The organism is Micromonospora sp. NPDC007230 (genome assembly GCF_042869115.1).
Lineage (GTDB): Bacteria > Actinomycetota > Actinomycetes > Mycobacteriales > Micromonosporaceae > Micromonospora.
Window position 1 is genome coordinate 55006 of record NZ_JBIAFE010000015.1, and the last position, 114210, is coordinate 169215.

101 protein-coding genes and 1 pseudogene (2 of these 102 cut by a window edge) are annotated in these 114210 nt (G+C 74.0%); 47 read left to right on the forward strand and 55 right to left on the reverse strand.

The annotated features are described in order from the left end of the window. Both ACFYML_RS21555 and ACFYML_RS21560 read left to right on the forward strand, forming a co-directional pair. Positions 1-634 carry the 3' portion of a type 1 glutamine amidotransferase gene (locus ACFYML_RS21555; protein ID WP_387422343.1) on the forward strand. 134 nt of this gene lie to the left of the window's left edge, so only the last 634 of its 768 coding nucleotides appear in the window; its start codon lies off the left edge, out of view; its stop codon occupies positions 632-634. 1 nt (position 635) lies between these two features. Continuing rightward, positions 636-3668: a bifunctional [glutamine synthetase] adenylyltransferase/[glutamine synthetase]-adenylyl-L-tyrosine phosphorylase gene (locus ACFYML_RS21560; RefSeq protein ID WP_387422344.1), complete on the forward strand. Its 3033-nt coding sequence runs from the start codon at positions 636-638 to the stop codon at positions 3666-3668. A gap of 291 nt (positions 3669-3959) precedes the next feature. Here ACFYML_RS21560 and ACFYML_RS21565 read toward each other — a convergent pair whose 3' ends face one another. After that, a complete protein-coding gene (locus ACFYML_RS21565) occupies positions 3960-5549 on the reverse strand; it encodes a hypothetical protein (protein WP_387422345.1) in 1590 nt (529 codons plus the stop codon). A gap of 45 nt (positions 5550-5594) precedes the next feature. Here ACFYML_RS21565 and mptB (ACFYML_RS21570) point away from each other — a divergent pair, with 45 nt between their 5' ends. Together mptB (ACFYML_RS21570) and mptB (ACFYML_RS21575) are read left to right on the forward strand one after the other, a co-directional pair. Next, on the forward strand, positions 5595-6998 hold the full coding sequence (gene mptB / locus ACFYML_RS21570) for a polyprenol phosphomannose-dependent alpha 1,6 mannosyltransferase MptB (RefSeq protein ID WP_387422432.1): 1404 nt from the start codon (positions 5595-5597) through the stop codon (positions 6996-6998). Positions 6999-7010: 12 nt separating this feature from the next. Beyond that, positions 7011-8510, forward strand: coding sequence for a polyprenol phosphomannose-dependent alpha 1,6 mannosyltransferase MptB (gene mptB, locus ACFYML_RS21575; RefSeq protein ID WP_387422346.1), 1500 nt, complete (start codon positions 7011-7013; stop codon positions 8508-8510). 125 nt (positions 8511-8635) lie between these two features. Here mptB (ACFYML_RS21575) and ACFYML_RS21580 read toward each other — a convergent pair whose 3' ends face one another. The 3 genes and pseudogenes from ACFYML_RS21580 to tnpA form a co-directional block, all read right to left on the reverse strand. Next, positions 8636-9610, reverse strand: a complete 975-nt coding sequence (locus tag ACFYML_RS21580) for a hypothetical protein (protein ID WP_387422347.1) — start codon at positions 9608-9610, stop codon at positions 8636-8638. Further along, positions 9607-9966, reverse strand: a complete 360-nt coding sequence (locus ACFYML_RS21585; protein WP_387422348.1) for a PadR family transcriptional regulator — start codon at positions 9964-9966, stop codon at positions 9607-9609. Before ACFYML_RS21585 ends, ACFYML_RS21580 begins: the two co-directional genes overlap by 4 nt. 127 nt (positions 9967-10093) lie before the next feature. Then, positions 10094-10532 (reverse strand): annotated as a pseudogene (gene tnpA, locus ACFYML_RS21590) (IS200/IS605 family transposase). A 38-nt stretch (positions 10533-10570) separates the two neighbouring features. On the opposite strand from tnpA, the gene ACFYML_RS21595 reads away from it, so the two are divergent. Beyond that, complete coding sequence (locus ACFYML_RS21595) at positions 10571-11737, forward strand: RNA-guided endonuclease InsQ/TnpB family protein (protein WP_387422349.1); 1167 nt, start codon at positions 10571-10573, stop codon at positions 11735-11737. Positions 11738-12158: 421 nt separating this feature from the next. Here ACFYML_RS21595 and glnA read toward each other — a convergent pair whose 3' ends face one another. Beyond that, positions 12159-13583, reverse strand: a complete 1425-nt coding sequence (gene glnA, locus ACFYML_RS21600; protein WP_357434986.1) for a type I glutamate--ammonia ligase — start codon at positions 13581-13583, stop codon at positions 12159-12161. 301 nt (positions 13584-13884) lie between these two features. Here glnA and ACFYML_RS21605 point away from each other — a divergent pair, with 301 nt between their 5' ends. Next, a complete protein-coding gene (locus tag ACFYML_RS21605) occupies positions 13885-14283 on the forward strand; it encodes an RDD family protein (RefSeq protein WP_387422350.1) in 399 nt (132 codons plus the stop codon). 68 nt (positions 14284-14351) lie between these two features. Here ACFYML_RS21605 and ACFYML_RS21610 read toward each other — a convergent pair whose 3' ends face one another. Next, positions 14352-15041 (reverse strand): DUF4191 domain-containing protein, encoded by a 690-nt coding sequence (locus tag ACFYML_RS21610; RefSeq protein ID WP_073833683.1) that lies wholly within the window; start codon positions 15039-15041, stop codon positions 14352-14354. A gap of 211 nt (positions 15042-15252) precedes the next feature. Here ACFYML_RS21610 and ACFYML_RS21615 point away from each other — a divergent pair, with 211 nt between their 5' ends. From ACFYML_RS21615 to ACFYML_RS21625, 3 genes are all read left to right on the forward strand, one after another. Continuing rightward, positions 15253-15423 (forward strand): hypothetical protein, encoded by a 171-nt coding sequence (locus tag ACFYML_RS21615; protein WP_387422351.1) that lies wholly within the window; start codon positions 15253-15255, stop codon positions 15421-15423. After that, positions 15420-18608 (forward strand): AAA family ATPase, encoded by a 3189-nt coding sequence (locus tag ACFYML_RS21620; RefSeq protein WP_387422352.1) that lies wholly within the window; start codon positions 15420-15422, stop codon positions 18606-18608. The genes ACFYML_RS21615 and ACFYML_RS21620 overlap by 4 nt, the downstream gene beginning before the upstream one ends. A gap of 107 nt (positions 18609-18715) precedes the next feature. Further along, complete coding sequence (locus ACFYML_RS21625; RefSeq protein ID WP_387422353.1) at positions 18716-19486, forward strand: hypothetical protein; 771 nt, start codon at positions 18716-18718, stop codon at positions 19484-19486. A 56-nt stretch (positions 19487-19542) separates the two neighbouring features. On the opposite strand, the gene ACFYML_RS21630 is transcribed toward ACFYML_RS21625, so the two are convergent. Together ACFYML_RS21630 and lipA are read right to left on the reverse strand one after the other, a co-directional pair. Beyond that, positions 19543-21198 carry a DUF423 domain-containing protein gene (locus ACFYML_RS21630; RefSeq protein WP_387422354.1) on the reverse strand — a complete coding sequence of 552 codons (1656 nt, stop codon included), beginning with the start codon at positions 21196-21198 and terminating at the stop codon, positions 19543-19545. Positions 21199-21304: 106 nt separating this feature from the next. Next, a complete protein-coding gene (lipA, locus tag ACFYML_RS21635; protein ID WP_387422355.1) occupies positions 21305-22351 on the reverse strand; it encodes a lipoyl synthase in 1047 nt (348 codons plus the stop codon). Between the two features lie 403 nt (positions 22352-22754). Here lipA and aspS point away from each other — a divergent pair, with 403 nt between their 5' ends. Further along, the gene (gene aspS / locus ACFYML_RS21640; protein ID WP_387422356.1) at positions 22755-24041 is read left to right on the forward strand and encodes an aspartate--tRNA(Asn) ligase; all 1287 of its coding nucleotides are present in this window, start codon (positions 22755-22757) and stop codon (positions 24039-24041) included. Between the two features lie 113 nt (positions 24042-24154). Next, the gene (locus tag ACFYML_RS21645) at positions 24155-25180 is read left to right on the forward strand and encodes an FUSC family protein (protein ID WP_387422357.1); all 1026 of its coding nucleotides are present in this window, start codon (positions 24155-24157) and stop codon (positions 25178-25180) included. Here the strand turns inward: ACFYML_RS21645 and nadE are convergent. From nadE to ACFYML_RS21665, 4 genes are all read right to left on the reverse strand, one after another. Continuing rightward, positions 25152-26033, reverse strand: a complete 882-nt coding sequence (gene nadE / locus ACFYML_RS21650) for an ammonia-dependent NAD(+) synthetase (protein ID WP_387422358.1) — start codon at positions 26031-26033, stop codon at positions 25152-25154. The genes ACFYML_RS21645 and nadE overlap by 29 nt on opposite strands. A gap of 46 nt (positions 26034-26079) precedes the next feature. Continuing rightward, on the reverse strand, positions 26080-26472 hold the full coding sequence (locus ACFYML_RS21655) for a VOC family protein (RefSeq protein WP_357435000.1): 393 nt from the start codon (positions 26470-26472) through the stop codon (positions 26080-26082). 154 nt (positions 26473-26626) lie between these two features. Then, positions 26627-27268, reverse strand: a complete 642-nt coding sequence (gene lipB, locus ACFYML_RS21660; protein WP_387422359.1) for a lipoyl(octanoyl) transferase LipB — start codon at positions 27266-27268, stop codon at positions 26627-26629. Between the two features lie 53 nt (positions 27269-27321). Further along, on the reverse strand, positions 27322-29139 hold the full coding sequence (locus ACFYML_RS21665; protein WP_387422360.1) for a DUF2079 domain-containing protein: 1818 nt from the start codon (positions 29137-29139) through the stop codon (positions 27322-27324). A gap of 195 nt (positions 29140-29334) precedes the next feature. Here ACFYML_RS21665 and ACFYML_RS21670 point away from each other — a divergent pair, with 195 nt between their 5' ends. Continuing rightward, positions 29335-30537: a PHB depolymerase family esterase gene (locus ACFYML_RS21670; RefSeq protein ID WP_387422361.1), complete on the forward strand. Its 1203-nt coding sequence runs from the start codon at positions 29335-29337 to the stop codon at positions 30535-30537. Positions 30538-30561: 24 nt separating this feature from the next. Here the strand turns inward: ACFYML_RS21670 and ACFYML_RS21675 are convergent, their stop codons facing one another. The 5 genes from ACFYML_RS21675 to ACFYML_RS21695 all read right to left on the reverse strand — a co-directional run bounded on the left by ACFYML_RS21675 (position 30562) and on the right by ACFYML_RS21695 (position 33362). Continuing rightward, positions 30562-31461, reverse strand: a complete 900-nt coding sequence (locus ACFYML_RS21675; protein WP_387422362.1) for a TIGR01777 family oxidoreductase — start codon at positions 31459-31461, stop codon at positions 30562-30564. A gap of 145 nt (positions 31462-31606) precedes the next feature. After that, positions 31607-32608, reverse strand: a complete 1002-nt coding sequence (locus ACFYML_RS21680) for an aldo/keto reductase (RefSeq protein WP_387422363.1) — start codon at positions 32606-32608, stop codon at positions 31607-31609. Between the two features lie 96 nt (positions 32609-32704). Next, positions 32705-32980, reverse strand: a complete 276-nt coding sequence (locus tag ACFYML_RS21685) for a hypothetical protein (RefSeq protein ID WP_387422364.1) — start codon at positions 32978-32980, stop codon at positions 32705-32707. Beyond that, complete coding sequence (locus ACFYML_RS21690; protein WP_387422366.1) at positions 32977-33237, reverse strand: hypothetical protein; 261 nt, start codon at positions 33235-33237, stop codon at positions 32977-32979. The genes ACFYML_RS21685 and ACFYML_RS21690 overlap by 4 nt, the downstream gene beginning before the upstream one ends. A 2-nt stretch (positions 33238-33239) precedes the next feature. After that, on the reverse strand, positions 33240-33362 hold the full coding sequence (locus ACFYML_RS21695; RefSeq protein ID WP_387422367.1) for a hypothetical protein: 123 nt from the start codon (positions 33360-33362) through the stop codon (positions 33240-33242). Between the two features lie 335 nt (positions 33363-33697). On the opposite strand from ACFYML_RS21695, the gene ACFYML_RS21700 reads away from it, so the two are divergent. Genes ACFYML_RS21700 through ACFYML_RS21710 form a run of 3 tightly spaced genes read left to right on the forward strand, consistent with a single transcriptional unit; the run spans position 33698 to position 34670 of the window. Continuing rightward, positions 33698-33931, forward strand: coding sequence for a GntR family transcriptional regulator (locus tag ACFYML_RS21700; protein ID WP_387422369.1), 234 nt, complete (start codon positions 33698-33700; stop codon positions 33929-33931). Between the two features lie 30 nt (positions 33932-33961). Then, positions 33962-34201 (forward strand): winged helix-turn-helix domain-containing protein, encoded by a 240-nt coding sequence (locus ACFYML_RS21705; RefSeq protein ID WP_387422371.1) that lies wholly within the window; start codon positions 33962-33964, stop codon positions 34199-34201. 13 nt (positions 34202-34214) lie between these two features. After that, positions 34215-34670, forward strand: a complete 456-nt coding sequence (locus tag ACFYML_RS21710) for a YfbM family protein (RefSeq protein WP_387422372.1) — start codon at positions 34215-34217, stop codon at positions 34668-34670. On the opposite strand, the gene ACFYML_RS21715 is transcribed toward ACFYML_RS21710, so the two are convergent. Continuing rightward, complete coding sequence (locus ACFYML_RS21715) at positions 34660-35445, reverse strand: aminoglycoside adenylyltransferase domain-containing protein (RefSeq protein ID WP_387422374.1); 786 nt, start codon at positions 35443-35445, stop codon at positions 34660-34662. The genes ACFYML_RS21710 and ACFYML_RS21715 overlap by 11 nt on opposite strands. A 192-nt stretch (positions 35446-35637) precedes the next feature. Between ACFYML_RS21715 and ACFYML_RS21720 the strand changes: the two genes are divergently transcribed. Next, positions 35638-36429, forward strand: a complete 792-nt coding sequence (locus tag ACFYML_RS21720; protein ID WP_387422375.1) for an SGNH/GDSL hydrolase family protein — start codon at positions 35638-35640, stop codon at positions 36427-36429. Between the two features lie 234 nt (positions 36430-36663). On the opposite strand, the gene ACFYML_RS21725 is transcribed toward ACFYML_RS21720, so the two are convergent. The 6 genes from ACFYML_RS21725 to lpdA form a co-directional block, all read right to left on the reverse strand. Continuing rightward, entirely contained in the window at positions 36664-36933 is a 270-nt protein-coding gene (locus ACFYML_RS21725; RefSeq protein ID WP_387422376.1) for a type II toxin-antitoxin system Phd/YefM family antitoxin, read from the reverse strand. Between the two features lie 147 nt (positions 36934-37080). After that, positions 37081-38004, reverse strand: coding sequence for an LLM class flavin-dependent oxidoreductase (locus ACFYML_RS21730; RefSeq protein WP_387422378.1), 924 nt, complete (start codon positions 38002-38004; stop codon positions 37081-37083). A 119-nt stretch (positions 38005-38123) separates the two neighbouring features. After that, positions 38124-38666, reverse strand: a complete 543-nt coding sequence (locus ACFYML_RS21735; protein WP_387422379.1) for a hemerythrin domain-containing protein — start codon at positions 38664-38666, stop codon at positions 38124-38126. 108 nt (positions 38667-38774) lie between these two features. Then, positions 38775-40106 (reverse strand): low temperature requirement protein A, encoded by a 1332-nt coding sequence (locus tag ACFYML_RS21740; protein WP_387422381.1) that lies wholly within the window; start codon positions 40104-40106, stop codon positions 38775-38777. 95 nt (positions 40107-40201) lie between these two features. Continuing rightward, positions 40202-42016 (reverse strand): 2-oxoglutarate dehydrogenase, E2 component, dihydrolipoamide succinyltransferase, encoded by a 1815-nt coding sequence (sucB, locus tag ACFYML_RS21745; RefSeq protein ID WP_387422383.1) that lies wholly within the window; start codon positions 42014-42016, stop codon positions 40202-40204. A 67-nt stretch (positions 42017-42083) separates the two neighbouring features. Next, positions 42084-43475, reverse strand: coding sequence for a dihydrolipoyl dehydrogenase (gene lpdA, locus ACFYML_RS21750; protein WP_387422384.1), 1392 nt, complete (start codon positions 43473-43475; stop codon positions 42084-42086). Between the two features lie 177 nt (positions 43476-43652). Here lpdA and ACFYML_RS21755 point away from each other — a divergent pair, with 177 nt between their 5' ends. Beyond that, entirely contained in the window at positions 43653-43982 is a 330-nt protein-coding gene (locus ACFYML_RS21755) for a hypothetical protein (protein WP_387422433.1), read from the forward strand. 158 nt (positions 43983-44140) lie between these two features. Here ACFYML_RS21755 and ACFYML_RS21760 read toward each other — a convergent pair whose 3' ends face one another. After that, the gene (locus ACFYML_RS21760) at positions 44141-45709 is read right to left on the reverse strand and encodes a leucyl aminopeptidase (RefSeq protein WP_387422386.1); all 1569 of its coding nucleotides are present in this window, start codon (positions 45707-45709) and stop codon (positions 44141-44143) included. A 162-nt stretch (positions 45710-45871) separates the two neighbouring features. Here ACFYML_RS21760 and gcvT point away from each other — a divergent pair, with 162 nt between their 5' ends. After that, positions 45872-47002, forward strand: a complete 1131-nt coding sequence (gene gcvT / locus ACFYML_RS21765; RefSeq protein ID WP_387422387.1) for a glycine cleavage system aminomethyltransferase GcvT — start codon at positions 45872-45874, stop codon at positions 47000-47002. A gap of 82 nt (positions 47003-47084) precedes the next feature. Here gcvT and ACFYML_RS21770 read toward each other — a convergent pair whose 3' ends face one another. The 4 genes from ACFYML_RS21770 to ACFYML_RS21785 form a co-directional block, all read right to left on the reverse strand. Next, positions 47085-48377, reverse strand: a complete 1293-nt coding sequence (locus tag ACFYML_RS21770) for a DUF2314 domain-containing protein (RefSeq protein ID WP_387422388.1) — start codon at positions 48375-48377, stop codon at positions 47085-47087. A 62-nt stretch (positions 48378-48439) separates the two neighbouring features. Next, complete coding sequence (locus ACFYML_RS21775) at positions 48440-49213, reverse strand: adenosylcobinamide-GDP ribazoletransferase (RefSeq protein ID WP_387422389.1); 774 nt, start codon at positions 49211-49213, stop codon at positions 48440-48442. After that, complete coding sequence (locus ACFYML_RS21780; protein ID WP_387422390.1) at positions 49203-51140, reverse strand: bifunctional adenosylcobinamide kinase/adenosylcobinamide-phosphate guanylyltransferase; 1938 nt, start codon at positions 51138-51140, stop codon at positions 49203-49205. Before ACFYML_RS21780 ends, ACFYML_RS21775 begins: the two co-directional genes overlap by 11 nt. Before the next feature lie 84 nt (positions 51141-51224). Next, complete coding sequence (locus ACFYML_RS21785) at positions 51225-53345, reverse strand: protein kinase (RefSeq protein WP_387422391.1); 2121 nt, start codon at positions 53343-53345, stop codon at positions 51225-51227. A 135-nt stretch (positions 53346-53480) separates the two neighbouring features. On the opposite strand from ACFYML_RS21785, the gene ACFYML_RS21790 reads away from it, so the two are divergent. Both ACFYML_RS21790 and ACFYML_RS21795 read left to right on the forward strand, forming a co-directional pair. Beyond that, the gene (locus tag ACFYML_RS21790) at positions 53481-53681 is read left to right on the forward strand and encodes a hypothetical protein (protein ID WP_073833657.1); all 201 of its coding nucleotides are present in this window, start codon (positions 53481-53483) and stop codon (positions 53679-53681) included. Then, complete coding sequence (locus ACFYML_RS21795; RefSeq protein WP_387422392.1) at positions 53681-54475, forward strand: site-2 protease family protein; 795 nt, start codon at positions 53681-53683, stop codon at positions 54473-54475. Before ACFYML_RS21790 ends, ACFYML_RS21795 begins: the two co-directional genes overlap by 1 nt. A 103-nt stretch (positions 54476-54578) precedes the next feature. Here the strand turns inward: ACFYML_RS21795 and ACFYML_RS21800 are convergent, their stop codons facing one another. Beyond that, positions 54579-55577: an aldo/keto reductase family protein gene (locus tag ACFYML_RS21800; RefSeq protein WP_387422393.1), complete on the reverse strand. Its 999-nt coding sequence runs from the start codon at positions 55575-55577 to the stop codon at positions 54579-54581. An 88-nt stretch (positions 55578-55665) separates the two neighbouring features. Next, positions 55666-59901 carry a WG repeat-containing protein gene (locus ACFYML_RS21805; RefSeq protein ID WP_387422394.1) on the reverse strand — a complete coding sequence of 1412 codons (4236 nt, stop codon included), beginning with the start codon at positions 59899-59901 and terminating at the stop codon, positions 55666-55668. A gap of 161 nt (positions 59902-60062) precedes the next feature. On the opposite strand from ACFYML_RS21805, the gene ACFYML_RS21810 reads away from it, so the two are divergent. The 3 genes from ACFYML_RS21810 to ACFYML_RS21820 all read left to right on the forward strand — a co-directional run bounded on the left by ACFYML_RS21810 (position 60063) and on the right by ACFYML_RS21820 (position 62777). Further along, a complete protein-coding gene (locus tag ACFYML_RS21810; RefSeq protein ID WP_387422395.1) occupies positions 60063-60914 on the forward strand; it encodes an ABC transporter permease in 852 nt (283 codons plus the stop codon). Between the two features lie 85 nt (positions 60915-60999). After that, positions 61000-61791: an ABC transporter permease gene (locus ACFYML_RS21815; protein WP_387422434.1), complete on the forward strand. Its 792-nt coding sequence runs from the start codon at positions 61000-61002 to the stop codon at positions 61789-61791. Continuing rightward, on the forward strand, positions 61788-62777 hold the full coding sequence (locus ACFYML_RS21820; protein ID WP_387422396.1) for an ATP-binding cassette domain-containing protein: 990 nt from the start codon (positions 61788-61790) through the stop codon (positions 62775-62777). Before ACFYML_RS21815 ends, ACFYML_RS21820 begins: the two co-directional genes overlap by 4 nt. A gap of 438 nt (positions 62778-63215) precedes the next feature. Here the strand turns inward: ACFYML_RS21820 and ACFYML_RS21825 are convergent, their stop codons facing one another. Then, entirely contained in the window at positions 63216-63776 is a 561-nt protein-coding gene (locus ACFYML_RS21825) for an XRE family transcriptional regulator (RefSeq protein ID WP_357435053.1), read from the reverse strand. A 66-nt stretch (positions 63777-63842) separates the two neighbouring features. Between ACFYML_RS21825 and ACFYML_RS21830 the strand changes: the two genes are divergently transcribed. After that, positions 63843-64652 carry an AzlC family ABC transporter permease gene (locus ACFYML_RS21830; protein ID WP_387422397.1) on the forward strand — a complete coding sequence of 270 codons (810 nt, stop codon included), beginning with the start codon at positions 63843-63845 and terminating at the stop codon, positions 64650-64652. Next, complete coding sequence (locus tag ACFYML_RS21835) at positions 64646-64954, forward strand: AzlD domain-containing protein (RefSeq protein WP_387422398.1); 309 nt, start codon at positions 64646-64648, stop codon at positions 64952-64954. Before ACFYML_RS21830 ends, ACFYML_RS21835 begins: the two co-directional genes overlap by 7 nt. A 52-nt stretch (positions 64955-65006) precedes the next feature. On the opposite strand, the gene ACFYML_RS21840 is transcribed toward ACFYML_RS21835, so the two are convergent. From ACFYML_RS21840 to nadA, 3 genes are all read right to left on the reverse strand, one after another. Continuing rightward, entirely contained in the window at positions 65007-65615 is a 609-nt protein-coding gene (locus ACFYML_RS21840) for a DUF3043 domain-containing protein (protein WP_387422399.1), read from the reverse strand. Between the two features lie 75 nt (positions 65616-65690). Next, positions 65691-67046 carry a UDP-N-acetylglucosamine 1-carboxyvinyltransferase gene (murA, locus tag ACFYML_RS21845; RefSeq protein ID WP_387422400.1) on the reverse strand — a complete coding sequence of 452 codons (1356 nt, stop codon included), beginning with the start codon at positions 67044-67046 and terminating at the stop codon, positions 65691-65693. 213 nt (positions 67047-67259) lie between these two features. Then, positions 67260-68435, reverse strand: a complete 1176-nt coding sequence (nadA, locus tag ACFYML_RS21850) for a quinolinate synthase NadA (protein ID WP_387422401.1) — start codon at positions 68433-68435, stop codon at positions 67260-67262. Between the two features lie 68 nt (positions 68436-68503). On the opposite strand from nadA, the gene ACFYML_RS21855 reads away from it, so the two are divergent. The 3 genes from ACFYML_RS21855 to ACFYML_RS21865 all read left to right on the forward strand — a co-directional run bounded on the left by ACFYML_RS21855 (position 68504) and on the right by ACFYML_RS21865 (position 71374). Then, positions 68504-69640 (forward strand): glycerate kinase, encoded by a 1137-nt coding sequence (locus tag ACFYML_RS21855; RefSeq protein WP_387422402.1) that lies wholly within the window; start codon positions 68504-68506, stop codon positions 69638-69640. Between the two features lie 164 nt (positions 69641-69804). Further along, positions 69805-70173, forward strand: coding sequence for an iron-sulfur cluster insertion protein ErpA (erpA, locus tag ACFYML_RS21860; RefSeq protein WP_073833647.1), 369 nt, complete (start codon positions 69805-69807; stop codon positions 70171-70173). 223 nt (positions 70174-70396) lie between these two features. Next, positions 70397-71374: a carbohydrate kinase family protein gene (locus ACFYML_RS21865; protein ID WP_357435063.1), complete on the forward strand. Its 978-nt coding sequence runs from the start codon at positions 70397-70399 to the stop codon at positions 71372-71374. A 107-nt stretch (positions 71375-71481) separates the two neighbouring features. Here ACFYML_RS21865 and ACFYML_RS21870 read toward each other — a convergent pair whose 3' ends face one another. Beyond that, positions 71482-73506: a BTAD domain-containing putative transcriptional regulator gene (locus ACFYML_RS21870; RefSeq protein WP_387422404.1), complete on the reverse strand. Its 2025-nt coding sequence runs from the start codon at positions 73504-73506 to the stop codon at positions 71482-71484. A gap of 170 nt (positions 73507-73676) precedes the next feature. On the opposite strand from ACFYML_RS21870, the gene ACFYML_RS21875 reads away from it, so the two are divergent. Then, complete coding sequence (locus ACFYML_RS21875) at positions 73677-74549, forward strand: M23 family metallopeptidase (RefSeq protein ID WP_387422405.1); 873 nt, start codon at positions 73677-73679, stop codon at positions 74547-74549. Between the two features lie 113 nt (positions 74550-74662). On the opposite strand, the gene ACFYML_RS21880 is transcribed toward ACFYML_RS21875, so the two are convergent. Then, complete coding sequence (locus ACFYML_RS21880; protein ID WP_387422406.1) at positions 74663-74890, reverse strand: sulfurtransferase TusA family protein; 228 nt, start codon at positions 74888-74890, stop codon at positions 74663-74665. 64 nt (positions 74891-74954) lie between these two features. Next, positions 74955-76106 (reverse strand): cysteine desulfurase family protein, encoded by a 1152-nt coding sequence (locus ACFYML_RS21885; protein ID WP_387422407.1) that lies wholly within the window; start codon positions 76104-76106, stop codon positions 74955-74957. A gap of 241 nt (positions 76107-76347) precedes the next feature. Here ACFYML_RS21885 and coxB point away from each other — a divergent pair, with 241 nt between their 5' ends. Both coxB and ACFYML_RS21895 read left to right on the forward strand, forming a co-directional pair. Further along, a complete protein-coding gene (gene coxB / locus ACFYML_RS21890; RefSeq protein ID WP_387422408.1) occupies positions 76348-77319 on the forward strand; it encodes a cytochrome c oxidase subunit II in 972 nt (323 codons plus the stop codon). Positions 77320-77329: 10 nt separating this feature from the next. Further along, positions 77330-77755, forward strand: coding sequence for a cytochrome c oxidase subunit 4 (locus ACFYML_RS21895; protein WP_357435070.1), 426 nt, complete (start codon positions 77330-77332; stop codon positions 77753-77755). A gap of 226 nt (positions 77756-77981) precedes the next feature. Here the strand turns inward: ACFYML_RS21895 and ACFYML_RS21900 are convergent, their stop codons facing one another. From ACFYML_RS21900 to ACFYML_RS21915, 4 genes are all read right to left on the reverse strand, one after another. Then, positions 77982-78191 (reverse strand): hypothetical protein, encoded by a 210-nt coding sequence (locus ACFYML_RS21900; RefSeq protein WP_387422409.1) that lies wholly within the window; start codon positions 78189-78191, stop codon positions 77982-77984. A 186-nt stretch (positions 78192-78377) separates the two neighbouring features. Continuing rightward, the gene (trpD, locus tag ACFYML_RS21905; protein ID WP_387422410.1) at positions 78378-79424 is read right to left on the reverse strand and encodes an anthranilate phosphoribosyltransferase; all 1047 of its coding nucleotides are present in this window, start codon (positions 79422-79424) and stop codon (positions 78378-78380) included. A gap of 77 nt (positions 79425-79501) precedes the next feature. Beyond that, the gene (locus ACFYML_RS21910; protein WP_357435074.1) at positions 79502-79900 is read right to left on the reverse strand and encodes a hypothetical protein; all 399 of its coding nucleotides are present in this window, start codon (positions 79898-79900) and stop codon (positions 79502-79504) included. A gap of 147 nt (positions 79901-80047) precedes the next feature. Beyond that, positions 80048-81001 carry a cytochrome c oxidase assembly protein gene (locus tag ACFYML_RS21915; RefSeq protein ID WP_387422411.1) on the reverse strand — a complete coding sequence of 318 codons (954 nt, stop codon included), beginning with the start codon at positions 80999-81001 and terminating at the stop codon, positions 80048-80050. Positions 81002-81109: 108 nt separating this feature from the next. Between ACFYML_RS21915 and ACFYML_RS21920 the strand changes: the two genes are divergently transcribed. The 5 genes from ACFYML_RS21920 (at position 81110) to ACFYML_RS21940 (ending at position 86380) form a co-directional block, all read left to right on the forward strand. After that, entirely contained in the window at positions 81110-81709 is a 600-nt protein-coding gene (locus ACFYML_RS21920) for a heme-copper oxidase subunit III (protein WP_073833637.1), read from the forward strand. Between the two features lie 72 nt (positions 81710-81781). Then, on the forward strand, positions 81782-82615 hold the full coding sequence (locus tag ACFYML_RS21925; protein WP_387422413.1) for a c-type cytochrome: 834 nt from the start codon (positions 81782-81784) through the stop codon (positions 82613-82615). A 147-nt stretch (positions 82616-82762) separates the two neighbouring features. Beyond that, positions 82763-83848 (forward strand): ubiquinol-cytochrome c reductase iron-sulfur subunit, encoded by a 1086-nt coding sequence (locus ACFYML_RS21930; RefSeq protein WP_387422414.1) that lies wholly within the window; start codon positions 82763-82765, stop codon positions 83846-83848. Then, positions 83845-85470 (forward strand): cytochrome b N-terminal domain-containing protein, encoded by a 1626-nt coding sequence (locus ACFYML_RS21935; protein WP_073833634.1) that lies wholly within the window; start codon positions 83845-83847, stop codon positions 85468-85470. The genes ACFYML_RS21930 and ACFYML_RS21935 overlap by 4 nt, the downstream gene beginning before the upstream one ends. 208 nt (positions 85471-85678) lie before the next feature. Further along, positions 85679-86380 (forward strand): DUF4142 domain-containing protein, encoded by a 702-nt coding sequence (locus tag ACFYML_RS21940; protein ID WP_387422415.1) that lies wholly within the window; start codon positions 85679-85681, stop codon positions 86378-86380. 64 nt (positions 86381-86444) lie between these two features. Here the strand turns inward: ACFYML_RS21940 and ACFYML_RS21945 are convergent, their stop codons facing one another. From ACFYML_RS21945 to ACFYML_RS21965, 5 genes are all read right to left on the reverse strand, one after another. Then, positions 86445-86732, reverse strand: a complete 288-nt coding sequence (locus tag ACFYML_RS21945) for an Lrp/AsnC ligand binding domain-containing protein (protein ID WP_357435082.1) — start codon at positions 86730-86732, stop codon at positions 86445-86447. 36 nt (positions 86733-86768) lie between these two features. Further along, entirely contained in the window at positions 86769-87626 is an 858-nt protein-coding gene (locus ACFYML_RS21950) for an NTP transferase domain-containing protein (protein ID WP_387422435.1), read from the reverse strand. Positions 87627-87718: 92 nt separating this feature from the next. Beyond that, entirely contained in the window at positions 87719-88258 is a 540-nt protein-coding gene (locus ACFYML_RS21955; protein ID WP_387422416.1) for an NUDIX hydrolase, read from the reverse strand. A gap of 48 nt (positions 88259-88306) precedes the next feature. Further along, positions 88307-90097 carry a RelA/SpoT family protein gene (locus ACFYML_RS21960; protein WP_387422436.1) on the reverse strand — a complete coding sequence of 597 codons (1791 nt, stop codon included), beginning with the start codon at positions 90095-90097 and terminating at the stop codon, positions 88307-88309. Positions 90098-90224: 127 nt separating this feature from the next. Next, positions 90225-91982, reverse strand: coding sequence for a DEDD exonuclease domain-containing protein (locus ACFYML_RS21965; protein WP_387422417.1), 1758 nt, complete (start codon positions 91980-91982; stop codon positions 90225-90227). A 127-nt stretch (positions 91983-92109) separates the two neighbouring features. Here ACFYML_RS21965 and ACFYML_RS21970 point away from each other — a divergent pair, with 127 nt between their 5' ends. The 4 genes from ACFYML_RS21970 to ACFYML_RS21985 all read left to right on the forward strand — a co-directional run bounded on the left by ACFYML_RS21970 (position 92110) and on the right by ACFYML_RS21985 (position 96520). Then, positions 92110-93570 (forward strand): NYN domain-containing protein, encoded by a 1461-nt coding sequence (locus ACFYML_RS21970; RefSeq protein ID WP_387422418.1) that lies wholly within the window; start codon positions 92110-92112, stop codon positions 93568-93570. A 163-nt stretch (positions 93571-93733) separates the two neighbouring features. Continuing rightward, positions 93734-93949 carry a hypothetical protein gene (locus ACFYML_RS21975; protein ID WP_357435089.1) on the forward strand — a complete coding sequence of 72 codons (216 nt, stop codon included), beginning with the start codon at positions 93734-93736 and terminating at the stop codon, positions 93947-93949. A 190-nt stretch (positions 93950-94139) separates the two neighbouring features. Then, positions 94140-95399, forward strand: coding sequence for a M48 family metallopeptidase (locus ACFYML_RS21980; RefSeq protein WP_387422419.1), 1260 nt, complete (start codon positions 94140-94142; stop codon positions 95397-95399). Then, the gene (locus tag ACFYML_RS21985; RefSeq protein WP_387422420.1) at positions 95396-96520 is read left to right on the forward strand and encodes a glycosyltransferase family 4 protein; all 1125 of its coding nucleotides are present in this window, start codon (positions 95396-95398) and stop codon (positions 96518-96520) included. The genes ACFYML_RS21980 and ACFYML_RS21985 overlap by 4 nt, the downstream gene beginning before the upstream one ends. Before the next feature lie 608 nt (positions 96521-97128). Here the strand turns inward: ACFYML_RS21985 and ACFYML_RS21990 are convergent. The 5 genes from ACFYML_RS21990 to ACFYML_RS22010 all read right to left on the reverse strand — a co-directional run bounded on the left by ACFYML_RS21990 (position 97129) and on the right by ACFYML_RS22010 (position 104082). After that, the gene (locus ACFYML_RS21990; RefSeq protein ID WP_387422421.1) at positions 97129-98883 is read right to left on the reverse strand and encodes a putative bifunctional diguanylate cyclase/phosphodiesterase; all 1755 of its coding nucleotides are present in this window, start codon (positions 98881-98883) and stop codon (positions 97129-97131) included. After that, positions 98876-99688 (reverse strand): SAM-dependent methyltransferase, encoded by an 813-nt coding sequence (locus ACFYML_RS21995; RefSeq protein ID WP_387422422.1) that lies wholly within the window; start codon positions 99686-99688, stop codon positions 98876-98878. Before ACFYML_RS21995 ends, ACFYML_RS21990 begins: the two co-directional genes overlap by 8 nt. A 206-nt stretch (positions 99689-99894) precedes the next feature. After that, positions 99895-100563, reverse strand: a complete 669-nt coding sequence (locus ACFYML_RS22000; RefSeq protein ID WP_007072219.1) for a response regulator transcription factor — start codon at positions 100561-100563, stop codon at positions 99895-99897. A gap of 7 nt (positions 100564-100570) precedes the next feature. Then, positions 100571-102262 carry a GAF domain-containing sensor histidine kinase gene (locus ACFYML_RS22005; protein WP_387422423.1) on the reverse strand — a complete coding sequence of 564 codons (1692 nt, stop codon included), beginning with the start codon at positions 102260-102262 and terminating at the stop codon, positions 100571-100573. 14 nt (positions 102263-102276) lie between these two features. Beyond that, positions 102277-104082: an AMP-dependent synthetase/ligase gene (locus tag ACFYML_RS22010; protein ID WP_387422424.1), complete on the reverse strand. Its 1806-nt coding sequence runs from the start codon at positions 104080-104082 to the stop codon at positions 102277-102279. Between the two features lie 192 nt (positions 104083-104274). On the opposite strand from ACFYML_RS22010, the gene ACFYML_RS22015 reads away from it, so the two are divergent. The 6 genes from ACFYML_RS22015 to ACFYML_RS22040 all read left to right on the forward strand — a co-directional run bounded on the left by ACFYML_RS22015 (position 104275) and on the right by ACFYML_RS22040 (position 109616). Continuing rightward, on the forward strand, positions 104275-104730 hold the full coding sequence (locus ACFYML_RS22015; protein WP_387422425.1) for an SRPBCC family protein: 456 nt from the start codon (positions 104275-104277) through the stop codon (positions 104728-104730). A gap of 40 nt (positions 104731-104770) precedes the next feature. Beyond that, positions 104771-105406: a hypothetical protein gene (locus ACFYML_RS22020; RefSeq protein WP_387272175.1), complete on the forward strand. Its 636-nt coding sequence runs from the start codon at positions 104771-104773 to the stop codon at positions 105404-105406. A gap of 63 nt (positions 105407-105469) precedes the next feature. Continuing rightward, positions 105470-106426 carry an ROK family glucokinase gene (locus ACFYML_RS22025; protein WP_387272173.1) on the forward strand — a complete coding sequence of 319 codons (957 nt, stop codon included), beginning with the start codon at positions 105470-105472 and terminating at the stop codon, positions 106424-106426. A 1-nt stretch (position 106427) separates the two neighbouring features. Then, a complete protein-coding gene (locus tag ACFYML_RS22030; protein ID WP_387422426.1) occupies positions 106428-107126 on the forward strand; it encodes an endonuclease/exonuclease/phosphatase family protein in 699 nt (232 codons plus the stop codon). 105 nt (positions 107127-107231) lie between these two features. Further along, a complete protein-coding gene (locus tag ACFYML_RS22035) occupies positions 107232-108635 on the forward strand; it encodes a flavin-containing monooxygenase (RefSeq protein ID WP_387422427.1) in 1404 nt (467 codons plus the stop codon). Between the two features lie 156 nt (positions 108636-108791). Further along, positions 108792-109616: an alpha/beta hydrolase gene (locus ACFYML_RS22040; protein WP_387422428.1), complete on the forward strand. Its 825-nt coding sequence runs from the start codon at positions 108792-108794 to the stop codon at positions 109614-109616. Positions 109617-109629: 13 nt separating this feature from the next. Here ACFYML_RS22040 and ACFYML_RS22045 read toward each other — a convergent pair whose 3' ends face one another. Together ACFYML_RS22045 and ACFYML_RS22050 are read right to left on the reverse strand one after the other, a co-directional pair. Then, complete coding sequence (locus tag ACFYML_RS22045; protein ID WP_387422429.1) at positions 109630-111048, reverse strand: trehalose-6-phosphate synthase; 1419 nt, start codon at positions 111046-111048, stop codon at positions 109630-109632. A 174-nt stretch (positions 111049-111222) separates the two neighbouring features. After that, a complete protein-coding gene (locus ACFYML_RS22050; RefSeq protein WP_387422430.1) occupies positions 111223-112068 on the reverse strand; it encodes a DUF308 domain-containing protein in 846 nt (281 codons plus the stop codon). Between the two features lie 356 nt (positions 112069-112424). On the opposite strand from ACFYML_RS22050, the gene ACFYML_RS22055 reads away from it, so the two are divergent. Beyond that, the gene (locus tag ACFYML_RS22055) at positions 112425-113108 is read left to right on the forward strand and encodes a lysophospholipid acyltransferase family protein (RefSeq protein WP_387272162.1); all 684 of its coding nucleotides are present in this window, start codon (positions 112425-112427) and stop codon (positions 113106-113108) included. 20 nt (positions 113109-113128) lie between these two features. Here ACFYML_RS22055 and ACFYML_RS22060 read toward each other — a convergent pair whose 3' ends face one another. Continuing rightward, positions 113129-114210, reverse strand: partial view of an ATP-binding protein gene (locus ACFYML_RS22060; RefSeq protein ID WP_387422431.1) — the 3' end only. Its footprint extends 2506 nt past the window's final position; only the last 1082 of its 3588 coding nucleotides appear in the window; its start codon lies beyond the right edge, outside the window; its stop codon occupies positions 113129-113131.

A 114210-nucleotide genomic window follows, 5' to 3' on the forward strand; every position in this document is an offset into this window, starting at 1 on the left:
CGGGTACGCCGCGCTGGTGGTGCTCGGTGGGGAGCAGCAGGCGTACCCGCTGCCCGACGGCAGCCCCGGCGCGCCCTGGTTCCCGGCGATCGAGGGGCTGCTGCGCAAGGCGGTCCGGCACCGCGTACCCACCCTCGGTGTCTGCCTCGGCGCGCAACTGCTGGCCGCCGCGCACGCCGGGCAGGTCGAGCGGAGCCCGTCCGGGCCGGAGGTCGGGCCGGCCGTGGTCGGCAAGCGGGACGCCGCCGACACCGACCCGCTCTTCCGGTACGTGCCGCTGATGCCGGACGTGTTCCAGTGGCACTCCGACGAGATCACCGAGCTGCCGCACGGGGCCACCCTGCTCGCCGCCTCCACCCGCTACCCGCACCAGGCGTTCCGGCTCGGTGACCGGGCCTGGGGGCTGCAGTTCCACATCGAGTGCGACACCGCGATGATCGCCGACTGGGCCCGCGACTCGACGCTCCTCGCCGAGCTGGGCTACGACCCGGAGCTGGTGGTGGCCGCCTGCGACCGGGTGATGGCCGACGTCGAGGAGGTCTGGCAGCCGTTCGCCGTCCGGTTCGCCGCCCTCGCCCTCGGCGAGCTGGACGACAGCGCGCCGCGCCGCAGCCTGCCGCTGCTCGGGCACTGACATGACCCGACCGACCAGGGGGCGCCTCGCCCGGTACGGCTTCGCCGAGGGCGACGGCCGGGCCCGGGCGGCCGACCTGCTCGGCCCGGACGGCCTGGGACTGTGGCGGCCGGACACCCAGGAGCCCACCGACGAGCGGGCCGCCGAGCTGCTGGCCGGCCTCTCCCGGGCGGCCGACCCGGACCTCGCCCTGCGCCAGCTGCACCGCCTCGTCGAGGCGGAGTGGCGGGCCAGCGGAAAGCCGGCGGTGCTCGACGCCCTGTACGCCGACCCGGGGCTGCGCCGCCGGCTGACCGCCGTGCTGGGGGCCTCGTCGGCGCTCGGCGACCACCTGGTGGCCAATCCGGAGCAGTGGACCGTGCTGGCCACCGAGCCGGACGGGCTCGCACCCACCGCCGAGGGCCGGCTCGACCTGGCCACCGCCGCCCGGCTGACCGCCGCCGCCGGCCCCGTGCCGGTGCTGCGGCAGGCGTACCGGCTGGCGCTGCTGCGGATCGCGGCGGCCGACCTGACCGGCGGACGCGGCCTGGAGCAGACCATGGCGGCGCTCTCCGCGCTCGCCGACGCCACCCTCGCGGCTGCCTACCAGATCGCCGTGGACGAGCTGCCGGGCGGGACGCCCCGGCCCCGGCTGGCCGTGGTGGCGATGGGCAAGGCCGGCGGCGACGAGCTGAACTACGTCTCGGATGTGGACGTCATCTTCGTGGCGGCCGAGGACGACGACCTGACCGCCGCGACCCAGGTCGCCACCCGGCTGATCCAGGTCTGCGGGCTGGTCGCCTGGCCGGTTGACGCCGCGCTGCGCCCGGAGGGCAACCGGGGCCCGCTGGTGCGTACCCTCGCCAGCCACCTGGCGTACTACCGGCGCTGGGCCCGGACCTGGGAGTTCCAGGCCCTGCTCAAGGCCCGGCCGGCGGCCGGCGACCTGGCGCTCGCCGGGGAGTGGATCGACCAGCTCGCGCCGCTGGTGTGGACCGCGGCGGAACGCCCCGAGGCGGTCGAGGACGTCCGCGCGATGCGCCGCCGGATCATCGAGAACGTCCCGCCGAAGGAGTTGGAACGCGAGATCAAGCGGGGGCCGGGCGGCCTGCGCGACATCGAGTTCGCGGTCCAGCTGCTCCAGCTCGTGCACGGCCGGGGCGACGAGTCGCTGCGGGCGCCGGGCACCATCCCGGCGTTGCGCGCCCTGGTCGCCGGCGGCTACGTCGGCCGGGCCGACGGGGAGGCGCTGCTGCGCGGCTACCGCTTCCTGCGCGGCGTCGAGCACCGGCTCCAGCTCCAGCACCTGCGCCGCACCCACACCGTGCCTACCGAGCCCGCCGCGCTGCGCTGGCTGGCCGCCGCACTCGGCTACCAGGCCACGCCGGGCCGCAGCGCCGTCGAGGAGTTTCGCGCCGAGTGGGTCACCCACGCCACCGAGGTACGCCGGCTGCACGCGAAGCTGCTGTACCGACCGCTGCTGGAGTCGGTGGCCCGGGTGCCGGCCGACGGGCTGCGGCTGACCCCGGAGGCGGCCCGGCACCGGCTGGAGATCCTCGGGTTCGCCGACCCGGCCGGGGCGCTGCGCCACCTCCAGGCCCTCACCGGCGGGGTGAGCCGCACCGCCGCCATCCAGCGCACCCTGCTGCCGGTGCTGCTCAGCGAGTTCGCCGACGCGCCGGAGCCGGACCGGGGGCTGCTGAACTACCGGCAGGTCTCCGACAAGCTCGGCAGCACGCCCTGGTACCTGCGGCTGCTGCGGGACGAGGGGCCGGTGGCCCGCCGCCTGGCCCGGGTCCTCGCGCTGTCCCGGTATGCCGCCGACCTGCTGGCCCGCGAGCCGGAGGCGCTGCGGCTGCTGGCCGAGGACAGCGAGCTGATGCCACGGCCGCGGGAGGTGCTCTGCGAGGGCTTCGCCGCGGCGGCGGGGCGGCACGACGACCCGGTCGAGGCCGTCCGGGCGGTCCGTGCGCTGCGCCGCCGGGAGCTGCTCCGGCTCGCCTGCGCCGACGTGCTCAGCCGGGCCGGCGCGCTCACCCCACGCCCGCCGCGTGCCGCCGAGGCCGGGGTACGCCCCGACCGGGCACCCACCCTGGCTGACGTCTGCACGGTCGGCACCGCGCTCGCCGACGTCACCGACGCCACCCTGGCCGCCGCGCTGCGGGCCGCCCGGGCCGCCCAGCCGGCGCCGCCCGGGCTGCGTTTCGCCGTGGTCGGCATGGGCCGGCTCGGCGGGTACGAGTCGAACTACCTCTCCGACGCCGACGTCCTCTTCGTCTACGACCCGCCGCCCGGCGTGGACGAGGGCGCGGCCAGCGCCGCCGCCCACGCCATCGCCGAGGAGCTGCGCCGGCTGCTCTCCGCGCCGGCTCCCGACCCGCCGCTCGGGGTCGACGCCGACCTGCGCCCGGAGGGCCGGCAGGGACCGCTGGTCCGCAGCCTCGCCGCGTACGCCCAGTACTACGCCCGCTGGTCGAAGGTGTGGGAGGCGCAGGCGCTGCTGCGGGCCCGGTTCGTCTGCGGCGACGCCGACCTCGGCGCCGAGTTCGAGGCGATGATCGATCCGGTGCGGTACCCGGCCGACGGGCTGACCCGCGAGCAGGTGGTGGAGATCCGCCGGATCAAGGCCCGGGTGGAGACCGAGCGGCTGCCCCGGGGTGCCGACCCGGCCACCCACACCAAGCTGGGCCGGGGCGGGCTGGCCGACGTCGAGTGGGCGGTGCAGCTGCTTCAGCTCCGGCACGCCGGCCGGCTGCCCGCGCTGCGCGGCACCCGTACCCTCGACGCCCTGGCCGCCGCCCGGGCCGCCGGGCTGGTCGACCCGGACGACGCGGCGGAGCTGGCCGCCGGCTGGACGCTCGCGGCGCAGGTCCGCAACGCGCTGATGCTGGTTCGCGGCCGGGCCGGTGACCAGCTCCCGCGGCACGGGCTGGAGCTGGCCGGGGTGGTGCGCCTGCTCGGCCGGGACGACCCCGGCGAGTTCCTCGACGAGTACCTGCGCGTTGGCCGCCGCTCGCGCGCCGCCATGCAGCGGGTGCTGGACACCCCGGCCTGACGGCCATGGACTGCGGGCCGTCGGTGGCCCGGGTCGCCGAGGGAGATGGCCGTGCCGCCGTGCCGTAGGCGAGGCGATGTTCAGGTGCGGCACGCTTTCGAGCTGATGGCGCAGACGATTCAGCCCGGCCCGTATCGCCGCCGGCGGCCGGTCGGTTTGTCGAGACCTGCCGGTGGGACCTCCGCCGTCGTGCCGCCGGGCGCTGAGTCGTTTGCGACATCAGCTCCAAAGGCGTCGCTACATTACTCGGGCGCAGACCGACCCTCCAGCCGGCGGCGCGCGGGGCCGGGGTCAGCTGCCGAGGGTGTAGGTGCCGGCGCGCGGCACCGTCACCGCCGTCCACTCGCCGTCGGCGGTGAGCGTGGCGCCTCCGCTCACGGTCAGCCAACGGTCGTGCCGGACCCGGACCGGCACCCGGCCGGGGCCCGGGACGCGGAAGGTGACCGTGGCGGCGTCCTGCCGGACCAGCTCGCCGGGGGCGCCCACCAGCGGGGTGGGGTCGGCCACGGCGTACAGGCGCCAGTGCTGGTCCGACCAGACCTGGGTGAGGTACGGCAGGCCGGCCTCGACCAGCTCGGCCTCCGGGCGGCCCACCCAGGACAGCTCGGCGTCGGCGACGGCGACGGCGACGTACTGCACCGCGTTGTCGGCCAGCCAGGCCTGGTAGCTCGCCGGAGTGAGCGGGACGCCGGTGCCGGCGGCGCCCGGGACGGTGGTGAAGAAGAGCGGGTTGCGGGCGATGTCGGCCTGGCGCAGCCAGCCCCGGGCCAGCGGCACCTCGCCGAGGTGGGCCGCCTCCCAGTAGTCGCGGGTCGGCGGCACCTCGACCCGGCCGGTCAGCCCGCGCCGCGCCAGCTCGGCCCGCAGCGGCGCGAAGTACGCCGGATCGGCGCTCGGGGCGCCCGCGCCCCGCAGGTCGGCGGTGACCACGGGCGGCTGCCACCAGCAGGCAGCCGCGAGCAGCGCGGCCAGCGTCACCCCGCCGGCCACCCGCCGCCGAGCCACCCGCCTCGGCAGGCGGTCCACCAGCCACCGGGGAAGCCCGGCGGTGGCCGCCAGGACGGGCAGGGCGAACATCACCACGAGGCGGGTGGCGTTCAACCCGACCGGGGTGTGCAGCAGCGCCGCGGCCAGCACCCCGGCCGCCGACAGCAGGGCGCCCACCCGGACCGGCCGGTACGCCACCAGCGCAGCCACCAGCAGGCTGGCCAACACCGCGTGCAGGGTGTCGCTGCGACTGATGTTCATCCAGCCGCCCTCGCCGAAGAGCAGCCCGGTCACCGCCAGCGGCACGGCGGCCGGGACGGCCAGCAGCAGGCCGTCGGCGTACCGGCGGGTGAACAGCAGCGCGACGCCGGCCAGGCCGACGAAGAGCCCGGCGACCGGGCTGGCCGCCGAGGCGAGCAGGGCCGCCAGGCCGGCCAGCACGCCGCGCGCCCACCCGGGGTGCCGGGCGGCCGGCCGGGTGAGGGCGAGCAGCGCGGCCAGGCCGAAGGCGACCCCGAGGGCGTACGTCACCCGGCCGGAGACCAGGTTGCCGGCGATGGTGAGCACCCCGACCAGGCTGCCCAGCAGGGGCCGGGGCACCCCGGCCCGGACCAGCAGCGCGGCGAACGCGGCCGCCGAGGCGAGCAGCGCGAGCGCGCCGGTGGTGCGTACCCCGAGCAGGGCCATCAGCGGCGGTGAGACGAGGCTGTAGCCCCACGGGTGGACGCCGCCGTACCAGCGCAGGTCGACCAGCGCCGGCCCGTGGGCGGCGAAGAAGCCGGCGCGGGCCACCTGGGCCGACAGGTCCGAGCCCAGCGCGGGAAGGGTGACATAAAGCACGCCCAGGACGAGCGCGGACGCGGCGGACACCGCCACCACCCGACCACCCCGCATGCCCACCTCCTGATCGCGACCCACCGTACTGGCAGCATGTCCGATGTGCCTCACCACCTCTCGCGCTGGATCGGGCTGGTCGGCTCCGTGCTGCTCGCCGTGGCCGCCTTCCTCGGCGGCGCGCTGCCGTACGGCGACCTGCGCCCCACCCCCGTCAGCATCTGGCAGGGCCCGCACGGGCCGTTGATCATCAGCACCTGGTTGGCCGGCACGGCGCTGCTGGGCTGGGCCTGGTGGTCGCTGCGCGACCGGGTGCCGTCGACCCGCTGGGTGCTCGTCACGATCGGGCTCTGGCTGCTGCCGATGCTGGTCACGCCGCCGCTCGGCAGCCGGGACGCGTACGCGTACGCCTGCCAGGGCACCAGCTACGCCGCCGGGATCAACCCGTACGAACAGGGCGTCTCCGCCCTGCCCTGCCCGTGGCTGGACACCATCTCGTACATCTGGCGGGACACCCCCGCCCCGTACGGACCGCTGTTCGTGATGATCTCCGGGGCGGTGGTGACCGCCGCCGGCTCGCTGGCCGCCAGCGTCGCGCTGTTCCGAGTGCTCGCCGTGGCCGGGGTGGCGCTGGCCGCCGTGTCCCTGCCGGTGCTGGCCCGCCGCTGCGGGGTGCCGCCGCAGCGGGCGCTCTGGCTGGCGCTGGCCGGCCCGCTGGTGCCCGTGCACCTGATCTCCGGCGCGCACAACGACGCGATCATGGTGGGCCTGCTCATCGCCGGGCTGGCGGTGGTGGCTGCCCGGCCGGGCCGCCCACTGCCGCTGCTGGCCGGTGGGGTGCTGCTCGGGCTGGCCGGCGCGATCAAGGTCACCGCGCTGGTCGTGGTGCCCTTCGCGGCGCTGGCCGCGATCGTCGGGCCGTACGGGATCCGCGCGCTGGTCCGCCAGGGCGGGTGGGTGGCCGGCGGGGCGCTGGCCGCGGTGGTCGGGCCGACCCTGGCCGCGGGTCTGGGCCTCGGCTTCATCAGCGGCCTGGAGCAGGGCGGGCTGGTGGTCGCCTGGACCTCTCCGCCGACCGCGGTGGGGCAGACCATCGGCTACCTGGCGGTGCCGTTCGGCGCGCACGTCGACGCGCTGCCGGTCACCCGGGGCCTGGCCGTGGTGGTGCTCGGTGCCGTGCTGGTCTGGCTCTGGTTCCGCGCGTTCCGCCGCCAAGATCCGTTCTGGCACGCCGCCCTGGCGCTGGTCGCGACCGTGGCACTCTCCCCGCTGTTCCACCCCTGGTACTGGACCTGGCCGCTGGCCGTGCTCGCCGCGACCGCCCGCCGGACCACCTGGTTCGTGATCGTCGCCCTGGTGTCGTCTTTCCTGGTGCTGGCCGACGGCACCGGTTTACCTCGGTACACCAAGATGCCGGGTGCCCCCCTGATGACGCTGTTCGTGATCGTGGTGGCCGTCCGGTTGGTACGGTCGGCTCGGGCGGAACGTCAGCCGGTTCCTGCGGACTGAGGAGTAGTGCCGGTGAGCGAGCCCGGCTCGGTGGCCGGCGGGCCGGTCCGCCCGGTCGCCGCCGGGCTCGCCCGGTACGCCGGGCTCGCCGGCGCGGTGCTGCTGACCGTCGCCGCCTGGCTGGGCGGCGCGCTGCCCGACGCCCCGCTGCGCACCACCCTCGCCGGCCTCTGGCACGCCAGCTATGGGCCGTCGACCCTCGGCTGCTGGCTGGTCGGCACGGCGCTGCTGGTGGGCGCCTGGTGGTCGCTGCGCTGGGGCGCCCCGTCGACCCGGTGGGCGTACGTGACCGCCGGCCTGTGGGCGCTGCCGCTGCTGGCCGCGCCGCCGATGGGCAGCCGGGACGTCTACTCGTACGTCTGCCAGGGCTGGTCGTGGACGCACGGCGTCGATCCGTACCGGGTCGGGGTGGCGGCGGCCGGGTGCCCCTGGACCGACACCGTGACGCCGATCTGGCGGGCCACCCCGGCGCCGTACGGGCCGTTCTTCGTCCTGCTGGCCGGCCTCGCGGTGCTGCTCGGGGGCGGCCTGGTCGGGGCGATCGTGCTGCTACGGGTGATCGCGGTGGCCGGGGTGCTGCTGGCCGCGCTCTGCCTGCCCGGCCTGGCCCGCGCGGCCGGCGTGCCGACCCGGCGCGCGGCCTGGCTGGCGCTGGCCTGCCCGCTGGTCGGGGTGCACCTGGTCGCCGGCGCCCACAACGACGCGCTCGGGCTGGGGCTGCTCCTGTTCGGCCTGCTGGTGCTGGTCCGCCGGCCCGGCAAGCCGCGGGCGCTGGTGGTGGCGGGGGTGCTGCTGGGGCTGGCCGTGTCGGTGAAGGCGGTCGCGGTGGTGGTGCTCCCGTTCGCCGCGCTCGCCGCGGTGCTGGGCCGCTACACGCTGCGCGTGCTGCTGCGCGACGCGGGCTGGCTGACCGCGGGCGTGCTCGCGGCGCTGCTGGTCACCTCCCTGGCCACCGGGCTGGGCCTGGGCTGGGTGGGCGGCCTCGCGCACAGCGGCGACTCGAAGCAGTGGACCTCGCCGCCGACGGCGGTGGGGTTCGTGGTCGACTACGTGGGCGGCCTGTTCGGGCAGGAGCCGCACGCCGTGCCGGTGGTCCGGCTCGTCGCGCTGGCGCTGCTCGCGGTGCTGCTGGTGGCGCTCTGGTGGCGGGCCTGGACCGGGCTGCGCCGGCTGGGCGACGTCCAGCAGCGGGCGGTCCGGCTGGCCGCCGCCCGCCCCCGGGTGGCGCTGCTCGGGGCCGGCCTGGCGCTGGCCGCCACCGTGCTGCTCGCCCCGGTCTTCCACCCCTGGTACGCGACCTGGCCGCTGGCGCTGCTCGCGGTGGCGACGGTGTCGTTGGCCCGGACCGTCTGGTTCGTGGCGCCCTGCGCGGTGGCCTCCTGCCTCACCCTGCCGGACGGCACCAACCTGGCCCGGTTCACCAAGGCCCCGGGGGCGCTCCTGATGACCGCCCTGATCGTGCTGCTCCTGGTCTGGGCGGTCCGGGTGGGCCTGGCCCGACGCGCCCGATGACTCGCCGGGACGTGGTGTGACCGAAACGAGCCGAGCTGGGCAGCTCATTCCCGGGCGCCTGAGCACTGCTGAGCGCCGTGGTCACCCCGCTCCGCCCCCGTCGGCCGGAGCGGGGCGACCGGCGGTCAACGGGGAGATCCACAGTTGGGGCAGGACGGTCCCGAGTGCACTTGCCCAATCCGGGCACGGGCGGCCACGGCGAGCATCAGGAGAGCGGGCCCGGCCACGCTCACGGTGAGGGCGGTGGCGGCCAGCGCGGCCCAGTCCGGGTTCCGGCCGACAGCCCCTTGCGCCAACTCGCGCAGTGCCAGCAGCCCGAGGGGCGTGGCCAGGATCAGGAGCGCCCAGCCGCCCCGAAAGTCCCGCCGGCGCGCCAGGTCGAGGGCGACCATCAGGGTGACGACCAGCAGCACCGCGCCGGCGGCGAGTGGGGTGGAGACGGCCTCGAAGCTGAGGTAGCCGGCGAAGAAGTTTCCGTTCTCGAACAGACGGGCAGCCACGGCTGCGGCCAGGGCACTTACCGGGAGCAGGGCCATTCGGGCCGCGAGCGGCGGCCGTTCCGGCATCCCTAGCGCGATCACTCCCAACGCGAGCTGCGGCGCCAGCACGAACAGTGGTGGCCGGTTCAGGCCGGTCAGCGGGGAGACCGGCACCACCAGGGCGGTGAGCAGCACGGCGGCCCAGAGCAGGTGGCGCGCGTACCGCCGTGTGGAGAGGGTGTAGCCCGCTGCGGCGACCAGCCAGGCTGCCCAAGCCACCGCCGCGATGCTGATGAACGGACCGACGGGCTGGAGGCCCATCTCGGGCGCCGGCCGGCGCAGCTCCAGCACGGACCAGACCGATGCCAGCGCGGTTGCCGCGAGGAAAGCGAGGACGGCGGCGAGGCGTATCCCGGGGATCAGGTCATCGGCACCAGCGGCCCGCAGCCGCTGGCGCAGGCCACCCCGGACGAGGTCCGCGGCGTCCGCCAGCGAGGGCCAGCGCCGGTCCGGTCCGGCCAGGTCGAGGTACGTGCCGACGATCTCGGCCCCGCGCAGACGCCGGTAGTCGGCGGGGTAGGCGCGCAGCAGGCGCAGGTAGCGCCGCTCCAGGTCGCTCATGCCAGCCCTCCCGCGAGACGCGGGTTGGCCCCGGCGGCGGCGCGACGGCGCAGCCGGGCGGTGGCGGCCTCGACGTTGCGCCGCATCCGCTCGGTCTCCGCCGTGAGCGTGGCGTCACCGGCGGGGGAGAGCCGGTAGTAGCGGCGGAGCCGGCCGTCCACCACCTCCTCCCGGTGGACCTCGACCAGACCTGCGTCGACCAGCCGGTCCAGGGCGCCGTAGAGGGTGCCGGGACGGAGCGCCACGCGGCCGTCGGACAGGGCCTTGACCTCGCCGATGATGCCGTAGCCGTGCATCGGCTCTGCGGCCAGCGCGGTGAGGATGAGGTAGGTGGGCTCGCGTAGGGGCGTATCCATGGCGCCAATATATCGGACGCGAAGGTATCACGGGGTCCGTTACATACGGCCGGTTCGACCTGCTCTCGCGGAGCTGCCCGGTCCTTTGTCGAGACTCGGCGGTAAACACGGCGGGAAGCCCGGCCGTTCAGGGCCGGGAGAAGCGCCGCCACGGACCGGGGCGCCTCTGGTTTTCGATGTACTCGCGGACCACGGCCAGCGGTGCGCCAACGCACGGTCCGGCGAAGTACGACGGCGACCGGAGGTGTGCGCCCCACAGGTGGTGGGACAGGTGTTCGGCGAACTCTTGCCGCAGGTATCGAGCCGACACGCCCTTGAGCGAGTTGACCAGCTTCGACAGGGGCGAAACTCGGCGGGTAGTTCACCAGAAGGCGGACGTGGTCGTCCTCGCCGTCGAACTCGCGAAGCTCAGCGCCGAAGTCGGTGCACACATCGGCCATGACCTGCTGGCAGCGGGTGAGGATCGGGTCAGTGAGTGCTCCCCGCCGATACTTGGTGGTGAAGACCACGTGCGCGTGGAGGTGGTGAACGACCCTTCTGTCGCGCCTCACATTGCGGTCCGGCATCCATCGCGGTGACATAGACCAAATGACAGAATGCCCAGGTGAAGTTGGTCGCGCAGGTGAAGTTGCTGCCAACGCCAGAGCAGGCGGCGGCGCTGGATGCCACGCTGCGCGCCTGCAACGCGGCAGCGTCGGACGTGGCGCGAATGGCCCGTGACCTCGGCTGCTACCGCAACTACGACTTGCGGCGGCATGCCTACCACGGCATCAAGGCCGACTACCGGCTCGGCGCGCAGGCCGCGCAGCACGTCATCAAGAAGGTCGCCGACGCCTACACCACGCTGAAGGCAAACATCAAGGCCGGCAACCTCGGCAAGCTCGGCAGTAGGCGTCGGCGCGCTGCCGAAACCAAACCGGTCAGCTTCCGGTGGGACGCGGCGCAGCCGTACGACGCACGGATGCTGTCGTGGCAGACCGACGCCCGTACCGTGTCGATCTGGACCATCGACGGGCGACTCAAAGGAGTTGCCTACACCGGCTTGGTCGACCAACTCAAGGCCGTCGCCGAGCGGCCGATCGGCGAGTCCGACCTGGTGCACCGGGATGGCATGTGGTTCCTGTACGCCACCGTCGAGGTTCCCGAGCCTGACGTCTACGACCCGGATGGGTTCCTCGGCGTGGACATGGGCATCGCTAACATCGCCTACGACTCCGACGGCCGCCGGTACGCCGGTGGCCCACTCAACGGCTACCGACGCCGGCAGCAGCGGTTGCGGCGACGCCTGCAAACCAAGAACACCAAGTCCGCGCGGCGACTGCTGGCCCGCCGCCGGAAGAAGGAATCGCGGCACGCCGCGAACATCAACCACACCATCGCCAAGCGCATCGTGACCGAGGCTGCACGCACCAGCCGCGGAATCGCCGTCGAGAAGCTGACCGGCATCCGCGACCGGGTCCGGCTGAGGAAGCCCCAACGGGTCACGCTGTCGTCGTGGTCGTTCCACCAACTCGGTGATGTCCTGACCTACAAGGCACGTCGGGCTGGTGTACCGCTGGTCCAGGTCGATCCTCGGTACACCTCCCAGACCTGTCATGGCTGTGGTCATCGGGACAAGCGGAATCGGCCGGACCAGGAAACGTTCCACTGTCGGTCGTGCGGGGTCGTTGCCCACGCCGACCACAATGCGGCCCTGAACATTGCCCAGCGCGGTGTGCAGGACTGGGGCGCAGTCAATCGCCCGCACGCGGCCCTGCCTCACAGCCGGTGAGGACGGTGACCCGCAAGCCCGTCCGTTTACGGCGGGTAGTTGACCAGTCGAAGTACATGCCGCGGTCGAAGGAGCTGACGTCACGACCGCCCATCAACGGTGTCGGGCCCCGTACGCCCTCTACGTCTGCCTTGTAGGGCGGGTGCCGGCCCGGGAACGCCCCCGCTCGCCCTGGTGGCCGCGAACCGACATCGTTTCGTATGCTGCCGCTTCCACGCCGCCTACATCGCACCCACCCTCGCCGCCATCGCCCCACGGCTGGGCCTACAGGCCGGCGTGGGCCTCGTACGACCACCTGTTCCCGACACCGACGAGGCCACCAGGGCCGCGGTTGACGCGGTCCTGGTGGCCTGTGCGGACTCCCTGCGGACTAAGGAGGTGTTTGCCTAGCGTTGTTGCAGGTCAGCGGCTTGATTCGCCACTAGCAGTCGAAGTACATGGCGAACTCGTGCGGGGTCGGGCGCAGCCGCACCGGGTCGACCTCGTTGGCCCGCTTCCACGACACCCAGGTGGAGATCAGGTCCGGCGTGAAGACGCCGCCGTCGAGCAGGTAGTCGTGGTCGGCCTCGAGCGCGTCGAGCACCTCCGGCAGCGAGCCGGGCACCTGCTTGACGTCGCCCCACTCCTCCGGCGGCAGGTCGTACAGGTCCTTGTCGATCGGCGCCGGGGGCTCGATCTTGTTCTTGACGCCGTCCAGGCCGGCCATCATCATCGCCGAGAAGGCGAGGTACGGGTTGCTGGACGGGTCCGGCACCCGGAACTCGACCCGCTTGGCCTTCGGGTTGCTGCCGGTGACCGGGATACGGGTGCAGGCGGAGCGGTTGCGCTGCGAGTAGACCAGGTTGACCGGCGCCTCGAAGCCCGGCACCAGCCGGCGGTACGAGTTGACCGTGGGGTTGGTGAAGGCCAGCAGCGACGGCGCGTGGTGCAGCAGGCCGCCGATGTACCAGCGGGCGGTGTCGGACAGGCCCGCGTAGCCGGTCTCGTCGTAGAACAGCGGCTCGCCGTTCAGCCACAGGCTCTGGTGGGTGTGCATGCCGGAGCCGTTGTCGCCGAAGAGCGGCTTCGGCATGAACGTGGCGGTCTTGCCGTTCGCCCAGACCTCGTTCTTCACGATGTACTTGAAGAGCTGGAGCTGGTCGGCCGCGTGCAGCAGGGTGGAGAACTTGTAGTTGATCTCCGACTGGCCGGCGGTGCCCACCTCGTGGTGCGACCGCTCGACCGTGAAGCCGTTGTCGACCAGGCGGCGGACGATCTTGTCGCGCAGGTCGGCGAAGTGGTCGACCGGCGGCACCGGGAAGTAGCCGCCCTTGTAGGCGGTCTTGTAGCCGCGGTTGCCACCCTCCTCCTCGCGGCCCGTGTTCCAGGCGCCCTCGATGGAGTCGATGTAGTAGAACGACCGGTGCGCGGAGGTCTCGTGGCGGATCGAGTCGAAGATGTAGAACTCCGCCTCGGCGCCGAAGTACGCGGTGTCGGCGATCCCGCTGGCCGCCAGGTACGCCTCGGCCTTCTTCGCCACGTTCCGCGGGTCCCGGGAGTACGCCTCCCGGGTGAACGGGTCGTGGATGAAGAAGTTCAGCGCGAGGGTCTTCTGCGCGCGGAACGGGTCGATGAAGGCGGTCGCGACGTCCGGGAGCAGGAGCATGTCCGACTCGTGGATCGCCTGGAAGCCACGGATCGACGAACCGTCGAACGCGAGGCCGTCGGTGAAGAGCGCGTCGTCGACGGACTCGACCGGCAGGTTGAAGTGCTGCATCACGCCGGGCAGGTCACAGAAACGTACGTCGACGAACTTCACGTCCTCGTTCTTGAGGTATCGCAGGAGTTCCTCGGGATTGGCGAACACACGTCCTCCTGGCAGGTCCACTCCGGTGGCTGGCTCCTGGCGACGGTATGGCCGTGGAGTTGCCCGGCCGTGTCTCCCCTGTTTCCGCCGTGTTACGTCCCTCGCGGAGCGTCATCTCGGCCGCTCAGCTGCCGGTCAGTCTCCGTCCGGACGATACTCGCGGTGATGGTGTGGCACCAATTGGCAGCTTTGGTCCGATTCCCCGCTCCGCGCCGAACCGGCGTACCCGGGCAGTGACCGACACCCCTGGTCACCGCGCCCATCCCGGGCCCGGCGGGGCGCCTGGCTACCCTTGACCGCTGTGACCGATACCGCCGCCGTGCCGGTGCCGCCCGCCGCGGACCCGACCTTCACGCCCCCGAGCCTCGGCCGCCGCTTCGGCGCGCTGGTCATCGACTGGGTGCTCTGCCTGCTGATCTCCAACCTCTTCGCCGACCCGGTCCGGGACGGCTGGGCCCCGGTCCTGGTGCTGGTCCTGGAATACGCCCTCTTCCTCGGCCTCTTCGCCCAGACCCCCGGCATGTACGTCACGAGGATCCGCTGCCTGTCCTGGGCCGACGGCGGACGGATCGGGCTGGTCCGGGCCCTGCTCCGCGGCGTGCTGCTCGCCCTCGTGGTGCCCGCCGTGATCATGGACGAGCACCGCCGCGGGCTGCACGACCGCCTCACCGGCTCGGTGATCGTCGCCACCCCCCGCTGACCCGGGCGCCCCGACGACGAAGGAGCCGGCCCCGTGCGGGTCCGGCTCCTTCACACGTACGGCGGGGGTCAGCGACCCCGGGTCTGGCGGAACGCGCCGCGCGGCGGCCGCATGTTCTTGGGGATCGCGCCCTTGGGCATCTGCGGGCGGGCGGTGAGCGCCTTGAGCCGCTTGTCGAGGGCGTTGACGTCCTTGGGGGAGAGGGAGCGGGGCAGCCGCATCAGGGTGGTGCGCAGCTTGCGGATCGGCAGCTCATCCTCGCCCTGGCCGATCACGTAGTCGTGCAGGGGGGCGGTGCCGATCACCTTGGCCAGCCGGCGCTTCTCCTGGCCCAGCAGGCCGCGGACGCGCTGCGGGTTGCCCTCGGCCAGCAGGATCACGCCGGGGCGGCCGAGCACCAGGTGGACCATGTCCATCTGGGTGGTGGAGCTGACGGCCGGGGTGACCCGCCAGTCGCCCCGCATGCTCTCCATGATCTGCGCCGCCGCGCCGGGCTGCCCCTCGGCGGCGCTCATCATCGCCGTGTTGGACCGCAGGTTGAGCACGATCAGCACGGCGAGCAGGGCGAGCAGGATGCCGATCGGCAGCCAGAGCCAGCCATAGAGAATGACCGCGACCACGGTGAGCGCGAGCGGGATCAGCACCGCCGCGGCGACCAGCGGCGCGAACCACCGGTCCTGCTTGGCGGTGAACCGGAACACCATCCCGATCTGCTTCAGCCGCTGGCCGAACGAGACCTTCTCCTGGGGCTTTGCCATGCCTGAGAGTCTAGTGGGCGCCCCACCACCCGTTGATTCCCGGCCGGCCCTCCGCGGCTGAGTACCTTACGCCGCCGTCCGCCCCCTGAGCCGTCCCGGTAAGGAGGGGGCGGCGCCGAAGATCAGGCAGGGGACTCATGTCCCGGGGGCACCTTCGCGCGGAAAGTCAGTGTCGACCGCGAGACGACACCGCACGACAGGGGAAACCGAGATGTTCGGCAACGACGCAGAGTTCCTGCTCACCATCCACCGCAGCCACGCCGCCGAGCTCCAGGCCGACGCGGCCCGTGACCGGCTCGCCCGGTCGCTGCCCCGCCGCCACCCGCGCAGCTGGTTCAGCCGCCGGCACCAGGCCGCCCGTACCGTCGACGGCCGCCGGTGACCACCCTCGCCGCGCCGGCCGGCGCGGCGACCGCCCCGGCCGGCCGGGACGCGACCGCGATGCCCGGTCCGGCGGCGTCCTCGGCCGGCCCGGTGCCGACCGCACCCGGGCCGGCCGCCACCCGGGACGGGGGACCGCCGGCCGGCACCGGTCCGGCCGCCACGGGGGCGGCCGGACCGGCGGTCGGCGGCCGGGCAGTCCGACCGGTCGGCCGGGACGGCACCGGCGCCCGCCGTGGCATGCTCGATGCCGTGACCGCACGCGCCACCAGCACCGTCCTCGTCGGCCGCCAGCCGGAGCTGACCGGGCTGCGCGACGCGTTCGGCCGGGCCCGGGCCGGGGAGCCCGCCACCGTCCTGGTCGGCGGCGAGGCGGGCGTCGGCAAGACCCGGCTGCTGGAGGAGTTCGGCACCCAGGCCGGCGCCGCCGGGGCGCGGGTGCTGGTCGGCCAGTGCCTGGAGCTGGGCGAGGCCGGCCTGCCCTTCGCGCCGTTCGCCGCCGCGCTGCGCGAGGTGCTGCGCCGCGACGGCCCGGCCGCCTTCGCCGGGTACGAGGCGGAGTTCGCCCGGCTGCTGCCCGAGTTGGCCCGGGTGCCGGCCGGCGTCGCCGCGCCCACCGGCCTGCCCGTCTCGGACACCCCGCGCGGCTACCTGTTCGACCTGGTCGCCGACCTGTTCCGGCGGATCGCCGAGGAACGGCCGCTGGTGCTGGTCATCGAGGACCTGCACTGGGCCGACCGGTCCACCCGTGACCTGATCGGCTTCCTGGTGCGGGCCGCCCGGGCCGCCCGCCTGCTGCTGGTCTGCACCTTCCGCACCGACGAGCTGCACCGCGGCCACCCGCTGCGGCCGTTCCTCGCCGAGCTGGATCGGGCGCGCGGGGTGGACCGGGTCGAGCTGAGCCGGCTCGACCGGGAGGGCACCGCCGCCATCCTCACCGACCTGCTCGGCACCGAGCCGCCCCTGCGGGCCGTCGACGACGTGCACCGCCGCACCCAGGGCAACCCGTTCTTCATCGAGGAGCTGGCCGCCGCCGGCGACCCCGTCGGCTGCGCGGTGCTGCCGGAGACCCTGCGCGACCTGCTGCTGGCCCGGGTGGACCGGCTGCCCGAGCCGGCCCAGCGGGTGCTGCGGATCGCCGCCGCCGGTGGCACCCGCTTCGCCCACGAGCTGCTCGCCGAGGTCGCCGGCCTGCCCGAGCCCGAGCTGGAGGACGCGCTGCGCGCCGCCGTGGCCGCCCAGCTCGTGGTGGCCGACCCGGACGGCGACTACGAGTTCCGGCACGCCCTGGTCCGGGAGGCCGTGCACGACGAACTGCTCCCCGGCGAGCACGCCCGGCTGCACGCCCGGTACGCCGCCGCGATCGAGGCGCAGCCGCACCTGGTGGCCGCCGGTCGCGCCCCGGCCGAGATCGCCCACCACTGGTACGCGGCGCACGACCACCCGCGCGCCCTGGTCACCGCCCGCGTCGCCGCCTGCGCCGCCGCCGACCGGTACGCGTACGCCGAGCAGAGCCGGCTGCTGGAACGGGTCCTCGAACTGTGGGAGCTGGTGCCCGACGCCGCCGAGCGGCTCGGCATGGATCACCTGCGGGTGCTGGAGGAGACCCTGGGCGCGGCCACCACGGCCGGCGACCTCAGCCGGGCCCTCACCCTCACCCGGGCCGCGCTGGCCGAGGTGGACGCCGACGCCGAGCCGCTGCGCGCGGCCCGCCTGCTCGACCAGCGTGGCCGGCTGCTGGCGCTGCTCGGCAAGAGCGACGGTGCGGCCGAGCTGGGTGCGGCGTACCGGCTGGCGGCCGGGGTGCCGGACGGGCCGGAGCGGGTGGGCGTGCTCGCCGACATCGCGGCGCACCTGGTGAAGATCGATCCCGAGCAGGCCGCGTCGGTGGCCGCCGAGGCGATGGCCGCGGCCGAGGCGATCGGCGAGGACGTGGCGCTGCTGCCCACCCGGATCGCCATGCTCTGCCGGACCGACAAGGCTCCCGACCTCGGGCTGGCCGAGCTGCGCCGGGCGGAGGCCCGGGCCAGGGCGACCGACAACGCGCCGGCGCTGGTCAGCGCCCTGGTCTACCTCTCCGACGTGCTCTACGAGCTGGGCAGCTACGAGGAATCGGCCGAGGCGGCCGTGGCCGGGGTGGCCGAAGCGCGCCGGGTCGGGATCAGCCGCTCCATCGGGGCCTACCTGCTCTCGAACCGGGCCGAGGCGCTGATCGCCCTCGGGCGCTGGGACGAGGCCGACGCGGCCTGCGCCGAGGCGGCCCGGATCGACCCGCCGGGCGTCTCCGGGCTGCACTGGCTGCAGCTCCGCGCCGGGCTGCGGCTGGCCCGGGCGCACCCCGCGGCCGACGAGCTGGTCGGGCGGGCGTTGGCCTTCCTGGCCCGGCCGTACCTCTGGCCGAACCACCGGCTGCCGCTGCGCGAGCTGCGGATCGAGGCCGCCCTCGCGGCCGACGACAAGACGGCGGCGCTCGAGGCGAGCCGGGCCGCCCTGGCCGACGAGCGCCTGCTCGACCTGCCCCGCGAGGGGTGGCCGGTGCTCAGCGCCGCGGCGCGGACCGCCGCGCTGGCCGGTGACGCCGAACTGGCCGGTGAGGTGTCCACCGCGGCCGCCGCCCTGCCCGTCCGCTACCCGGCGGAACGGGCACACGCCGCCCAGGTCACCGCGATCCTGGCTGGTGCCGGCGCTCCTGCCGGCGGGGGCGGTGTGGCGCTGGCGGCCTGGCGGGCGGCGGTGGCGCAGTGGCGGGCGGTCGGGCAGCCGTACCCGCTGGGCCGGGCGTTGCTCGGGCTGGCCGAGGCGGCCGCCGCCGCCGGCGAACGGGACAGCGTCGCCGCCGCGGTACGCGAGGCCGGCGACATCGCCGCCCGGCTCGGTGCCACGCCGCTGGGCGAGCAGGCCGCCGTCCTGGCCCGGCGGGTCGGGCTGCGCGGCGGTGGCCGTCCCGGGCCGGACCTGCTCACCAGCCGCGAGCAGGAGGTGCTGCGGCTGGTCGCCGAGGGGCACAGCAACAGCCGGATCGCCGAGCGGCTCTTCATCTCGCCGAAGACGGCCAGCGTCCATGTGTCCCGGATCATCGCCAAGCTGGACGTGAGCAATCGGGTGGAGGCGGCCGCGTTGGCCCACCGCCTCGGCCTGCTGACCGTGAGCGCGCCCGAGCCGCGCCCGCCCAGCGCCTCCTCCTGAGCCCACCCGAGAACGGGCCCGCAGATTCGCGGGGCGTCCGGCGTGGGCCGAGTTCGCTATCGTGCCTTCGTCCCGGCCTCCGGTCGGCTAGCACGGGGGAACACACCATGACACACCGTAGGGCCCTGTTCACGGCGGGTCTGGCCGGCATCCTGCTCCTCGCGGCTGGATGCACCGCGTCGCCGGAGCCCACCCCGGCCGGGGTGACGGCCCAGGCCAGCGCTGCCGCTCCAGCCCCGACGCCCGACAGCCGGGCGGAGTTGGTGGCGGCGTTGCAGCGATCGCAGGGCGTCTCCCACCGGTACGCCGTGCGCGGCGACCTGCCCGAGAAGCAGAAGATCACGGGCACCGGTGCCTTCGACCCGAAGGCCCGGCGGTTCCAGTCGACGATCGCGGTGACCGGCGGAAAGTACCCCTCGGCGGGCAGCCGGATCGTGATCGGCACCGACAGCTACGTACGGCCGTCCGACGACAAGAACTGGGTGCACGTCGACCTGAAGCGGGTGCGGCGGGATGATTCCTTCCTGCGCTTCGACTGGGTCGACCCGACCGGCTTGAAGGCGTTCACCTCGTCGATCACCTCGGCGTACCGGGCGGGCCCGAACACCTACACCGGCCGCTTCGATCCGCGAGAGGGCGATGCCAGGTCCTTCCTTCCGGTGGGCGCACCGAGCATCGTCTCGCTCGGCATGCCGCTGTCGCCGTTCACGATCACGACGGACGACCGGGGTTGGGTCACCTCGATCAAGGTGGAACTCGCTCCCAGTGAGGGCCCGAAGCTGACCCTGACCACCACGATGAGTGGGCACGGGAAACCGCTGAAGATCAAGGCGCCGGCAAAGGCCGGGGAGGCCGCCGACTTCTACTACGACAAGTGACGCCCCGCGCCTGCTCGCAGGGCACGCAGCGTTGCCACGGAAGGTGCTGAGGAACGTCACGGGCGGGGTAGGTAAACCCGCCAGCCGGCGACGGTGACCACGTCGAGCGCGCCCGGGTCGGGGCCGAGCCGCTGGTCGAGCCGGGCGGCCAGCGGCGAGCCGACCGGCGCGACCCAGGCCGCGCCCGGGTCCGCCGCCACCGCCCGGCGGTACGCGGGCAGCCGGTCGAAGCCCGGGCGCAGTTCGTCGTCGACCACCGCGCAGACCACGTCCTCGCCAGTGGCGAAGGTGAGCCGGTTGCAGGTCCAGTAGCCGCCACGCACGTGCCGTACGCCAAGCTCGCCGAGGGTGTCGACGAGCGCGCGGTGCCGGTCGGCCTCGGTGTGGGTGGCCGGCGCGGTGCGGATCGCGGCGACGGTCGCCACCGCGGCCGTGCCGAGGACTGCGGCCAGCACGGCGAGCGCCGCGACGCGGGGGACGCCGGAGCGTCGACGGGCTGCGCGCCACAGTGGCCAGAGCAGGGCGGGCGTGGCGACCGCCAGGCACGAGAGGTAGCGGGCACTCTCCACCGGGGTCTGCCCGGCCGCGCTGCTCACCGTGTACGCCGCCAGCACGGCTGCCGCTCCGCCGAGCAGCGCCAGCCGCACCGCCGCCGAGACCCGCCGCCCCGCCACGGCGCCGGCATCATCGGCAGATCTTGGCGACTTGCCGTTCCCCGCGAACGACAACTGTCCAAGATCGGCGGGCACCACCGGCGTGCAGGGGGCGCGCCAGGCGGTCAGTGCCGCGAGCAGCAGCAGGACCGCGAACGCGACCGCCCACCAGAGCTGCCAGCCGGCGCAGTGGCTCGGCGAGCAGAAACCCATGCCGAGTGGTGGCCCGAGCACCAGGCCGCCGTACAGCCGCTCGCCCCAGGCCGCCGCCGCGTCCCCGCCGCCGGCGGCCAGGACCGCGGCGAGTGGGTTGCGGCCGTGCCGGAGGCTGTCCAGCCACATCGGCGCGGCGCCGAGCAGCAGCGTGCCGGCCACCACCAGCCCCGCCCGGCCGGCCAGTTCCCGCCGTTGCCAGGCCACCAGCACTGCGCCGGTCCCGAGGACGTACGGCAGGATCAGCGGGTCAACCCAGAGCATCAGTCCGGAGATCAGGCCCCAGGCCGCCCAGCGGGGTGTCCGGGCCACCGGCCCGCCGGCACACAGTCCCACGGTGAGCAGCGCGAGGGCCACCCCGGCCGGGTTCAGCTCGGGGTAGCCACCTCCGGCAATGAGCTGGTTCTTGACGACGCGGTCCGAGCCGAGCGCGAGGAAGCCGACGACCAGCAGGGCGAACCAGGCATCTCCGCCGAGCCGGCGGGTGAGCCGCCAGGACAGGGCGAGGAAGAGTGCGTAGAGCGCGAGGGTGGGCAGCCGCAGCGCGAGCACCGACGGTCCGGCGAGGGCGACCAGCGGCGCGGCCAGGTACGCCTCCAGCGTCCCCATGTACGCCTGCCCGTAGAACCAGACCGGGAAGTCCTGCCCGCGGGCGATGTGCAGGGCGGCCAGGCCCATCGTCGCCTCGTCGCTGTTGGTGGGCGGGGCGTCGGCGAGCAGCAGCGCCAGCCGGTATCCGACCCCGGCCAGCCCGACGAGCAGCGCGAGCAGCACCGGCAACCGGAGCCGCAGGGGCGGGCGTGGGCGGGCGCCCTCGCGTGGCTCCTGGCGTACCCCGGCGGTCATGCCTGCGATCATGGCATCCGGGCGGTGGCCGGCGGCGGGTGACGCGGCCGGCGCCCCCGCTCGGACGCAGCCGGCGGGTGGCCCGGTCTGCGCCGGCGGTCGGGCCTCAGCCGGCGACGGGGACGCCCTCGCGGGCGGCGAGCGCCTGCTGGTAGAGGCGCCCGGCCCGGTACGACGAGCGGACCAGCGGGCCGCTCATCACGCCGGCGAAGCCGATCTCCTCGGCCTCCTCGCGCAGCTCGACGAACTCCTCCGGCTTGACCCAGCGGGTGACCGGGTGGTGCCGGGGGGAGGGGCGCAGGTATTGCGTGATGGTGATCAGCTCGCAGCCGGCCTCGTGCAGGTCGCGCAGCGCCTGGGACACCTCGGCCCGCTCCTCGCCCATGCCGAGGATCAGGTTGCTCTTGGTGACCAGGCCGGCGGCCCGGGCCTGGCGGATCACGTCGAGGGAGCGCTCGTAGCGGAACGCCGGCCGGATCCGCTTGAAGATCCGCGGCACGGTCTCCACGTTGTGCGCCAGCACCTCGGGCCGCGACCCGAAGACCTCGGCGAGCTGCTCCGGGACCGCGTTGAAGTCGGGGATCAGCAGCTCGACGCCGCACCCGGACTGGAGGGCGTGGATCTGCCGGACCGTCTCGGCGTAGAGCCAGGCGCCGCCGTCGGGCAGGTCGTCGCGGGCGACGCCGGTGATGGTCGCGTAGCGCAGGCCCATCGCGGCCACCGACTCGGCGACCCGGCGCGGCTCGTCGGCGTCGAACTCGGCCGGCTTGCCGGTGTCGATCTGGCAGAAGTCGCAGCGCCGGGTGCACTGGTCGCCACCGATGAGGAAGGTGGCTTCCCGGTCCTCCCAGCACTCGTAGATGTTGGGGCAGCCGGCCTCCTGGCAGACGGTGTGCAGCCCCTCGCGCGAGACCAGCCCGCGCAGCTGGGTGTACTCCGGCCCCATCTTGGCCTTGACCTTGATCCACGGCGGCTTGCGCTCGATCGGCGTCTCGGCGTTGCGCGCCTCGATCCGCAGCAGCCGCCGCCCCTCGGGTGCCGCGGTCGCGGTGCGGCCGGCCTGCGGGGTCGTCGGCGTGGAGTGCTCGATCGTCACGAATCCGAGCCTACGCCGGACGGTGGCCGTCGATGAACGTCGGGCGACCGGCGTCACGCCGCAGATGTTGTGACACCGGACACCGACGGTGAAAAAAGGTCGTCACAGCGGCCGGTACGGGGTGCTAACGTGCCGGCAAAGCTGCGACGGAGCCGAGTAGCGCGCCGACCCGCCAGCGCAGAGAGCCGCCGGTTGCTGGAAGGCGGTCTGGCGCCGGCGCGTGAAGACCCTCCCGAGCTGCGGGAAGAACGGCGCTTGTGCCCGGCAGGGCACCTCTCCACGCCTCCGGTGGAGCGGGTGACCCCGCTCACCGCGCCCAGTAGAGCCCGCCGGCTGGCCCCCGTCACGGGCGACGAACGAGGCTCCCGCTCCGGCGGGGGCGAAGGTGTGGTGGCACCGCGAGGATCCCGCTCGCCCACACCTCCCGGGGATCGCGTTGCGATTGATCGAGGAGGTAGCCGTGCAACGCATCCTTTCCACCCAACTGTCCGCCCACGTCGGCGAGTCCGTCCGGATCGCCGGCTGGGTGCACCGCCGCCGGCTGCTCAAGTCGGTGGCCTTCCTGATCGTCCGCGACGCCGCCGGCCTGGCCCAGGTGGTGGTCGCCGACCCGGCCGTGCGCGCGGCCGTCGAGAAGCTCACCGAGGAGACCGTCGTCGAGGTCGTCGGCACGGTGGTCGCGAACGACACGGCGCCCGCCGGGGTCGAGCTCACCGCGCCGACGCTACGGCCGCTCGGGCCGCCCGCCGTCCCGCCGCCGTTCGACCTGTACCGGCCGGCGCTCACCGCCACCCTGCCCACCCAGCTGGACCACGCGCCGACCGCGCTGCGCCACCCGACCCGCTCGGCGGCGCTGCGGATCTCGGCGGCGGCGGTGGCCGGCTTCCGGGCCGCCCTGGACGCCCGCGACTTCGTGGAGATCCACACCCCGAAGGTGGTGGCGTCGTCCACCGAGAGCGGGGCGAACGTGTTCGCGCTGGACTGGTTCGGCCGGCCCGCCTACCTGGCCCAGTCGCCGCAGTTCTACAAGCAGCTCATGGTCGGCGTCTTCGAGCGGGTGTACGAGGTGGGGCCGGTGTTCCGGGCCGAGCCGCACGACACCGTGCGGCACCTGGCCCAGTACACCTCGCTCGACGTCGAGCTGGGCTTCGTCGCCGACCACCGGGACGTGATGGCCGTGCTGCGCGACACCCTCGCCGGCATGCTGGGGGCGGTCGCCGACCGGGCCGGCGCCGCGCTGGCCACACTCGGGGTGGCGGCGCCCGAGGTGCCGGCCGAGATCCCCGCGGTGCACTTCACCGAGGCGCTGAAGATCGCCGGGGCGCCGGCCGACGAGCCGGACCTCGCCCCCGCCCACGAGCGGGCGCTGGGGGAGTGGGCCCTACGCGTGCACGGTTCGGACTTCCTCTTCGTCACCGGATACTCGATGGCGAAGCGGCCCTTCTACACCCATCCGGACCCGGCCCGGCCGGCCTACTCCAACGGCTTCGACCTGCTGTTCCGGGGGTTGGAGCTGGTCACCGGTGGGCAGCGGCTGCACCGGTACGAGGACTACCTGGCCGCCCTCGCCGCGCGCGGCGAGCCGGTCGAGCCGTACGCGGGCTACGTGGACGCGTTCCGGCACGGCATGCCGCCGCACGGCGGCTTCGCGATCGGCCTGGAACGCTTCGTGGCCCGGCTCACCGGCGCGGCCAACGTCCGGGAGGTGACCGCCTTCCCCCGCGACCTGCACCGGCTCACCCCGTAAGGACAGGAGGAGTCCCCGGTTGACCGCCCGTCAACCGGGGACTTCTCCTTTCCGGCCGCTCCGGCCCCGAGCCCAGCGGCGCGGTATGAAGGACGGACGGGCGAAGGAGCGGGATGGGCGAGCAGGCGCGGGCGACGCTGCGGGGCCTGCTGCACGTCCGTCCGGCCCGGGGCGCACACCGGGTCGCGCTGCGTGCCGGGATCAGCGTGCTGCTCCCGCTGCTCGCGGTGCTCGCCCTGGACCGCCCCGCCTGGTCGGTGTACGCGGTCTTCGGGGCGTTCACCTCGCTCTACGGGCGGAACCACGTGCACCTGTCCCGGGCGGCCATGCAGGCGAGCGCGGGGGCCGTGCTCACCGGGTCGGTCGTCCTCGGGGTGCTCGTCGGGTCGCTGGCGTCGCGGGCGTGGGTCGCGGTGGCGGTCACCGCGGCCCTCGTGGCGCTGGGTGCGGTGCTCGCCGCCGCGCAGGACTGGCACCCGCCGGGGCCGCTGTTCCTCGTCTTCGCGTTCGGTGCGGTGGCCTCGGCCCCGCACCGGGTCGCGGACGTGCCGGTCGCCGCGGCCGTGACCGGGCTGAGCAGCCTGTTCGCGCTGCTGGTCGGCAACGTGGGCAGCCTGCTGCGGCGGCAGCGGAGCCGGCCGCCCCGGCTGGCGCACGGGTGGACCTGGGAGCCCTTGCGCTATGCCCTCGCCGTGGTGCTGGCCGGCGGCACGGCGACCGCCGTCGGGATCGGCCACCCGTACTGGGCGATGGTGGCGGCGGTCGCTCCGTTGAGCGTCCAGGGTGTCACCGCCCAACTGGTCCGTGCCGCGCACCGGATCCTCGGCACGCTGCTCGGGCTGCTGACCAGCGCGCTGCTGCTGGCGCCGCACCTGTCGCCGTACGCCACCGTGCTCGTGGTGGCGGGGCTGCAGATCGTCACCGAGCTGCTGGTGGGGCGCAACTACGGCCTGGCGCTGCTGTTCATCACCCCGATGGCGCTGCTGATGGGGCAGCTCGCGGCCGCCCGTCCGATCGGGCAGCTCCTCTTCGACCGGGGAGTGGAGACGGTCATCGGCGCCCTCATCGGCGGCCTGATCGTGCTCTGCGAACCGTGGGCTCGGGCGCGGATCAGCGCTGGCCGGGGGCCGCGGCGGTGACCCGGTCGCCCGCTGCTCCGCCGCCCACGGGGGGCGCGATCGGAAGGCGGCGCTTGTGGTCGGTGGCCCGGTAGCGGGCCATCAGCGCCTCGGCCACCTCCGGCGGGACCAGCCGGCCCTCCAGGAAGTCGTCGATCTGCTCGTACGTCAGGCCGAGGGCGTCCTCGTCCAGCTTGCCCGGGGCCAGGCTCTCCAGGTCGGCGGTGGGCGCCTTGCCGACCAGTTCGGCCGGGGCGCCGAGCGCTGCGGCGAGCGCGCGGACCCGCCGCTTGGTCAGCCCGGTCAGCGGCACCACGTCCGCCGCCCCGTCGCCGTGCTTGGTGAAGAAGCCGGTGACCGCCTCGGCCGCGTGGTCGGTGCCGACGACCAGGCCACCCATCGCCCCGGCGACCGCGTACTGGGCGATCATGCGCTGCCGGGCCTTGACGTTGCCGTGCACGAAGTCCTGCTGGGCGGCGTCGGTGCAGGCCAGCCCGGCCGCCACCAGCGCGTCCAGGGCGGCGTCGCTGGCCGGCTTGACGTCGACCGTGAGCACCCGGTCGGGCCGGATGAACGCCAGGGCCGCCTGGGCGTGGTGCTCGTCGGCCTGCACCCCGTACGGCAGGCGCATCGCCACGAAGAGCGCCGGGTGGCCGGCGGCGCGGGCCCGCTCGACGGCGAGCTGGCAGAGCCGGCCCGTGGTGGTCGAGTCCACCCCGCCGCTGATGCCGAGGACCAGCGTCGTCAGCCCCGTGTCGACCAGGCGGTCGGCGAGGAAGACGACCCGGCGCTCGATCTCCACGGCGGCGTCGAAGGTCGACGCCACCTGGAGTTCCTCGGCGATCTGCCGCTGCGTCGAGATCAGGTCGGTCATCGGGTCCTTTCCGGTTCAGGCGGGGCCGAGTTCAGGCGGGCCGAGTTCAGGCGGGGCCGAGGAGGTCCCAGGGGTTGCCCTCCAGGTCGCGGAAGACGGCGACCCGGCCGTACGGCTCGGTGCGCGGCGGCTTGACGAACTCGACGTTCGCCTCGCGCATCCGGCGGTAGGTGGCGTCGAAGTCGTCGACCTGGAGGAAGAAGCCGACCCGGCCGGCGGTCTGGTCGCCGACCACCGCCTCCTGCCGCTCGCCGTCGGCGCGGGCCAGCAGCAGCCCGGTCCCGCCGCCGGGCGGGCGGACCACCACCCAGCGCTTCGGACGGCCGTCGTTGGTCAGCGACGGCTTGTCCTCGGCCAGCTCGAAGCCGAGCACCTCGGTGAAGAACGTGATCGCCGGGTCGTAGTCGGCGACGACCAGGGTGACGAGATCGATCCGCACCGGACGAGAGTACGCGATCAGCCCGGCAGCTCGGCCCGGCGCCGGCGCAGGTGGTCGGCCTGCGGAACGCTCAGGCGCAGGGCCAGCGCCCTCAAGGTCGGGGCAGGGACGATCGGCGGGCTGCCCGCCGGGACACCACGCGGCGGATTGTTTCTCAGACCTGCACGAGGGTCGGCAGGTGGCGTTCGACCACCGGGAGCACGGCGGCGACGGTGACCGGGCGGCCCAGCTCGGCGGTGAGCGAGGTGGTCCCCGCGTCGCGGATGCCGCAGGGCACGATCCGGTCGTAGTACGTCAGGTCGCAGTCGCAGTTGATCGAGAAGCCGTGCAGGGTCACGCCCCGGGCCACCCGGATGCCGATCGCGGCCACCTTGCGGGCCGGGCCGCGGTCGTCCTCGGGCACCCAGACGCCGCTGCGCCCCTCGACCCGGCCGGCGGTCAGCCCGAACTCGGCGCAGACGTCGATCAGCAGCTGCTCGGTGCGCCGGACGTACGCCACCACGTCCACCGGGTCGGGCAGCTTGACGATCGGGTAGCCGACCAGCTGCCCCGGCCCGTGCCAGGTGATCTTGCCGCCGCGGTCCACGTCGATCACCGGGGTGCCGTCCATCGGCCGGTCCCACGGCTCGGTCCGCTTGCCGGCGGTGTAGACGCTGGGGTGCTCCAGCAGCAGCACCGTGTCGCCCTGCTCGCCGGCCACCACGGCCTCGTGCAGCCGGCGCTGCTCGTCCCAGGCGGCCTGGTAGTCGAGCACACCGGCACGGAGGGGGGTCAGCCCGGAAGTCGTCACGCTCACCCGTCCAGCCTAGTCCCGCCACCTGCCGGTGCGCCCCTGTGAGCCTCGTCGCGTCAGGCCGGCGGGACCCGCCAGACCCACACGTCGTCCACCCGCTGGGGCGGGCCGAGCAGGCCGGTGGCGGTGCGCAGCAGGGCCTCCTCGTTGATGTCGTACTTGGCGCCGTGCACCCGGTCGGCCAGGACCACCGTCTCGACGTGCCAGTAGCGCAGGTCCTCCCGGCTCTGCCGGATGCTGCCCTCGGTGATGATCGGCACGAGCCCGGTTCGCCCGGCCTGGTCCATCAGCGAGTCGAAGGTCCGCGGCACCGGCCCGATCCGGCCCCGGCCCTCCGGGCCGCCCGGGCCGAGGAAGAAGCCGGCCGGGATGCGGAACTCGCCCTGCCGGTGCGCCAGGGCGTACGCCTGCCAGCGCTGGCCGTCCGGGGTGACGTCGACGGTCAGCGGCAGTGGGGTGAGCACTCCGCCGGGCGAGACGTACTGCTGCCAGGTGCCGTTGGTGATGAACTGCGGGACGGGCTCCCGCACGCTGGTCAGCAGCGGGGTGGGCAGCAGCGGCACCAGCGCGACGGCGAAGCCGAGCGCCCAGGCCGCCGTGGTCACCCGGTGCCGGGGTGGCCGGGCGCGGAGCCGGTCCACCGTGTGCGCCAGCAGCAGCCCGATCACCGGCGCGACCACCAGCGCCAGCCGCGAGGGCAGCGCCGCGTTGATCACCGGCAGGTTGTCCAGCACCCCGAACGGGAGGAGTTGGCCGGTGCGCCGGCCGTTCCACTTGGCCGTCGGCCCCCAGGAGAGCACCGCGAAGACCACGGCGGTGACGCCGAGCGCGGTGAGGGTGGCCCGGAACGCCCGGTCGGCGCGCCACCAGAGCAGCCCGAAGCAGGCCGCCGCGAGCAGCAGCAGCGGGATGCCGAAGAAGGAGTTCTCCTCCGTCGGGTTCGGCGCCAGCGAGGTGCCCAGCCCGGCCCAGCCGGCCAGGGACCGGCGCGGGTACGACCCGTACGCCGCGATGTCCTCGGAGTGGATGAGCGGGTCGAAGCCGGTGCCGTGGAAGCGCTGCGGCCCGGCGAAGTGCAGCCACAGCGGATACGCGAGCAGCGCCCCGGCCACCAGCGCGGTCACCCCGAGCCCGGCCGCGAAGCGGGGCAGCGCGGCGCGGACCTCGGCCCGACGGGCCGGGTGCAGCGCCCACACCAGCAGGAACAGGGCGAGCGCCAGGGCGGTGAAGAAGAGCCCTTCGGCGGCGATCGAGAAGGCGACCGCCACGAGCAGGCCGAGCACGATCCCGCCGCGGACCGCCCGGCCGGGGCGGCGCAGCCGGAATACGCCCCAGATCAGCAGCGGCACCAGCCAGCCGGCGGTCCAGTTGAGGTGCGCGTTGGCGTGCGAGACCATCGCCGGGCAGTAGGCGATGAAGAGCGCGCCGACGGCGGCGGCCAGCCGGCTGCCCACCAGGTATCGGCTGAGCAGCCAGTACCAGGCCACCCCGGTGGCCGCGAGGTTGAGGGTGAGGATCACCAGGAACGTCGCGGGCGGCCCGATCAGGTAGGTCAGCGGCGCGAAGAGCACCGCGTACACGGTGATCGAGGTGTTGACCGCGAGGTTCACCCCGTCCGGATTGTTGATCAGGTGGGTGTAGAACGGGTTCTCCCCGTGGCTGACGGCGTGCCCGCCGAAGGCCAGCAGCCACTCGAAGAGCGCCTGGTCGCTGGAGTTGACGGTGATGGCCCGGGTGTCCGGGTTCCACCACAGGCCGCTGGTCACCCAGAAGGCCAGGGCCACCGCGGCGAGCACCACGACCAGGTCGGCCGGCCAGCTCCGGTTGGCGGGCTCGGGGGACCGGTCGGTGACCAGGGTCGGGGAGGTCGGCACGCAGCGGACGTTACCAACCGGAACTGGACACGCCGGTCAGACACGAAACCTCGTGGCCGCTTCCGTCGCCCGCGGCGACACACTTCGATCTCGGTGAATGTGTGAGCGGCGGCCATGTCGGGCCGCGCAACCCGGACGTAACGTCTCGGCAACTTCAGCGTGACTCAGTTCACAATTCGCCGTCCGGAGGTCGCCGTGCGTCGCTCCTCATCCATCCTCACCCGCCTCGCCGGGGCGGCGGCCGGGGTCGTGCTGGCCGCGGCCGCGGCGCTCACCGCCGCCCTCCCCGCCCAGGCCGCCTCGCTCACCCAGGTCACCGGCTTCGGCTCCAACCCGGGCAACCTCGCCATGTACGCGTACCGGCCGGACGGCCTGCCGGCCAACGCGCCGGCCGTGGTGCTGCTGCACGGCTGCACCCAGAACGCCGCCGGCTACTTCGCCAACTCCGGCTGGCAGAAGTACGCCGACCTGTGGAAGTTCGCGCTGATCGTGGCGCAGCAGCCGGCTGCCAACAACTCCAGTTCCTGCTTCAACTGGTTCGAGACCGGGGACAGCGCGCGCGGCCAGGGCGAGGCCCTGTCGATCAAGCAGATGGTCGACTACGCGAGGACCAACTACGGCACCGACGCCGCCCGGGTGTACGTGAGCGGCCTGTCCGCCGGCGGGGCGATGAGCGCGGTCATGCTCGCCACCTACCCGGACGTCTTCGCCGCCGGCTCGGTCATCGCCGGCCTGCCGTACCGCTGCGCCACCAGCAGCACCAGCGCGTACTCCTGCATGAACCCCGGCGTCGACAAGACCCCGGCCCAGTGGGGTGACCTGGTCCGCAACGCCTACCCCGGGTACGCCGGGAAGCGGCCGCGGGTGGCGATCTGGCACGGGACCGGCGACTACACCGTCGCCGTGGCGAACGCCGTCGAGTCCCGGGACCAGTGGACCAACGTGCTCGGGGTGTCGCAGACCCCCACCAGCACCGCCACGCTGCCCGCCGGCACCAGCCTCGAGGTGTACGGCAGCGACCAGGTCCGGCTCTACCGGGTCGCCGGGATGGGCCACGGCACCCCGGTCGACCCGGGCTCGGCCACCGACCAGTGCGGGACCGCCGCCGCGTACTTCCTGGACACCATCTGCTCGACGTACCGGGACGCGCTCTTCTTCGGCCTCGACGGTGGGGTGACGCCCAGCCCGACGCCGACCGCGTCGCCGTCGCCGACCCCGACGACGCCGCCGGCCTGCGTGACCGCCAGCAACTACGCCCACGTGAGCGCCGGCCGGGCCTACCAGTCCGGCGGCTACGCCTACGCCCTGGGCAGCAACCAGAAGATGGGTCTCTACAACACCTTCTACACGACCACCCTCAAGCAGACCGGCCCCAACTACTGGGTCATCGGCTGCTGACCGCCCGCCGCCGCCCTCGCCGGGTCACTCGGTGAGGGCGGCGTGCAGCGCGCTCGGCAGGTCACGGTGGGCCCAGGCGAAGCCGGCCTTGGTCAGCACGCCGGGCAGGACCCGCGCGCTGGTCAGGGCCTCGTGGGCGAAGCCGCCGAGGGCGATCTTCAGGGCCAGCGCGGGGACCGGCATGATCGCCGGCCGGTGCAGCTGGCGGGCCAGTTCCCGGGCGAACTCGGCGTTGGTGACCGGGTTCGGGCCGGCCACGTTGACCGGGCCGGCGAGGTCGTCGCGGGCCAGCAGGAAGGCCACCGCGTCCAGCCAGTCCCGCATCGAGATCCAGGGCAGCCACTGCCGGCCGCTGCCCAGCTTCCCGCCGACGCCCAGCCGGAACGGCAGCAGCTGCGGTTTGAGCATCCCGCCGGCGCGGTCCAGCGGCAGGCCGGTGCGCAGCCGCACCACCCGTACGCCGGCGTCCTCGGCCGGCCGGGTCGCGGCCTCCCAGACCCGGCAGACGTCGGCCAGGAAGCCCTCGCCGGCCGGGGAGTCCTCCTCCACGACCCGGTCGCCGGTGTTGCCGTACCAGCCGACCGCCGACGCGTTCAGCATCGCCGCGGGCCGGTCGGCGGCGGCCAGGCCAGCGATGGTGATCGCCAGCGTGGTGGTGGTGTCCACCCGGCTGGACCGGATCAGCCGCTTGTACTCGTCGTTCCAGCGGCGGTCACCCACCCCGGCGCCGGCCAGGTTGACCACCGCGTCGGCGTCGACGACCACCGCCGGGTCGAGCTGCGCGGCGGACGGATTCCACTGCCGCTCGTCCGGCTTGCGCGGCGGGTGGCGGACGAGACGGGTGAGCTGGTGCCCGTCCGCGGTAAGCCGGTCGACCAGTCGGGTGCCGAGGAAGCCGGACACTCCGGCCATGAGGATCCGCATGCTCATATCTTCGGGTACGGACCCGGCGCCGGATGCGTTGAGCGGCATGCGTCACTCGCCGGTCCGGGCCGGACGCGGGCGGTCGACGGCTGACCGGGGCGGGAGGCCGCCGCCAGTTCGCTGCCGAGCTGATGGCGGGCCCGGATCAGCGTGCCGCCCCGGCCGGGCGCAGGTCGGCCAGGAGTCGCTCCACCTCGGCGAACGCCTCGGCGGGCAGCGGACCGAGCGCCAGCGTCGCGAAGTTCTCCTCGGCCTGGGCCACCGTCCGGCAGCCCGGGATGGGCACCGTCCGCGGGCTGCGGGCCAGCAGCCAGCCCAGCGCGCCCTGGGCGAGCGTCCGACCGTCGGCGGTCAGCGCCTCCCGGATCTGCGTGACCCGGGCCGACCACTGCGGGGTCGGCCGCCCGTCGGTGAACCAGACCAGCCACTCCGGGGCCAACCCCCGCACGTCGTCCCGGCCGACCGCCCGGGTCGAGCCGGTGAGCAGGCCCATCGCGAGCGGGCCCCGGTCGAGGCTGGCCAGGTCGAGCGAATCGCAGACCGCCAGCATGTCGAGGTTGTCGTGGAGCACCGACTCGTCGTGCTGAATCGCGGTGCAGTGCGGTCCCGCCTCGGCGAACGCCCGCGCCGACGACGGATTGTCCGTGCTCCAGCCGTACGCCCGGATCTTGCCCTGGGTGACCAGGCCCTCCAGCGTGTCGATCAGATCGAGCGCGGCGGACGCCGGCAGGTCGTTGATGTGCAACTGGTAGAGGTCGACGTGGTCGGTGCCGAGCCGGCGCAGCGACTCGTCCAGGCTCGCCACCGCGTAGGCCGGGCTGGCGTCGGTGCCGGTCCAACGCCGGCTGGCCTCGTCGGAGCGGTTGCCGAACTTGGTGGCGATCACCGCGCCGTCGCGCCGCCCGGCGAGGGCGCGGCCGAGGACCCGCTCGCTGTGGCCGGCACCGTAGTTGCTGGCCGTGTCGAAGAGGGTGACGCCCAGGTCGAGCGCCCGGTGGATGGTGCGGACCGACTCGTCGTCGTCGACCTCGCCCCAGCCGAACGGCTGCCCGCCGTCGCCCCACAGTGGCCCGCCGATCGCCCAGCATCCCATGCCGACCGCGCTGACCGTGATGCCGCTGCGGCCGAGTGTCCGTGTCATCGTCATGCGGTCCAGTGTTCGACTTCGAGCGCTCTCCAAGTCAAGGCATGCGCCGCCCTCCCGTCGCCCCTCCTGACGAAGGCGGAGTGAACTGTTCGGCCGCTAGGAACTTGATGACGGGAATGGATCGCGGCGAGAGCCAACTGCCCAGCCGAGGAAGCGGGCGTAGAGGTGCCCCGGCGTCGGCCCGTCCTGCGGGTGCAGGAGGTGCAACTCGGCGGCCGCGTCGTGCAGCATCCCGCCCAGGTAGACCAGCAGCGCCACCCGGTCGTCGACGTACTCGCGGAGCAGGGTGAGCCGCGCGATCGGGCACGGCCAGGGCGCGGCGCAGGCCCGGCAGAGCCAGAGCGGCCGGAGCGGCGTGTGCGGCCGACTCACCACCGGCCGCCGTTGGCCCGCCAGGTCTGCGCCGGGGTCAGCCAGCCGGCCCGCCCGACCTGCGGGTTCGCCCGGGTGGCCTCGTCCCACCACCGGCTGTTCGGCGGCGGCACGGGCGGCTCGGTGGGGATCGGCGCGTGCCGGTCCGGGCAGGCGGTCCAGCGCAGGCCGCACGAGCACCAGCGCCGCCCGCGCCGCCAGGTCCGCCGGTGCCGGGGCGCGAGCGGCACCGGCGCCGCGTTTCGTCGCGGCCACATCGTCAGCACCCCCCATCGGGTACGCGGACCAGCGGCTCGCCGTGGGCCCGCAGCTCGTCGATCACCCAGGGCATCGGCAGCTCGCCGAGCACCTTCTCCATCGCGTCCACCGGTTGGTCGACCACTGACCGCACGCTGCTCCGCCTCTCTTGGATGCGGCACCGAGACGGGCGGGGTCGACCGTGCGCGCGCATGGCCGGCCGGAGCCCGGCACCCGCCCCGGGCCTGCTCACGAGCTCGTCGACACCGGGTCGCGGGCATGGGGTGGCACCCGGCCGACTACCGGGGGAGCAACCGGCCAGGTGGTCCTACGGGACGACCAGCTCTCGGTTTGCAGACCAGGTGAGCGGGTCGGCACGAACTTATACTTAGTACTGCTCATAGGTCAACCACCCAGTACCTCTTACTTGTCGGTAGAAGCAGGGCGTGATCAAATGGCGGTGCAGACCAGGGAGTGCAGATGCCCGCCAAGCCCAAGTGGGCGCAACTTGCGGACCTCATCCGTGAGCAGATTGCGTCCGGAGAACTCGCCCCAGGCGACAAGTTGCCGTCCACCGCGCAACTGTGCAGCCAGCACGGTGTGTCGGCCGGAGTGGTCAACCACGCCATGATCGTGCTTAAGACCGAAGGGCTGGTCGAAGGTGTGCACGGTCTCGGCGTCTTCGTCAAGGAACCGCCAGGCGAGCAGACCTAGCCTGCTCCTTCCACGTACGGAAGTCCCCTCATGCCTGCAAGAGCCAAATGGGCGCAGCTTGCGGACCACATCCGTGGGCAGATCGCGTCCGGTGAACTCGCTCCGGGAGACAAGCTCCCGTCCACGGCTCAGCTCTGCCAGGAGCACGGAGTCTCGACCATCGTCGTCCGCCAGGCCATCTTCGCGCTCAGGACCGAGGGCCTGGTCGAGGGCGTCCAAGGCGTCGGCGTGTTCGTCGCCGAGGAGTTGCCGAACGCGCCCGACCGGTGAGCGCGGTGGATTCATGGGCATGACGCTGTGGTTCACCCGGGTGACCCCGCAGGCACTGGACCGGGCGATCGCGGACCCGGAGTGGGCGGCGGAACACCTGGACGATGAGAACCTGCCGATCTGCTACCTCGAGAAGTCCTGGGCCGGCATCCAGTTCCTGCTGGACGCGGCCGAGGTGGGCGTCGACCTGTACGAGGACGGCTTCCTCATCGACCAGGAGTGCACCCTCCTGGGCTGGGACGACGGCATGGTCGCCGACGCCGCCCGGGCCCTGGGCGCGACGCCGTTCGAGGCGTTGGCCGGCCACTACGACCCGGCGAAGCTGAGCACGGAGGAGATCTACCCGTATCGGCGGGTGTGGGACGACGACGACCTCGACTACCTGCGGGAGCACCACGAGGAACTGGTCCGGTTCTTCGTGGCGACCGCCGCCTCGGGCAGCGCGGCGATCCGGAGTTTCAGCTTCTGACTGGGCGCGTGTTCACCGTGCCGGGGGTGGTTTCGCGCAGCACGGTGTCGAGCACCTGGGCGACGCCGTCCGCGTCGATCGGCGCCGCCGGATTCACCTCGTACTGGTGAAGCGCCTGCCGGACCGCGGTCAGCGACGGGTCGCGGTCGAGTGCCCACCCGGCGGCCTGGGCCTTGGCGCAGTGCCTGCCCTCGACCGCGAAGCGCCAGATCCGGCAGGCGGTGAGGACCATGAGGGCGGCGTCCTCCGCGTCGTCGGTGCGCGACTGCCAGGTCGTCAGCCAGTACCGGCCGCGCTCGTGGAGCCACTCGTCCGGCACCGGCGCGAGCACCTCGCCCGGCTGAGCGCCGCGGAGCGCCTGCCCGTCGGCCCGTGCCATCGACAGTTCGGCCGGCAGGTCGGGAGCGGCCGGCACCCGGCGGTCGACCTCGAACCCCACGGACGAGCCGTCGTACCGGCCGACATGCAGCTCCAGCGGGGGCGCCGGTGCCGGCGCGCCGGCCACCGCGGCGGTCACGACGTGCAGGTCGATGCCGGAGGCGCCGTCGATCCGGGCGTGGCGCACCCGGTCCGTCAGCGCGTCGAGCTGCGGGTCGGACAGTCCACCGTCGACGACGACGAGCAGGTCGATGTCACTGCGACCAGGGCGGAAGCCGCCGGCCGCCAGTGATCCGTGCAGGATCACCGACCGGAGCGCCCCGTCGACGATGTCCACAACGGACCCGGCCAGTTCCTCCGCAGCGGTCCGGGCGGAGATTTCGTCAACGCCTGCCACCCGGACTTTCTAGCAGGCGTCCCCATACCGGGCTTGGCTCTGAGCCCTCCCGACGTGACAACCCTGCCAGCCGAGGTGCCGTTGCCCCCGCCGGCGGGCTTGCCCGAATTTCCCGACAGGTCTTCCGAGACAGATGTATCCGGTGATATCTATATAGACCCGAATCGTTCCTTCGCCCCCTCGGAGGATCCCGTGCTCAGATCCCGCCTCGCAACCCTCACCATGAGCCTGGCGACGGCGCTTGCCAGCGTTATCGCGCTGGCCACGCCGGCCCAAGCGGCCTCCACCGTCCGATACGTCGCCCTCGGCGACTCGTACGCATCCGGCGTGGGCGCCGGTAACGAAAGCGGCTCGTGCCGCCGCAGCCCCAACGCCTACCCGTCGCTGTGGGCCACGGCCAACGCTCCCGCGTCGTACACCTTCGTGGCCTGCTCGGGTGCGACCACGACGAGCGTGCGCGACACCCAGCTGGGCTACCTGTCGACCAGCACCACGCTGGTGAGCATCACCGTCGGTGGTAACGACGTCGGGTTCAGCGACGTCATGACCACCTGCGTGGTGTACGGCGAGTCGGCGTGCGTCGCGGCCGTCAACGCGGCCGAGGACAAGGCTCGCACGGAGCTGCCGCCGAAGCTGAACAACCTGTACCAGGCGATCCGCGCACGTGCGCCGTCCGCCCGCGTGGTGGTCATCGCCTACCCGGTCTTCTACCGGATCGACACCTACTGCCCCGGCCTCAGCGACACGTCCCGCATGAAGATCAACGAAGGCATCAACCTCCTGGACGACATCACCAAGAATGCCGCTGTCCAGAACAGCTTCGTCTTCGCCGATGTCCGCCCGATCTTCCGGGGCAACGAGCTCTGCGCCTACGGCGAGAAGTGGCTGCACGCGTTGAACTGGGCCGACACGAGCATTTCGTACCACCCGACGGCCGCCGGGCAGTCCGGCGGTTACTACCCGACCTTCGCCCGGGCCGTGTGACGGGTCCGGCTCCTCGTGGTCAGCGGTTCCGCCGCTGACCACGGGACCGTCGCGGCCGGGTTCGCGTCGGCCCCGCCCCGCTGCGCGGCTGCGTCCAGCTCGCGCGTTTCGGGCAGCCTGACCGGTCCAGGATCACGGTTCGGCGCTGATCACCATCTCCTCGGGTAGCTCTGCCGGATTCAGGCCAGCGAGGTGGATGACGATATTGGTGTCGATCAAGCCGCGAAGGGGAGTTCACCACTCACGGTCGAGAAGGTCCTGCCCGATCGCCGCGTCGAGGTCCCTACGGAATCTGGATTCGTCGAGCACCGGAGCAGTCGCGAAGGCCGCCATGACCTCGGCTCGGGGAACGAAGGTGCGTCGCCGGATAGGGATCAGCCGACCGATCGGAGTGCCGTTTCGGGTGATCGTGAACGATTCTCCGCGCTCAACGCGACGCATGATGCCACCCGAATCATTGCGGAGTTCGCGCTGCGTGATCTCGCGAGGAGCGTGCTCAGCCACAGCGACAAATCTAACCCCGTGTGCTACGAGGTGCTACGAAGCCAGTTTGCCGGCTCGTGTACGTGGCCGCCGGTCAGACGCCAGTGCGGGGATGTGGCGGTGTCTGGGCGGGTGGGACACCGCCACATCGGCGAATCGGGGGGTGGATCAGGACAGGGACGCCAGGCGGGGGAGGAGCGGGGCCAGGGCGTCGACGGCATCGGCGCGTACCACGAAGCGGGTGATCCCCCAGCGGCGCTGGTGCTGCGCGACCGCCGCGACGATCTCCTCGGCCGTGCCGATCAGCACGAACGGCGTGGCGAGCAGCTCGGCGGTGGTGAGGCCGGCGTGCTCGGCGAACCGCACGGCGGCGGCCTCGGCGTCGTCGGTCACGGTGACCTGCTGGACCAGCGCCTCCAGCACGGGCGGCGTGTCGCGGCCGGCGGCACCGGCCGCCACGTGGGCGAGCTGCGCCTCGATCTGGTCGGCCCGCCACCGCACCTCGTGCGTGTGGCCGTCGGGGAGGGTACGGCCGGCGCCGAACAGGCCCACCACGTCGGCGTGCGCGCCGGCCCAGCGCAGCAGCGTCGAGTTGGACGTACCGATGGTGAGCGGGACCGGGTCCTGCACCGGCCTCAGCTCGGTGAGGCGCGCGGCGTGGGCGACCAGTTCTGGGCTGTCCACGCTGACCTCCTTGCCGGCCAGCAGGTCGCGCACGGCCTCGGCCACGGCGATGCAGCGGCGCACCCGGCCGGGCACGTCGGGGCGCTCGCGGCCGACGGCCCGCCACTCGGCCGGGGTGTGGCCGGCGCCGACGCCGAGCCGCGCCCGCCCGCCGGAGACCACGTCGAGGGTGGCCACGTCGGTGGCCAACAGGATGGGCTCCCGGACCCCGGCGTTGGAGACGTACGAGCCGAGGCCCAGCGTCGAGGTCACCGCCGCCGCGGCGGCGAGCGCCACGAACGGCGACGCGCCGTGGCCCGGGTGGTCGGCGGCGAACAGGGCGTCGAAGCCGGCCGCCTCGACCCCGCGGGCCAGGTCGAGCCAGCTCGCGGCGTCGGTCGGTCGGGCCTGGACGGAGAAGGTCACCATCGCCCCAGCATGGTGCGCCCCACCCGCGCCGACCAACCCACACAGACCGATTCTGCCAACGGGCGAATCTGCCGCGTCGCGCGTGCCCCTCCGGGGAGCAACTTCGGGGAAAGCGCTGCCTACCGGCGCCCGGAGGCAGCAACCTCCCCGAAGTTGCGCCGCCGAGGTCGATCCGCAACTGTCGGGACGTCCATGCCGAACAATTCGTGGGGCGCGCCGGCGGTCAGCGCGTCGAGGGCGGCGACCAGCTTCCGCTCCTCGTAGCTGAAGTGCGACTCGAGCAGCGCGGCGAGGCCGTCCAGCTCGGCCCGGACCGCCGGCCCGTCGGCCGCCCCGGCGCGCAGGGCGTCGACCCGGCGCAGCAGGTCCGCCACCACCCGGTGGTCCTCGCTCAGTTGGGCGAGGACGGGGCGCAGCTCGGGCACCTGCTCGGCCAGGACGCGGAACGCGCCGGCGTCCTCGCCGGTGTGGTGTCGGTCCAGGGCTGCACAGAAGCCGACGCAGTGGGCCCGTAGCTCGCGCGACAGGCCGGCGCCGGCACCGTCGGGGGAGTCGAGGCTCGCGCGGAGCCCGGCCAGCTCCTCGCGGAGCCAGTGGTGGATCTCGATCAACTGGGTGCCGAGGGCGGTCAGCCGCCCGGCCGGTGAGTGGGATGGGTGCACATGGTCCCCTGCTGTCCCGCGCTTCCATGTCCTCGGCGGCCTTCGTGCCGGGTGCACTGCGACGCTACGCCGCACCCTACGCGACCCGGCTGCCGTACGCCGCCCATGTCACTCGCCCTCGTCCCGCTCGTCCGGCTCGTGCCACCGGGCCCGGTAGGCGGCCTCGTGCGCCTCGTGGGCGGTCCGCTCCTCGAAGATCAGCTTGCGCAGCGCCGTCCGGCCCTCTTCGAAGATCACCACCTCGGCGGCCACCATGCCCACGCAGATCACGGTCAGCAGCGCCAGGGTGCCCAGCGCCGGCAGCTGGTCGACCAGCGGGGGGCAGACGGCAAGCAGCCCGAGGGTGCCGACCCGGGTCCAGCTCAGGGTGTGCAGGGTTCGCGCCTGGAACAGCATGTCGCCGCAGAGGTAGAGGAACACCCCGCCGAAGAGCAGCGGCTCGGCCGGGCCGCGGGCCGGGTCCCAGTCGGAGATGTTCGGGCTGGTGATCTGGTGCACGATCTGCTCGGCACCGAGCGCGAACAGGATGATCCCGGCGATCATCGGCAGGTAGCAGTACGCGTACGCGTCCCGGGCCATGGTGAGCCGGGGTTTGCCCTGTGCCGAGTGCAGGGCGATCCGGGCGGCCGGCCCGATCATGTCGTAGTGCGCCCACCAGAGCGCGGCGGTGAAGAAGATGCTGAGCACCGCCGCCCCCACCGCTGGCAGCGTGGGTGGCTGCCCGATCAGGTTGCTCCCGACGCCGACGGAGATGACCGACTCGCCCAGGGCGATGATCAGGATCAGGTCGTACCGCTCGGTCCAGTGCTCGGCCGAGGCGATGCCCCAGCCCGAGGCGTTGGCGAGTTGGCCGGTGGTGTACTGGAGCAGCACGGCCAGGCCCCACAGCCCGTCCCGGACGACCGGCGCCGCGGCGGACTCGTGTATCGCCGCAGGGATGAGCGCGGCGGCGAGCAGCAGCAGGGTGCTGCCGATCAACTCCGGGGCCAACCTCAGCACCTGTCGGCGTTCGTCCGGGCTGCCCCGCATCGCCTGCAGCAGGAGCAGCACGTGGACCAGGCGGAACACAATGTAGCTGACCGCCGCCACGACCGGCCCGGCGGCGTTGCCCCGCACGTCGTGGAACGCCTGCGGCAGCGACAGGGCGAAGGTGAACAGCGCCGCCATGCCGACCGTCATCAGCACCGGCACGAAGCCCTCGCCGAGCCGGACCCGGGTGGCGACCACGCTGTGCAACACCCACGACCACCAGAGCACCGCGAGGACCAGCAGGGCGTGCAGCAGCGCCCCGCCGCTGACATCCCGCGCGGTGGACCGGGTGATGATGAAGAACGAGAAGACGAAAACCAGGTCGAAGAAGATCTCGAACCGGTCCACCCGGGCCGCGGGGGCCATGGGCACGGCGGGCCCCAGGCGCCTCCGCCACCCGAAGCCGCTCACCCGACGAGTCTCTCAGCGGCCGGGCGCTTGCGCGCCGGATTCCGGCACGACGAAGGGCGCGCGGCTCAAGCCGCGCGCCCTTCGTCGTCAGGGCGTCAGAGCCCCAGCTCGGCCTCGAAGTTGCCGGCCTCCAGCCGCTCCTTGACCGCGACGAGGAAGCGGGCCGCGTCCGCGCCGTCGATCAGCCGGTGGTCGTACGACATGGCCAGGTAGACCATCGAGCGGACCGCGATGACCTCGCCCAGCTCCGGGTCGTTGACCACGACCGGACGCTTCACCACGGCACCCGTGCCGAGCATCGCCGACTGCGGCGACGGCACGATCGGGGTGTCGAAGAGGGCGCCCCGGCTGCCGGTGTTGGTCAGCGTGAAGGTCGCCCCGGCGATCTCGTCCGGGCTGATCTTGTTGGTCCGGGTGCGCTCGGCCAGGTCGGCGACCCGCTTGGCGATCCCGCCCAGGTTCAGGTCGCCGGCGTTGTGGATGACCGGCACCAGGAGGCCCCGCTCGGTGTCCACGGCGATGCCGAGGTGCTCCGCGTCCGGGTAGGTGATCGTCCCGGCCTCCAGGTCCATCCCGGCGTTGACGATCGGGTAGGTCTGGAGCGCCTCGACGGCCGCCAGGGCGAAGAACGGCAGGAAGGACAGCTTGACGCCGTGCCGCTGCTGGAAGGAGTCCTTCGCCTGCGCCCGCAGCTTGGCAATCTTGGTGACGTCCACCTCGATCACCGTGGTGAGCTGCGCCATCTCGTGCAGCGACTGCTGCATCCGCTTGGCGATGGCCGCGCGAATCCGGGGCAGCTTCTCGGTGGTGCCGCGCTTCGCGCTCGGCTGCGGCTTTGCGGCCGGCTTCGCCGGAGCAGCAGCAGCGGCCGGAGCGGCGGCCTGCGGTGCCGGCGCGGCCTTGGCGGCCTTCGCCTTCTCGGCCGCCTCGAGGACGTCCTGCTTGCGGATTCGCCCGCCGACGCCGGTGCCGTTCACCGAGGACAGGTTCACCCCGTGCTCGGCGGCCAGCTTGCGGACCAGCGGGGTCACGTAGCCGGCGGCCTCCTCGCCGCCACCCTGGACGGGGGCGGTCGGACGCTGCGGGGCGGGGGTCGGCGCGGCAGGCTGCGCGGCCTGCTCGGCCCGCATCGGCTGGGCGGCGGTCTCCGCCTCCGGGGCCGGCTGGTTGTAGGACACGCCCGGGGTCGGCTCCTCGACCTTCGGCGCCGGCTGGGCCGGGGCCGGCGGCGCGGGCTTGGCCTCGGCCTGCGGGGCCGGCTTGGCCTCGGGCTGCGGCGCAGCCGGGGCGGCGCCGGCCGCACCGATGATCGCCAGGTCGGCGCCGACCTCGGCGGTCTCGTCCTCGGCGACCTTGATCTCCAGCAGCGTGCCGGCGACCGGCGAGGGGATCTCCGTGTCGACCTTGTCGGTGGACACCTCCAGCAGCGGCTCGTCCACCTCGACGCTGTCGCCGACCTGCTTGAGCCAGCGGGTGACCGTACCCTCGGTGACGCTCTCGCCGAGGGCCGGCATCTTGACCGGGGTGCCCGCGCCCGACGGCGCCGGGGCCGCCTGGGCCGCCGGCTGTTCGACGGCCGGCTGCTCCGCCTCGGCCTGGGGCTCGGCGGCGGCCTCCTCGGCCTCCTCCGCCGGGGCCGCCTGCGGCGCGACCGCCGCGCCGGCCTGCTCGCCCTCGCCGGCGATGACCGCCAGCTCGCTGCCGACCTCGGCGGTCTCGTCCTCGCCGACCACGATCCGGCTCAGCACGCCCGCCGCGGGCGACGGGATCTCGGTGTCCACCTTGTCGGTGGACACCTCAAGCAGCGGCTCGTCGACCTCGACGGTGTCGCCCTCCTGCTTGAGCCAGCGCGTGACGGTGCCCTCGGTGACGCTCTCGCCGAGCCGGGGCATGGTGACCGATACCGGCATGTTCTCCAGACTCCTTCATTTCCCTGGTGGGATCATCGCCCGTCGCCGGACGCCGCGGTTGTCGTGGTCAGGCGTGCGCGTGCAGCGGCTTGCCGGCGAGGGCCAGGTGCGCCTCGCCCAGGGCCTCGTTCTGCGTCGGGTGGGCGTGCACGAGCTGCGCCACCTCGGCCGGGTACGCCTCCCAGTTGTAGATGAGCTGCGCCTCGCCGATCAGCTCGCCGACCCGGGCGCCGACCATGTGCACGCCGACCACCGGGCCGTCCTCGACCCGGACCAGCTTCACGTGGCCGGCGGTCTTGAGGATCTGGCTCTTGCCGTTGCCACCCAGGTTGTAGTTGTAGGTCTTGATCTTGTCGGCGCCGTACTGCTCCTTGGCCTTCGCCTCGGTCAGGCCGACCGACGCCAGCTCCGGGTCGCAGTAGGTGACCCGCGGGATGCCGGCCTCGTCGATCACGGCCGGGTTCTGGCCGGCGATCTCCTCGGCGACGAAGATGCCCTGCTGGAAGCCGCGGTGCGCGAGCTGCAGGCCGGGCACGATGTCGCCGACCGCGTAGACGTTCGGCACGCTGGTGCGCAGCCGCTCGTCGGTCAGCACGTAGCCGCGGTCCATCTTGACGCCCTGCTCCTCGTAGCCGAGGTTGGCGGTGTTCGGCCCGCGCCCGACGGCGACCAGCAGCAGCTCGGCCTCGACGGTGTCGCCACCCTGGATGGTCAGCCGGACACCGTTCTCGGTCTTCTCGACCTTCTCGAACGGCTTGCCGACCTTGAAGTTGATCTTACGCTTGCGGAACGCCCGCTCCAGCGCCTTGGACGACTCCTCGTCCTCGGCGGCGACCAGGCGGGGCAGCGCCTCGACGATGGTCACGTCGACGCCGAAGGACTTCCACACGCTGGCGAACTCGACGCCGATCACGCCGCCGCCGAGCACGATCGCCGAGGCCGGGACCCGGTCCATGACCAGGGCGTGGTCACTGGTGATGATCCGCTCGCCGTCGATCTCCAGGCCGGGCAGGCTCTTCGCGTACGAGCCGGAGGCCAGGACGACGTTGCGGCCGGTGTAGCGCTTGCCGTCGACCTCGACGGTGTTCGGCGCGACCAGCTTGCCGGCGCCCTCGACGATGGTGATCGCCTTGTTGCTCTTGAGCATCCCCTGCAGGCCCTTGTAGAGCCGGGCGATCACGCCGTCCTTGTACGAGTTGACCGCGGCCATGTCGATGCCGACCAGCTCGGCCTTGACACCGAACTGTTCCGACTCGCGGGTCTGGTCGGCGATCTCGGCGGCGTGCAGCAGAGCCTTGGTCGGGATGCAGCCGTTGTGCAGGCAGGTGCCCCCGAGCTTGCCCTTCTCGATCAGGGCCACGGACAGGTTCAGCTGGGCGGCGCGCAGCGCGGTCGCGTAGCCGCCGCTACCACCTCCGAGGATCACGATGTCGAAGGTTGCGTCGTTCGGCTCGCTCACGTCCAACTCCCAGGTCGCGTCGCTGCTTCGGGGGTTACGGTGGAGTAACAGGCACACCCCACCTCGGTCATCTTGTCACCACCGCCGACGAAGCGCGTAGTGAGGTGCCCAACGACACGTCGCCGCCACGTACGCTTGGCACCGTCTTCGATGACGTACGGGGAGGGGTTGGGCGCGGTGGGACTGTTCCGACGACGCAAGCGGACGGACGCGGTGAGTCGCGACCGCGTCGGTCAGCGCGCCGATCTGGACCACCTTGAGAACTTTGTCCGCACCCGGCGTGGCGTCGAGGCGTACCTCGAGCCCCGGACCACGGTCACCGAGACCACGGTCATGCTGATCGCCGGCGACGGCGAGTGGACCCGGCGGCGGGTCGGCAGCCCGGAGGAGGCGCGCCGCTTCGCCCACAAGCTCGCCATCCCGATCTACGACGTCCGGCTGATGGGCTATCCGCAGCGCATGCGCGACTACAACGAACGCCGCAAGCGCCGCCCCGAACTCTTCTGACGCCCGCCTCTTCGGGCGGTGCGGCGGCAGCTTCGGGGAAGTTGCCGCCGCAGCGCGTCCGGACCCGGCAACCTCCCCGAAGTTGCGCGGCTCTTCGAGCGGGCAGACGCGCGGACGGGGTGCCCCCGGAAGGGGGCACCCCGTCGACAGAGGTGAGGTCAGCCGTTGGCGGCGACGTCCTCGACCAGGTGGACCAGGGTGCGGACCGGGACGCCGGTGCCGCCCTTGGTCCAGTAGCCCGTCGCCTCGCCCGAGTGGTAGCCGGGGCCGGCGATGTCGATGTGCGCCCAGGCCACGTCCTCGGTGACGAACTCGCGCAGGAACACGCCGCCCTGAAGCATGTGACCGGCCCGGTCCATGCCGGCGTTGACCTGCGAGATGTCCGCCACGTCGGAGTCCATGCCCTTGCGCACGTCGTCCGGCAGCGGCATCGGCCAGGCCGGCTCGCCGGTGGCCTCACCGGCCGCCTTCACCCGCTCGCACAGCTCCGGAGTGCCCATCACGCCGGCGATCTTCTTGCCCAGCGAGATCACCTGGCCGCCGGTCAGGGTCGAGGTCTCGAACAGGTAGTCGGCGCCGTCCTCGCAGGCCCGGGCGATGCCGTCGGCGAGGATCATCCGGCCCTCGGCGTCGGTGTTGAGCACCTCCACCTTCTTGCCGCTGTACATGGTGATCACGTCGCCCGGCCGGTAGCTGGTGCCCGACGGCATGTTCTCCGCCATCGGCAGGTAGCCGGTCACCGCCACCGACGGCTTGAGCGCCGCGACCGCCAGCATGGCCGCGCCGACCGCCGCCGCGCCGGCCATGTCGGACTTCATCTCCCACATGCCCTGGGCCGGCTTGATCGAGATGCCGCCGGTGTCGAAGGTGATGCCCTTGCCGACCAGCGCCACCCGCTTGCCGTTGCCGCCGCCGGACGGCGTGTAGGTCAGCTTCACCAGCCGCGGCGGTGCCTCCGAGCCCTGCCCGACGGCGAGGATGCCGCCGTACCCGCCGGCGGACAGGGCCGCCTCGTCGAGCACCTCGACGCCGAGCCCGGCCTCCCGGGCGGCGGCGGCCACGGCCTCGGCGAACGCCGGCGGGCGCAGCTCGTTCGGGGCGGTGTTGACCCAGTCCCGGCTGGTCAGCACCGCGCCGGCGACCGCCTGGGCCCGGGTGACCTCCGCCTGCGCGGTCGCGTCCGCGGCGTCCGGCACCGCGATCAGCACGTCGGCCACCGGCTCGCGCCGTCCCGGCTGCGGCTTGGTCTTGTAGCCGGCGAACCGGTACCCGCCGAGCAGCGCGCCCTCGGCGACCGCGCGCAGCGCCGCCGGGGCGTCGGCGTCGTCGGGCAGCGGCAGGGCGAGCGCCACACGTGGCGCGCCGGCCAGGGCGCGTACCGCCGCGCCGGCGGCCCGGCGCAGGGTCTCCGGGGCCGGGGCCGCGCCGGACGGCTCGGGGCCGAGGCCGACGGCGGTGACCAGCGGGGCGGTGATGGTGCCAAGCGTGGCCAGCTTGATCACCTCGCCGGGGCCGCCGGTCGCGCCGAGCAGCGCCAGCGTCTCGGTCAGCTTGCCGTCGAACGCGGCGGCGATGCTCTCCGCGCCGCTGGCCAGCAGCAGGGCGCCGGCGGGTGAACCCGAGCCCTGTTCCGCGGTCTGGCTGTGCACGCCGATCACGATCGCGTCGACGGCGAGTTCGGCGGGGTCGGTGTCGACCAGGCTGAGGGTGGTGCGGGGCGATGTCACTGAAGCTACTCCGGGCGGGCCGGGCCGGTCGCGTGGTCGCGTACCGGCGATGAAGGTCTCCGGCGGCAACCTACCCGCCGGACGCGTGGCTGTCCCGCCGATGGGCTTCGACGGTTCCCGCCGATGCTAACCAGGCGTTCAGGTGGCGGTAAGTTGCCACCCATGACCGAGGTGACCTCCGACGCCGCCGCGACCCGGCTGCGCCGTTCCCCGCTGCACGAGCGGCACGCCGCCGCCGGCGCCAAGTTCGCCCCCTTCGGGGGTTGGGAGATGCCGCTGGAGTACGCCGGTGGCGGCGTGCTCAAGGAGCACACCGCGGTGCGTACCGGGGTGGGTGTCTTCGACGTCTCGCACCTCGGCAAGGCGCGGATCACCGGGCCGGGCGCCGCGGACTTCGTCAACGCCTGCCTCACCAACGACCTCGGCCGGATCGCCCCCGGCAAGGCGCAGTACACCCTCTGCTGCGACGAGGCGACCGGTGGCGTGGTGGACGACATCATCGCCTACCTGCACGCCGACGATCACGTCTTCCTGATCCCGAACGCGGCGAACACCGCCGAGGTGGTCCGCCGCCTGCGCGCCACCGCGCCGGCCGGGGTGGTCATCACCGACGAGCACGAGGCGTACGCGATCCTCGCGGTGCAGGGGCCGCGCTCGGCGGACCTGCTGGCCGTGCTGGGCCTGCCCACCGAGCACGACTACATGAGCTTCTCGGCGGCGACGCTGGACGGCGTCGAGCTGACCGTGTGCCGCACCGGCTACACCGGCGAGCTGGGCTACGAACTGGTGATCCCGGCCGAGCACGCCGTCGCCGTCTGGGACGCGCTGTTCGCCGCCGGAGCGGCGTACGAGCTGCGGGCCTGCGGGCTGGCCGCGCGGGACACCCTGCGCACCGAGATGGGATACCCGCTGCACGGGCAGGACCTCTCGCTGGAGATCACCCCGGTGCAGGCCCGCTCCGGCTGGGCGGTGGGCTGGGACAAGCCGGCCTTCTGGGGCCGGGACGTGCTGCTCGCCGAGAAGGCCGCCGGCCCCCGGCGTACGCTGCGCGGGCTGGAGGCGGTCGATCGGGCGATTCCGCGCCCGGGGATGGCCGTGTACGCCGGCGACACCCGGGTCGGCACGGTCACCAGCGGCACGTTCAGCCCGACGAAGAAGCAGGGCATCGCGCTCGCCCTGATCGACACCGAGCCCAAGCTCGCCGACGGCGAGGTCCTCGAGGTCGACATCCGCGGCCGCCGCGCCCCCCTGCGCCTCCACCGCCCGCCCTTCGTCCAGCCCTCGGTCCGCTGACCTGTTGCGTTGATCATGAGGTTGGCGGCGATGTCGATCTCCGTCGACGCCGCCAACCTCATGATCGACGGAGAAACGGGCGTCAGTCGGCGGTGGGGGGCTCGCCGGCGTCCAGGACGGCCTGGGTCCAGCCGCCCTCGATGACGCCGGTGCCGTCGAGCAGGGCCCAGTCGACGACATCCGTCGCCGCCACGACCACCGGGGCGCCGATCCGGACGCTCGGGTCGCTGTTGGCGTCGCTGGCGCTGGCCCCGACGATCCGCTCCGGGCTGTCCCAGGACGTCACCCCGGCCCAGACGAACTCGGGGCCCTCGTCGCCGGGCAGGCCGTACTTGACCACGAGCTGGGTCTCGGCGGGCAACTGACCGGCGAGGAAGCGGGCCCGGATGTCGCCCAGGCCGGCCCGGGCGGTGGCGATCGCCCGGCTCATCGCATCGCCCGGGCGGGCGTACCGGACGTCCGGCTGGATGCCGTTGAACAGGGTGGCGCAGGCAGCGGCGAAGTAGCGGCCGGCCGGACCGGGATGCCCCGGCGGCGGGTTGAGGCTGAGGAACGAGTCGGCGTCCGGGTCGGTGGCCGGGTCCAGCTCCAGCCGCAGCAGCACCGGCGCGGTCGCACCGTGCTGCTCCGGATTGCCGTACGCCACGGCGATGTCGTGCCCGGTCACCGTGGCCAGCACCGGGAGCTGCACGAACGCGGGCACCTCCTCGCCGGCCAGCCCCTCGGTCCAGTCCCGCAGCAGCCGCCGGGCGGCACCGGTCATCACCGCGCCCCAGGCCCGGGTCAGGTGGTCCGGCACCCCCTGGGCCTGCAGCTCCAGCAGCCCGAACCGGCGCAGCCCCTTGGTGGTGAACCACAGCCCGTCGGCGTCCGACGAGTACGGCACCAGCACCCAGTCGACCAGCCGGATCCGGCCCTGCTCGTCGGGGAGCGAGCGCAGCGCGGCGGCCGGGTCGAGGAACTGGAGGCCGAAGACGTCCACCACGTCCCCGTCGACCGTCTCGGCGATCGCCGCGGCCACCGCCCGGGCCGCCCACTCGTGCGCCGGCGGCCAGCCCGGCCGGTATTCGGCCTGGACCACCACGAGGTGGGTGGCGGCGGCCAGCCGGGCCAGTTGGGCCTCGGTGGCGCCGAACGCGGTGAGCAGGTCCGGTGGCAGCTCGGGGAACTCGCCGACCGGCCGGGTGTCGACGCTCATCAGCGGGCTGTCCAGCATCTGCCGCGCCAGCCCGTGTACCGGCTCGGCGAGCCGCCCGGTCAGGCGCTCCACCGCCGTCTTCGGGCTGACCTTCGGCAGCCCGGCGATGGGCACCAGATAGGTCGCGTCCAGCGACTCCGGCACCGGTACGGGCAGGAAGTCGTCCGTGATGAGCATGTCGTCCCCCTCGACCGTGCCGGTGCCTCGTCCCGAACGCTACCTGCCCGGACGGGTGACGCTCAGCCGGACAGCGCCAGTCCCAGGTAGACCAGCGTGGTGGTGATCTCCACGGTGGCCCCGAGCACGTCCCCGGTGATCCCGCCGAGCCGGCGTACCACGTGGGTGAGGAGCCCGGCCGCGACGGCGAGCGCCGCGACGACGGCGAGCGGCCCCTGCCATGGACGGCCCGGCACCGCCGGCACGGCCAGCAGCGCGACGGCGGCCGTGCCGACCACCAGGGTGACCGGCCCCACCGTGCCGGCCACCAGCGCGCCCAGCCCCTCCGGCCGGGCCGCCGGCACCCCGCGCCGGCAGGCCAGCGCCACCCCGAGCCGACCGGCGGCGGTGGCGGCGGCCACCGCGGCGAGCGCAGCCGGCCACGACCGCCCGGCCAGCTCCGCGAGCACCGCCGCCTGCAGCAGCAGTACGACCACCAGCGCGACCACCCCGAACGGGCCGACGTCCGGCTTCTTCATGATCTCCAGCGCCGCCGCGCCCCGCCGGTACGACCCCAGCGCGTCCACGGTGTCGGCCAGCCCGTCCAGGTGCAGGCCCCGGGTGAGCAGCGCGCCGAGCCCGACGGTGATCCCGGCGGCGACCAGCGGGGGAGCGAGGGCGGCGGTCAGCAGCAGCACCGCCGCGAGGAACGCGCCGAGCAGTGCCCCGACCGCCGGGGCGAGCGCCATCGCGGTGCCGGCCGCGGCCCGGTCGACCCGACCGGCGCGCACCGGCAGTGTGGTGAAGGTGGTGACCGCCAGCCGGATCCCGTCCGCGAGCCGGGGCTCAGTCGGCACGCCGGTCGGCGGACTCCGGCACCGCGACCGGCTCGTCCGGCTCCGCGGTAGCGGGCCTGCTGGGTCCCGGCCCGGTGGGCTCCGGCTCGGCGAACTCCGGCTCGAAGGGGGGCGGAACGGGCTCCGGCTCGGTGGTGGTGGGCCCGGGGCCGGCCGGCTCCGGCTCGGCGAACTCCTCGTCGTCCGCGCCGCCGCGCAGTGCCGGGTGCACCGGCAGGCCGGCGGCGAGCGCCAGCATCGAGTTCAACAGCGGCAGGGTGGCCAGCGCGGTGGCCCCCTCGCCCAGGTTGAGCCGCAGGTCCACCAGCGGGGTCAGGCCGAGCACGTCGGCGGCGAGCCGCACGGCTGGCTGCCCGCCGTGGTCGGGCAGCAGGCACCAGTGCCGGGCCTGCCCGGCCAGGTCGCGGCTGACCAGGCCGGCGGCCACCCCGACCGGCCCGTCCAGCAGCACCGGTATGCGGCGGGCGGTCGCCCCGAGCAGCACGCCGGTGGCCATCGCGATGTCGCCGCCGCCGAGCTCGGCCAGCACCTCCTTGGCGTCCCGGGAGCTGCGGCGGGTGCGGTGCAGGGCGTCCCGGACCGCCGCGCAGCGGGCCATCCAGGCCGCGTCGTCGATCAGGCCCTGCTCGCTGATCACCCGGCCCAGCACCGCCGGGGGCTCCGCGCCAGCCGTCGCCGCCAGCACCGCCGCGGCCGCCGCCTCGGTGCCTGCGCCGCACGCCGCCAGCACCAGGACGTGTACGCCGGTGTCGGCGGCCTGCTCGGCCAGCCGCCAGCCGTACCGCAGGGCCGACTCGACCTGCTCGGCGGAGAGCGCCGGCCCGTCCTCCATGGCGGCGGAGGCGGGCGCCTCGACCACCTGGAGGCTGGCCCCGCACTCGGCGGCGAGCCGGGCGAGCGCCCCCTGGCCGGCCCGGGCCTGCCGGGCGCGGCGGGCCGACTCGCCGGAGGCCACCCCGGCCGACGCCCCGCCGGCGTGGTCACCGTGCAGCAGCAGGACGCGCACCGAGCTCCACGGCGCGGGGGTCGGGGTGCCCTGGGTGGCGGCGGCGAAGCCGACCACCCGGTCCAGCACGCCGAGGCCGGCGCCGGGGAGGTCCAGGGTGGCGAGCCGGTCGATCGCCTGCGGGCCCGCGTACTCGTCGGGCATCGGCAGTTCCATGCCGGGCTGGATGACCAGGCCGGTGGCGATCATCGGCAGCGCCATGGTGGGGGCGGCCCAGGCGGTGGGCTCCCCGGCGTGGGCGGGGCTCGGTGCGGGCGCCACGGCCGGGGTGAGCACCTCGGGCAGCGCCTCGTCCGGCTGCGCCGGCGCCCCGGCGGCGGCGCCCGCCTGGCCGGGGCCGGCCGGCGCCGACACGGTGGGGCGCGGCGGCGCGCCGGCCGGCTTCAGCCACGCGGCCTGACCGGCCACCACCAGCACCACCGCGTCGCAGGCGTCAGCGACCGCCCGGTTGGTCGCGCCGAGCGCGTCGGTGAACGCCCGGCCCAGCGGGGTGGTCGGCACCAGGGAGAGCCCCACCTCCGGGCTGACCAGCAGCAGCCGGGCGGCGCTGCCCCGGACCGCCGCCGCCAGCTCGGCGATGGTGGCGGAGTCGTCGGCGGGCTGGTGGGCCGGGTCGAGCAGCACGGTCACCCAGCCGCCGAGGTCGTCCACGAGCAGCGTCTCGTTCGGCCCGGCCGCCGCGATCACGTCGGCCAGCCGGCCCGGGTCGGCAGCGGTCTCCTCGGTGGTCCAGCTCCCCGGCCGGCGGGCCCGGTGCGCCGCCAGGCGGGTCGCCCACTCGGTGTCCTCCGGGTCCCCCTCGGGGGCGGTGGCCACGTACCGGACCGTGGGCGCGTCGGCGACCAGCGATTCCGCGAACTCGGACTTGCCGGACCGGATACCGCCGAGCACCAGGAGTGTGTTCCACCCGTCAACGGACATGCCCGTACCTTACGGCCGCCCGGCCGGTCACCGCCTGCCGGCCCGGACGGTGACCGGCGGGCTGCCCGGGGCGGCCGGGCGGGCTCAGTCGCAGTGCTCGAAGGCGCTGCCGTAGCTCGCCCCGCCGGCCGACCCGCCCCACTTCACGCAGGCCCCGGCGGCACCGGCGCGGACCGGCCCGGCGTAGTACTCGAACGCCCCGCGGTCGGTCACGCGGGTCTTCCCCTGCACCTCCAGGTAGGCCGACACCGTGGTGGCCCGGCCGACGTCGGTGTCCTTGAGCGTGACCACGCAGTTGGCCCCGCTGGCCGTGTTGTAGAGCAGGTAGACCCGACCCTTGCGGACGCCGTTCGCGGTCAGCGTCGCCGAGTCGATCACCTGGTACCCGCTGCCGCACGCCTGTCCGGCCGTGTACGGGTTGGGCTTCTGCGGTGCGGTCGTGGTCTTCGTCGGCTTCGGTGTGCCGGTGGCGCCGGCGGTCGGTGCCGACGATGTGCCGGCCGACGGAACGGTGGCACCGGGCGCGGAGCGGCTCGGCGTGGCCGAGGGCGACCGGCCGGGCCGCCCGGTGGGGCTCACCGGCGACTCGGGGGCCGCCCCGGTGGCCGCCGGCTCCGGCTGCCCGGAGTCGGCCGGGGCCGACTCGCCGGTCAGCGCCGTCCGGTCGCCCGACGGGGCCTGGTCGTCGGGACGCAGCGCCGCCACCGCCAAGGCGGTCGCCAGCGCGACGAGGACGACGCCCGCCGCGCCGGCCAGGGCGAGGACCCGCCCCCGCCCCCGGCGCCCCGGCGGCTCCTCCAGCGTCGGCGGTACGCCCGAGCCGGCGTGCCGGTCCTGTTCCGGGCCGTACCCACCGGGGCGCGGACCGGGGTGCGCGACCCCGACCGACCAGGCCGGACCGGCCGGGGCCGGACCCGCGGGCCCGGCGGCGGGATGGCGGTGCGGCCCGGCCGAGCCGCCGGTGCCGGGGCCCGCACCGGGGGCGGCACCGGCGGCCGGGCTGGTCCTGCCGAGCGGGCCGTCTCCCGGCCCGGGGACGGCGACCCCGGGAGCGCCCCCCGCGACCGGGCCGGAATACCCCGGGCCCGGGGCGAAGGCCGGGGTGGCCGGTCCACGAACGGGCGCCGGAGCAGGGCCGGTGGGTGCCGCCCCGGCCGGGCCGGCAGCGGACACTGGGCCGATCGGGGATCCGTCGGGGACGGGCCTGCCCGGCGGGGTACCGCCGGCGGGGCCCGGGACCGCGGCGCCGGGACCGGTCGTGGCAGGCGAATCGGGAGCGGCCGGGGCGTCCGGCGTCGGGAGCACGGCGGGCCCCGGCACGGCCGGGCCGGCCACCGCCCACGGCGGGCGGGCCGGGACGGGCACGCTGGCCAGCGTGGCGTCCCGGACGTCCTGGGCCGCCTCGGCCAGGGCGAGCGCGGTCGGGTACCGGTCGGCGGGGCGCTTCGCCAGCGCCCGGCGGACCACCTCGACCACCGCCGGGGGCGTGCCCACCGGCAGCGGTGGCGGCTCGTCCTGGGCGTGCCGCAGCGCCACCTGGAGCGGGTTGTCGCCGTCGAACGGCGGCCGGCCGGCCAGACAGAAGTAGGCGACCGCGCCGAGCGCGTACACGTCGGTGGCGGCCGACACGGCCTGGCCGGTGGCCTGTTCCGGCGACATGTACGAGGCGGTGCCGAGCACCATGTGCGCGGCCGTGATCCCCGCCATGGTGCTGGCCCGGGCGATCCCGAAGTCGACCAGCACCACTGTGCCGTCCCGCTTGACCAGCAGGTTCCCCGGCTTGACGTCCCGGTGCACGATTCCGGCGAGGTGGGCGGCGTGCAGCGCGTGGGCGGCCTGCGCCACCACCGACATGGTGGACGCCGGGTCGAGCCGGCCGGCCTGGCGGATCCAGGCCACCAGCGGATCTCCGTCGACGTACTCCATCACCAGGTAGCTGACCTGGCTGCCGTCGGCGAGCGTGGCGGAGCCGGCGTCGTGCACCTGCACGATGCCGGGGTGCCGCAACGCGGCCAGCATCCGGGCCTCGGCCTGGAAGCGGGTGGTGAACTCGGGGTCGGCGACCAGCGACGGCAGCAGCACCTTCACCGCGACCTCGCGACCCAGCAGGGTGTCGGTGCACTTCCAGACGGCCCCCATGCCGCCGGTCGCGATGCGTTCGTTCAGCCGGTAGCGGTCGCGGAGCACGACTCCTTCAGTCAGCACCGGGCCACCGTACCGGCCGCCCGGCGGGCGCCATGATCCAGCGGCGGCCCCGTCCGGAACGTGGTGCCCGCGTGCGGCCGACTACGCTTGCGGGGGTTCCGTCCCAGGAACGACGGCGGCGAGGGGAGACGCGGCATGGCGTGGAGCTGGCGGTACGAGGGCGCGAACGGCGAATCGGTCGACGGGCCGACCGAGTCGTTCAGCAGCCAGGCGGACGCCGAGTCGTGGATCGGCCAGACCTGGCGGGAGCTCGCGGCGTCCGGCGTCACCTCCGTCGCGCTCGTCGAGGACGACCGGGTGGAATACCGGATGAGCCTGCTGCCCCCGGCCCAGTGATGGGCTACGACCGCCCCGGCGAACCGCTGGTGCTCGGGGTGCCCCGCGCGGCGTTCCGGCCCAGCCCGATCTTCCTCGCCCTGGTCGCGCTCTTCGTGGTCAGCGGGGTGATGACCTGGCACGGCTACGGCAACGTCCGGTTCGACGTCTTCCTCTTCGCGGTCTCGGGCTGGCTGGTCTCGCTCTGCCTGCACGAGTACGCCCACGCGGTGGTCGCCTACCGCGCCGGCGACCGGGACATCGCCCACCGCGGCTACCTGACGCTCAACCCGCTGAAGTACACCAACCCGCTGCTGTCGATCGTGCTGCCCGTGGTGGTGGTGCTGCTCGGCGGCATCGGCCTGCCCGGCGGGGCGGTCTGGGTCGACCGGCACGCCATCCCCGGCCGGCTGCGGCACACCCTGGTCAGCCTGGCCGGTCCGGCCACCAACGTGCTGTTCACCCTGGTCCTGGTGGCGGCGCTGTGGCTCGGGTACGGCAACGTCGGTCCGCTGCAGTTCTGGGCCGGGGTGGGGCTGCTGGCGTTCCTCCAGCTCACCGCCAGCGTGCTCAACCTGCTGCCGGTGCCCGGGCTGGACGGCGGCAACATGATCCAGCCGTGGCTCGGCCCGCAGTACCGCCGGATGTACGACCTGTTCGCCCCGTACGGCTTCATCCTGCTGTTCGCGCTGCTGTGGAGCCCGCGGATCAACGGCTGGTTCTTCGGCGCGCTCTTCAGCGTGGCGGATTTCCTCGGGCTGCCGCCCCAGCTCTACGCACTCGGGTTCGAGCTGATCCGATTCTGGCGGGGCTGACCGGGCGGCGGGAGCCGCCGCGCAGCGGCGGGGCGGCCATGCCCCGGCGTACCCGGGAAGGGGCCCGGGCCGGCGCGGTGGCCGCGCCGGCCCGGGGAGAGCGTCACGGGCGCTGCGCCGGGCTCTCGGTCTTCGCCGGGTCCCGCTCGGTGACCGGCTCGACGATCTCGTCGATCGCCTTGAGCAGGTCGGCGTCGAGCTTCACGCCCGCCGCCTTGACGTTGTCGTGCACCTGCTCGGGCCGGGACGCCCCGACGATTGCCGAGGAGACGTTCGGGTTCTGCAGCACCCAGGCGATGGCGAGCTGCGGCATGGTCAGCCCGGCCTGCTCGGCCAGCGGCTTGAGCCGCTGCACCCGGGTGAGCACCTCGTCGCCGAGCCACTTGGCGATGAACCCGGCACCCGACTTCTCGTCGGTGGCCCGGGAGCCGACCGGCGGCGGCTGGCCCGGCAGGTACTTGCCGGACAGGACGCCCTGCGCCATCGGCGACCAGACGATCTGGCCGACGCCCAGCTCCTCGCAGGTGGGGATCACCTCGGTCTCGATGACCCGCCACAGCATCGAGTACTGCGGCTGGCTGGAGACCAGCGGGATGCGCAGCTCGCGGGCGAGCTGGTGGGCCTCGCGGATCTGCGACGCCTTCCACTCCGAGACGCCGATGTAGTGCGCCTTGCCGGAGTGCACGACGTCGGCGAAAGCCTCCATCGTCTCCTCCAGCGGGGTGCTGTAGTCGTACCGGTGGGCCTGGTAGAGGTCCACGTAGTCGGTCTGCAGGCGGCGCAGCGAGCCGTTGATCGACTCCATGATGTGCTTGCGGGACAGGCCGCGGTCGTTGCGCCCCGGGCCGGTCGGCCAGAAGACCTTGGTGAAGATCTCCAGCCCCTCGCGGCGCTCGTCCTTGAGCGCGCGGCCGAGCACCTCCTCGGCCTTGGTGCCGGCGTACACGTCGGCGGTGTCGAAGGTGGTGATGCCGGTGTCCAGGGCGGCCCGCACACAGGCGGCCGCGGCCTGCTCCTCGACCTGCGAGCCGTGAGTGATCCAGTTGCCGTACGAGATCTCGCTGACCATCAGGCCCGAGCGGCCTAGGTGTCGGAATTCCATGCCTCGACCCTAGCCCCGCCGGATCATGGCCGCGCCGAGGCGCGACGCGGGTGTGACGCGCAGCCGGGCAGGCGGCGTGATGCGGGGGTCAGAGCACCGGTGTCGTGTCGGCGAGCAGCCGGTCGATCTCGGCGATCACCGCCGCGCGGCCGGGATGCACCGGGTCGATCAGCGGCTCGCCCCGGCGGTCCAGCGCGCCCCAGCGGCCCGACCCGTCGCCGACCAGGAAGGCGACCGGGTGCACGACCAGCGCCGGGTACGCCGGCGGGACCAGCACCCGGCCGCTGCGGTCCACCACCCCCCGACGACCGGCCAGCTCCACCACGGCCAGCCCCTCCTCGGTGAAGCCGTCCACCTGACGGCCGTCGGCCAGGGCGGTGGTGAAGCCGTGGTAGCGGGTCGGCACGACGATCTGACCGGTCAGGTCGACGGCGCCCCAGCCGCCGCTCTGGCGGACCGCCGCCAGGCCCCCCCGGAACGGTCGCACGTCCTCGAACCCTGGCGGGATCTTCACGATGTTGGTGGGGTCGATCGCCATCCACCGGCCCTTGCCGTCCATCGACACCCAGGCCAGACCCTCGGAGAACGAGCCGACCGCCCGGTAGCCGTTGTTCGCCTCGATCAGCGCCGCGCCCGTGGTGTCGATCAGCGCCCAGCGGGACGCCTCCGGCCGGCGTACCCAGGCCACACCCTCGCGGAACGGCTGCACCTCGGCGTACCGGTGCTCGACCACCAGCTCGCCCGCCTCGTCCGCGTACCCCCACAGCTCCTGCTGCTCGTCGAAGGTCGGCACCGGGTACCGCTCGCGGCCCAGGATCGCCTCCCGGCTCCGCGGCTTCGGCCCGAAGCCGTCCGTCGCGGCCCGCGCGGCGACCGCGTCCAGCGCCATCGCCGTACGCGCGTTCAGTTCGGCGTCCTCGGCCTGGCGCAGGTCCAGGGCGCGCTCGAAGTGCAGGCACGCCTCGGTCAGCCGGCCCTGGTCGTAGCAGGACCGGCCGGCGTGCTCGTGCAGCGCCGCGCGCAGCCGGTCGGGCAGCTCCGGCGAGTTGGCCTCGGCGAAGAGCCGGTCGGCCTCCGCGTGCTCGCCCCGCCAGCGCAGCACCTCGGCCAGCCGCGCGCGGGCCAGCGCGGTCCGCCGCAGCTCGCCGGTGGCGTCCGCGTACGTGAGGGCGAGCCGGGCGTCGGCGACGGCGTCGTCCAACTCGCCGAGGATCCGGGACGTCACCGACCGCAGGCTCAGCAGCCGGGCCCGGCTGCGGTTGTCCAGCGCGCTGCCGAGCTTCGTGGTGAGCCCCTCCCGGACCTCGCGCAGCGCCTCCGGATCGGGAGCCTCCTCACGCAGCGTCTCCGGGTGCAGCCGCCACCGGAACGCGGCCAGCGCCTGCTCCGGGTCCGCCGGGCGTGGCTCCTGCGGTTCGGTCTCCGCCGTCGGCCGCTCCGCCGACGCCGCCGACGCCGAAGCCTGCGCGGGTGGTGCGGACACCTGCGCCGGTGGTGCGGAGACCTGGGCGGGTGGTGCGGAGACCTGGGCCGGTGGTGCGGAGACCTGGGCCGGTGGTGCGGAGACCTGCATCGGTGGTGCGGAGACCTGCGCGGGTGGTGCGGAGACCTGCATCGGTGGTGCGGAGACCTGCGCGGGTGGTGCGGAGACCTGCGCGGGTGGTGCGGAGACCTGCGCGGGTGGTGCGGACACCTGCATCGGTGGTGCGGCGACCTGGGTCGGTGGTGCCGACGCGGGTGGCGTTGCCGGTGGGGGCACGTCGGCCGGACCTGCCGACGCCGAGGGTGCGGCGGCCGGGACCGGAGGCGCCGAGGGTGCGGCGACCTGGGCCGGAGGCGCCGACACCGGCGGTGTGCCGGGCTCGGCAGGCGGGCCCGACCCGGGCCGCAGCGAGGGCGCCGTGCCCGCCGAACCGGTCTGGGCGGAAGCGTCGGCGGCCGGGGCGGACGGTGCGTGGTGTTCCGGTCGGGGCTGGACGGCAGCGTCCGGAGCGGCTGGCGCCGACCCGGGCGGAGCGGCGACTGCGGGGGCTTCCGGCTCCGCTTGGGGGGCGGCCTCCGAAGCAGTTGGTTCCAAAGTGGTGGGCGCGGCGTACTCCGGCGGCGCAGGGGCGGCGGGGGTTCCGGACTCGGGCTCCGCGGCGGCCTCCGGGGCCGCCTCGTCCACCGGGGCAGCCTCGTCCGCCGGGGCGGCGGGCGGCGGTGCGGGGTGGCTCGGCCGGAACCAGGCCTGCACCTCCTCGACCACCCGGCTGGCCCCGTCGTGGCCCGGCCGGTCCGGCCCCGCCGCCTCGGGGCGGTCGCCGCCGTCCTCCACCGTGGCCGACGTCGGAGCCACACCGTCGGCCGCCTCCCCGGACGTCGAGGTGCCCGCCGGCCCTGCCTCGGCGGTGGGTGCCGGCCGCCGGGGCAGGCCGGTGGCCGGTGCCGGAGGCGCGGCAGTGGACGGGGCCGGGCCGGCCGCCGGGGGCGTGGCCGTGCCGGGTCCGGTTGGTGCCGGAGACACGGGTGGCGCCGGTACGGGCGGGCGTGCCGCCGCGCTCTTGACCTCGGCCGGAGCAGCCGGTCCGACGGCCGGAGTGGCGACGGGCGGGCTGGAGACCGGAGCCTCGGCGGGCGGGGGCGCGGCGGCCGGAGTGGGCGCCGCGGGCGGTGGGGCCGGGTGCGCGGGCACGCCGGAGACCGGCCGGGGTTCGGCGGGTGCCGACCGGCCGCGTACCTCGTCGGGCGGGGTCGGCGCGGACGGCGTCGCGGAGCGTACCTCTTCGGGGCGAGCCGGCGTCGGTCCTTCCCGTACGGCGTCGGGGCGGGCCCGGGCGGCCGGGTCGGCCGGCGGACGCCAGCCGCCGGGGCGTGCCGGACCGGGCTCGGCCGGGCGACCTTGCCACGGGTCGGGGCGGAACGCCGCCCCGTCCTCAGCCCGCGGGCCGACCGGCTCGGGGTGCGGACGCTGAGCGGCCGGGTCGGGACGGCGGGCGTCGTACCGGGCCTCGTCGCCGGGGCGCGGCGGCGGCCCGTCCGGGCGGGGGCGGTCGGGGACGGCCGGCGGGCGGTGCCGCTCGTCGGGCCGGTACCCGGCCGGCTCGGTCCGGGGCCGGCGCTCGCCGACCGACCGCTCCTCGGTCCGTGGGCGCGCGGGATCGCCCGGGGGGCGCCGGCCGTCCCACCGGTCGCCCGGTCCGAAAGCGGCGGGCTGCGGTTCGTCGTACCGGCCGGGCTCCGGCCGGTACGGATCCACCGGCCGGCGCGGGCCGTCCGGCGCGTCCCGGTACGTCTCGGCCCGCGCGGCGGCCTCCCGGCGCGGGTCGGGCTGGCGGCGTGGCCCGTCGAAGCCGGGGTCCCGTTCACGGCGGGGCGGACCGTCGAAGCCCGGGTCGGGCCGGTCCGCCGGGGGCCCGAAGGCGGGGCCGCGCCGGTCGGTGGGGGGCCCGAAGCTCGGGTCGCGCCGGTCGGTGGGGCGGTCGAAGCCGCGCTCCCGCCGGTCGACCGGGCCGTCGGATGCCGGGCGCCGCTGGTCGGCCGGGCCGTCGTACCCCGGCTGCCGCCGGTCCATCGGGCCTGGCGGTGCGCCGTTGGGTCGCCCGGCGGCCGGGCCCCGGCGCGGCTCCGACCAGGGCGCTTGCGGCTGGGGACGGGGCGGGAACTCGCCGGGCTCCGGGAGCCAGCCGGGCTCGGGCGCGGGGGAGACCGGCCGCTGCGCGTCCGGCGTCCGCCGTCCTGGCTCGGGGTGCACCCACCGCTGGTCGTACCGGTCGTCGGGCCGGCCCGCGGCGCGCTCCGGGGTCCGCTCGTGCGGGTCGTACCGGTCGCCGGGGTGCGGCACCGGGCCGCGCCGGGGTTCGTCGCCAGGGGCGCGCCGGTCCGCCCACGCCCGCCGCCCGTCCGGGTGCGGCTCCTCCGCGCCGCGCCCGTCCGGGTGCCCGCGCCGCTCGCCCGGACCGCGCGGTCCCGGGAAGCCGCCACGCCGCTCGTCCGGGCCCGCCGGGCTCACCGGGTACGCGCCGCGCCCGCCGTCCGGGCCTGCCGGGCTCACCGGGTGGGCGCCGCGCCGGCCGTCCGGGCCTGCCGGGCTCACCGGGTGGCCGCCGCGCCGCTCGTCCGGGCCCGCCGGGCTGACGGGGTACGGGTCCTCGGCCGGTGCGGGGCTGACGGGCACCTCGGCCCGGCCGACGACGGCCCGGCCGCGCGGCGCGGGTGAGGTCAGGTACTCGATGCCGATGTCACCGGGGTAGCGCTGGCCCGGGAACTGTGGACGCCACTCGTGGGTGGGTTCGGCGGCCCAGGACGGTTCGGCCGGCTCGCGCCACTGGTCCCAGCCGCTCATCGGCAGGTCCCGTCGCCGTCGGCGCGGCGCGGCCCCCGGGCCGGCTCGCGTCGCTCGCTCACGGCGATGTCACCTCGTTGGAAATTGTCGCGCCGGGGCCCCGGCGCGCCGGTAGAGTCGCCCGGTCCGGCACGTCGTGGCTGCGGAAGGAGGGTAGCGGCGTGGGCTCTGTCACCGCCACTGTGGCACCGCCCACGGACTCAAACGTTACCCGATGGTTTCGGACATTCGGCGCCATAGTGGGATCTGGGTTTCGGCGTCACGCCACCTATCGCCAGGCCGCCGTGGCGGGAGTGGTCACCAACAGCGTTTTCGGCTTCCTGCGCTACTACATCTTCGTCGCGGCCGCCGGCGCGGCGGGCCGGGTCGCCGGCTACGACCGCGCCCAGCTCGCCACCTTCGTCTGGGTCGGGCAGGGGCTGCTGGCGGTGGTCGCGATCTGGGGTTGGACCGAGCTGGCCGACCGGATCCGGACCGGCGAGATCGCCGCCGACCTGCTCCGTCCGATCCACCCGGTGACCAGCTACTTCGCCACCGACCTGGGCCGCGCCGGGTTCGCCTCGCTGTCCCGGCTGCTGCCGCCGGTGCTGATCGGCCTGCTCTTCTTCGACGTGTACCTGCCCCGCCGCTGGGCCACCCTGCCGCTCTTCGCGCTCTCCGTGCTGCTCGCCGTGGTGGTCTGCTTCGGCTGCCGATACCTGGTCAACGCCACCGCGTACTGGTTGCAGGACGTCCGGGGTCCGCTGATCCTGTGGACGCTCTGCTCCGGCGTGCTCGCCGGCCTCTACTTCCCGCTGGGCTTCCTGCCCGGCTGGCTGGAGGCCGGGCTGCGGTACGGGACTCCGTTCCCGAGCCTGCTCCAGATCCCGCTCGACGTGCTGGTCGAACGGGACCCGGCAGCGATGCAGTTCGGCCTGGTCGGGGTGCAGCTCGGCTGGGCCGTGGCGCTGCTCGCCCTGTGCCGCCTGGTGCAGCGCCGAGCCGAGCGCCGCCTGGTGGTGCAGGGTGGCTGAGCCGGGGACGCTGACCGGCCCGGGCCGGTCGGCCGTGGAGAGTGGACCGGTGTGGCCGGGCGATGCGGACCGGCGACCGCCCGGGCTGGCCGCGTACCGGGCGCTGCTCGGCGCGCAGGCCCGGTCGCAGGCCGCGTACCGGGCGTCCTTCGTGGTGGACCTGGTCGGCAACGTCGGGGCCACGGTGTTCGACGTGGTCACCGTGCTGGTGCTCTTCGGGGTCACCCGCGAGCTCGGCGGCTTCACGCTCCGCGAGACGCTGGTGATCGTCGGCCTGTCGTCGTTCGCGTTCGCCACCGCGGACCTGCTGGTCGGCAACATCGAGCGGCTGCCCCGGTACGTCCGCACCGGCCTCTTCGACGCCGTGCTGGTCCGCCCACTGGCCGCGCTGCCCCAGTTGCTGCTTATGGACCTGCCCCTGCGCAAGGTCTCCCGGGCGGTCTTCGGGCTGGCCGTGCTGGTGGTGGCGCTCGCCTCGGCCGGCATCCAGTGGACGCCGGAGCGGGTGGCGCTGGCGGTGGTCGCCCCGCTCGCCGCGGTGGTCTTCTTCGGTTCGGTCTTCGTCACCACGGCCACCGTGTCGTTCTACTGGATCGACTCCGGTGAGCTGGCCAACTCGGTCACCTATGGCGGGCGTGACTTCACCTCGTACCCGGTCACCGTCTACGGCAGCTGGTTCCGGGCGCTCTTCGCGTACGGGATGGGGTTCGCCTTCGTCAGCTACCACCCGGCGCTGGCGCTGCTCGGCCGGGCCGACCCGCTCGGCCTGCCCGGCTGGGTCGGCTGGGTGGCGCCGGGCGTCGCGGTGGTCGCCGCGGCGATCGCCACCCTGGCCTGGCGGGTCGGGATCCGTCACTACCGGAGTACGGGGTCATGAGCGTCATCGAGATGCGCGGGCTGCGCAAGGAGTTCACGGTCCGGATCAAGGCGGGCCGGCTGCGCCGGGAGAAGCGGACGGTCACCGCGGTCGACGGGGTCGACCTGCGGGTCGAGCGCGGCGAGATGCTCGGCTACATCGGCCCGAACGGCGCCGGGAAGTCGACCACGCTGAAGATGCTCACCGGCGTGTTGATGCCGTCGGCGGGGGAGGCCCGGGTGTGCGGGCTGCGCCCGGTGGCCGAGCGTACCCGGCTGGCGCTGCGCATCGGCGTGGTCTTCGGCCAGCGCTCGCAGCTCTGGTGGGACCTGCCGCTGCGCGACTCGTTCGAGCTGCTCCGGCACGTCTACCGGGTGCCCGCGGGCGAGCACGCGGCCCGGCTGGCCCGGTGCCGGAGCCTGCTCGACCTCGACGAGTTCCTGGACACCCCGGTCCGGCAGCTCTCCCTCGGCCAGCGGATGCGTGGCGAGCTGACCGCCGCGCTGCTGCACGGCCCGGAGGTGCTCTTCCTCGACGAGCCGACCATCGGGCTGGACGTGGTGAGCAAGCAGGCGGTCCGCGGCTTCCTGGCTGAGCTGGGCCGGGCGGGCGACACCACGCTGGTGCTCACCACCCACGACCTAGCCGACATCGAGCGGCTCTGCCGGCGCTTGGTGGTGATCGACCACGGCCGGGTGGTGCACGACGGCTCGATCGCCGCCCTGCACAGCCGGTACGGCTCCCGCCGGATGGTCGTCGCCGAGCTGGACACCGCGCTGCCCGAGCCGCCGGCACTGCCCGGCGCCCCGTTGCAGCGGGTGGAGGCGGACGGGCACCGGCTGGTCTTCGTGCTGGAGTCGGCGACCGTCGCCGAGGTGGTGGCCGGGCTGGCCGGCCTGGCCGCGTTGCGGGACATCGCGATCGTCGAGCCGGACATCGAGGAGGTCGTCGCCCGGCTCTACCGCGCCCCGGCCGAGGTCGGTGAGCAGGTGCGGGTGACCGAGTAGCAGGGGCCCACCGGCGCGCGTCGCCAGGTGCCGCCTGGTGTGATTCGACAACTGCGGGTGACAGCCGCCGTCGGAGGCCTGATGTCACGCGGCGTGACGGCGATAGCGGCGGCCCCGCGCGGGGCTGCTGCCGCCTTAGCTGGATGACCAGCGGAAAGCCGTGAAGCAGGGGCCGCAGCAGACCCCTCCGTCGCCCGCCTTTGCTCTGCAGCCAGATACGCAGCCGAGAACCGTGCGTGACCGCTGCGTGCGTGGCTGCAGAGCAAAGGCGGGGTGGGTGGAGGTTGTGGGCCTGGCATGCTGTCACTCAGCGTGATCGCGGTCGGTGCGCGGCCGGCGCCGCACGTCAGCCGGCGCCCCCCGGGGCCGCCCACCGGGCGCCCGGCCCGGTGGCCCGCGACGGCGGGAGCGGACCGTGCCGGCCGGGCCGTCACCGGCTCACGGGTGCTCCATCACCAGCACCGCGAAAGTGCCCGGGACCAGGGCCTCGTACCGGTGCGGCGTGTCACCGGGGAATGTGGCGTAGTCGCCTGGACCCAGCTCGACCAGGTCGGACTCCGGGCCGAGGCGCATCCGTCCGGCGGCGACCACGACATGCTCGACGCTGCGCGGGGTGTGCGACTCGGCCACCCGCACCGCACCCGGCTCCAGCTCCATCACGTAGACGTCGCGGCGGGCGTGCGGCGCTCCGGCGGCGAGCAGCGTGGCGCTGAAGTCGGCGTGCTCGGACCGGATCCGCGGGCCCTCGCCGGCGCGGACCACCCGGACGGCGGCCGTGGGTGGCTCGACCAGCCGGCTGAACGGCACGCCCAGCGCCACCCCCAGCGCCCACAGCGTCTCGACGCTCGGGTTGCCGACCCCGGACTCCAACTGGGACAGGGTGGACTTGGCGATGCCGGCCCGGCGGGCGAGCTCGGTCAGCGAGATCCCGGCCCGGTCGCGCTCGCGGCGCAGCGCGGCCGCGATGGTGGCCAGCGGGGGAGCGGGGTCGACGGCCATTGTTCGCTCCAGAGGTCGGTTTGTTCGGTTTGACGAACGCGTGCTGTCGTGTTCAGGATAATGGACATGCGTACGGCATATCGAACGGCCGATCGGGCGGTGCTCCGCGACGTCGCCGCCATCGGGGCGGCCATGCTCGCCGTGGGCGCCTCGTTCGGCGCCGTGGCGGTGGCCGCCGGCCTCCCGGCCTGGGCGACCCTCGCCATGTCCGTGTTCCTCTACGCAGGCGGCGCGCAGTTCATGGCGGTGGGTCTGGTCGCCGCAGGCAGCCCGGTCGCCGCCGTTCTCGCCGGCCTCCTGCTCAACGCCCGGCACCTGCCGTTCGGGCTGGCTCTCGGCGGCACCCTCGGGCGACGGCGCTGGCAGCGGCTGCTCGGCAGCCACCTGATGACCGACGAGGCGACCGCCTTCGCCCTGGCCCGACCGGCCGGGCCCGGACGCCGTCGGGCGTTCTGGCTCGCCGGGGCGCTGCTCTTCCTGGCCTGGAACGCCGGCACCCTGCTCGGCGTGCTCGCCGGCGGCGCGGTGAGCGACCCGGCTGTCCTGGGGCTCGACGCCGCCTTCCCGGCCGGGCTGGCCGCCCTGCTGCTGCCGAGCCTGCGCGACCGGGACACCCGCCGGGTCGCGCTGGCCGGCGCCGGGCTGGCGGTGCTGGCCACCCCGGTGCTGCCGGCCGGGGTGCCGGTGCTGCTCGCGCTCGTCGCCCTGATCGTGCCCGCACTCCGCGGCCGTGGCGCGAGCAGCGCCGACCAGGTGCCCGACGGGACGGCCGTGGCCGGCCCGGAGCAGCACGGCCGGCCCGGCCCGCACGGGGCCGCACCGGACCCCGCCCACCACGCCGGGCCGGTGGTCCGGGCCGGGGAGGCGCCGTGCTGATCGCCGTGATCCTCGCCCTGGCCGTCGGCACGTACGGCTTCCGGGTCGCCGGAGTGCTGCTGCGCGACCGGGTGGAGTTGCCCGATTGGGCCCGGCACCTGTTGCCGGTGGCTGCCGCCGCCCTGCTGGCCGCCCTCGCCGCGACCGCGGCACTGACCGAGGCTGGCGGCTTCGCCGGCTACGCCCGGCCCGCGGGGGTGCTGGTCGGGCTGCTGCTCGCCTGGCGACGGGCGCCCTTCGTGCTGGTCGTGGTCGCGGCGGCCGGCACCACCGCGCTGCTGCGCCTGCTCGGGGTGGCATGACGCGGCCCCTCCCCGCGAGTGCGGGAAGGGGCCGCGTACGGGCCGGAAGGGCTCAGATCTTGTCGCCGACGTTCACCTGGGGTGCGGGGGCGCGCATCTTGCGGAACGTGATCGACCGCATGATCGCGTAGAGGTAGAGCGAGCCCAGCTTCTCGGTGCTCTTCGGGTAGCGCTCGCGGACCAGCTTCTTGATCTTGCGGGAGATCAGGACCGAGTCGATCACCACGCCGAGTGCCAGCGCACCCCACAGCAGGTTGGAGATCAGCCGCACGATCGGCGGCATGGCCTGGTTGGAGCCGAGCAGCACGATCAGCGCGCCGCCGAAGAACCAGGTGCCGACGGTACGCCGGGAGTCCACCACGTTGCGGGCCAGCAGCCGCTCGGGGCCCCGGTCGCGCGGGCCGCCCTCGCGGCGGAACTCGGCCGCCGCCTCGGCGCGGGCCGTCCGGCGCTGCTCCCGCGCCTCCTCCTTGGTCAGCGGCTTGCTCGGCGCGCCCGGTCGGCGGCCGGCGGTGGGCCGCTTGGGCGTCACCACGCCCAGTTCCTTCTTGCTCGGGGTGTGGCCCCGGGACGGGGCAGCGGCGGACGCCTCGTCGGTCGTCACCGTGGTGACGGATTCCTCGACGAGGTCGGCGGGCTTACGACGAAACAGCGACGGCACGTCGTGAAGGGTAGCCAAACAGCCGCGCCCGGTGCACATCGCGGGTGCACCGGGCGCGGAAAACGCAGTGTGATGTTACGGACGCTCTGCGTGTGCGCCGAGGTTGGCCAGCTTGGCTTCGAAGTCCTCGTAGCCCCGGTTGATCAGGTCGACGCCGTACACCCGGGAGGTGCCCTCGGCGGCCAGCGCCGCGATCAGGTGACTGAAACCGGCCCGCAGGTCCGGGATGACCAGATCGGCCGCGTGCAGCTTGCTCGGGCCGGCGATCACCGCGGAGTGCTTGAAGTTGCGGCGGCCGAAGCGGCACGGGGTGCCGCCCAGGCAGTCCCGGTAGACCTGGATGTTGGCGCCCATCGAGTTGAGCGCCGTGGTGTAGCCGAGCCGCTGCTCGTACACCGTCTCGTGGACGATCGACAGCCCCCGGGCCTGGGTCAGCGCGACCACGAGCGGCTGCTGCCAGTCGGTCATGAAGCCGGGGTGCACGTCGGTCTCGAGGGCGACCGACTTCAGCTCGCCACCCGGGTGCCAGAACCGGATGCCGCCCTCCTGGCCCGGCCGGTCGGCCCGCGGCGGCCGGAGGTCGGTCACCTCGTACTCGCCGCCGACCGAGCGGAAGATGTTCAGGAAGGTCATCATGTCGGCCTGCTGGGCGCCCAGCACCTCGACGTGGCCGCGGGTGGCCAGCGCGGCCGCCGCCCAGCTCGCCGCCTCGATCCGGTCGGGGATCGGCCGGTGGGTGTAGCCGTGCAGCTTCGGTACGCCCTGGATCTCGATCACCCGGTCGGTGTGCACCTTGATGATCGCGCCCATCTTCTGCAGCACGCAGATCAGGTCGATGATCTCCGGCTCGACGGCGGCGTTGCGCAGCTCGGTGACGCCCTCGGCCATCACCGCGGTGAGCAGTACCTGCTCCGTGGCGCCGACGCTCGGGTACGGCAGGGCGAACTTCGTGCCGTGCAGCCCGTTCGGGGCGGACAGGTGCAGCCCCTCCGGCCGCTTGTCGACGGTCGCGCCGAACTCGCGCAGGGCCTGCAGGTGGAAGTCGATCGGGCGCGGCCCGATGTGGCAGCCGCCCAGGTCCGGGATGAAGGCGTGGCCGAGCCGGTGCAGCAGCGGGCCGCAGAACAGGATCGGGATCCGGCTGGAGCCGGCGTGCACGTTGATCTGGTCGGTGCTGGCGCTCTCGACGTTGGACGGGTCGAAGATGAGCTCGCCGTCCTCCTCGCCGTCACTGACCTTGACGCCGTGCAGGCCGAGCAGCCCGCGGACCACCTCGACGTCCCGGATCCGCGGCACGTCGAACAGCCGGCTGGGGGTGTCACCCAGGAGGGCGGCGACCATCGCCTTGGACACGAGATTCTTCGCGCCGCGCACGCGGATCCGCCCTTCGAGCGGAGTGCCTCCGTGTACGACCAGGACGTCGTCGGTCAACGCAACCTCCAGCGCGTTGGTACTTCCGTGCAGATGATCGGGCTCACGATGTGCATCGCTACCCAGAATGGGGCCGCAGGAAAACGACCCGCGTCTTTCGTCGCCCCGGCAGCATAGCCCTCCGTGACGAGAATGGAATCGGTCACATCACCAGCGAGGGCACGAACCGGGGTGTCCGGTGCGTTTCCGTACCAGTGATGTGACCGAGGGTGATCAAGCGCCGGGGAGTGCGAGCATCTGGTCCAGCGCCGCCCGGGCGTGCCGCGCGGTGTCCGGGTCGACGGTGATCTGGTTGACGACCCGACCGGCCACCAGCTCCTCCAGGGCCCACACCAGGTGCGGCAGATCGATCCGGTTCATCGTCGAGCAGTAGCAGACCGCCCGGTCCAGGAACATGATCTGCTTGTCCGGGTGGGCCAACGCCAGCCGACGGACCAGATTCAGCTCGGTGCCGACCGCCCACGCCGAGCCGGCCGGGGCCGCCTCGATGGTCTTGATGATGTACTCGGTCGAACCCACGTGGTCGGCGGCGGTCACCACCTCGTGCCGGCACTCCGGGTGGACCAGCACGTTGACCCCCGGCACCCGCTCTCGGACGTCGTTGACGCTGTCCAGCGTGAACCGGCCGTGCACCGAGCAGTGCCCGCGCCACAGGATCATCTTCGCGTCGCGGAGCTGCTCCGGGGTCAGCCCGCCGTTCGGCTTGTGCGGGTCGTAGAGGACGCAGTCGTCCAGCGAGTAGCCCATCTCCAGCACCGCGGTGTTGCGGCCGAGGTGCTGGTCGGGCAGGAAGAGCACCTTCGACCCCTGCTGGTACGCCCAGTCCAGCGCCCGCTTCGCGTTCGACGAGGTGCAGACCACGCCGCCGTGCCGGCCGACGAAGCCCTTGATGTCCGCCGAGGAGTTCATGTAGGTCACCGGGACGGTGTCCTGCGCCACGCCCAGCTCGGCCAGCACGTCCCAGGCGGTCTCGACCTGCGACAGCAGCGCCATGTCGGCCATCGAGCAGCCGGCGGCGAGGTCGGGCAGGATCACCTGCTGGCTGTCCGAGGTCAGGATGTCCGCGCTCTCCGCCATGAAGTGCACGCCGCAGAAGACGATGTACTCCGCGTCGGGGCGGGCCGCCGCCTCCCGGGCCAACTTGAACGAGTCGCCGGTCACGTCGGCGAACTGGATCACCTCGTCGCGCTGGTAGTGGTGGCCCAGCACGAAGACCTTCGTGCCCAGCGCGGCCTTGGCGGCCGCCGCCCGGGCCACCAGGTCCGGGTCGCTCGGCGCGGGGAGGTCACCCGGACACTCCACGCCGCGTTCGGTGGCGGGGTCGCTGCCGCGGCCGAGGAGCAGCAGCGCGGTGGCGGTGTTGGAGGGCTCAACCCAGGTCGAAGTCACGCCCCCCATGGTCCCACAGCGCGCCCGGCGTACGACCACCGTCGGTGTGGCCTGCCACACTGCTCGGCATGCGCGTGCTGCTCTGTCCGGACAAGTTCGCCGGCACGCTGCCGGCTCAGGAGGTGGCCGCCGCGGTGGCCGAGGGCTGGCGGACCATGGCCCCCGGGGACGAGCTGCTGCTCCGGCCGCTCGCCGACGGCGGGCCCGGGTTCGTCGCCGTCCTCGCCGAGGCGCTCGGCGGGCGGCGGCTGCCGGTCCCGACCGTCGACCCGCTCGGCCGCCCCGCCGCCGGTGAGATCCTGCTCACCGACGACGGCACCGCCTACCTGGAGAGCGCCCAGGCGTGCGGGCTGCACCTGCTGTCGGCCGCCGAGCGGGACCCGAAGGCCACCACCTCGTACGGGCTGGGGCTGCTGGTGGCCGCGGCGGTCGAGGCGGGGGCGCGGACCCTGGTGATCGGGCTCGGCGGCTCCGCCACCAACGACGGGGGCGCCGGGATGCTCATCCCGCTCGGCGTCACCGCGCTGGACGAGGCGGGCCGCGCCCTGCCGTACGGCGGGGCGGCGCTGGCCGCGGTGGCCGCGCTGGACGGCGCGCCCCGGGTCCGCGGCGCCACCCTGATCGCCGCCACCGACGTCGACAACCCGCTGCTCGGGCTGCACGGCGCCAGCAACGTCTACGGCCCGCAGAAGGGCGCCACGCGGGAGGACGTCCTGCTGCTCGACGGCGCTCTCGAGCGCTGGGCCGAGGTGCTGGAACGCGAGCTGCCCGACTGCCCGCCCGGCTTCGCCGCACGGCCCGGCGCCGGGACGGCCGGCGGGCTCGGCGCGGCGGTGCTCGCCCTCGGCGGCCGGTGCGAGTCCGGCATCGGGCTGGTCAGCCGGGCCATCGGGCTGGACGCGGCGCTGGACGCCGCCGACCTGGTGATCACGGGGGAGGGCTCCTTCGACCACCAGTCGCTGCGCGGCAAGGTGGTCGCCGGGGTGGCCGGGGCGGCCCGGGACCGCGGGGTGCCCTGCGTGGTGCTGGCCGGCCGGGTGAGCACCGGGCGGCGGGAGGCCGCCGCGGCGGGCGTGACCGAGGCGTACAGCCTGGTGGAGCACTTCGGCGGCGAGGAGCGCGGCGGGGCGGCGGCGGCGCTGGACCGGCCCGCCGAGGGGCTGCGCGCGCTCGGCGCCCGCCTGGCCCGGCAGTGGAGCCGCTGACCGCTGCCTGGCCTGCGGCGCGGCTCACCCGCCGCGGATCACGCCACCGGGGGTGGCGCGCGGCGGGGCGGCGTACGATCGGATCTGGACCACACCGGGAATGACTGGGCGACGGGAAATGTTGGCCAGTGCGTCCGGACCCACACGCGCAGGGAGATTTCCACGTGACCACGCCAGCGCAGACCGAGTCGACCGAGGCCAAGGCCCCCAGCACCGTCGTCCTCACCGACGTCGCGGCGCAGAAGGTCAAGGCCCTGATCGAGCAGGAAGGCCGCGACGACCTGCGGCTCCGGGTCGCGGTGCAGCCGGGCGGCTGCTCCGGCCTGCGGTACCAGCTCTTCTTCGACGAGCGGTCGCTCGACGGTGACATCGTCACCGACTTCGACGGTGTCGAGGTCGTCGTCGACCGGATGAGCGCCCCCTACCTGGCCGGCGCGACCATCGACTTCGCCGACCGGATCGACGCCCAGGGCTTCACCATCGACAACCCCAACGCCGGCAACTCCTGCGCCTGCGGCGACTCGTTCAGCTGAGTCGACGCCGGCCGGCCCGGACGGGCCACGACGGCTGACATACGGACACGGCGGGACCTCCCCTCACCGGGTGGTCCCGCCGTGCTGTCTCCGCCTCCGGCAGGTGTCCACGCGGTGACCTTCGTACGTGCGGAGTATGACCGGTTGTCGACCGACCCCGGTCCGCCCGGGCTGAGTGACCGGTAGGCTGACCCGCGCCGTGCTCCCGACCGCGAGGGTTGACATGAAGATCGCCGTGACCGGTTCGATCGCGACCGACCACCTGATGAGCTTCCCCGGCCGGTTCGCCGACCAGCTCATCGCCGACCAGTTGGACAAGGTGTCGCTGTCCTTCCTCGTCGACGAGCTGGTGCTCCGGCGCGGAGGCACCGCCGCCAACATCGCCTTCGGCATGGCCCAGCTCGGCCTGCGTCCGGTGCTGCTCGGCGCGGTCGGCGCGGACTTCGCCGACTACCGCTCCTGGCTCGAACGGCACGGCGTGGACTGCGACTCGGTGCACGTCAGCGAGGTGGCGCACACCGCCCGGTTCGTCTGCACCACCGACACCGACATGTGCCAGATCGCCTCGTTCTACGCCGGCGCGATGAGCGAGGCCCGCAACATCGAGCTGGCCCCGGTGGCCGACCGCCTCGGCGGCCTGGACCTGGTGCTGGTCAGCGCCAACGACCCGGCCGCGATGATCCGCCACTCGACCGAGTGCCGGGAGCGGGGGTACGCGTTCGTGGCCGACCCGTCGCAGCAGCTCGCCCGGATGGACGGCGGCGACGTGCTCGGCCTGGTCGACGGCGCCGACTACCTGATGACCAACGAGTACGAGAAGTCGCTGCTGCAGAGCAAGGCCGGGCTGACCGACGCGCAGCTGCTGGACCGGGTGCGGGTGCGGGTCACCACGCTGGGCAAGCAGGGCGTGGAGATCGCCGGCCGGGACATCGGCACCATCCACGTGCCGATCGCCCGGGAGATGCAGGCGGTCGACCCGACCGGCGTCGGCGACGGCTTCCGGGCCGGCTTCTTCGCCGCCCTCGACTGGGGCGTCAACCTGGAGCGGGCCGCCCAGGTGGGCTGCCTGCTCGCCACCCTCGTGCTGGAGAACTTCGGCGGCCAGGAGTACGAGGTCCGCCGGGACCTGTTCGTCAAGCGGCTCGCCGAGTCGTACGGGGACGCGGCCGCCGAAGACGTCCGGCCGTACCTGCTGCCGTGACCTCCGGCCCACCGGCCCGGGCGCTCCTGCGCGGAAAGAGTGGCCATCGCGCGGAGAATGAGCCCTCTTTCCGGGAAACTGCCCGGATCGCGCGGCGGGCGGGCAGCTCAGCCGGCGCGGTTCATCTCGTCCTCGACAATGGAGCGCAGCCGGCGCGCCTCGGCCAGATAGGCGTCGCCGAGCCGGTCCCGCCCGGCCGCCCGGTGCAGCTCACCGAGGCGCCGGGCGGTCTGCTCCTGGCCGCGGCGGTCGCCGATCTGCTCGAAGACCTCCAGCGCCCGGCCGAGCCGAGTGATCGCCGCGGCACCCTGCTCCAGTTCGGCCAGGTCGCTGAGGCAGTACGCCTGACCGTGCGCGTCGCCGAGGGCGGTGAACCGGTCGAGCGCGGTGCTGAAGCAGTCCCGGGCGGCCGCCGCCTCGTCGAGCGCCACCCGGACCAGCCCGAGCCGGTGCAACAGGTGCGCCACCCGGTGCTGGTCGTCCAGTTCGGTGGCGAGCGGCAGGCCGGCGTTCAGCGAGCGGAGCGCTTCGGCCGGGTTCCGGCGGGCCAGCCACACCTGGGCCAGTGCCCCGTGCACGTACGCCTGTCCGTGCCGGTCGCCGACCGCCAGGTAGGACGCCAACGCCTGCTGGTAGCAGTCGTACGCGGCGTCGTGGTCGCCGCGTAGCCGGTGCACCGAGCCCAGCCCGGCCAGGGCGCCCGCCTCGCCGTACGTGTTGCCCAGCCGGGCGTACGCCAGCCGGGCCCGGCTGAACGCCTCGGCGGCGGCGCCGTACCGGTCGCGGTACAGGTGCAGCTGCCCGAGACCGCGCAGGCTCACCGCCTCGCCGAGCAGGTCCCCGGTGCGCCGGCAGACGTCGAGCGCGGTGCGATGGCTCTGCTCCCACTCGGCGCTGTGGCCGCCGAGGTCGCACCAGGGCAGCATGGCGTGCGCGAACTCCCAGGCCAGTTCGGAGCGGCCCAGCCGGGCGGCCAGGTCGACGGCGGCGAGCAATGCCTGCCGCTCGACCGTGAACCAGGCGACCGGATCCTTGGTCAGCTCGGCAGCGGCGGGTACCGGCCAGCGGGCCGCGACGCTCACCCCGGGCCCGAAGATCTGGGCCGGCAGGCCCTGCGCGGCCCGCCCGGCCAGGTCGAGGTAGCCGCCGAGTACCCGGCACAGCATCGCCTCGTCGGCCGGGTCGGGCAGCTCCGGGGCCAGCAGGCTGGCGACGATCGACAGCACGAACCGCGGTTGCCCCAGCTCGTCCCGGCCGATCCGGCGTACCAGCCGGCCGCGCTCCAGGTTGTCCAGCACCGTCTGGGCGTCGTCCCGGTCCACCAGGGCCGCCGCCACCCAGCCGGGTGCCGGCCCGAGGTTGAGCAGGGCGAACCCGCGCAGCATCGTGGCCGCGACGCTGTCCAACCGGGCCGGGGCCGCCGGTGCGTCCTGGGTCAGCAGGCTGCGGTGCAACCGGCGGAGCGGCTCGCTGGGCTCGATGCCCAGTTCTTCCACCAGGAAGCGGCGGGCGCTGGAGTACGTCGACAGCGCTTCCGCCCGGCGGCCGGTCGCCTCGAGCGCGGTGACCAGCAGTCGCCAGGCCTCTTCCCGCAACGGATCCTCGGTCACCAGCGCCCGTAGGTCGGCGATCGCCCCGGCCGGATCGCCGGACTCGATGCGTACCCGGGCGCGCTGCTCCCGCAGCAGCCGCCAGCGTTCGACCAGGCGCTCCACCTCGGGCCGCCACAGCGGCGAGTGCGGCAGGTTCTCCATCGGATCGCCCCGCCACAGCGCCAAGGCGGCGTCCAGCCGAGCCGGGTCGGTGGCCCGGGCGTCCTCGTCGAAGCGGGCCACGTCGAGTTCGGCGGGGCCCAGCAGCAGCCGGTAGCCGGGCGGTTGCCGGCGCAGCCGGGCCCCGCCGAGGTGGGTGCGCAGGGCATGGACGTACGTGTGCACGTTGGCCACCGCCGAGCGGGGTGGGTCCTGCGGCCAGAGCACCTCGATCAGGTGCTCCACCGCGACCGTCCGTCGATGTCGGAGGGCGAGCGTGGCGAGCAACTGGCGGGGTTTCACCCCGGCCAGCGGGACGGGAACGCCGTCGCGCAGCAACTCCAGTGGACCAAGTATGCGCAGCTCAAGTCCTTCTGGCATCGCTACACCGCCCACGATCCTTGATCGTCTTTGGAGCCTACGCGGGGGCAACCGGGCGGGTCAGTGGCGACCGCCGGTCGGACATCGATCGATTGTAGGGAATGTGGAGTCGGGCTGGAGGTGGCCGGGCGAGCCTGGGTGCCCAGAGCAGCTACGGAAAGGACGGCCAGATGCGACTACGCCATCTGCTGCGGGCCGTGAGCGCCTTCGTCATCGGTATCGCGGGGACCCTCCTGATCGCGAACCCGGCGCACGCCGCGCCGGCCTTCCAGCTCCCCTTCCCGTGCGGGCAGACCTGGCAGGGCAACAGCAGCAACAGCAGTGCGCACGTGTCGTGGGAGATCGACTTCAACCGCGGGTCCACCGCGTCCGCGGATCTTGGTGACACCGTGGTGGCCGCGGCCGCCGGCACGGTCGAGGTCTCCGCCCACCAGGGCGAGCTCAACGGGTACGGCAACCTGATCGTGCTCAATCACGGCGGTGGGTACTACACGTACTACGCGCACCTCGACAAGCGGGCGGTGGCCGCCGGGGAGTCGGTCCTGCGTGGCCAGGTCATCGGGGCGGTCGGCAACACCAGCAGGTCGGGCAACAACATCTCCCCGCACCTGCACTACGAGGTGCGCTACCCGGACCGTTCCCAGTCGCACATCATCAAGGCCGTCTTCAACGGCTCCACCTTCTCCTACCCGGACGCCTCGGTGACCAGCCGGAACTGTGCCACCTCCTACGACCCGGCGGAGGTGTGTGGCGCCGGGTTCGAGGTCACCGACTCGAAGGCGCTCGGTTCGGCCGGCACCGCCAACCTGCTGTGGAAGGGCTCCACCAGCCAGAACTGCGTGGTCACCCTGAAGATGGCGAACGTCGGCACGGCCACCGCCACGAGCGCCTTCCTCGAACCACAGGGCTCGACGAGATCAACGGACTCCGGCAGCTACTCGTACTACGCGGGGCCGGTGATCCGTACGGCGCCGGGCTGCGTGAAGTGGGGCGGCAGCACCGGTGGCGCCAGCTACACCTCTCCCTTCGAGCACTGCGGCTGACACCCCGACCCGCGCTCGGTCGATCCGCTGGCGTTGATCAAGAGGTTTGCGTCGGGCCGCCCGTCCGTGACGCAAACCTCTTGATCATCGGCGTGGACCGGGGTGGGCCGGGGTCAGTGGGTGCGGCGGACGTCGTAGGCGGGGGGAGCGGGGTGGGCGGCCAGGAACTCCTGGTCGCGCATCCGGCACCAGGCGGGGATGTCGACCGCGGCGGCCGGGTCGTCGGCGAGCACCCGGACCACCGCGCCGACCGGCAGCTCGGGCAGCCGGCGGGCCAGGTTGATCACGGGCAGCGGGCAGCGCTGCCCCCGGCAGTCGAGCACCTCGTCCGGTTCGCTCACGCCGCCTCGCTCCGCGCCGCGGCGGCGCGCGGCGCCACGCCACTGATCTTGATGGTTCGCTCGCTCACAGGCCGGTGACCCCCGCCTCGGCGCGCAGGTCGGCGACGATCCCGGGCAGCTCGGCGAGGAAGCGGTCCACGTCCGCCGCCGTGGTGTCCCGGTGCAGCGACACCCGGACGTTGCCGTGCGACAGCACCCCCATCGCCTCCAGCACGTGCGACGGCCGCAGCGTCGACGAGGTGCACGAGGAGCCGGAGGAGACCGCGAAGCCCCGCCGGTCCAGCGCGTGCAGCAGCGCCTCGCCGTCCACGTAGAGACAGGAGAACGTGACCAGGTGGGGGAGCCGGTCGACCGGGTCGCCGACCACCTCCACGTCCGGCACGTCGGCCGCCACCCGGGCCCGGATCCGGTCCACCAGCGGCGCCAGCCGGGCCGTCTCGGCCGCCGCCTCCGCCGCCGCCGCGCGCAGGCTCGCCGCCGCCGCCACCACCGCGGGCAGGTTCAACACCCCCGGGGTACGCCCCGACTCCCGCTCGTCGGCCGGGAACGGCGACTCCCACCGGGTGCCCTTGCGGACCACCAGCAGCCCGACGCCGGGTGGCCCGCCCCACTTGTGCGCGCTGGCGCTCAGCACCGACCAGCCGGCCGGCAGCGGCGCCCGGCCGACCAGTTGCGCCGCGTCGACGTACAAGGGCACCCCGGCCTGGGCGCACGCCTCGGCCGCCACCGGCACCGGCTGCACGGTGCCCACCTCGTGGCTGGCCGCGATCAGCGCCGCGAGGGCCACCCCCGGCGCGGCCACCGCCGCCGTCCAGGCGTCCAGGTCCAGCCGCCCGAGCCGGTCCACCGCCACGGGCACCGCGTCGCCGCCGGCCGCCACGTGGCGCTCCGCGGCGTGCAGCACCGCCGAGTGCTCGATCGCGGAGTGCACCAGGGTCGCCCCGACCCGGCGCCGTCCCGCCAGCCCGCCCAGCACGGCCGCGTGCGCGGCGCTCGTACCGCTGGGGGTGAAGGAGAGCTCGTCGGCGCGGACGCCGAGGGTCTGCGCGGCGGCCTCGCGGGCGGCGTCGAGGAGCTGGCGGGCCCGGCGGGCCTGGGTGTAGAGCCGGCCGGGGTCGGCCCAGCCGTCGTCCAGCGCGGCCAGCAACGCCTGCCGCGCGACCGGGTGCAGCGGGGCCGCGGTGGCCGCGTCCAGGTAGACCGGGGATGGGGTCACGCCGCCGCCTCGCCCCGCTCCGCGGCGTCGCGCGGCGCCGCGCCACTGAGGCTGATGGTTCGCTCGCTCACGACTGCCGACGCTATCGCGCCGCCCGCCCGCGGGACCCCCGATGGGGGCGGACAGCGACCCCAACACGGTCAGGCCCGTCATGGTCGAGTAATCTGCGACCGTCGGTGACGCCTTTGCCGTCGGTACGGAGAGAAACCCCCACCGCGGCGCGCTAGGGAGGCAGGACCAGGTGGTCGCAAGGAGTTCGGAGGTACGGTCGTCGGCCGTACGGCACAGCGCTTCCCCGGGAGCCGGTGGGCACCGGCGGCGTGGTGCTGGTCGGCTCGCCGGGCTCGGTCTCGGCGGCGCCGCGCTGCTGGTGCTGCTCACCGGCTGCGACATTGGCGCGTCGGTCGACGGCTTCGGGTGGCCGCAGGGCGGCATCACCCCGGAGTCGCACCGGATGTACGACCTGTGGATCGCGTCCTGCATCGCGGCCCTCGCGGTCGGCGTCTTCGTCTGGGGCCTGATCTTCTGGTGCGTGATCCGCTACCGGAAGCGGGGTAACGCGCTGCCGGTGCAGACCCGCTACAACATGCCGATGGAGTTCCTCTACACGATCGCGCCGATCCTGATCGTCTCGGTGCTCTTCTACTACACGGCGATCGTGCAGACCGGCGTGGACAAGACGACGAAGAACCCGGACGTCACGGTCGAGGTCGTCGCCTTCAAGTGGAACTGGCAGTTCAACTACCGCGACGGCCAGGGCCGCGACGCCAACACCGTCGCCTCGGTCCTCGGCACCAGCGAGGTCATCCCGATCCTGGTGCTGCCGACCGGCAAGTCGATCCGGTTCGAGGAGCAGAGCCGCGACGTCGTGCACTCGTTCTGGGTGCCGGAGCTGCTGTTCAAGCGGGACGTCTTCCCGGGCAGCATCCGGAACGTCTTCGAGGTCACCAGCCTCGACCAGGAGGGCGCGTACGTGGGCCGCTGCGCCGAGCTGTGCGGCACCTACCACGCCTTCATGAACTTCGAGCTGCGGGTCGTCTCGCCGGAGAAGTACGAGCAGTTCCTGGCGGCCAAGAAGGCCGGCAAGTCGACCCAGGAGGCGCTCACGGCCATCGGCGAGAAGCCGATCGCCGAGACGACCAAGCCGTTCGACACCCGGCGCGACAAGAACAACTTCAACCCGAGCGGCGCCGGCGCCGGCGCGGGCAGCTGAGGGGGCCGGCATGAAGACCGAGTGGAAGATCTTCCTGACCGTCGCGACGTTCCTCTTCGGCGTCAGCATCCTCTACGCCGCCTGGACGTACGGCGAGGGCGGCCGGGTCGAGTGGGTCGGCACGGTGGCGCTGGTGCTGTCCTTCCTGCTCTGCTCGATGTGCGGTGGCTTCTTCTGGTTCGTCTCCCGCCGGATCGACCTGCGCCCGGAGGACCGGCCGGACGCCGAGGTCGCCGACGGCGCGGGCGAGGTCGGCTTCTTCAGCCCCGGCAGCTACTGGCCGTTCGGCCTGGCCCTGGCCGCGTCGATCGCCGGCCTGGGGCTGGTCTACTGGCAGATGTGGCTGCTCGGCGTGGGCCTGGTCGCGGTGATCTTCGCCGCCTGCGGCCTGCTCTTCGAGTACTACTCCGGCACCCGCCGGACCGCCGAGCACTGAGTTAACGGCTCGTCCCGAGGCCCGCGTCCCGTTGGGACGCGGGCCTCGACGCATGGGTCCAGGTGTGCGGGCGGGTCCCCCAGGGCCAGCTCGCCGGCGTCCCGGTCGCCCGGGCGCCGCGCCCGGTCTCGCTGCTTGATCGACTCCGCTTCGCCGACCTGGCGGTGTCCGGCTACCCGGGATCACCCCACGTCGGCGACCCGGCGGCGGGGGAGCGGCCGCTGGGTCAGGCGGCGCGGCGGTGCACCGGTCGGGTGCCGCGGCGACGCTGCTCCAGGCGCGGCGCGCGGAAGGCGAAGGTGGCGATCAGCAGGGCCGCGCCGCAGCCGGTGCAGACCAGCTCCGGGCAGTCGGCGCCGTGACCGTCGACGCAGGGCGGGGCCTCGAACAACGCAACGCCCTCGCAGGTGTCGCAGTGGAACTCGCGGTCCGACACGGGCGTCTCCTCTCCTACCCGGTGCCCGCCGCGGGGTGGTGCCCGCATTGGCGGAAAACGGAAAATTACTCCCGTGTAGTTTGGCACGCCGGTCTGACACTTCCGGGCGTGGGCCCGCCCCGGCATGCCGTCCCCGGGACGCCTCCAGGCGTACCAGTGGGGTGTGACAGCGCCCGGGGCCGGGCGTCAGATCGAGCGGGCCACCTCGAGCCAGCGGTCCAGGACGCCGGCGGCGGCACCCGAGTCGATGGACTCCGCCGCCCGGGCCATGCCGGCCCGCAGCGCCTCGTGCAGGTCACCGTCGAGCGGGCCCTGGGTGGCCAGCGCGACCGCGGCGTTCACCAGCACCGCGTCCCGGACCGGGCCGGTCTCGCCGGCCAGCAGCCGCCGGGCCACCCCGGCGTTGTACGCGGCGTCCCCGCCCCGCAGGTCGGCCAGGGTGGACCGGGCTACCCCCAGCTCCGCCGCGTCCAGCAGCGCCTCCCTCACGGTGCCCTGCTGGGCCACCCAGACCCGGGTCGGCGCGGCGGTGGTGAACTCGTCCAGCCCGTCCTCGCCGCGCATCACCACCACCGAGTCGCCCCGGGCCGCGAAGACGGCCGCCATCACCGGCGCCATCCGCAGGTCGAAGCAGCCGACCGCGCCGGCCCGGGGACGGGCCGGGTTGGTCAGCGGGCCGAGGAAGTTGAACGCGGTCGGCACGCCGATCTCGCGGCGTACCGGGCCGGCGTGGCGCATCCCCGGGTGGAAGCGGCCCGCGAAGCAGAAGCCGATGCCGGCCTCGGTGACGCACCGGGCCACCTGCTCGGGTGCCAGGTCCAGCGGGACACCCAGGAATTCCAGCAGGTCGGCGGTGCCGCACGAGGAGGAGGCGGCGCGGTTGCCGTGCTTCACCACGCGGACGCCGGCCCCGGCCACCACCAGCGCGGTCATCGTGGAGATGTTCACCGTGTGAGCGAGGTCGCCGCCGGTGCCGACCACGTCCAGCGCGGTGGCCCGGATCTCCTCGGGGAGCTCGACCTGCACCGACCGGCCGAGCATCGCCTGCACCAGGCCGGCCAGCTCGGCGGGGGTCTCACCCTTGGCGCGCAGCGCCACCACGAAGCCGGCCACCTGCGCCGAACTGGCCGAGCCGGTCATGATCTCGTCCATCGCCCAGGCGGTGTCGGCGGTGGAGAGCTCCTCGCCGCGCAGCAGCGCGTTGAGCAGCAGCGGCCAGGTCCGGTCGCCCATGGCGGCCCTCCCGTGTGGGGTGAGAGCGGGGGTGGCACGGCGCCACGGCCTCGTTGCCGTGGCGCCGAAGGGGTCGCTCAGGCCGCGGCGTGCGTACGCCGCAGCAGCTCGGCGACGGTGGTGCCGGTGGTCACCGGGTCGAGCGGGTGGGTCAGCGTGGCGTCGACCTCGGCGTACGCGGCCAGCCAGCGGTCGGCGGCGCGGGCCAGCACCACGCAGGTCGGCGGGGCGTCGTCCCGGTCGTCCTTGATCTGGCGGGCGATGCCGAGGCCGCCGCCCGGGCTGGCCTCGCCGTCCAGCAGGAGCAGGTCGATCTCGTAGTCGTCGACCAGCCGGACGCACCCGGCGTAGTCGGCGGCCTCCACGAACTCGATCTCGAGGCCGGGCGCGGGGCGGGTGCCGACGGCGAGTCGCATCCGGTCGCGGACCTTCGGGTCGTCGCTGTAGAGCAGGACGGTGTAAAGACGATCGCTCATCGCTGACTAGCTCCCACCTCTGTAGCTGCCCGCTGATCGTAGCGGGCGTCACATTCGGCCGGACGGCCCGCCCTGGCGTGCCGCCCGACGGCTCCAGGCAGCGGAGCGGCATCAGACGCGCCGAGCTGGATTTGCCGCCGGGGCAGCTCAGGCGGTGGCCTCGGCGGCGCGCTCGCGGGCCTCCTGGCGGTCCAGCTCGCGGTCCAGCCGGCGGGCCTCGCGCTCGGAGTGCTTGATCCACTGGACGACCAGCACGGCCAGCATGGTGACGCTGACGAACTCGCCGCCGGCCCACAGCACCCCGCCGGCGACCACCTGGTCGTTCGCCGGGTCCGACCAGGTCAGGTGCAGCGACGGGTACCAGTCGCCGCCGAGCAGCGTGGTGCTCTGCATGATGGTGAGCCCGAGCACGGTGTGGAACGGCACGGAGAGCACCATCAGCAGCGCGCGGGCCGGGTGCGGCCAGCGGCCGGGCAGCGGGTCGAGGCCGAGCAGCGGCCAGAAGAACACGCACCCGGTGGCGATGAAGTGCGCGTGGACCAGCTCGTGCGCCCACCCGTGCTGCAGGGTGTACTCGTACAGGTTGGTGAAGTAGAGCACGAACGGGTTCACCACGAAGATGGCGAACGCCACCAGCGGGAAGGTGTAGATCCGCGCGATCCGGCTGTGCACGACCGCCAGCAGCCGCTTGCGCGGGCGCAGCGGCAGGGTACGCAGGGCGAGCGTCACCGGGGCGCCCAGCGCCAGGAAGATCGGCGCGACCATGGACAGCACCATGTGCTGCACCATGTGCACCGACAGCAGGGTGGTGTCGTACGCCCCCAGCCCGCTGACCGTCACCGCCGCGATGCCGCCCAGGCCCGGGCCGAGGAAGCAGACCGTGCGCAGGACCGGCCAGTGGTCGCCGCGCAGCCGCAGCCGGTACACGCCGTAGAGGTAGAGGCCGGCGGCCAGCACCAGCCCGACGGCGAGCCAGTTGTCCAGTCGGGTCTCGGTGAACACCCGGGCGATGGTGAAGGGCGGCGGGACGCCCTCGCCCCCGGCGGCCAGGGTCGACGGAGCGGCCGAGGTGGCGGCGAAGATCGGATCGACGTGCAGCACGCTTTTCAGGGTAGGTCAGGCGAAGCGGACGCCCCCGATCGGGCCACTGATGGCACGGGATTGCCACCCCGCTGATCGTCGGTCCCGGTCAAGGGCAATAATGACCGCGTGACTGCGGCCCCAGCCATTGACAAGAGCCGGATCCACTCCCTGACGCGCCCCAACATGGTCAGCGTCGGGACGATCGTGTGGCTCTCCAGTGAACTCATGTTCTTCGCGGCGTTGTTCGCGATGTACTTCTCGATCCGCGCGGCGGCGCCGGAGCAGTGGGAGAAGCACACCGAGGTCCTGAACATCCCCTACGCGACCACCTTCACGGTGATCCTGGTGCTGTCCTCGGTGACCTGCCAGCTCGGTGTCTTCGCCGCCGAGAAGGGTGACGTCCACGCCCTGCGGCGATGGTTCACGATCACCTTCGTGATGGGCCTGATCTTCGTGCTCGGCCAGGCGAACGAGTACCGGACCCTGGTGCACGAGGGCGTGAAGATCAACGGAGACGGTTACGGGTCGATGTTCTACCTGACCACCGGCTTCCACGGTCTGCACGTGACTGGCGGTCTGATCGCCTTCATCATCTTCATGATCCGCACCACCATGGGCCGGTTCACCCCGGCCCAGGCCACGTCGGCCATCGTCGTGTCGTACTACTGGCACTTCGTCGACGTCGTGTGGATCGGGCTCTACGCCATGATCTACTGGCTCCAGTGATCTTGGCGCGTCACGTATCGCGCCGCTGCTTCGTCCCCTGAGACAAGGTCCAACCGGTTAAGGACACAGGTCATGACTTCTGACAACGACCGCCGACGCGGTCTGCTCGCGCGGCTGCGCGGGCGGCCCGTAGCGCGCAGCAGGGGCCGCCGCCGGCTGGGTGCCGCGGTCCGGCTGGCCGCCGCGCTGATGCTGGCCGGCGGTGCCTACACCCTCTTCGCCCCGGGCGTGCAGGCGCAGGAAAACCCGCCCCTGAGCGCCGCCGCCAACGAGGGCAAGGCGCTGTTCGACGTGAGCTGTGTGACCTGTCACGGTCGCAACGCCCAGGGCGTCGCGGGACGCGGTCCGAGCCTGATCGGCGTCGGGGCGGCCTCGGTGGAGTTCCAGGTCAGCAGCGGTCGGATGCCGATGGCCCGGCAGGAGGCCCAGGCCCCCCGCAAGAAGCCTCAGTTCACTGACGAGCAGGTGCGCCAGCTCAGCCAGTACATCCAGGAGCTGGGCGGCGGACCGGAGGTCCCCCAGGGCAACCTGCGCGAGGGTGCCGACGTCGCCACCGGTGGTGAGCTGTTCCGGATCAACTGCTCGCAGTGCCACGCGTTCAGCGCCGGCGGCGGTGCCCTCTCCTCGGGCAAGTACGCGCCGAGCCTGTACCCGGCCACCGACCGGCAGATCTACGCCGCCATGCTGAGCGGCCCGCAGAACATGCCGGTGTTCGGCGACAACCAGATCTCTCCGCAGGAGAAGGCGGACATCATCGCCTACATCCAGGAGAACCTGAAGGACACCCAGGACCAGGGCGGTTTCAACCTGGGCCGGTACGGCCCGTCGACCGAGGGTCTGGCGGCCTTCCTGGTCGGCATCGTCGCGCTGGTCTTCACGAGCCTGTGGATTGCGGGCAAGTCGTGACCGAGCGGATCATTCGTTTCAGTGCTGTGGCGTCGACCCCCGGCGCCACCCGTAGCGAGGTGACGGCATGAGCGAGCGCAAGCGAGCGAATAGTCAGTACAGCGCCGTGATGCCTCATGCCGGCGCCGAGCGGAGCGAGGTGACGGCATGAGCACCCACACCGAGCACCAGGCCCCGGCGGGCCGGGAACCGCTCGACGTGCACGACCCCCGGCTCTCCCGGTTCGACGTGGTCCAGGAGGGCGCGCGGCGGGACGACATCGAGATCGTCCACTACGAGCCGCAGGTGGTCCCGGGCAGCAAGGCGGAGCGCCGGCTGACCCGCACGGTCGCCCTGATGTTCCTGCTGACCGGTGCGGCCGCGACCGCGTTCCTGATCATCTACATCTGGTGGCCCTGGGAGTGGGCGCCGGGCCGCGGCGGCGACAAGTACTTCACCCCGCTGCTCGGCCTGAGCCTCGGCATCGCGCTCCTCGGCATCGGCTTCGGCATCCTCACCTGGGGCAAGAAGCTGCTGCCCAAGGAGGTGTCGATCCAGGACCGGCACGACCAGCCGAGTTCCCCGGACGACCGCAAGATCACCGGCGAGACCATGCTCTTCCTGGCCGACGAGATGGGCGTCCGGCGTCGGCCGCTGCTCGGCGTCTCGCTGCTCGCCGGCCTGGTGCCGGTCGGCGCGGTCGTCGCGGCGCCGCTGATCGGTGGCCTGATCTCCGACCCGCACAAGAACAACCAGATGTTCACCACCGGCTTCAAGCCGGAGAACGGGAAGAAGATCCGGCTGGTCCGCGAGGACGGCCGGCCACTCCGCCCGGCGGACGTCAGCGTCGGCGGCCAGCTCACCGTCTTCCCGGGCATCAACGGCGGCGTGAGCAACAAGCACGCCGACTCGCCGACCCTGCTGATCCACCTGCGTGAGGAGGACGCGCAGAAGTCGCGCGAAGCCAACGCCCGGATCGGCCACGGCGACTACATGTGGGGCAACTTCGCGGCATACTCCAAGATCTGCACGCACGCCGGTTGCCCGGCCAGCCTCTACGAGCAGCAGACCAACCGGCTGCTCTGCCCGTGCCACCAGTCGCAGTTCCTCATCACCGACAACGCCAAGCCGGTCTTCGGCCCGGCCAGTCGGCGGCTGCCGCAGCTGCCGATCGAGGTGGACGAGGAGGGCTTCTTCGTGGCGAGGTCCGACTACACCGAAACCATCGGTCCCGACTTCTGGGAGCGGCCATGAAGCGCCGAAAGTTTGACGTAGCCGCGGTGCCGGCCAGGAGCGCGGGCGCGCTGGACGACCGCTTCCAGGCGGCCACCCCGCTGCGGAAGCTGCTGAACAAGGTCTTCCCGGACCACTGGTCGTTCCTGCTGGGCGAGATCGCACTCTTCTCGTTCATCGTCCTGATCCTGACCGGCGTCTTTCTGACCTTCTTCTTCGAGCCGGCGATGACCGAGGTCATCTACAACGGCAGCTACGCCCCGCTGCGGGGCACCCCGATGTCGGCCGCCTACGCCTCCAGCCTGAACCTGTCGTTCGACGTCAGGGGCGGTCTGATCATGCGGCAGATGCACCACTGGGCGGCCCTGCTGTTCATGGCCTCGATCGTGGTGCACATGCTCCGGGTCTTCTTCACCGGCGCGTTCCGCAAGCCGCGTGAGACGAACTGGATCATCGGCTCGCTGCTGTTCTGGGTCGGCTTCCTCGCCGGCTTCACCGGCTACTCGCTGCCGGACGACGGCCTCTCCGGCACCGGTCTGCGGATCGCCTCCGGCATCATGCTGTCGATCCCGGTGATCGGCTCCTGGGTCACCTCGTCCATCTTCGGCGGGGAGTTCCCCGGCACCATCATCATCAGCCGGTTCTTCATCGCCCACGTGCTGCTCATCCCGGGTCTGCTGGTCGCCCTGATCAGCGTCCACCTGGGCCTGGTCTTCAAGCAGAAGCACACCCAGTGGCCCGGCCCCGGCCGGACCAACGAGAACGTGGTCGGCGAGCGGATGTTCCCCCGCTACGCGCTCAAGCAGGGCGGCTTCTTCATGGTCGTCTTCGGCGTGATCGCGCTGATGGGTGGTCTGTTCCAGATCAACCCGATCTGGTACTTCGGCCCGTACGAGGCGTGGGTGGTGTCGGCGGCCAGCCAGCCTGACTGGTACGTCATGTTCCTCGACGGCTCGACCCGACTGATGCCGGCCTGGGAGATCAACATCCCGATCGGCGACGGCTACGTCATCCCGCCGCTGTTCTGGCCGACGGTCGTCCTGCCCGGCATCCTGGTCGGCCTGTCGCTGTTGTACCCGTTCCTGGAGGCCCGCCGCCTCAAGGACTACCGTCACCACAACCTGCTCCAGCGGCCCCGGGACGTGCCGGCCCGGACCGCGGCGGGCGCGATGGCCGTGGCCTTCTTCATCGTGCTGACCCTCTCCGGCGGCAACGACGTCATCGCCGACAAGTTCCACATCAGCTTGAACGCGATGACCTGGGCGGGCCGGATCGGCCTGCTGATCCTCCCGCCGCTGGCGTACTACTTCACCTACCGGATCTGCCTGGGTCTCCAGCAGCACGACCGGGAGGTGCTGGCCCACGGTGTGGAGACCGGCATCATCAAGCGGCTGCCCGACGGCCGGTTCGTCGAGGTCCACCAGCCGCTCAGCGAGGCCGACCACGACGGGCACGGCGCGCTGGACTACGTCGGCTGGGTGGTCCCGAAGAAGATGAACCGGCTCGGTGCCCTGGGCCCGGCGATCCGGGGCTTCTTCTACCCGATCGAGAAGCCGGCCGAGGCGCCGGTGTCGCCCGGGCACCCGCCGGTCGAGACCCGACCGGAGCGGGAGGAGATCACCAGCGGCGAGAGCCGCCGCTGACCCGCTCGCGCAGGACTGACCGTGGCGCCCGCCGGAATCCCCGGCGGGCGCCACGGCCGTTTCCGGGCCGGGTGTCCCGTCCCGCCCGCCGCGGGCCGGACGCTCCCGCTCCGGCGGCCCGCCACCCCCCGACACGGACGGGTGGAATCGCAGGAATAACCCCGGTCAGCCGGGTATCCGTGCGGTCCAACGAAAAAGGGGGGGAAACATGTTGGGTATCAAACGCCTCGGACTGCTCGCCGCCATGGTGGTGGTCGGGGTGGCGCCCGCCGCGGCGGCGCAGGCCGCGGCACAGCCGTCGACGCAGGACACCCAGTACCTGCAGGCGCTGCACCAGGTCAACCTGTTCGAGATCACCTCGGGCAACCTGGCCCAGCAGAAGGGCCAGAACGCGCAGGTGAAGGACCTGGGTAAGCAGTTCGTGACGGACCACACCCAGCTGGACCAGACGGTGAAGTCCACCGCGCAGCAGCTGAACGTCCAGCTGCCGAACAACCCGACCGCCGACCAGCAGAAGGTCCTCGACCACCTGAACACCCTCAGCGGCGCCGCGTTCGACAAGGCGTGGGTGACCGCTGAGCTGGCCGGCCACGTCCAGGCCATCCAGGCGACCCAGACCGAGATCTCGCAGGGCTCCGAGCAGTCGGTGATCACCGTGGCTCAGGACGCGCTGCCGGTTCTCCAGGCGCACCTCGACGCGCTGACGGCCCTGGCCCAGACACTGGGCATCCCGGTGCCGCAGACCAGCGCCAGCAGCGGCACGCCCAGCCCGGGCGGCAGCGCCACCACGGGTCCGGGTGGCACCGAGTCCCCGGCTCCGGGCGGTACCGAGTCCCCGGCTCCGGGCGGCACCAGCACCGAGACCCCGGCCCCGGGTACCACGGAGACCCCGGCGCCGAGCACCAGCTGACGCCGTACGGCCGATGGTGGCCGGTCCGCCCCTCTGGGGTGGGCCGGCCATCCGGCGTGTCGGGCTAGTCCGCGCCGGCCAGGCCGATCGCGAACGCCTCCTCCAGGTCGTGCTGCGAGTAGGCCCGGAACGCGATGTGCGACTCGGTGTTGATCACGCCGGGGACCTTGGAGATGCTGCCCGCGATGACCTGGGCGATCTGCTCGAACTCGCGGACCCGGACCATGGCGATCAGGTCGACGTGGCCGGCCACCGAGTAGACCTCGCTGACGCCGGGGAGGTTGGCCAGGGTCTCGGCCACCTCGGGGATGGAGTCGGTGGCGCAGTCGATCAGCACGATCGCGGTGATCACGGGACATTTCTCCGTTCGTCGACGTCGTGGCCCATGCTAGAGGCTCGCCCGGTCAGGCCATCCCCGGCTCGGGGATCCGGCCGGGACGGTCAGGTCGGTGCCGGCCCGGATCGCGTCGGCGAGGCGCTCCTCGGGGCCGACCGTCGCCCCGGGCCAGACCACCACCCGGGTGGCGGCGCCCCGGACCACCGCACCCGCCCCGACCACCGACCGCGCCAACCGCCCGGTGACCGTGGCGGTCGGATCGACCAGGCTGCCGGCGCCGGCCGCGTGCAGGTTCGCCGCCAGGTAGTCGGCGGGGGTGCCGGTGTCGTAGAAGGTGCCCCGGTAAGGCACCACGGTCAGCGCGCCGGCCGCCTCCGCCGGCCGCCACACCGACCGGACCAGGTCTCCGAAGGTCGCCGGCAGGTCGCGGACCAGCCGCCAGGGCAGCAGCGAGAACCCGACGAACACGTGGCCGCTGAAGGTGCCGGGGGCCGCCGGGTCGGCGGCGGGCTGGCCGAGCAGGCGTACGCTCCGCCCGTCCCAGCCGTCCAGCAGCGCCGCCACGTCCGGCCCCGGTGGGGCGTCCGGATCAGCCAGGTACGCGTCGGCGTTGCCGACCAGCACGCCCCGGCCGGCGATCCAGTCCCGCAGGTTGCCCAGCCCGCCCGCGGTGCCGAGCGGGTCGCCCGGCTCGACCGACAGGTGGGCCCGTCCGCCCGCGTGCGCGACCACCTGGTCGCCCAGGTAGCAGGCGTTCACCGCGACGCGCTGCGGACCGGCCAGGCCGAGCCCGGCCAGCCGATCGAGGGCCCGGTCCAGCAGCGCTACGTTGCCGACCGGGCAGAGCGCCTTGGGCAGCCGCCCGGTGAGCGGGCGCAGCCGGGTGCCCTCGCCCGCGGCGAGCACCACGGCACAGACGTCCACCGCCGCCCGCCAGCCGCTGCCGCTCGGACCGGTGGGACGCCCGGTGCCGGCAGGGCCGGGACGCGGGCCGAGGCCGGTCACGGGGCCGGTGGCGCCGCCGGCGGGACCTCGCCGGCGCGCGGGCCGATGCCGTAGTGGGCGAGCAGGTTGGCGGTCGCGCGGCTCAGCCGCGGCAGGTCGTCCAGCGGGTGCCAGGCCGCCTCGAAGACCTCGGCCCCGTCCACCGTCAGTGCCGTGGTCGAGGCCGGCACCTCGGCCTCGAAGACCACGTCCACCCAGCCCTTGGCGTGCACCACGGCGTTGGGCACGGCCGGGCGGAGCCGGTCGGGGGAGAGCCGGACGCCCGACTCCTCGTACAGCTCACGGGCCGCGCCGACCACCGGCGCCTCGCCACGTTGCAGCAGGCCGGCCGGGAGGGTCCAGCTGTAGCCGGGCGGTTGGCGCAGCAGCAGGATCCGCCCCGCGCCCTCGGCCTCGGCGTCCCGGACCAGGGTGACCGCGCCGACGACGTACTTCGGCACGGCGAGCCGCACCAGGCGACGCCGCAGCGGGACGGGGAGTCGGTAGAAGATCTGGTAGCCGATGGCCCGTCCGGTGGCACGCGCGCGGGGGATCATGCCTTCAGGCTAGTGGCCGGACGGCCCCGCCGGATGAGCGGCGTTCACCTACTGCCGGTGGTCGACGAGATCGATCAGCTGCTGGACCACCGTGTCCGGCTCGACGGCCCGGTCGAAGACCGCAACCAGCAGGGTCTCCAGGTCGGGGTAGCCCAGTTCCTCGGAGAGCCGCAGCAGCGGCAGGTCGCTGGCCAGGCCCCGGTTGTGCTTGCGCAGCGCCAGGCCGATGCTGGCCCGGCCGAGGCGTACCTTGTCGGCGATCGAGATGCCCGGCTCGGTGTGCTCGGCGAACCAGCGGTTGATCTGCATCTGCGCGTGCGGCGACTTGACGAAACGCAGCCACTCCCGGCGCGGTCCGCGCGGCGCCGCGTCGGCCTCGAAGCCGCTCTCCGCGTCGCTCTCGGTGAAGATCTCCACGACGTCGCCCTCCTCCAGTTCCGAGGAGAGCGGGGCCAGCCGCCCGTTGATCCGCGCGGCCAGGCAGTGGTCGCCCCGTTCCCGGCCCAGCTCGTAGGCGAGGTCGACCGGGGTGGCACCGGCCGGCAGGACGATCTGCCGCCCGTCGGCGACGACCTGGACCTGCGCCTCCGCCAGGTCGCAGCGCAGCGACTCCATGAACTGCGTCGGATCCACCGTCTCCTGCTCCCAGTCGAGCACCCGGCGCAGCCAGGCCAACTCGGCCGCCCGGTCGGCGGCACGCCCGGCGGCGCGGGGGAAGCGGTAGTGGGCGGCCACGCCGTACTCGGCGGAGCGGTGCATCTCCTCGGTGCGGATCAGCACCTCCACCGTCCGGTCCTGCGGGCCGCAGACGCTGGTGTGCAGCGAGCGGTAGAGGTTGTTCTTGGGGGAGGCGATGAAGTCCTTGAAACGGCCCGGCACCGGCCGCCAGAGCCCGTGCACCGCGCCGAGCGCCGCATAGCAGTCGGTGGCCGGGCCGTCCACCACGATGGCGATGCGGGGCAGGTCGTAGGGGGCGGTGTGGCCGCCCGCCACGGTGTCCTTCCAGATCGAGTAGAGGTGCCGGGGGCGGGGGGAGACCTCCGCGTCGACCCGGCTGCGGCGCAACGCGGCCCGGGTCTTCGCCACCACGTCGTCGAGGTACGCGTCCCAGCCCGGCCGGTCGTGCACGTGCCGGGCGATCCGGGCGTGCTCCTCCGGCTGGAGATGCAGCAGCACCACGTCGTCCAGCTCGCGTTTGAGGGTCTGGATGCCCAGCCGGTCGCAGAGCGGGACGAGCACCTCCTGGGTCTTGCGGGCGATGCGTTCCCGGGAGGCGGCGGAGCGTACGCCGAGGGTGCGCATGTTGTGCAGCCGGTCGGCCAGCTTGATGATCAGCACCCGGACGTCCTTGCCGGCCGCGACGATCATCTTGCGGACCGTCTCCGCCTCGGCGACCTTGCCGTAGAACGCCTTGTCGAACTTGGTCACCCCGTCGACCAGGTGGGCCACCTCGCGGCCGAAGTCCTCCTGCAACGCCTGGAGGGTGTAGCGGGTGTCCTCCACGGTGTCGTGCAGCAGCGCGGCGACCAGGGTGATGGTGTCCATGCCGAGGTTCGCGCAGATCTGGGCGACCGCCAGCGGATGGGTGATGTAGGGCTCGCCGCTCTTGCGGAACTGGCCGCGGTGCATGTTCTCGGCGATGGTGTAGGCCCGCCGGAGCACCGAGGCGTCGGCGTTGGCGTGGCTGCCACGATGGGCGCGGACCAGCGCGTTGACCGGGTCGTGGTCGGTGGTGGGCCAGGTGAGCAGGGAGCGCAGCCGGCGGGTCAGCGGCAGCTCCCCGGGCTGGGTCGGAAGCGCGCCGCCCAGGGCGGCGCCGTGTCCGGCGTCGACGTCCACCTGGGACACCTCCTCACCCCGGCCCCCGGCCGTCGGGAGCGGCGACCGGGAGCAGGCCCGCGAAACGGGCAGGACTGCACTTCTCTAACAGCCTAAGGGAGTCGACGTAGTCCGATCGGACAGTTGGTCATGAGCGTTCGGTTGAGAGTTGGTGGGACGCTCCGTTCTCCGCCTTGGTCAGCAGGTCCCGGAACCGGCCCGCGCCCGCGATCGGGGACGCCCAGCCGGACGAGATTTCCACCAGCCGGGTCTCCGGTCGCTCCAACCAGGACAGGATGCGCTCGCTCTCCTCGGCGGAGGCCCGGGGGACCGGGCCGTGGCCGGGCAGCACGGTCTCGGCGGTGGCTCGGATCGCGTTGATGGTCGGTCGCGGATGGACACCGGGCGGGGAGACGCCGGCGCCGGCCAGCCGGCCGTACCGGACCAGGGCCAGCTCCCAACCGCCCCGGGCGGCCGGGCGGGCGGCGGCCAGCTCGGCGATGCCGGTCAGCCCGGCCAGGCGCTGCATCCGCACCGCCGCGCGCAGCACCGCGGCCAGCCGGCCGCGCACCACCGCGGCCTCCTCGTAGCGCCGGGCGCGGGAGAGCACCTCGATCCGGGCGAGCAGAGCGTCCACCACCACCTGCGGGTCGCTGGTGGTGGCGGTACGGAACGGGACGGCGGCGCGGTCGTCGTATTCCTCCGGGGTGATCCGGTGCTCGCAGGGCGCCGGACACCGGCCCAGCTCGGCCAGCGCGCAGGCCGGCATGGTGGTGCGCCGGGAGAGCCGGTGCGTGCACTGGCGCAGCGGCACGGCGTCGTGGAAGCCGGCGGCGGCCAGCTCGGCGGCCTGCTTCGAGCGGAACGGGCCCAGGTAGGCGGTGTCGGTGGGGGCGAGATCGCGCACGATGGACAGCCGCGGGTACGCCTCGTCGGTGAGCTTCAGCCAGACCTGGCGTTCCGGGTACTTGGAGCGCCGGTTGTACGGCGGGGCGTGGGCGGCGATCAGCCGCAGCTCGCGGACCTCGGCCTCGAGCGAGTGGGCGCACTCGACGGCCTGGACCCGCTCGGCGGCGGCCAGCATCTCGGAGATCCGGGCCCGCTTCTCCGCGGCGGTGAAGTAGCTGCGGACCCGGGTGGCGATGTCGCCGGAGGTGCCGACGTAGAGCGGCCGGTCGTCGGCGGCCCGGAAGATGTAGACCCCGGGCACCTTCGGCAGCCCGTCGGCGAGGTGCCGCTTGCGGCGCTGGGTGGGGGTGACCGCCCGGGCGAACTCGATCGCCTCGCCGACGGTGTCGACCCGGTGCCCGCCGAGCCGCCCGATCAGCCCGTGCAGCACGTCGACGGTGGCCTTGGCGTCGTCCAGCGCCCGGTGCGTCGGCTGCGTGGCTGTGCGGAAGTACGCGGCGAGCGTGCCCAGCTTGCGGTTGGGCACCTCGTCGCGGGTGAGCACCCGGCGGGCCAGCGCCGCGGTGTCCAGCACCCGCGGGTTGGGCCAGCGGTAGCCGTGCTTCGCGCAGGCGGCCTTGAGGAAGCCGACGTCGTACGGAGCGTTGTGGGCGACCAGCACGGCGTCGGTGATGAACTCCAGGAAGCTCGGCAGCACCTGCTCGACCGGCGGGGCGGGGATCAGCATGGCCTGGGTGATGCCGGTCAGCACGGTGATGAACGGCGGGATCGGCACGCCCGGGTTGACCAGGGTGGCGAGCACCCCCAGCTCCTCGCCGCCACGGACCTTCACCGCGCCGATCTCGGTGATCCCACCACCGTCCGGCGCGCCGCCGGTGGTCTCCAGATCGACGACCACGAAGGTGGTCGCGTAGAGCGGCAGCGCGGGGTCGACCCCCGAGCCCGCCGCCCGGTCCAGGCCGGCCAGCGCCTCCTGGACGTACTCCGCTCGCGTCACCCCGGGCACGCTAGCGGCGGGGTCCGACACTCCCGTCCCTCCCGTCCCAGGCGTTACCACGGGGCTAGGATGAGAGATCGGCTCACTCACCGGGCGGTGGGCCCGTCCGCGGTGGGAGACTTGCCACATGCCCCTCACCGAGCCGTACGACGACCACTCCTCCGAGGAGGAGCTGATGGCCGCCGTGCACGACGCCGGTGAGGACCCGGACGCGCCGGGCCCGGACCCCGCGGACCTCGCGGACGCCGCCGGGACCGACGCCGGTGCGGCGATCCCGCCCGAGCCGGAGCCCAGCCTGCCCGAGCCGGTCCGGCAGCGGATCGTGGCGCTCACTGCCGTCGTGCTGCCCGGGCTGCCCGCCGACGAGGTGCCCGTCCCGCTGCGCCGGATCGCCAAGTTCGCCCCCAACCGGCGCGCCCGGCTGGGTGCCCCGGCCATCGCCGCCCAGCTCACCGCCGACCCGTTGTTCCGGCAGCGGGTCGCCGCACGGGTGCTGGCCGATGCCGGCGACCTCGGCACGGCCGTGGTGGAGGGGACCGCCCCGGCCGCCGCCGACCCGGTCGAGGTGGCCGCCCTGGCCTACCTGGCCCGGCCTCGGGGGTGGCGGGAGCTGATCGAGGCGAGCGGCGCCGCGGTGCGCGCCGAGGCGGACACTGCGGTGGTGGCCGAGCTGGTCCGGGAGGCCGAGCAGCGGGCCACCCGCGCCGAGCACGACCGGGCCGTGGCCCGGGTGGAGGCGGAGAAGCTGCGCGACGAGCTCGCCCGGGTCCGGGAGGAGTTGGGGCAGCTCCGCGAGGAGGCCCGCCAGCTGGCCCGCGCGTTGCGGGAGACCCAGGCCCGGGAGCGCAAGGCCACCGAGATGCTCGCCACCGAGCGGGGCCGGGCGGCCCGGGCGGCGGCCGACGCCGACGCCGAGCTGCGCCGTGCCCGCGCCCGGCTGGCCGAGGCGGAGGCCGCGGCCGGGGTGGCCCGGGCCACCGCCAAGGAGGCCCGCTCGGTCGACGACGCGAAGCTGTGGCTGCTGCTGGAGACGATCGGGCAGGCGGCCGTCGGGCTGCGTCGCGAGCTGGCGCTCGACCCGGTGGACAGGCTGCCCGCCGACTTCGTCGCGGACGCCTTCGCCGACCAGGCGGCGGCCACCCCGGCCGGCGCGGCCGCCCGGGCCCGGGACACCGACGACCCGGCCCGGTTGGACCAGCTGCTCGCCCTGCCCAAGGCGCACCTCGTGGTGGACGGCTACAACGTCACCAAGCGGGGCTTCGGCGAGATGTCGCTGGAGCAGCAGCGCAAACGGCTGATCAGTGGGCTGGGCGGGATCGCCGCGCAGACCGGCGACGAGGTCACCGTGGTCTTCGACGGCGCGGAGCGGATCCACGGGCTGCCGCCGACGCCGCGCGGGGTGCGGGTGCTCTTCTCCCGCAAGGGGGAGACCGCGGACGAGCTGATCCGCCGGCTGGTCCGCGCCGAGCCGCCGGGCCGGCCGGTGGTGGTGGTCTCCTCCGACCGCGAGGTCGCCGACGGGGTACGCCGGCACGGCGCGTACCCGCTGGGCGCCGACTCGCTGCTGCGGCGGCTCGCCCGCTCCTGAGGCCACGGCTCGCCCCCGGTGCCTGATGATCGGATTCGGGGTGGCTGCTGCCTCGTTGTCCGGTTCTGTCATACCCCTGGCCTAGCGTCTTGGTGACCGACGGTGGTCGGGCGGCGACGGTCCCGTCTCCCGCCCGGCACCGGCGAGGCGTCTGGAGGCGTTGATGCTCATCGACTGCGACACCTGCGGGATCCGCGGCGCCGGCTGTTCCGGCTGCCTGGTGACCGCGCTGCTCGACACCGGCTCGCCGGCGGCCGACCTCGGTCCCGCCGAGCACCGGGCGATCGAGGTGTTCGCCCGGGCCGGCTTCGACATCGAGGTGCTCTCGGCCGAGATCGCCGGCTCCGCCCGGCGGCCGGGCCGCCGCCGGATCGCCTGATCCCCAGGGCGCGCCGCCCCAATCGCCGGGCGCCCGGTGCGGCCGGGTCCGGCGCGTCCCGCTGCCGCACGTTCCGCGAACTCGTGGATCATCGAGCCGGGTCCGGCGCTGCCGTACCGGGCAATAGGATGAGCGCTCACGGCGGGAGGAGCGGCATGATCCGGGTACGGCGCGACGGCGGGGTGTGGCGGTGACGCCGCGCGCCTGGGCGCTTCTCACCCTCGCCGGGCTGGCCGTCGTGCTGGCCGTCACCGCGGCGCTGCTGATCCCCTGGCACCGGCCCCCGGCGCCCCGCGCCGACCAGTTGGCCGCGTTGCGGTCGCTGCCGGTCGAGCAGGTGGCCCGGGGGCGGGCGTTCCACGGCGCGCTGCGCCCCGCCGGGTGGTCGGCGCTCGTGGTCGGCCTGGTGGTGGCCCTGGTGCTCGGGCTCACCCCGATCGGCGGTCGCCTGGTGGAGCTCGCCGGCCGGCCGTTCGGCGGGCACTGGATCGCCCAGGCGGTGCTCGGCGGGCTCGCCGTGATGCTCCTCGCCGACCTGCTCACGCTGCCCTTCGCCGCCTGGCGGCACACCGTGCTCACCCGCTACGGGCTGAGCACCCAGGGCTGGGGCGGCTGGGCGGTGGACCTGCTCAAGTCGTACGCGGTCAGCGCGGTCATCGGCGCGCTCGCCCTGCTCGGCTTCTACACGGTCGTCCGGCTCGCCCCGCGCTGGTGGTGGGCGTTCGGCGCGGCCGGCGCCGCCGCGCTGGTGGTGCTGCTGTCGTTCGTGCTGCCGGTGCTGGTGGAGCCGGTGTTCAACCGGTTCACCCCGATGGAGCCGGGGCCGCTGCGCACCGAGCTGACGAGCCTGGCCGCCCGGGACGGGGTGCCGGTCCGCGACGTGCTGGTCGCCGACGCCTCCCGGCGGACCCGAGCGGTCAACGCGTACGTCTCGGGGCTCGGGCCGACCCGGCGGGTGGTGGTCTACGACACCCTGTTGCGCGAGGCGACCCCGGCGGAGGTGACCAGCGTGGTCGCGCACGAGCTGGGGCACGCCCGGGACCGGGACGTCTGGGTCGGCACCCTGCTCGGGGCGCTCGGCGCCGCCGCCGCAGTGGTGGCCCTCTACCTGATCGGCTCCTGGCCGCCGCTGCTGCGGCTGGCCGGGGTCGACTCGGTCGCCCAACCCCGGGCGTTCCCGCTGCTGATCGCGCTGATCACGCTGGCCGGGCTGGCGGCCACCCCGGTGCAGGCGCTGGTGTCGCGGCGGGTGGAGGCCCGGGCCGACGCGCACGCGCTCGCGCTGACCGGCGACCCGGTCACCTTCGAGGCGATGCAGCGCCGGCTGGCCGGGGTGAACCTGGCCGACCCCGACCCGCCCCGCTGGGAGTACCTCTGGTCGGCGTCCCACCCGTCCACGGTCGAGCGGATGGCCGCCGCCCGCGCCTACGCCAGGGAGATCGGCAGATGAGCCGGACCTTGCTGATCACCAACGACTTCCCGCCGCGGCCCGGCGGCATCCAGTCCTTCGTGCACAACCTCGCCATCCGCCAGCCCCCGGGCTCCGTGGTGGTCTACGCGTCGAGCTGGCGGGGCGCCGCCAAGTTCGACGCCGACCAGCCGTTCGAGGTGATCCGGGAACGCACCAAGGTGCTGCTGCCCACTCCGTTGATCGCCCGCCGCGCCGCGCGGCTGGCGCGGGCGTACGACTGCGACACGGTGTGGTTCGGCGCGGCGGCCCCGCTGGGGCTGCTCGCGGCCGGGCTGCGCCGGCGGGCCGGGATCCGGCGGGCGGTGGCGCTGACCCACGGCCACGAGGCCGGCTGGGCCGCGCTGCCCGGCGCCCGGTCCGCGCTGCGCCGGATCGGGCGGGGCGTGGACGTCACCACCTACCTGGGGGAATACACCCGGGTCCGGCTGGCCCGGGTGCTTGACGGGGTGACCGAGCTGCGCCGGCTCGCGCCGGGCGTCGACGTGGAGACGTACCACCCGTCCGTCGACGGGGAACGGGTGCGGCTGCGGTTGGGCCTGGCCGACCGCCCGGTGGTGGTGTGCGTCTCGCGGCTGGTGCCGCGCAAGGGGCAGGACATGCTCATCCGGGCGATGCCGGAGATCCGCCGCCGGGTGCCGGACGCGGCGCTGCTGATCGTGGGTGGCGGGCCCTATCGGGCCACGCTGGAGAAGCTGGCCCGGCAGACCGGGGTGGAACGCGACGTGGTCTTCACCGGCTCGGTGCCGTCGGCCGAGTTGCCCGCCCACTACGCCGCCGGCGACGTGTACGCCATGCCCTGCCGGACCCGCAACCGCGGCCTGGACGTCGAGGGGCTGGGGATCGTCTACCTGGAGGCCAGCGCGACCGGGCTGCCGGTGGTGGCCGGCGACTCCGGCGGCGCGCCGGACGCCGTCCGGGAGGGCGAGACCGGGTACGTGGTCCGCGGCCGGGACGTGGCCCAGCTCGCCGACCGGGTAGCGACGCTGCTCGCGGACCGGGACCTGGCCCGTCAGCTCGGCGGGGCCGGCCGCGCGTGGGTGGAGAAGGAGTGGCGCTGGGAGACCCAGGCGGAACGGATGGCCGCCCTCCTCGCCGGCTGACCGGCGGAGGCCGACACCCCGCCGCACGCCGACGGCGGAGGTGCCCCGGTCGGGTGCGCCGGCGGACATGGCCTTGCAAATCACGGCACTGATGCGGCGGCCTGACCCCGCGCCTTCCCATCCGCCGCGCCTTCCCACCCGCCGGGCCTTCGCGGCCCGGCGGCCGCATGTCTCATTCGGACGCTACGACCTTGATGACGTGAACGACTCAGGCCGGGGTGGGCGGGTCGTTCGGTCCGGCGCCCGGCGCTGAATCGCCTGCGTCATCAAGTTCGTAGGTGGGGGCTAGGTGTACTCGCCGTCGCCGGCGATGACAGTTCCTTCGGACGCTTTGGAGCTGATAGCACGAACGACTCAGGTGGCTGACCGCGGTTGGTGTCGGGAGCGCCGTCGCCGTGAGTCGTTGGTGATGTCAGGTCCAAAGGCGGACCGCGGTTACCGTCCGTCGGGGCGCGGGGCGCGGGGCGCGGGGCGCGGGGCGCGGGGCGCGGGGCGCGGGGCGCGGGGCGCGGGGCGCGGGGCGCGGGGCGGCGGGGCGGCGGGGCGGCGGGTGAGCAGGGTCGGGCGGCGGCGTTGGAGGAGGCGATGCGGCGGGCGCGGGGCGCGGCTCAGGCCGGGTGGGTGAGGGCCTGGCCGGCCGGGGCGGGGCGGCCGAAATGCCAGCCCTGCCCGGCGTCGCAGCCGATCGCCCGCAGCCGGTCCGCCTGTCCGGCGGTCTCCACGCCCTCGGCGGTGACGGTCAGCCCGAGGGCGTGCGCGAGCGACACCAGCGAGGCGAGGATCCGCTCATCCGTACGGCTGTCGTCGGCCGGGGCGCGCAGCCCGGCCACGAACTCGCCCGCCACCTTCAGCTCGGTGACCGGCAGGTCCCGCAGGTACGCCAGGTTGCAGTAGCCGGTGCCGAAGTCGTCGATGGCGATTCGGACCCCGAGTTCCTTGAGCACCCGCAGGGCGCGGACCGGCTCGGCCACCGTGCTCATCATGGTGCTCTCGGTGACCTCCAGCTGAAGCCGTTCCGGGGGCAGCCCGGTCCGCTGGAGCACCCCCTCCACCTCCTGCACCAGGCCCGGTCGGTGCAGCTGACGGACGGCCAGGTTGACGCTGACGAACGGCGCGTCGGGCCGTCCAGCCGACCAGCTCCCCGCCTCCCGGCAGGCCTCGGCGAGCACCCAGCTGCCGAGCCGGACGATCAGCCCGGTCTCCTCGGCCAGCCCGATGAAACTGTCCGGCTGGAGCACGCCCAGCTCGGGGTGCCGCCAGCGGACCAGCGCCTCCATGCCGAGCACCCGGCCGTCGCACAGCGAGGTCAGCGGCTGGTAGTCGAGGTAGAACTCGCCCCGGTCCAGGGCGGTGGGGATCGCCGCCGAGAGGGCGTACCGGGCCAGCTCCCGACGGTTGCGGTCGGCGTCGAAGACCGACCAGCGGGCGCCGCCGGCCGCCTTGGCCCAGTGCAGGGTGCTGTCCGCCTCCCGCATCAGCTCAATCGGCGTGGTGCCGGCCACCTGCCGCTCCACGATCCCGATGCTGGCCGACACGGTCAGCTCGTGCCCCTCCACGAGGGCCGGTTCGCTCACCGCCGCGAGGGCCGCCTCGGCCACCTTGACCACGTCCTCGATGCAGGCGGTGCGTTCGACCAGGATGACGAACTCGTCGCCGCCGAGCCGGGCCACCAGATGCTCGCCGAGCGCCCGGCGCAGTCGCTGCGCCACCGACAACAGCAGCGCGTCGCCGACCTGATGGCCGAGCGAGTCGTTGACCACCTTGAAGCGGTCCAGGTCGAGGAAGCAGACCCCGATCCGGTCGGCGCCCCGCCCGGGCGCCTCGATCGCGGCGGTGAGCCGCTCGGTGAACAGGATCCGGTTGGGCAGGTCGGTCAGCGGGTCGTGGGTGGCCTGGTAGCGGAACCGCGCCTCGCTCTCCCGCAGCGCCCGCTCGGCCTCCGCGCGGGCCATCATCGCGGCCCGCCGGATCGACTCCTGCTCGTCCAGGGTGCGGTCGCGCAGGGCGCGGGCGTACCCGGTGGCGACCATGGCCAGCAGCCGCGCCATCCGGTCCTCGACGTCGTCGATGACCAGACCCAGGTCGCGTACCAGGCGGAGCTGGATCACCTCGACGGTGCGGCCCAGCCCCTCGGCGGAGGCGATGTGCGCCTGCACCAGCTCCGCGCCGACCTGCTGACCGATGCGCAGGTCGAACGGCTCGGACCGGATCGCCACGGCCAGCCGCTCGGCGAGCCGTTGCAGCAGCGCCTCCAACTGCGCCTGGGTCATCGGCAGGTAGCTGGTGCCGGAGACCGCCTTGGCCCACGCCCGGGCGAAGGTGCCGGGGCGGGAGCGGTTCGTGGCGGTGGCTCTGTCACCCACCGAGCCGCCCGACGCCGCCGATGAAGACTGATCGCTCGGCGTCCTCCGCCTGCTCCGGCGACTCCGGGCGCCACTGCGGTACCCAGACCACGCCCGGGTCGACCAGCTCGAATCCGTCGAAGAGCGTGACCAGTTCGGCCCGGCTACGGATCCAGAGCTGGTTGTCGGTGCGCCGATAGACCCGCTCGGCCTCGGCCCGCTCGCCCGTCTCGCTACGGCCGTCGTCGCTGGCCTGCGACAGCACCAGGTGGCTGCCGGGCGCCAGCGCCGTGCGCAGCGTCCGCAGGATCTCCTCCGGCCGGTCCGCCGGCGGGATGAAGTGCAGCACCGCCACGACCAGCACAGCGACCGGCTGGGAGAAGTCCAGCAGCCGGTTGACCTCGGGGTGGCCGAGGATCGCGGCCGGCCGGCGCAGGTCCTCCTGGATCACCGTGGCCCGGTCGTTGCCGGCCAGGATCTCCCGGCTGTGCGCCACCGCGACCGGGTCGACGTCGACGTAGACCACCCGGCACGCCGGGTCGGCCCGCTGGGCGATCTCGTGCACGTTGCCCACGGTCGGGATGCCGGAGCCGAGGTCGAGGAACTGGCGTATCCCGGAATCGGCCAGGAACTGCACCGCCCGGCGGAGGAAGGCCCGGTTGGCCTGGGCCATCAGCGGGGCCTCGGGCACCGCGTCCACCATGGCCCGGGCAGCCGCCCGGTCGGCCGCGAAGTTGTGCGAGCCGCCGAGGTAGTAGTCGTACATGCGGGCCACACTGGGGCGCTCGATGTCGATCGTGTCGGGTGCCCAGTCCGGCCGCTGCATGCCCCTGCCCCTTTTGCGTCAACAACGCGCGGCTCGTCCCCGCGCGGACCACTCGGGTATTCTGCCCCTCCGCTGTCGCGGTGCAAAGACCGCCGTCGCTGCGCGGTCGGTCCCTCACCGTACGCGTTCGTCGGCTGCCCGGAATGCCCGAGAGGCCCGCGTCCGGAGCACGGACGCGGGCCTCTCGGCAGGTGGTCGGGGACGCCTCAGAACTTGGGGGCGTCCGGGGCCTCCAGCAGGCCGAGCCGCAGCGCGGTCATCAGCGCCTGGGCCCGGTTGGCCGCACCCAGCTTCTCGTAGAGCTTCGAGATGTGCGTCTTGGCGGTCGACTCGCTGACGAACAACTGCTTGGCGATGCCGGCCACGCTCATGCCGTCGGCCAGCAGCCGCAGCACCTGGCCCTCCCGCGGGGAGAGCTGCGGGCCGGAGGGAGCCAGTCGGCGCTTCATCGCCTCGGCCAGGTCGGCGGCGGTGAAGGCGCTGGGCGAGGAGGCGGCGTGCCGGGCGGCGGCGACCACCTCGTCGGCCGGGGCGGTCTTCGGCACGAAGGCGCTGGCCCCCGCCTCCAGGGCACCGAACAGTTGGTCGTCGCCGGCGTACATGGTCAGCACGACGATGCCCATCGACGCGCTGGACTTGCGGAGGGCGCGGGTGGCCTCCAGGCCGCTGCCGTCGGGGAGTCGCAGGTCCATGATCACCACGTCCGGCTGGAGCGCGCCGGCCTGGCGAACCCCTTCGGCTGCCGTGGCGGCCTCGCCCACGACCTCGAACTGCCGGTCCCGCTCGAAGGCGTGCCGCAGACCCTTGCGGATCAGGTCGTGATCGTCGACAAGGAGAACCTTGGTACGGGTGGCCGGTGTCGGGCTAGTGGTCATCCTCGGGTTACTCCCCTTCTGCTGCTGCGCTGCCGCGCACCTTATCGCGCCGGGGCGAGGAGCCGATCACCACCGCCACGGTCGTGCCGCTTGGTTGCCGCGGTCTGATCTCCAGCCGGCCCCGGATACGTTCCGCCCTCTCGGCCATGATCGCAAGCCCGTAGTGCCCGTCAGGGCGCTGGTCACCGATGCCGTGACCGTCATCCGACACTTCGATCTGGGCGTACGGCGGGTCCACCGCGCAGGTGACCCACAGGTTCGACGCCCCGGCGTGCTTGCGCGCGTTGGTGACCGCCTCCTGCGCGATGCGCAGCAACTCGGCCTCGGTCGCGGCGGGCAGCCGGGCGGTGGACTCGTCCAGGGACAGGTGCACCCGCAGCCCGCCGGACGCGCCCACGGTGCGGGCGTACTCGGCGATCGCGGCGGCCAGGCCGCCGTGCCGGTCCACCTCGCTGCGCAGCTCGAACAGGCTCAGCCGCAGCTCGGTGATCACCCGGGTGACCTCCTGCCGCAGGGTACGCAGCGAGTCGGCGGTCTCCTCGGCGTCGTCGTGCAAGGTGGCCAGGGCGTTGTCGATGCCGTACCCGACCATCACCAGCTCCTGGGCGACCCCGTCGTGGATCTCCCGGGCCAGCCGCTGCCGCTCCTCGTTGGTGGCCAGCGACCGCACCTCGTCGAAGAGCAGCGCGGCCTCCAGCCGCAGCGCCGCCGGACCGGTCAGCGCGGTCACCCGGGACACCACCGGCGACGGGTACGCGTGCGCGGTGTCCGCCTCGATGACCACCAGGCCGACCGTGCGTACCCCGGCGACCAGCGGCACGATCAGGGCCGACACCTCGCCGGTCTGCTGCGAGCGGGCCTGCGAGCGGGCCGCGGTCTGCGGCTGCTGGCTCGCCCAGGCGTCGGCGATCGCCGAGTCCGCGTCGAGCGTGGTCTCCCAGTCCACCCGGTCCGCGCCGATCTGGGCGAGCACCACGAGCCGGCCGCCGCCGCTGGCGGACAGCACCGCGCCCCGGTCGGTCTTCGCCACCACCCGCAGCTCCTCCAGCAGGTGCTCGGAGATGCCGCCCGGGTCGAGCGTGGCGCCGGGCAGCTGGCGGGCGACCGTACGCAGCTGGGTCAGCAACCGGGTGGCCTCCGCGTACGGCTGGGGCTTGCCCTCGCCGCGCACCCGCATCACCCGCTGGAGCGTGCCGGCCGTGTAGAGGCCGAGCGCGGCCAGGATCAGCCACTGCGCGCAGACCGCGAGGTAGCCGAGCTGGCCGAGCTGCCGCCCGCCGCCGACCACGGTGAAGGCCGCGCTGACCAGCAGGGTGGCGGCCGCCACGGCGAGCAGCGCCGCGCCCTCGCGGAACCGGCGGCGCAGCGCCGTCACGGTGACCGGCACGGCGAGGTACGGCAGCACCGCCGAGGCGCCCAGCCCGCCGGTCACCCCGGCCAGGTGGGTGTCGGCGGCGACCTTGCTGGCGGCCAGGCCGAGGACCACCACCTCGGCGAACCGGCTGAGCGGTCCGAGCAGCCGGTGCTGCGGGGCCAGCACGGCGGGCAGCCCGGCCAGGCCCAGCAGGGCGATCCACCAGAGCTGGGTGACGTCCCGGGTGGCGAACAGGGTCAGGCCGGCGACCAACGCGAGCAGGACCGCCCGCGCGAACGCGGCGAGGGGTTGCGTCGGTGGCGGGCTGGGTGTCGAGGCGGGCACGTGACGGATCGTAGTCAGCGCCGGTAGATATCCGCGATCTCCGCCGCGTACGTCTTGTGCACGACCTGCCGCTTCACCTTGAGCGAGGGGGTCAGCTCGCCGGTCTCCTCGGTGAAGTCGTGCGGCAGGATCCGGAACACCTTGATCGCCTCGGCCTTGGAGACCGACCGGTTGGCCTGGTCGATCGCGCCCTGCACCTCGGCCCGCAGCGCCTCGTCGTCGCGCAGGTCGGCGGCGCGGGTCGTCGCCGGTCGGCCGCGCGCGGCCAGCCACTTCGGCAGCGCCTCCTCGTCGATGGTGACCAGCGCCCCGATGAACGGCTGCCGGTCGCCGACCACCACGCACTGGCTCACCAGCGGGTGGGCCCGGACCTGGTCCTCCAGCACCGCCGGGGCGATGTTCTTGCCGCCGGCGGTCACGATGATCTCCTTCTTGCGGCCGGTGATGCTCAGGTAGCCGTCCTCGTCGAGCCGGCCCAGGTCGCCGGTGCGGAACCAGCCGTCCGAACTGAGCGCCTCGGCGGTGGCCGCCTCGTTGTGCCAGTAGCCCTGGAAGACCAGGTCGCCGGAGATCAGGATCTCGCCGTCGTCCTCGATCCGGATCGTCACGCCGGGCAGCGGGCGGCCCACCGTGCCGATCCGGGTGGCGCTCGGCAGGTTCGCGGCGGCGGCGGGGGCGGTCTCGGTGAGGCCGTAGCCCTCGGAGATGTTCACCCCGATGCCACGGAAGAAGTGCGCGAGCCGGGTGCCGAGCGGAGCGCCGCCGGAGATGGCGTCCCGGCACCGGCCGCCCAGCGCCGCCCGCAGCTTGCCGTAGACCAGCTTGTCGAAGAGCACGTGCTGGGCGCGCAGCGTCAGGCCCGGCCCGTCCGGGGCGTCCAGCGCCTCGCTGTACGCGATGGCGACCTTCTCGGCCCGGTCGAAGATCTTCCCCTTGCCGTCGGCCTCGGCCTTCTGCCGGGCGCCGTTGTAGACCTTCTCGAACACCCGGGGCACGGAGAGCACGAAGGTCGGCTTGACCTCCTGGAGCTCGGCGACCAGGTTCTTGGTGTCCGCGCAGTGCGCCATGGTGGACCGGGCCTGCACCACGCCGATCTGGATGAGCCGGGCGAAGGCGTGCGCGAGCGGCAGGAAGAGCAGGGTGGAGGCGCCCTGACGGAACAGGTTCGGCAGCACCGGCACGGCGTTGGTGATGTCGGCGTACATGTTGCGGTGGGTCAACACGCAACCCTTGGGGCGGCCGGTGGTGCCGCTGGTGTAGATGATGGTGGCGATGTCGTCGGCCTTGATCGTCGAGCGGCGTACCTCGACGTCGGCCGGGTCGACGGAGGCGCCGGCGGCGACCAGCTCGTCCACCGCGCCGCTCTCGATCTGCCAGATCTGGCGCAGCTCGGGCAGCCGGTCGCGGATCTCGGCGACCAGCCCGGCGTGCGCGGCGGTCTCCACCAGCGCGGCGACCGCGCCGGAGTCGGCGAGGATCCAGGCCGCCTGCTCGGCGCTCGACGTCTCGTAGATCGGCACGGTGACCGCGCCGGCGGCCCAGATGGCGTAGTCGAGCAGGGTCCACTCGTAGCGGGTGCGGCTCATCAGCGCGACCCGGTCGCCGGGGGAGATGCCGGCGGCGAGCAGGCCCCGGGCCACCGCCACGACCTCGTCGCGGAACTGCCGGCAGGTCACGTCCGTCCAGGTACGGCCGTCGCCGCCGCCACGCCGGACGAACTGCACCGTCTCGGGGGCGACCTCGGCGTTTTCCCAGACCGGGTCGGTCAGGTTGGCCGCGTCGCCGACGGTGACGATCGGCGGTACGGAGAACTCGCGCACAGGCACTCCCTCGTGCTCACACGGCCCGGGCCGGCCGTGTCGGCTCTGTCGAAACCTACCCGCCCGGTCGCGAAGGTGAGGTGGGGAGGTTGCCCGCCCGGCTGACCGGACACACCCGGCCCGGGCCCGACCGGGACCGCGGCTCGGGGGTGGAGCGCCGCGCCCGGGCCCGCCGCCGGGTAGCCTCCCCCCATGGCGGACTCCTCCACCCAGTCGATCATCATCGGCGCGCCACCGGACCGGGTGGCGGCGGTCATCTGTGACTTCCCCAGCTACCCGGAGTGGGCCGAGGCGATCCGGCGGGCGGAGGTGATCGAGGAGTACGAGGACGGTTACGCCAGCCAGGTCCGGTTCACCATCGACGCCGGCGTCATGGCCGACGAGTACGTGCTGGCCTACGAGTACGCCGAGGACCTCGCCCGGATCGAGTGGCATCTGGTGGCGCCCTCGAAGATGCAGAAGGCCCAGCGGGGGTCGTACGACCTGACCGGCAATCCCGACGGGACCACCACGGTCACCTACACCCTTGAGGTGGAGCTCTCCGTGGCCATGCTCGGCATGTTTCGCCGCAAGGCCGAGAAAATGATCATGGATGCGGCGTTGAAGCAGCTCAAGCGCCGGGTAGAAGCACTCGGTGCGGCCCACTGACCCGACCGGCGTCCGGTCGTCACGGTAGAGGAGCCGACCCATGGCCACCACTGATCCGGGTTCGGCCCGGGAGGAGGCGGAACGCCTCGTCGCCATGCTGCTGGCCTCCGCCCGGCTGGCCGCCGCCACGCCGGGGGCCGGCCCCTGGGGCCCGCTCGGCGGGATCCTGTCCGGTGTCCTCGGTCACACCCCGGGCGGCGCCGGCTCCGACGAACCGACGGCCTCGGTGGGTTTCGCCACCGGGTCGGCCGAATGCTGCGTCTGCCCGATCTGTCGGGGTATCGCGGCGTTGCGTGACCCCAGTCCGGAGTTCGCCGAGCGCCTCGCCACCGGCGCCGGGGACCTGGCGGCCGGCGTGGCCAGCCTGCTGCGCGCGTTCGCCCCCGCCGAGCCGGCGGGGGCCGACGAGCCGGCCTCCGGTACCCCGGCCGGAGATCACGTCTGGCGCGAGGCCACCCGTACCGGGCATGATTCTCAGCCGGCACCCGAGCAGGACGTCTGGTCCGCCGCGACCCGGGGGGAGGGCGTGGCCGACCCGGGTGCCAGCGTGCCGCCCGCCGACGCCGCCGGGCCGGACGTGCCGGTGTCGAGCCGGCCGCCGGCCGGCCGTCCCGTGGTGCCCGTCGCCCGGGCGTCCGGGGAGGTGGCCGAGGAGGCACCAGGCGACGGGGCCTGACCACCGGACATTCCGACCTTGCCCGGCCGTGCCGGACGAGGTCAGGGAGCACAGCAGAGGGGAGTGGCAGCGGTGACGCTGACCATCGGAGTCGACGTCGGTGGCACGAAGGTGGCCGGCGGTGTCGTGGACGACACCGGCAAGGTGCTCGTGCAGGCCCGACGGGACACCCCCGCCGAGGACGTGGCCAAGACCCGGGACACCATCATCGAGGTGGTCACCGAGCTGGCCACCGGCTACCCGGTCGAGGCGGTCGGCATCGGCGCTGCCGGCTGGATCGACGCCTCCCGGTCCACCGTGCTCTTCGCCCCCAACCTGGCCTGGCGGGACGAGCCGCTGCGCGAGTACGTCAGCAACGCCATCGGGGTGCCGGTGGTGGTGGAGAACGACGGGAACGTGGCCGCCTGGGCGGAGTTCCGCTACGGCGCGGCCCGGGCCGCCGACGACTCGATGGTCATGTTCACCATCGGCACCGGCGTCGGCGGCGGCATCGTGCTCGGCGGCGAGCTGCTCCGCGGCGCCAACGGCATCGCGGCCGAGCTGGGGCACATGCTCACCGTGCCGGACGGCCACCAGTGCGGCTGCGGCCGGCTGGGCTGCATCGAGCAGTACGCCAGCGGCAGCGCCCTGGTCCGCTTCGCCCGCGCCGCCGCCCGCCAGGAACCGCACCGGGCCACCGCCCTGCTGGAGCTGGCCGGCGGCGAGGCCGAGGGGATCACCGGACCGATGGTGACCGCTGCCGCGCAGGGTGGCGACCCGGTGTCGGCCGAGGCGTTCGCCCAGGTCGGCCGCTGGCTGGGCACCAGCCTCGCCGACATGGCGCAGATCCTCGACCCGCAGGTGTTGGTCGTCGGGGGCGGCGTGGTGGAGGCCGGCGACCTGCTGATGGGCCCCACCCGCCGGTCGTACACCCAGGCCCTCGCCCAGCGCAGCCGGCTGCCGGTGGCCGAGATCCGCCCGGCCGAGCTGGGCAACACCGCCGGCGTCATCGGCGCCGCCGACCTCGCCCGGCGGCTCTGAGGTGCCCGCCCCGGGCGTACCGCTGCGGGTGGTGTCGTACAACGTGCACAGCCAGCGGGACGACACCGCCGCGCTGGCCGAGGTGGTCCGGGAGGCCGCGCCGGACGTGGTGATCGTCCAGGAGGGGCCGCGGCGGTTCCGGTGGCGGCAGAAGTGCGCCTCGCTGGCCGACTCGTTCGGCCTGGTCGTGGCCGCCGGCGGCCTGCCGTCGCTGGGCAACCTGCTGCTGACCAGCCTGCGGGTGCGGGCCGTGGCCACCCGCTGCCAGCGCTACCCGCTGACCCCCGGGCGGCATCTGCGCGGCGCCGCGTACGCCGAGTGTCTGGTGGCCGGGAGCCGGTTCCTGCTGGCCGGCTCCCACCTCTCGACCGACCCGGCCGAGCGGCCGGCGCAGGCGGCCGCGTTCAAGCGGGAGCTGGCCGCCACGCCGCTGCCGGTGGTGGCCGGCGCCGACCTCAACGAGGAGCCGGACGGGCCGGCGTGGCGGACGGTGGCGGAGGGGCTGACCGACACCGCGGTGGCCGCGGACCGGGCGGACCGGCACACCTTCCCCGGTGCCAACCCGCGCCGGCGGATCGACGCCCTCTTCGTGGACCCGCGGATCACCGTGGTGGACTACGACGTGGTGGACACCCCGCGGACCCGCCGGGCCAGCGACCACTTCCCGGTGCTGGTCGACCTGCTGCTGCCCGCCGGCTGAGCCGGCGACCCGCCGAGATGATCCGGCACGCTGGACAACCGCGGGCATTCTCGGCAGGATTTCGCACCGACCCGGCCCTCGTGCCGCACAAAGGAGATTGTCCCGGTGCCCTCCTCCACCGACCTCGGCCGTCCCGATCCGGACCCGACGGTCGCCCTGACCCGGGACGGCCGCCCGGTCTCCGACCGGGGCGACACCGTCTGCGTCATCGGCGCCGGGGCCAGCGGCCTCACCGCCGTGAAGAACCTCCGCGAGCACGGCTTCGGCGTCGACTGCTACGAGCGGGAGACCGGTATCGGCGGGGCGTGGAACTGGCGGCACGACCGCAGCCCGGTGTACGCCAGCACCCACCTCATCTCGTCCCGACCGTTCACCCAGTTCCCCGACTTCCCGATGCCGGACGACTGGCCGGACTACCCGCACCACACCCAGCTGCTGTCCTACTTCGAGCGCTACGCCGACCACTTCGACCTGCGCCAGCACGTCTGGTTCGGCACGGAGGTGGTCCGGGTGGAGCCGGTCGAGGGGGACCGGTGGGACGTCACCACCCGCAGCACCGGCGGGTACGGCCCGGAGCGCACCTCCCGGTATGCGGGCGTGGTGCTGGCCAACGGGCACAACTGGTCGCCGAAGCTGCCCCGCTACGAAGGCCTGGAGCAGTTCCGGGGCGAGGTCATGCACGCCTCGTCCTACAAGGACCCGGCGCAGCTGCGCGGCAAGCGGGTGCTGGTGGTGGGCGGCGGCAACACCGGCTGCGACATCGCGGTCGAGGCGGCCCAGCAGGCGTCCCGCTGCTGGCACTCCACCCGCCGCGGCTACTGGTACGCCCCGAAGTACGTCTTCGGCCGCCCCGCCGACCAGGTCAACGACACCCTGCTCGCGCTGCGGGTGCCGCTGCGGGTACGCCAGTGGCTCTACCACCGGACGCTGCGGCTGACCGTCGGTGACCTGGCCCGGTTCGGCCTGCCCAGACCGGACCACCGGGTCTACGAGACCCACCCGATCGCCAACAGCCAGCTGGTCTACCACGTCGGCCACGGCGCGATCACCCCGGTGCCGGACGTAACCCGGTTCCACGACCGCACGGTGGCGCTGAGCGACGAGCGGGAGATCGACCCGGAGCTGGTCATCTTCGCCACCGGCTACCTGCCGCGCTTCGAGTTCCTCGACGGCGCGGTGCTCGGCGACGCCGACGGGTCGGGCCGGCCGCGGCTCTGGCTCAACGCCTTCGCCGCCGGGCACCCCACGCTGGCCGTGGTCGGCCTGGTGCAGCCGGATTCCGGCGTGTTCCCCATCGCGCACTGGCAGAGCGTGCTCTTCGCCCGGCTGCTCGCCGCGCGTACCGCCCGGCCGGACCGGGCTGCCGCGTTCGGCCGGAGGGTCGCCGCCGGCCTCGGTGAGCGGTACTCGGGGAAGGTCAAGGACAGCAGCCGGCACTGGTTCGAGGTCGGGCACGCCGACTACCTGCGGGCGCTCCAGCGCGCCCTGGACGAGCTGGAGGGCAAGTGAGCGAGCGGAGCGAGCGAACCATTCAGTTCAGCAGCGTGGCGCGTCGCGCCGCCGGGGAGCGAAGCGAGGCGGCGGCGTGAGCAAGCGGAGCGAGCGAACCATTCAGTTCAGCAGCGTGGCGCCTCGCGCCGCCGGGGAGCGAAGCGAGGCGGTGGCGTGAGCGTGGAGCGGGTGCGGATCGTCCGGTCGTGGGAGTGGGCCCGCCCGGAGCGCCCGGCCCGCCGTGAGGTGCTGGCCGTGGTGCCGGAGCTGGAGGAGGGGAAGCCACCCCTGCTCTTCGTACCCGGGTTCGGGCACGGGGCGTGGGCGTTCGCCGAGCACTGGCTGTCGCACGCCGCGTCCCGCGGCTTCCCGGCGTACGCGCTGAGCCTGCGCGGGCACGGCGGCAGCGAGCCGGCGCCGGCGGCGACGCTGCGGTCGTACACCCATGACGTGGTCCAGGCGGCGGCGGGCCTGCCGCGGCAGGCGGTGCTGGTGGGCCACGGGGCCGGCGCCCGGGTGGTGGCGCACGCCCTGGCCCGCTACCCGGCCCGGGCGGCGGTGCTGGTGGCGCCGGTGCTGGGCAGCTGGGGGACGTTCGGCACCGCGTTGCGGCGCAACCCGGTGGGCACCCTGCCGGCGGTCTTCGGCGGCCGCCTGCGGCTGAGCCGCCGGCAGCTGTTCAGCCGGGAGTTGCCGGACGGCGAGGCCCGCCGGTACGTCGCGCGGCTGGGTCGGGCCGGCCGGCGGGCGCAGTGGCAGTTGCTCACCGGCGACCAGCCGGAGCCGGCGGTGGGCCGCCCGCCGGTGCTGGTGCTGGGCAGCCCGGACGACCGGGTGGTGCCCTCGGCGGCGCTGACCCGGGCCGCGCGCCGGTACGCCTCGGCCCCGCTGCTCTTCCCCGGCATGGGCCACGACCTGATGCTCGACGCCCGCTGGCGGGAGCCGATCGACGCGATCCTCGACTGGCTGGAGAAGGATCCGGCGCCCGCCGCCGGGTGAGCGCGGGCGCCGGTCAGTCGGTCGCGGCGAGCCGGCGCAGCAGTGAGCCGCTCTCGTCCAGGGCGCTCAGGTACGACCGCGCCCAGGCGTGGATGTCGTTGCGGCGCAGGTGTGCCCGCATCGCCCGCATCCGGGCCGAGACGTCCTTCGGGCCGGCCCGCAGCGCGGTGAGCAGAGCCTGCTTCAGCCCGTCCAGGTCGTGCGGGTTGACCAGGTACGCCTGGTCCAGCTCGGCGGCGGCGCCGGCGAACTCGCTGAGCAGCAGCGCGCCGGTGTCGTCCACCCGGGCTGCGACGTACTCCTTGGCGACCAGGTTCATCCCGTCCCGCAGCGGGGTCACCGCCATCACGTCGGCGATCCGGTAGAGGGCGACCAGTTCGGTCCGGTCGAAGGGCTGGCTGAGGTAGTGGATCGCCGGCTCGCCGACCCGGCCGAACTCGCCGTTGATCCGGCCGACCTGGTGCTCCACCCGGTCCCGGAGGATCTGGTACTGGGCGACGCGTTCCCGGCTGGGCACCGCGACCTGGACCAGCACCGTGTCCCGGACCTTGACGTCCCCGCTGGCCAGCAGCTCCCGGTATGCCTTGAGCCGCTGCTCGATGCCCTTGGTGTAGTCCATCCGGTCCACGCTGAGGATGACGTGCTCAGGCTCGCCGAGGTCCTTGCGCAGCCGGTGGGCCCGGTCGGCGACCTCGGGCCGGGCGGCGAGCGCGGCCATCTCGGCGGTGTCGATGGAGACGGGGAAGGCGCCGACCTGGACCGTCCGGTCGCCGACGTCGACCCGCCGGTCGGTGGCGGGCAGTTCGAGCACCTTGGTCACCAGTTGGGCGAAGTTGTGCGCGGCGTGCGCCCGCTGGAAGCCGATCAGGTCGGCGCCGAGCATGCCGCGCAGCAGTTCGGCCCGGCGGGGGAGCTGCATGAACAGCTCCGGCGGCGGGAACGGCACGTGCAGGAAGAAGCCGATCCGCAGGTCGGGGCGGAGCCGCCGGAGCAGCCCGGGGACGAGCTGGAGGTGGTAGTCCTGCACCCAGACCAGGCCGCCCGGCTCGGCCACCTCGGCCGCGGCCTCGGCAAACCGCTGGTTGACCCGCTGGTACGCCTCCCACCAGCGGCGGTGGTACTCGGGCTGCTCGACGGCGTCGTGGTAGAGCGGCCAGAGGGTCGCGTTGGCGAAGCCCTCGTAGTGGTCGCGGAGGTCGTCGGCGGTCAGCGGGACGGTGTGCATCCGGACGCCGTCCACCTCGGGCAGGTGCGGTGCCGGGCCCGTGCCGCCGGCCCAGCCGAGCCAGGTCGCCGGGGTGTGCCGGAGCAGGGGGTGCAGGGCGCTCACCAGGCCGCCGGGGCTGCGGCGCCACTCGCAGGCGCCGTCCGGCGCCACGCTGTCGTCGACGGGGAGGCGGTTGGCCACCACCACGAGGGGGCTCTGTCGCATCTCGGGCAATCCGCTCAGCAGGGGTCCGGCCACCGGAGCGAGGAACAAACCGGACAGCCGGTGCGGGAAGTGACGTACGGGTATTCCTACTGACCGTAAGTTACACCCCTGTTACGCGGCTGGCGCCGGGGCGACGGCCGTCCCGGCATCCGGGCGGCGGCTGGGCGGAGCGGATCAGACGACCGCGCCGTCGTCCGGATCCTGCTCGTCGGAGTCGCCGGGGCGCAGCCGCCAGATCAGCATCACGAAGCCGGCCAGGATGCCGGTGAAGCCGAGCAGCGTCACCACGGACGGGTCGGTGACCGGGAGCAGGGTGGGGGAGAGGAAGAACACGAAGCCGGCCACGATGCAGAGCACGCCGACCACGGCGTACTTCGAGAAGCGCGGCAGCGGGGGCGGCGGTGGCGGGGTGTAGTGCTCGTCCTCGTCGTCGGGCAGGTCGGCGCCGAAGGTGTCCAGGCCGTCCAGCAGCGACGGCTCGTCGGACCGGCCCCGGCTCACCGAGATCCCGGAGACGTCCGCCGCGTACGGCAGGCGCCGGACGTCGGTGGCGGTCGGACCGCCGGTCTCCTCCGCCCGACCGCCGGCGCCCCCGGTCGGCTCGGGCGGGTCGACGGAGTCGTCGTCCACGTCCTCGGCGGCGGGCCACGGGTGGCTGCCCGAGCTGGGGGCGGAGTGGAAGCCGGCGACGATCTTGGCCCACTCCGCCTCGATGTCCGGCTCGTCGTCCCGGGCCGACTCGCGGGCCCCCTCGTCGTTGAGCTGGGTGAGGTAGTCCCGGGCGGTGGTCAGGTGCGAGCGGTCGACATAGAGCCGGTCGACCGGGCGGGACGGGACCGTCGTGGTGCGGGTGATCGGGTTCAGGTCGGCGGAGGGCTGCAGGTACGCGGCGATCCCGCCCGCGGCGAGCACGTCGAGCAGATGTTCGCCGATGCGCGGATCGACGTCGCCCGCGACCGCGTACTCGGCCGCGTCGAGCCCGTTGTCCCGCCGTCCCCGGCGGGGCCCACCCGCTGACACCGGACACCCCTCCTCGCCGCCTGTCGGTGCGTCCCGACCCGGCGCCCCGTACGCCGTGCCCTGAATCGTGACACGTCCGGACCCTGTTCCGGGAGTGCGTTGTGGCGTGCCGCTCCCGGTTCGTAGGCTCTTCCCGGACAGTCCCGCTCGCCGACGGCGCCCCGGGCGCGGTCCGGGCGCGTCCCGGCGGCCCGTTCCGGGCTCTCCGGCCTCGATGGCTCCAGGTCGCCGCGCGGCGTCGGGCCGGCCGTCATCCGCCTCCGGTGCGCCGCCTGGCGGCGCGGCGGCCGAATCGTGGCCGCCAGCCGAGCTGGAGCCGTCGTCGGGCGTCGCCGCCCCCACCTGGAAGGACCCCGGTGCTGTACTGGCTGTTGAAGTACATCATTCTCGGCCCGCTGCTGAGGCTGATCTTCCGCCCACAGGTGGAGGGGCTCGAGCACGTCCCGGAGACCGGTCCGGTCATCCTGGCCAGCAACCACCTCTCCTTCTCGGACTCGATCTTCACGCCGCTCATCGTCAAGCGAAAAGTCACATTCATCGCCAAAGCGGAGTACTTCACCGGTAAGGGGATCAAGGGCTGGCTGACCAAGATGTTCTTCGTCGGCTCCGGCACCATCCCGGTCGACCGGTCCGGCGGCCAGGCCGCCCGGGCCGCCCTGGACACCCAGCTCAAGGTGCTGCGGGCGGGCGGGATTGCCGGCATCTATCCCGAGGGGACCCGCTCGCCGGACGGCCGGCTCTACCGCGGCAAGACCGGCGTGGCCCGGCTCGCCCTGGAGAGTGGTGCCCCGGTGGTCCCGATGGCGATGCTCAACGCCGACGAGATCCAGCCGCCCGGCCAGCTCATCCCCACGATCAAGCGGGTGCGGATCCGCTTCGGCGCCCCGCTGGACTTCTCCCGCTACGCCGGCCTGTCCGGCGACCGGTTCGTCGAGCGGGCGGTCACCGACGAGATCATGTACGAGGTGATGGAACTCTCCGGCCGCGAGTACGTCGACATGTACGCCCAGAAGGCCAAGACCCAGCCGGTCCCCGCCTGACGCCCAGCCGGCCGGTGGGGTCAGCAGGCGACGGCGGGGCCGGTGTCGGGCACCGGGCGGCGGGCCAGCGCCAGCAGGCCCGGCGCCTCGTTGCGCTGGGCGAAGGCGCTCACCTCGGCCAGCGGCGCGGTGACCGCCGCCCGATCCCCCGACCGGTCCAGCTCGGCGACGGCCAGGGCGAGGGCGAGCATCCGGTCCGTCACGTCGGGGATCCGGGCGTAGATCTCCGCGCCCGCCAGGTGCAGCTCGCCGGCGCGCCGGTGGTCGCCGTCGGCCGCGGCGAGGGCCGCGGTCACCGTCCGCAGCGCCGCCTCCGACCAGGGCGTCCGGTGTCCGAGCCGGTCCAGCATCGCCCGCACGCGCACCGCCGCGTCCCGACCGGCCAGGGTGGCCGCGTACGCCGCCGCGGCGATCCACTCGCCGCTGGCCAGCGCCGGCACCGCCGACCACGAGTCGGCCAGCTCGTCGACCAGTTCCGCCGCCTCGTCGGCCCGCCCCTGCAGGGCGCGGCAGAGCGCGGCCATGCCGAGCATGGTCCAGCGCGGCCGGTGGAAGCCGCTGCGGCGGGCGCTGTCCAACGCGGCGGCCACGTCGTCCGGGTGCCGGGGCAGGGGCTCCTCCGGACCGCCGTTCCGCTGGCCCGGCGCCGGTCGGGGCGCCGGCGGCACCGGCCGGCCGCGCAGCACCAGCAGGCACGAGCGCAGGCCGCGGACCTGCATGTCCCAGCCGCCGGTGGGGGTGTCCACAAAGGCGTCCGCGGCGGCGAGCAGCCGGGCGAAGTCCCCGTCGAAGTACGCCCGCATCGCCTCCCCGGAGTAGCTGGTGGTCAGCGTCTGCCCGCTGGCCGTCCGCGCCGGCGCGGCGGACAGCAGCGCGTCCGAGCGCAGCCAGTCGCCCTCCTCGCGGACCGCGTACGCCAGGTTCTGCACCGCCCGGTGCAGCGCCAGCAGCTGCTGCGCCCGGCCGTACTCGACGAGCACGTGCAGCTCGTCCAGGCCCGACCGGTCACCCGACTGGTACCGGGCGGTGGCCGCGGTGATCCGCGCGTTGGTCCGGGTCTCCGACAGCCCCAGCCGCGCGCCGATCTCCGCCGCGGTCTCGG

Excerpts from the sequence above, each read along its gene's own strand:
- ACFYML_RS21680 (WP_387422363.1), bottom strand. The coding sequence starts at position 32,608 with ATGACGATGACACGGACACTCGGCCGCAGCGGCATCACGGTCAGCGCG.
- sucB (WP_387422383.1), bottom strand. The coding sequence starts at position 42,016 with ATGCCGGTATCGGTCACCATGCCCCGGCTCGGCGAGAGCGTCACCGAG.
- ACFYML_RS21800 (WP_387422393.1), bottom strand. The coding sequence starts at position 55,577 with ATGGAATTCCGACACCTAGGCCGCTCGGGCCTGATGGTCAGCGAGATC.
- ACFYML_RS21855 (WP_387422402.1), top strand. The coding sequence starts at position 68,504 with ATGCGCGTGCTGCTCTGTCCGGACAAGTTCGCCGGCACGCTGCCGGCT.
- ACFYML_RS21780 (WP_387422390.1), bottom strand. The coding sequence starts at position 51,140 with ATGTCCGTTGACGGGTGGAACACACTCCTGGTGCTCGGCGGTATCCGG.
- ACFYML_RS21820 (WP_387422396.1), top strand. The coding sequence starts at position 61,788 with ATGAGCGTCATCGAGATGCGCGGGCTGCGCAAGGAGTTCACGGTCCGG.
- ACFYML_RS21705 (WP_387422371.1), top strand. The coding sequence starts at position 33,962 with ATGCCTGCAAGAGCCAAATGGGCGCAGCTTGCGGACCACATCCGTGGG.
- ACFYML_RS21770 (WP_387422388.1), bottom strand. The coding sequence starts at position 48,377 with ATGCTCATCACGGACGACTTCCTGCCCGTACCGGTGCCGGAGTCGCTG.
- ACFYML_RS21585 (WP_387422348.1), bottom strand. The coding sequence starts at position 9,966 with ATGGATACGCCCCTACGCGAGCCCACCTACCTCATCCTCACCGCGCTG.
- ACFYML_RS21565 (WP_387422345.1), bottom strand. The coding sequence starts at position 5,549 with ATGCGGGGTGGTCGGGTGGTGGCGGTGTCCGCCGCGTCCGCGCTCGTC.
- ACFYML_RS21580 (WP_387422347.1), bottom strand. The coding sequence starts at position 9,610 with ATGAGCGACCTGGAGCGGCGCTACCTGCGCCTGCTGCGCGCCTACCCC.
- ACFYML_RS21995 (WP_387422422.1), bottom strand. The coding sequence starts at position 99,688 with ATGCAGCGGCCGGACTGGGCACCCGACACGATCGACATCGAGCGCCCC.
- ACFYML_RS21870 (WP_387422404.1), bottom strand. The coding sequence starts at position 73,506 with ATGCCAGAAGGACTTGAGCTGCGCATACTTGGTCCACTGGAGTTGCTG.
- ACFYML_RS21930 (WP_387422414.1), top strand. The coding sequence starts at position 82,763 with ATGAGCACCCACACCGAGCACCAGGCCCCGGCGGGCCGGGAACCGCTC.
- ACFYML_RS21935 (WP_073833634.1), top strand. The coding sequence starts at position 83,845 with ATGAAGCGCCGAAAGTTTGACGTAGCCGCGGTGCCGGCCAGGAGCGCG.
- ACFYML_RS21865 (WP_357435063.1), top strand. The coding sequence starts at position 70,397 with ATGAAGATCGCCGTGACCGGTTCGATCGCGACCGACCACCTGATGAGC.
- ACFYML_RS21615 (WP_387422351.1), top strand. The coding sequence starts at position 15,253 with ATGTTCGGCAACGACGCAGAGTTCCTGCTCACCATCCACCGCAGCCAC.
- ACFYML_RS21560 (WP_387422344.1), top strand. The coding sequence starts at position 636 with ATGACCCGACCGACCAGGGGGCGCCTCGCCCGGTACGGCTTCGCCGAG.
- ACFYML_RS22045 (WP_387422429.1), bottom strand. The coding sequence starts at position 111,048 with ATGCGACAGAGCCCCCTCGTGGTGGTGGCCAACCGCCTCCCCGTCGAC.
- gcvT (WP_387422387.1), top strand. The coding sequence starts at position 45,872 with ATGACCGAGGTGACCTCCGACGCCGCCGCGACCCGGCTGCGCCGTTCC.
- ACFYML_RS21675 (WP_387422362.1), bottom strand. The coding sequence starts at position 31,461 with ATGCGGATCCTCATGGCCGGAGTGTCCGGCTTCCTCGGCACCCGACTG.
- ACFYML_RS21625 (WP_387422353.1), top strand. The coding sequence starts at position 18,716 with ATGACACACCGTAGGGCCCTGTTCACGGCGGGTCTGGCCGGCATCCTG.
- ACFYML_RS21910 (WP_357435074.1), bottom strand. The coding sequence starts at position 79,900 with ATGAGCGATCGTCTTTACACCGTCCTGCTCTACAGCGACGACCCGAAG.
- ACFYML_RS21610 (WP_073833683.1), bottom strand. The coding sequence starts at position 15,041 with ATGGCAAAGCCCCAGGAGAAGGTCTCGTTCGGCCAGCGGCTGAAGCAG.
- ACFYML_RS21830 (WP_387422397.1), top strand. The coding sequence starts at position 63,843 with ATGCGTACGGCATATCGAACGGCCGATCGGGCGGTGCTCCGCGACGTC.
- ACFYML_RS21825 (WP_357435053.1), bottom strand. The coding sequence starts at position 63,776 with ATGGCCGTCGACCCCGCTCCCCCGCTGGCCACCATCGCGGCCGCGCTG.
- trpD (WP_387422410.1), bottom strand. The coding sequence starts at position 79,424 with ATGGGCGACCGGACCTGGCCGCTGCTGCTCAACGCGCTGCTGCGCGGC.
- nadE (WP_387422358.1), bottom strand. The coding sequence starts at position 26,033 with ATGACCGACCTGATCTCGACGCAGCGGCAGATCGCCGAGGAACTCCAG.
- ACFYML_RS21955 (WP_387422416.1), bottom strand. The coding sequence starts at position 88,258 with ATGATCCCCCGCGCGCGTGCCACCGGACGGGCCATCGGCTACCAGATC.
- ACFYML_RS21895 (WP_357435070.1), top strand. The coding sequence starts at position 77,330 with ATGAAGACCGAGTGGAAGATCTTCCTGACCGTCGCGACGTTCCTCTTC.
- ACFYML_RS21730 (WP_387422378.1), bottom strand. The coding sequence starts at position 38,004 with ATGGTGACCTTCTCCGTCCAGGCCCGACCGACCGACGCCGCGAGCTGG.
- ACFYML_RS21690 (WP_387422366.1), bottom strand. The coding sequence starts at position 33,237 with ATGTGGCCGCGACGAAACGCGGCGCCGGTGCCGCTCGCGCCCCGGCAC.
- ACFYML_RS21710 (WP_387422372.1), top strand. The coding sequence starts at position 34,215 with ATGGGCATGACGCTGTGGTTCACCCGGGTGACCCCGCAGGCACTGGAC.
- ACFYML_RS22015 (WP_387422425.1), top strand. The coding sequence starts at position 104,275 with ATGGCGGACTCCTCCACCCAGTCGATCATCATCGGCGCGCCACCGGAC.
- ACFYML_RS22000 (WP_007072219.1), bottom strand. The coding sequence starts at position 100,563 with ATGACCACTAGCCCGACACCGGCCACCCGTACCAAGGTTCTCCTTGTC.
- ACFYML_RS21790 (WP_073833657.1), top strand. The coding sequence starts at position 53,481 with ATGGCGTGGAGCTGGCGGTACGAGGGCGCGAACGGCGAATCGGTCGAC.
- ACFYML_RS21805 (WP_387422394.1), bottom strand. The coding sequence starts at position 59,901 with ATGAGCGGCTGGGACCAGTGGCGCGAGCCGGCCGAACCGTCCTGGGCC.
- ACFYML_RS22020 (WP_387272175.1), top strand. The coding sequence starts at position 104,771 with ATGGCCACCACTGATCCGGGTTCGGCCCGGGAGGAGGCGGAACGCCTC.
- ACFYML_RS21630 (WP_387422354.1), bottom strand. The coding sequence starts at position 21,198 with ATGACCGCCGGGGTACGCCAGGAGCCACGCGAGGGCGCCCGCCCACGC.
- ACFYML_RS21875 (WP_387422405.1), top strand. The coding sequence starts at position 73,677 with ATGCGACTACGCCATCTGCTGCGGGCCGTGAGCGCCTTCGTCATCGGT.
- ACFYML_RS21795 (WP_387422392.1), top strand. The coding sequence starts at position 53,681 with ATGGGCTACGACCGCCCCGGCGAACCGCTGGTGCTCGGGGTGCCCCGC.
- ACFYML_RS21985 (WP_387422420.1), top strand. The coding sequence starts at position 95,396 with ATGAGCCGGACCTTGCTGATCACCAACGACTTCCCGCCGCGGCCCGGC.
- ACFYML_RS21940 (WP_387422415.1), top strand. The coding sequence starts at position 85,679 with ATGTTGGGTATCAAACGCCTCGGACTGCTCGCCGCCATGGTGGTGGTC.
- ACFYML_RS21975 (WP_357435089.1), top strand. The coding sequence starts at position 93,734 with ATGCTCATCGACTGCGACACCTGCGGGATCCGCGGCGCCGGCTGTTCC.
- ACFYML_RS21970 (WP_387422418.1), top strand. The coding sequence starts at position 92,110 with ATGCCCCTCACCGAGCCGTACGACGACCACTCCTCCGAGGAGGAGCTG.
- ACFYML_RS21645 (WP_387422357.1), top strand. The coding sequence starts at position 24,155 with ATGGGCGAGCAGGCGCGGGCGACGCTGCGGGGCCTGCTGCACGTCCGT.
- ACFYML_RS21925 (WP_387422413.1), top strand. The coding sequence starts at position 81,782 with ATGACTTCTGACAACGACCGCCGACGCGGTCTGCTCGCGCGGCTGCGC.
- ACFYML_RS21700 (WP_387422369.1), top strand. The coding sequence starts at position 33,698 with ATGCCCGCCAAGCCCAAGTGGGCGCAACTTGCGGACCTCATCCGTGAG.